The sequence below is a fragment of the Ferrovibrio sp. GW821-FHT12D07 genome (assembly GCF_058807275.1).
In genome coordinates, this window is the sequence record NZ_JBXAQN010000001.1 from 1,835,998 (window position 1) to 1,949,835 (window position 113,838).

General features: G+C 59.2%; 111 protein-coding genes and 1 tRNA gene (2 of these 112 cut by a window edge). 87 read left to right on the forward strand and 25 right to left on the reverse strand.

Annotation, left to right across the window (positions count from 1 at the left end; genetic code table 11):
• From AC1RRE_RS09080 to AC1RRE_RS09105, 6 genes are all read right to left on the reverse strand, one after another.
• Positions 1-1,694, reverse strand: partial view of a ParB/RepB/Spo0J family partition protein gene (locus tag AC1RRE_RS09080; RefSeq protein WP_492980803.1) — the 5' portion only. The gene continues 415 nt to the left of window position 1, outside the view; the window shows 1,694 of its 2,109 coding nt (coding positions 1-1,694); it begins with the start codon at positions 1,692-1,694; its stop codon lies off the left edge, out of view.
• A 40-nt stretch (positions 1,695-1,734) separates the two neighbouring features.
• Positions 1,735-2,148, reverse strand: a complete 414-nt coding sequence (locus AC1RRE_RS09085) for a hypothetical protein (RefSeq protein ID WP_492980804.1) — start codon at positions 2,146-2,148, stop codon at positions 1,735-1,737.
• Positions 2,145-2,399 (reverse strand): hypothetical protein, encoded by a 255-nt coding sequence (locus AC1RRE_RS09090; RefSeq protein ID WP_492980805.1) that lies wholly within the window; start codon positions 2,397-2,399, stop codon positions 2,145-2,147. The genes AC1RRE_RS09085 and AC1RRE_RS09090 overlap by 4 nt, the downstream gene beginning before the upstream one ends.
• The gene (locus AC1RRE_RS09095; RefSeq protein ID WP_492980806.1) at positions 2,396-2,806 is read right to left on the reverse strand and encodes a hypothetical protein; all 411 of its coding nucleotides are present in this window, start codon (positions 2,804-2,806) and stop codon (positions 2,396-2,398) included. Before AC1RRE_RS09095 ends, AC1RRE_RS09090 begins: the two co-directional genes overlap by 4 nt.
• Positions 2,803-3,129, reverse strand: a complete 327-nt coding sequence (locus AC1RRE_RS09100) for a hypothetical protein (RefSeq protein WP_492980807.1) — start codon at positions 3,127-3,129, stop codon at positions 2,803-2,805. The genes AC1RRE_RS09095 and AC1RRE_RS09100 overlap by 4 nt, the downstream gene beginning before the upstream one ends.
• 208 nt (positions 3,130-3,337) lie before the next feature.
• Positions 3,338-3,844: an invasion associated locus B family protein gene (locus AC1RRE_RS09105; RefSeq protein WP_492980808.1), complete on the reverse strand. Its 507-nt coding sequence runs from the start codon at positions 3,842-3,844 to the stop codon at positions 3,338-3,340.
• 197 nt (positions 3,845-4,041) lie between these two features.
• Between AC1RRE_RS09105 and AC1RRE_RS09110 the strand changes: the two genes are divergently transcribed.
• Together AC1RRE_RS09110 and AC1RRE_RS09115 are read left to right on the forward strand one after the other, a co-directional pair.
• Positions 4,042-4,755 carry a hypothetical protein gene (locus tag AC1RRE_RS09110; protein WP_492980809.1) on the forward strand — a complete coding sequence of 238 codons (714 nt, stop codon included), beginning with the start codon at positions 4,042-4,044 and terminating at the stop codon, positions 4,753-4,755.
• Complete coding sequence (locus tag AC1RRE_RS09115; RefSeq protein WP_492980810.1) at positions 4,752-5,552, forward strand: hypothetical protein; 801 nt, start codon at positions 4,752-4,754, stop codon at positions 5,550-5,552. Before AC1RRE_RS09110 ends, AC1RRE_RS09115 begins: the two co-directional genes overlap by 4 nt.
• Positions 5,553-5,734: 182 nt before the next feature.
• Here the strand turns inward: AC1RRE_RS09115 and AC1RRE_RS09120 are convergent, their stop codons facing one another.
• The gene (locus AC1RRE_RS09120) at positions 5,735-6,727 is read right to left on the reverse strand and encodes a hypothetical protein (RefSeq protein WP_492980811.1); all 993 of its coding nucleotides are present in this window, start codon (positions 6,725-6,727) and stop codon (positions 5,735-5,737) included.
• 155 nt (positions 6,728-6,882) lie between these two features.
• On the opposite strand from AC1RRE_RS09120, the gene AC1RRE_RS09125 reads away from it, so the two are divergent.
• The 44 genes from AC1RRE_RS09125 (at position 6,883) to AC1RRE_RS09340 (ending at position 42,926) form a co-directional block, all read left to right on the forward strand.
• A complete protein-coding gene (locus tag AC1RRE_RS09125) occupies positions 6,883-7,290 on the forward strand; it encodes a hypothetical protein (RefSeq protein WP_492980812.1) in 408 nt (135 codons plus the stop codon).
• Between the two features lie 190 nt (positions 7,291-7,480).
• On the forward strand, positions 7,481-7,816 hold the full coding sequence (locus AC1RRE_RS09130; RefSeq protein ID WP_492980813.1) for a hypothetical protein: 336 nt from the start codon (positions 7,481-7,483) through the stop codon (positions 7,814-7,816).
• Complete coding sequence (locus AC1RRE_RS09135; RefSeq protein ID WP_492980814.1) at positions 7,813-8,523, forward strand: hypothetical protein; 711 nt, start codon at positions 7,813-7,815, stop codon at positions 8,521-8,523. The genes AC1RRE_RS09130 and AC1RRE_RS09135 overlap by 4 nt, the downstream gene beginning before the upstream one ends.
• Positions 8,514-8,750, forward strand: a complete 237-nt coding sequence (locus AC1RRE_RS09140; RefSeq protein WP_492980815.1) for a hypothetical protein — start codon at positions 8,514-8,516, stop codon at positions 8,748-8,750. Before AC1RRE_RS09135 ends, AC1RRE_RS09140 begins: the two co-directional genes overlap by 10 nt.
• 66 nt (positions 8,751-8,816) lie before the next feature.
• Entirely contained in the window at positions 8,817-9,014 is a 198-nt protein-coding gene (locus tag AC1RRE_RS09145) for a hypothetical protein (RefSeq protein ID WP_492980816.1), read from the forward strand.
• A gap of 4 nt (positions 9,015-9,018) precedes the next feature.
• The gene (locus AC1RRE_RS09150; RefSeq protein ID WP_492980817.1) at positions 9,019-9,291 is read left to right on the forward strand and encodes a hypothetical protein; all 273 of its coding nucleotides are present in this window, start codon (positions 9,019-9,021) and stop codon (positions 9,289-9,291) included.
• The gene (locus AC1RRE_RS09155; protein ID WP_492980818.1) at positions 9,288-9,572 is read left to right on the forward strand and encodes a hypothetical protein; all 285 of its coding nucleotides are present in this window, start codon (positions 9,288-9,290) and stop codon (positions 9,570-9,572) included. The genes AC1RRE_RS09150 and AC1RRE_RS09155 overlap by 4 nt, the downstream gene beginning before the upstream one ends.
• Positions 9,573-9,581: 9 nt before the next feature.
• A complete protein-coding gene (locus AC1RRE_RS09160) occupies positions 9,582-10,925 on the forward strand; it encodes a DnaA N-terminal domain-containing protein (RefSeq protein ID WP_492980819.1) in 1,344 nt (447 codons plus the stop codon).
• Complete coding sequence (locus tag AC1RRE_RS09165; RefSeq protein WP_492980820.1) at positions 10,922-11,758, forward strand: hypothetical protein; 837 nt, start codon at positions 10,922-10,924, stop codon at positions 11,756-11,758. Before AC1RRE_RS09160 ends, AC1RRE_RS09165 begins: the two co-directional genes overlap by 4 nt.
• Before the next feature lie 368 nt (positions 11,759-12,126).
• Positions 12,127-12,816 carry a hypothetical protein gene (locus tag AC1RRE_RS09170; protein WP_492980821.1) on the forward strand — a complete coding sequence of 230 codons (690 nt, stop codon included), beginning with the start codon at positions 12,127-12,129 and terminating at the stop codon, positions 12,814-12,816.
• Positions 12,817-12,827: 11 nt separating this feature from the next.
• Positions 12,828-14,858, forward strand: coding sequence for a phage terminase large subunit family protein (locus tag AC1RRE_RS09175; RefSeq protein ID WP_492980822.1), 2,031 nt, complete (start codon positions 12,828-12,830; stop codon positions 14,856-14,858).
• A 13-nt stretch (positions 14,859-14,871) separates the two neighbouring features.
• On the forward strand, positions 14,872-15,087 hold the full coding sequence (locus AC1RRE_RS09180) for a phage head-tail joining protein (RefSeq protein ID WP_492980823.1): 216 nt from the start codon (positions 14,872-14,874) through the stop codon (positions 15,085-15,087).
• 1 nt (position 15,088) lies between these two features.
• Positions 15,089-16,666, forward strand: a complete 1,578-nt coding sequence (locus AC1RRE_RS09185) for a phage portal protein (RefSeq protein WP_492980824.1) — start codon at positions 15,089-15,091, stop codon at positions 16,664-16,666.
• Positions 16,666-17,559, forward strand: a complete 894-nt coding sequence (locus AC1RRE_RS09190) for a S49 family peptidase (protein ID WP_492980825.1) — start codon at positions 16,666-16,668, stop codon at positions 17,557-17,559. The genes AC1RRE_RS09185 and AC1RRE_RS09190 overlap by 1 nt, the downstream gene beginning before the upstream one ends.
• Before the next feature lie 83 nt (positions 17,560-17,642).
• The gene (locus tag AC1RRE_RS09195) at positions 17,643-18,152 is read left to right on the forward strand and encodes a hypothetical protein (RefSeq protein WP_492980826.1); all 510 of its coding nucleotides are present in this window, start codon (positions 17,643-17,645) and stop codon (positions 18,150-18,152) included.
• A gap of 62 nt (positions 18,153-18,214) precedes the next feature.
• Positions 18,215-18,889, forward strand: a complete 675-nt coding sequence (locus AC1RRE_RS09200) for a head decoration protein (RefSeq protein WP_492980827.1) — start codon at positions 18,215-18,217, stop codon at positions 18,887-18,889.
• Positions 18,890-19,001: 112 nt separating this feature from the next.
• Positions 19,002-20,012 (forward strand): major capsid protein, encoded by a 1,011-nt coding sequence (locus AC1RRE_RS09205; RefSeq protein WP_492980828.1) that lies wholly within the window; start codon positions 19,002-19,004, stop codon positions 20,010-20,012.
• 102 nt (positions 20,013-20,114) lie between these two features.
• The gene (locus tag AC1RRE_RS09210; RefSeq protein WP_492980829.1) at positions 20,115-20,462 is read left to right on the forward strand and encodes a head-tail joining protein; all 348 of its coding nucleotides are present in this window, start codon (positions 20,115-20,117) and stop codon (positions 20,460-20,462) included.
• A 5-nt stretch (positions 20,463-20,467) separates the two neighbouring features.
• Positions 20,468-21,205: a DUF6441 family protein gene (locus AC1RRE_RS09215; RefSeq protein ID WP_492980830.1), complete on the forward strand. Its 738-nt coding sequence runs from the start codon at positions 20,468-20,470 to the stop codon at positions 21,203-21,205.
• 9 nt (positions 21,206-21,214) lie between these two features.
• The gene (locus tag AC1RRE_RS09220) at positions 21,215-21,670 is read left to right on the forward strand and encodes a hypothetical protein (protein WP_492980831.1); all 456 of its coding nucleotides are present in this window, start codon (positions 21,215-21,217) and stop codon (positions 21,668-21,670) included.
• Between the two features lie 63 nt (positions 21,671-21,733).
• Positions 21,734-23,344, forward strand: a complete 1,611-nt coding sequence (locus tag AC1RRE_RS09225) for a phage tail tube protein (RefSeq protein ID WP_492980832.1) — start codon at positions 21,734-21,736, stop codon at positions 23,342-23,344.
• Positions 23,345-23,370: 26 nt separating this feature from the next.
• A complete protein-coding gene (locus AC1RRE_RS09230) occupies positions 23,371-23,883 on the forward strand; it encodes a hypothetical protein (RefSeq protein ID WP_492980833.1) in 513 nt (170 codons plus the stop codon).
• Positions 23,884-23,972: 89 nt separating this feature from the next.
• Positions 23,973-24,107 carry a hypothetical protein gene (locus tag AC1RRE_RS09235; protein ID WP_492980834.1) on the forward strand — a complete coding sequence of 45 codons (135 nt, stop codon included), beginning with the start codon at positions 23,973-23,975 and terminating at the stop codon, positions 24,105-24,107.
• A gap of 23 nt (positions 24,108-24,130) precedes the next feature.
• Entirely contained in the window at positions 24,131-26,626 is a 2,496-nt protein-coding gene (locus tag AC1RRE_RS09240) for a phage tail length tape measure family protein (RefSeq protein WP_492980835.1), read from the forward strand.
• 8 nt (positions 26,627-26,634) lie between these two features.
• The gene (locus AC1RRE_RS09245; RefSeq protein WP_492980836.1) at positions 26,635-26,982 is read left to right on the forward strand and encodes a phage tail protein; all 348 of its coding nucleotides are present in this window, start codon (positions 26,635-26,637) and stop codon (positions 26,980-26,982) included.
• 13 nt (positions 26,983-26,995) lie between these two features.
• The gene (locus AC1RRE_RS09250; protein ID WP_492980837.1) at positions 26,996-27,391 is read left to right on the forward strand and encodes a phage tail fiber protein; all 396 of its coding nucleotides are present in this window, start codon (positions 26,996-26,998) and stop codon (positions 27,389-27,391) included.
• Entirely contained in the window at positions 27,391-28,158 is a 768-nt protein-coding gene (locus AC1RRE_RS09255; RefSeq protein WP_492980838.1) for a phage minor tail protein L, read from the forward strand. Before AC1RRE_RS09250 ends, AC1RRE_RS09255 begins: the two co-directional genes overlap by 1 nt.
• A gap of 5 nt (positions 28,159-28,163) precedes the next feature.
• Positions 28,164-28,940: a C40 family peptidase gene (locus tag AC1RRE_RS09260; RefSeq protein WP_492980839.1), complete on the forward strand. Its 777-nt coding sequence runs from the start codon at positions 28,164-28,166 to the stop codon at positions 28,938-28,940.
• Between the two features lie 3 nt (positions 28,941-28,943).
• The gene (locus tag AC1RRE_RS09265) at positions 28,944-29,639 is read left to right on the forward strand and encodes a tail assembly protein (protein WP_492980840.1); all 696 of its coding nucleotides are present in this window, start codon (positions 28,944-28,946) and stop codon (positions 29,637-29,639) included.
• Entirely contained in the window at positions 29,636-32,926 is a 3,291-nt protein-coding gene (locus AC1RRE_RS09270; protein WP_492980841.1) for a TipJ family phage tail tip protein, read from the forward strand. The genes AC1RRE_RS09265 and AC1RRE_RS09270 overlap by 4 nt, the downstream gene beginning before the upstream one ends.
• 9 nt (positions 32,927-32,935) lie before the next feature.
• Positions 32,936-33,808 carry a hypothetical protein gene (locus tag AC1RRE_RS09275; RefSeq protein WP_492980842.1) on the forward strand — a complete coding sequence of 291 codons (873 nt, stop codon included), beginning with the start codon at positions 32,936-32,938 and terminating at the stop codon, positions 33,806-33,808.
• Between the two features lie 12 nt (positions 33,809-33,820).
• The gene (locus AC1RRE_RS09280; protein WP_492980843.1) at positions 33,821-34,528 is read left to right on the forward strand and encodes a hypothetical protein; all 708 of its coding nucleotides are present in this window, start codon (positions 33,821-33,823) and stop codon (positions 34,526-34,528) included.
• Between the two features lie 9 nt (positions 34,529-34,537).
• Positions 34,538-34,945, forward strand: coding sequence for a hypothetical protein (locus AC1RRE_RS09285; RefSeq protein WP_492980844.1), 408 nt, complete (start codon positions 34,538-34,540; stop codon positions 34,943-34,945).
• Positions 34,945-35,448: a hypothetical protein gene (locus AC1RRE_RS09290; RefSeq protein WP_492980845.1), complete on the forward strand. Its 504-nt coding sequence runs from the start codon at positions 34,945-34,947 to the stop codon at positions 35,446-35,448. The genes AC1RRE_RS09285 and AC1RRE_RS09290 overlap by 1 nt, the downstream gene beginning before the upstream one ends.
• A gap of 2 nt (positions 35,449-35,450) precedes the next feature.
• Positions 35,451-36,323 (forward strand): hypothetical protein, encoded by an 873-nt coding sequence (locus tag AC1RRE_RS09295; protein WP_492980846.1) that lies wholly within the window; start codon positions 35,451-35,453, stop codon positions 36,321-36,323.
• Positions 36,320-37,021 (forward strand): aspartyl/asparaginyl beta-hydroxylase domain-containing protein, encoded by a 702-nt coding sequence (locus AC1RRE_RS09300; protein WP_492980847.1) that lies wholly within the window; start codon positions 36,320-36,322, stop codon positions 37,019-37,021. Before AC1RRE_RS09295 ends, AC1RRE_RS09300 begins: the two co-directional genes overlap by 4 nt.
• Positions 37,018-37,752: a hypothetical protein gene (locus tag AC1RRE_RS09305; protein WP_492980848.1), complete on the forward strand. Its 735-nt coding sequence runs from the start codon at positions 37,018-37,020 to the stop codon at positions 37,750-37,752. Before AC1RRE_RS09300 ends, AC1RRE_RS09305 begins: the two co-directional genes overlap by 4 nt.
• A 41-nt stretch (positions 37,753-37,793) precedes the next feature.
• Positions 37,794-38,150, forward strand: a complete 357-nt coding sequence (locus AC1RRE_RS09310; protein ID WP_492980849.1) for a hypothetical protein — start codon at positions 37,794-37,796, stop codon at positions 38,148-38,150.
• A gap of 20 nt (positions 38,151-38,170) precedes the next feature.
• Positions 38,171-38,935, forward strand: coding sequence for a lysozyme (locus AC1RRE_RS09315; protein WP_492980850.1), 765 nt, complete (start codon positions 38,171-38,173; stop codon positions 38,933-38,935).
• Positions 38,932-39,432 (forward strand): hypothetical protein, encoded by a 501-nt coding sequence (locus AC1RRE_RS09320; protein WP_492980851.1) that lies wholly within the window; start codon positions 38,932-38,934, stop codon positions 39,430-39,432. Before AC1RRE_RS09315 ends, AC1RRE_RS09320 begins: the two co-directional genes overlap by 4 nt.
• A gap of 250 nt (positions 39,433-39,682) precedes the next feature.
• A complete protein-coding gene (locus AC1RRE_RS09325) occupies positions 39,683-40,072 on the forward strand; it encodes a hypothetical protein (RefSeq protein WP_492980852.1) in 390 nt (129 codons plus the stop codon).
• 183 nt (positions 40,073-40,255) lie between these two features.
• Positions 40,256-41,050 (forward strand): hypothetical protein, encoded by a 795-nt coding sequence (locus AC1RRE_RS09330; RefSeq protein WP_492980853.1) that lies wholly within the window; start codon positions 40,256-40,258, stop codon positions 41,048-41,050.
• A gap of 176 nt (positions 41,051-41,226) precedes the next feature.
• Complete coding sequence (locus AC1RRE_RS09335) at positions 41,227-41,637, forward strand: LexA family protein (RefSeq protein ID WP_492980854.1); 411 nt, start codon at positions 41,227-41,229, stop codon at positions 41,635-41,637.
• A gap of 2 nt (positions 41,638-41,639) precedes the next feature.
• The gene (locus AC1RRE_RS09340; protein ID WP_492981346.1) at positions 41,640-42,926 is read left to right on the forward strand and encodes a Y-family DNA polymerase; all 1,287 of its coding nucleotides are present in this window, start codon (positions 41,640-41,642) and stop codon (positions 42,924-42,926) included.
• A 21-nt stretch (positions 42,927-42,947) separates the two neighbouring features.
• Here AC1RRE_RS09340 and AC1RRE_RS09345 read toward each other — a convergent pair whose 3' ends face one another.
• Positions 42,948-43,223, reverse strand: a complete 276-nt coding sequence (locus AC1RRE_RS09345) for a hypothetical protein (RefSeq protein ID WP_492980855.1) — start codon at positions 43,221-43,223, stop codon at positions 42,948-42,950.
• Between the two features lie 12 nt (positions 43,224-43,235).
• Positions 43,236-43,577 (reverse strand): hypothetical protein, encoded by a 342-nt coding sequence (locus AC1RRE_RS09350; RefSeq protein ID WP_492980856.1) that lies wholly within the window; start codon positions 43,575-43,577, stop codon positions 43,236-43,238.
• 473 nt (positions 43,578-44,050) lie between these two features.
• Here AC1RRE_RS09350 and AC1RRE_RS09355 point away from each other — a divergent pair, with 473 nt between their 5' ends.
• Together AC1RRE_RS09355 and AC1RRE_RS09360 are read left to right on the forward strand one after the other, a co-directional pair.
• Positions 44,051-48,919, forward strand: a complete 4,869-nt coding sequence (locus AC1RRE_RS09355) for a beta strand repeat-containing protein (protein ID WP_492980857.1) — start codon at positions 44,051-44,053, stop codon at positions 48,917-48,919.
• An 86-nt stretch (positions 48,920-49,005) separates the two neighbouring features.
• The gene (locus AC1RRE_RS09360) at positions 49,006-49,749 is read left to right on the forward strand and encodes an aspartate/glutamate racemase family protein (RefSeq protein ID WP_492980858.1); all 744 of its coding nucleotides are present in this window, start codon (positions 49,006-49,008) and stop codon (positions 49,747-49,749) included.
• On the opposite strand, the gene AC1RRE_RS09365 is transcribed toward AC1RRE_RS09360, so the two are convergent.
• The gene (locus AC1RRE_RS09365) at positions 49,746-50,213 is read right to left on the reverse strand and encodes a DUF2147 domain-containing protein (RefSeq protein ID WP_492980859.1); all 468 of its coding nucleotides are present in this window, start codon (positions 50,211-50,213) and stop codon (positions 49,746-49,748) included. The two genes, AC1RRE_RS09360 and AC1RRE_RS09365, sit on opposite strands and share 4 nt — an antisense overlap.
• A 99-nt stretch (positions 50,214-50,312) precedes the next feature.
• Between AC1RRE_RS09365 and AC1RRE_RS09370 the strand changes: the two genes are divergently transcribed.
• The gene (locus AC1RRE_RS09370) at positions 50,313-51,407 is read left to right on the forward strand and encodes an FIST signal transduction protein (protein WP_492980860.1); all 1,095 of its coding nucleotides are present in this window, start codon (positions 50,313-50,315) and stop codon (positions 51,405-51,407) included.
• Here AC1RRE_RS09370 and AC1RRE_RS09375 read toward each other — a convergent pair.
• A complete protein-coding gene (locus AC1RRE_RS09375) occupies positions 51,404-52,456 on the reverse strand; it encodes an alcohol dehydrogenase (protein WP_492980861.1) in 1,053 nt (350 codons plus the stop codon). The genes AC1RRE_RS09370 and AC1RRE_RS09375 overlap by 4 nt on opposite strands.
• 91 nt (positions 52,457-52,547) lie before the next feature.
• Here AC1RRE_RS09375 and AC1RRE_RS09380 point away from each other — a divergent pair, with 91 nt between their 5' ends.
• Genes AC1RRE_RS09380 through AC1RRE_RS09390 form a run of 3 tightly spaced genes read left to right on the forward strand, consistent with a single transcriptional unit; the run spans position 52,548 to position 56,204 of the window.
• On the forward strand, positions 52,548-53,318 hold the full coding sequence (locus AC1RRE_RS09380) for an SDR family oxidoreductase (RefSeq protein WP_492980862.1): 771 nt from the start codon (positions 52,548-52,550) through the stop codon (positions 53,316-53,318).
• 9 nt (positions 53,319-53,327) lie between these two features.
• Positions 53,328-54,731, forward strand: a complete 1,404-nt coding sequence (locus AC1RRE_RS09385) for an amidase (RefSeq protein ID WP_492980863.1) — start codon at positions 53,328-53,330, stop codon at positions 54,729-54,731.
• Between the two features lie 12 nt (positions 54,732-54,743).
• On the forward strand, positions 54,744-56,204 hold the full coding sequence (locus AC1RRE_RS09390) for an NAD(P)H-hydrate dehydratase (RefSeq protein ID WP_492980864.1): 1,461 nt from the start codon (positions 54,744-54,746) through the stop codon (positions 56,202-56,204).
• Here the strand turns inward: AC1RRE_RS09390 and AC1RRE_RS09395 are convergent.
• A complete protein-coding gene (locus tag AC1RRE_RS09395) occupies positions 56,173-57,444 on the reverse strand; it encodes a SulP family inorganic anion transporter (RefSeq protein ID WP_492980865.1) in 1,272 nt (423 codons plus the stop codon). The two genes, AC1RRE_RS09390 and AC1RRE_RS09395, sit on opposite strands and share 32 nt — an antisense overlap.
• Positions 57,445-57,702: 258 nt before the next feature.
• Here AC1RRE_RS09395 and AC1RRE_RS09400 point away from each other — a divergent pair, with 258 nt between their 5' ends.
• From AC1RRE_RS09400 to tig, 7 genes are all read left to right on the forward strand, one after another.
• Positions 57,703-58,401 carry a glycosyltransferase family protein gene (locus tag AC1RRE_RS09400; RefSeq protein ID WP_492980866.1) on the forward strand — a complete coding sequence of 233 codons (699 nt, stop codon included), beginning with the start codon at positions 57,703-57,705 and terminating at the stop codon, positions 58,399-58,401.
• A gap of 122 nt (positions 58,402-58,523) precedes the next feature.
• Entirely contained in the window at positions 58,524-59,732 is a 1,209-nt protein-coding gene (locus AC1RRE_RS09405) for a calcium-binding protein (protein WP_492980867.1), read from the forward strand.
• Positions 59,733-59,941: 209 nt separating this feature from the next.
• The gene (locus tag AC1RRE_RS09410) at positions 59,942-61,282 is read left to right on the forward strand and encodes a calcium-binding protein (RefSeq protein ID WP_492980868.1); all 1,341 of its coding nucleotides are present in this window, start codon (positions 59,942-59,944) and stop codon (positions 61,280-61,282) included.
• A 199-nt stretch (positions 61,283-61,481) separates the two neighbouring features.
• Entirely contained in the window at positions 61,482-63,677 is a 2,196-nt protein-coding gene (locus AC1RRE_RS09415) for a calcium-binding protein (protein WP_492980869.1), read from the forward strand.
• Positions 63,678-63,866: 189 nt separating this feature from the next.
• The gene (locus AC1RRE_RS09420; protein ID WP_492980870.1) at positions 63,867-65,150 is read left to right on the forward strand and encodes a calcium-binding protein; all 1,284 of its coding nucleotides are present in this window, start codon (positions 63,867-63,869) and stop codon (positions 65,148-65,150) included.
• A gap of 179 nt (positions 65,151-65,329) precedes the next feature.
• Positions 65,330-65,414, forward strand: a tRNA-Leu gene (locus tag AC1RRE_RS09425).
• Positions 65,415-65,467: 53 nt separating this feature from the next.
• The gene (tig, locus tag AC1RRE_RS09430) at positions 65,468-66,790 is read left to right on the forward strand and encodes a trigger factor (RefSeq protein WP_492980871.1); all 1,323 of its coding nucleotides are present in this window, start codon (positions 65,468-65,470) and stop codon (positions 66,788-66,790) included.
• Between the two features lie 54 nt (positions 66,791-66,844).
• Here tig and AC1RRE_RS09435 read toward each other — a convergent pair whose 3' ends face one another.
• Entirely contained in the window at positions 66,845-67,402 is a 558-nt protein-coding gene (locus AC1RRE_RS09435; RefSeq protein WP_492980872.1) for a putative glycolipid-binding domain-containing protein, read from the reverse strand.
• Positions 67,403-67,567: 165 nt separating this feature from the next.
• Between AC1RRE_RS09435 and clpP the strand changes: the two genes are divergently transcribed.
• From clpP to AC1RRE_RS09470, 7 genes are all read left to right on the forward strand, one after another.
• The gene (gene clpP / locus AC1RRE_RS09440; RefSeq protein ID WP_492981347.1) at positions 67,568-68,188 is read left to right on the forward strand and encodes an ATP-dependent Clp endopeptidase proteolytic subunit ClpP; all 621 of its coding nucleotides are present in this window, start codon (positions 67,568-67,570) and stop codon (positions 68,186-68,188) included.
• A gap of 261 nt (positions 68,189-68,449) precedes the next feature.
• Entirely contained in the window at positions 68,450-69,712 is a 1,263-nt protein-coding gene (gene clpX / locus AC1RRE_RS09445) for an ATP-dependent Clp protease ATP-binding subunit ClpX (RefSeq protein WP_492980873.1), read from the forward strand.
• Positions 69,713-70,234: 522 nt separating this feature from the next.
• Positions 70,235-72,649 carry an endopeptidase La gene (gene lon / locus AC1RRE_RS09450; protein ID WP_492980874.1) on the forward strand — a complete coding sequence of 805 codons (2,415 nt, stop codon included), beginning with the start codon at positions 70,235-70,237 and terminating at the stop codon, positions 72,647-72,649.
• 28 nt (positions 72,650-72,677) lie between these two features.
• Positions 72,678-72,950 carry an HU family DNA-binding protein gene (locus AC1RRE_RS09455; protein WP_492980875.1) on the forward strand — a complete coding sequence of 91 codons (273 nt, stop codon included), beginning with the start codon at positions 72,678-72,680 and terminating at the stop codon, positions 72,948-72,950.
• Positions 72,951-73,083: 133 nt separating this feature from the next.
• Positions 73,084-74,706, forward strand: a complete 1,623-nt coding sequence (locus tag AC1RRE_RS09460) for an FAD-dependent oxidoreductase (RefSeq protein ID WP_492980876.1) — start codon at positions 73,084-73,086, stop codon at positions 74,704-74,706.
• Positions 74,707-74,715: 9 nt separating this feature from the next.
• Positions 74,716-74,910 (forward strand): DUF2783 domain-containing protein, encoded by a 195-nt coding sequence (locus AC1RRE_RS09465; RefSeq protein WP_492980877.1) that lies wholly within the window; start codon positions 74,716-74,718, stop codon positions 74,908-74,910.
• Between the two features lie 18 nt (positions 74,911-74,928).
• Positions 74,929-75,885 (forward strand): MBL fold metallo-hydrolase, encoded by a 957-nt coding sequence (locus AC1RRE_RS09470; RefSeq protein ID WP_492980878.1) that lies wholly within the window; start codon positions 74,929-74,931, stop codon positions 75,883-75,885.
• A 3-nt stretch (positions 75,886-75,888) separates the two neighbouring features.
• Here AC1RRE_RS09470 and AC1RRE_RS09475 read toward each other — a convergent pair whose 3' ends face one another.
• Positions 75,889-76,737, reverse strand: a complete 849-nt coding sequence (locus AC1RRE_RS09475) for an aldo/keto reductase (protein WP_492980879.1) — start codon at positions 76,735-76,737, stop codon at positions 75,889-75,891.
• Positions 76,738-76,809: 72 nt separating this feature from the next.
• On the reverse strand, positions 76,810-77,283 hold the full coding sequence (locus AC1RRE_RS09480; protein ID WP_492980880.1) for a nuclear transport factor 2 family protein: 474 nt from the start codon (positions 77,281-77,283) through the stop codon (positions 76,810-76,812).
• 208 nt (positions 77,284-77,491) lie between these two features.
• Here AC1RRE_RS09480 and AC1RRE_RS09485 point away from each other — a divergent pair, with 208 nt between their 5' ends.
• The 11 genes from AC1RRE_RS09485 to AC1RRE_RS09535 all read left to right on the forward strand — a co-directional run bounded on the left by AC1RRE_RS09485 (position 77,492) and on the right by AC1RRE_RS09535 (position 96,904).
• Positions 77,492-78,991: a pyridoxal-phosphate dependent enzyme gene (locus AC1RRE_RS09485; RefSeq protein ID WP_492980881.1), complete on the forward strand. Its 1,500-nt coding sequence runs from the start codon at positions 77,492-77,494 to the stop codon at positions 78,989-78,991.
• 260 nt (positions 78,992-79,251) lie between these two features.
• Positions 79,252-80,592, forward strand: coding sequence for a site-specific integrase (locus tag AC1RRE_RS09490; protein WP_492980882.1), 1,341 nt, complete (start codon positions 79,252-79,254; stop codon positions 80,590-80,592).
• A gap of 109 nt (positions 80,593-80,701) precedes the next feature.
• Positions 80,702-81,850 carry an acyltransferase family protein gene (locus tag AC1RRE_RS09495; protein WP_492980883.1) on the forward strand — a complete coding sequence of 383 codons (1,149 nt, stop codon included), beginning with the start codon at positions 80,702-80,704 and terminating at the stop codon, positions 81,848-81,850.
• A complete protein-coding gene (locus tag AC1RRE_RS09500) occupies positions 81,847-82,764 on the forward strand; it encodes a phytanoyl-CoA dioxygenase family protein (protein ID WP_492980884.1) in 918 nt (305 codons plus the stop codon). Before AC1RRE_RS09495 ends, AC1RRE_RS09500 begins: the two co-directional genes overlap by 4 nt.
• A gap of 114 nt (positions 82,765-82,878) precedes the next feature.
• Positions 82,879-83,967, forward strand: coding sequence for a GNAT family N-acetyltransferase (locus AC1RRE_RS09505; protein ID WP_492980885.1), 1,089 nt, complete (start codon positions 82,879-82,881; stop codon positions 83,965-83,967).
• A gap of 5 nt (positions 83,968-83,972) precedes the next feature.
• Positions 83,973-84,416 (forward strand): hypothetical protein, encoded by a 444-nt coding sequence (locus AC1RRE_RS09510; RefSeq protein ID WP_492980886.1) that lies wholly within the window; start codon positions 83,973-83,975, stop codon positions 84,414-84,416.
• Between the two features lie 17 nt (positions 84,417-84,433).
• Entirely contained in the window at positions 84,434-94,531 is a 10,098-nt protein-coding gene (locus tag AC1RRE_RS09515; protein WP_492980887.1) for an SPM autocatalytic domain-containing protein, read from the forward strand.
• 13 nt (positions 94,532-94,544) lie between these two features.
• The gene (locus tag AC1RRE_RS09520) at positions 94,545-95,381 is read left to right on the forward strand and encodes an acyl-CoA desaturase (RefSeq protein ID WP_492980888.1); all 837 of its coding nucleotides are present in this window, start codon (positions 94,545-94,547) and stop codon (positions 95,379-95,381) included.
• A gap of 15 nt (positions 95,382-95,396) precedes the next feature.
• Positions 95,397-95,549: a hypothetical protein gene (locus AC1RRE_RS09525; RefSeq protein WP_492980889.1), complete on the forward strand. Its 153-nt coding sequence runs from the start codon at positions 95,397-95,399 to the stop codon at positions 95,547-95,549.
• 223 nt (positions 95,550-95,772) lie between these two features.
• Positions 95,773-95,916 carry a tyrosine-type recombinase/integrase gene (locus AC1RRE_RS09530; protein WP_492981348.1) on the forward strand — a complete coding sequence of 48 codons (144 nt, stop codon included), beginning with the start codon at positions 95,773-95,775 and terminating at the stop codon, positions 95,914-95,916.
• Between the two features lie 595 nt (positions 95,917-96,511).
• Positions 96,512-96,904: a hypothetical protein gene (locus AC1RRE_RS09535; RefSeq protein WP_492980891.1), complete on the forward strand. Its 393-nt coding sequence runs from the start codon at positions 96,512-96,514 to the stop codon at positions 96,902-96,904.
• An 85-nt stretch (positions 96,905-96,989) separates the two neighbouring features.
• Here AC1RRE_RS09535 and AC1RRE_RS09540 read toward each other — a convergent pair whose 3' ends face one another.
• The 3 genes from AC1RRE_RS09540 to AC1RRE_RS09550 all read right to left on the reverse strand — a co-directional run bounded on the left by AC1RRE_RS09540 (position 96,990) and on the right by AC1RRE_RS09550 (position 99,120).
• A complete protein-coding gene (locus AC1RRE_RS09540; protein ID WP_492980892.1) occupies positions 96,990-97,469 on the reverse strand; it encodes a helix-turn-helix domain-containing protein in 480 nt (159 codons plus the stop codon).
• Between the two features lie 11 nt (positions 97,470-97,480).
• Positions 97,481-98,233, reverse strand: a complete 753-nt coding sequence (locus tag AC1RRE_RS09545) for a hypothetical protein (protein ID WP_492980893.1) — start codon at positions 98,231-98,233, stop codon at positions 97,481-97,483.
• Between the two features lie 71 nt (positions 98,234-98,304).
• Positions 98,305-99,120, reverse strand: coding sequence for a hypothetical protein (locus AC1RRE_RS09550; protein ID WP_492980894.1), 816 nt, complete (start codon positions 99,118-99,120; stop codon positions 98,305-98,307).
• Between the two features lie 302 nt (positions 99,121-99,422).
• On the opposite strand from AC1RRE_RS09550, the gene AC1RRE_RS09555 reads away from it, so the two are divergent.
• From AC1RRE_RS09555 to AC1RRE_RS09595, 9 genes are all read left to right on the forward strand, one after another.
• Positions 99,423-99,650, forward strand: a complete 228-nt coding sequence (locus tag AC1RRE_RS09555; RefSeq protein WP_492980895.1) for a hypothetical protein — start codon at positions 99,423-99,425, stop codon at positions 99,648-99,650.
• 324 nt (positions 99,651-99,974) lie between these two features.
• Positions 99,975-100,187 carry a hypothetical protein gene (locus AC1RRE_RS09560; protein WP_492980896.1) on the forward strand — a complete coding sequence of 71 codons (213 nt, stop codon included), beginning with the start codon at positions 99,975-99,977 and terminating at the stop codon, positions 100,185-100,187.
• Between the two features lie 200 nt (positions 100,188-100,387).
• On the forward strand, positions 100,388-101,176 hold the full coding sequence (locus AC1RRE_RS09565) for a pentapeptide repeat-containing protein (protein ID WP_492980897.1): 789 nt from the start codon (positions 100,388-100,390) through the stop codon (positions 101,174-101,176).
• An 11-nt stretch (positions 101,177-101,187) separates the two neighbouring features.
• Positions 101,188-102,312, forward strand: coding sequence for a hypothetical protein (locus tag AC1RRE_RS09570; protein WP_492980898.1), 1,125 nt, complete (start codon positions 101,188-101,190; stop codon positions 102,310-102,312).
• 250 nt (positions 102,313-102,562) lie between these two features.
• Positions 102,563-103,975, forward strand: coding sequence for a hypothetical protein (locus tag AC1RRE_RS09575; protein ID WP_492980899.1), 1,413 nt, complete (start codon positions 102,563-102,565; stop codon positions 103,973-103,975).
• Between the two features lie 7 nt (positions 103,976-103,982).
• Positions 103,983-104,789 carry a hypothetical protein gene (locus AC1RRE_RS09580; protein ID WP_492980900.1) on the forward strand — a complete coding sequence of 269 codons (807 nt, stop codon included), beginning with the start codon at positions 103,983-103,985 and terminating at the stop codon, positions 104,787-104,789.
• Positions 104,790-104,801: 12 nt separating this feature from the next.
• A complete protein-coding gene (locus AC1RRE_RS09585; protein ID WP_492980901.1) occupies positions 104,802-106,256 on the forward strand; it encodes a hypothetical protein in 1,455 nt (484 codons plus the stop codon).
• A 12-nt stretch (positions 106,257-106,268) separates the two neighbouring features.
• Entirely contained in the window at positions 106,269-107,375 is a 1,107-nt protein-coding gene (locus AC1RRE_RS09590) for a hypothetical protein (RefSeq protein ID WP_492980902.1), read from the forward strand.
• 149 nt (positions 107,376-107,524) lie between these two features.
• Entirely contained in the window at positions 107,525-109,291 is a 1,767-nt protein-coding gene (locus AC1RRE_RS09595; protein WP_492980903.1) for a hypothetical protein, read from the forward strand.
• Between the two features lie 673 nt (positions 109,292-109,964).
• Here AC1RRE_RS09595 and AC1RRE_RS09600 read toward each other — a convergent pair.
• The 7 genes from AC1RRE_RS09600 to AC1RRE_RS09630 are packed head-to-tail and all read right to left on the reverse strand — an operon-like array spanning position 109,965 to position 113,607.
• Positions 109,965-110,543, reverse strand: a complete 579-nt coding sequence (locus tag AC1RRE_RS09600) for a hypothetical protein (protein ID WP_492980904.1) — start codon at positions 110,541-110,543, stop codon at positions 109,965-109,967.
• Between the two features lie 10 nt (positions 110,544-110,553).
• A complete protein-coding gene (locus tag AC1RRE_RS09605; RefSeq protein WP_492980905.1) occupies positions 110,554-111,354 on the reverse strand; it encodes a DUF3800 domain-containing protein in 801 nt (266 codons plus the stop codon).
• A 13-nt stretch (positions 111,355-111,367) separates the two neighbouring features.
• The gene (locus AC1RRE_RS09610) at positions 111,368-112,045 is read right to left on the reverse strand and encodes a hypothetical protein (RefSeq protein ID WP_492980906.1); all 678 of its coding nucleotides are present in this window, start codon (positions 112,043-112,045) and stop codon (positions 111,368-111,370) included.
• A 6-nt stretch (positions 112,046-112,051) separates the two neighbouring features.
• The gene (locus tag AC1RRE_RS09615) at positions 112,052-112,489 is read right to left on the reverse strand and encodes a hypothetical protein (RefSeq protein WP_492980907.1); all 438 of its coding nucleotides are present in this window, start codon (positions 112,487-112,489) and stop codon (positions 112,052-112,054) included.
• A gap of 55 nt (positions 112,490-112,544) precedes the next feature.
• Positions 112,545-112,766 carry a hypothetical protein gene (locus AC1RRE_RS09620; protein ID WP_492980908.1) on the reverse strand — a complete coding sequence of 74 codons (222 nt, stop codon included), beginning with the start codon at positions 112,764-112,766 and terminating at the stop codon, positions 112,545-112,547.
• 9 nt (positions 112,767-112,775) lie between these two features.
• Positions 112,776-112,994, reverse strand: coding sequence for a YodC family protein (locus AC1RRE_RS09625; RefSeq protein ID WP_492980909.1), 219 nt, complete (start codon positions 112,992-112,994; stop codon positions 112,776-112,778).
• Positions 112,995-113,001: 7 nt separating this feature from the next.
• Complete coding sequence (locus AC1RRE_RS09630) at positions 113,002-113,607, reverse strand: recombinase family protein (protein ID WP_492980910.1); 606 nt, start codon at positions 113,605-113,607, stop codon at positions 113,002-113,004.
• A gap of 164 nt (positions 113,608-113,771) precedes the next feature.
• On the opposite strand from AC1RRE_RS09630, the gene AC1RRE_RS09635 reads away from it, so the two are divergent.
• Positions 113,772-113,838 carry the 5' portion of a hypothetical protein gene (locus AC1RRE_RS09635; protein ID WP_492980911.1) on the forward strand. Its footprint extends 521 nt past the window's final position, so 67 of the gene's 588 nt are visible here — the first part of the coding sequence; its start codon is at positions 113,772-113,774; the stop codon falls past the right edge of the window.

The window sequence follows — 113,838 nt, forward strand, 5'->3', positions numbered from 1 at the left end:
AGAAACTCGACTTCGCAGCCCGGCTGGACGCTGAGCTGATCGCTGTCGAGCAGGCGGCCGAAAATGGCAGGCTGCACGATTTCGCGGACCTTGGCGTCGAGGCGGAAATTCAGGTCCCGACCATGTTCCGGCCGCAGGCGAAGGGTCCGGCCCTGGGTGGCATCGAAGAAACCGTAGCAGGCTGTGGCCATGGCTAGCACGGCACCGTTCGGGAGCAGGTCGTTTGCGCATGCCAGTTGGAGGGCATCGGTACGTACCTGGGCGGCAGCCTCAAGGCTGTCCTGCAAGACGTCCATCATGGTCTTGCCGGTAGCCAGGGCATTGCCCCCGCATTCCGTGGGTGAGTCCTGACGAAGTGTCGGCTTCGGCTTGTTGCCGGGCTGATTGCCCAGGACCTGACTCACCGTGAGAGGCTTTGCCCAACCCGGCATCTCCTTGTAGGCCAGGGTCTCGTTGTCGATGGCGTAAAACACACCGGCTCGGGTCTTATCGTCACTCCGTTCATAGCCATGCATTTCCGGCTGGAAATGCCATTCCTGTTCGGTAACGAATTTCCAGCCCTGGCCTTTCGAGATGCCATCACCATCGAGTTCCTTCAGGCGCTTGCGGATCGCTACCTTTTGCAGGCTGCGGGCGAGCGGGCCATCGGCGAAATGCGTCTTGGTGCCGTCGTCCTCGGTCAGGTATTCGCCGGTATAGCTTTCCAGTTTGAACATGGCGCTGGTGATCGGCATGGCGCCGGAGCGCAGCAGCTCTCGCACTTCCATTTCACCGGATTCCAGCACGATGGCCTTGAGAACGGTGTCCTGCAGGGCTGCGGGTGCCCGGACCAGTTCTCGCGCGGCCGTCGCCGTCATCTCGCCACGCAGGAATTTCAGCTTGGCATTCTTGGAAAGCCGCTCGGCATACTGGATGCGGATCTGGACCCAGCGCATGGTCTTGCCAAAGGTGTCGGCAATTTCTGCGGTGGGCACGCCATCACGATCCCGCATCCGTTTGAAACCTTCGCCTTCCTCCAGCGGATGCATGCTGGCCCGTTCAAGGTTTTCGGCCATCTGCATGCGCAGGGCTGTCGCGGCGTCGACTTCCTTGACGATGGCGGGATATGCAGGCGCTTCGGCGGGCGTATGGCGGCTTTTGATGTTAATGCCGAGAGCCCGATGACGGCGTTCACCGAAGATGATGATGAACTTCCCTTTGCGCTTGGGATCGGGGCGCACAGTTGCAGGGGAGAGAATGCCGTCGACGCGCAGGCTGGCGGCTAGGCTTTCGAGGTCCTCCTTATCGAACTGCTTGCGGGGCTGATCCGGGTCGGGCGTCACCTGATCGTGGCGAAGCCAGTTGATACCGCCAGATGACCCGCCTGCCGTGGCCTGGGAGGAGCCGGCCGCTGCAAGACCGGGGGCTACGGCAGGCGGGATCTCGCCAAGCATCGCCGAACGGGCGGTGCCCATCACGGGTGCGAGCTTGCCGAGGATCTCGGGGGAAAAGTCGCGGCCGATCTGCTCGGCCGACAGGCCCATCTGTACGGTCTTCTCGCCGATGCCTGCGCGGCGGCACAGTTCGCGAACGCTGATTGAGGGATTGGCGGCTAACCAGTCCTGGGTGAATTTCTTGGACGGCGCGACCTTCGCTTCGGCTTTCTTCGTGGCCGGCTTGGCGCGGGTTTTCTTCTGGGCAGCGGCTTTCGACATGGCGATGGGGCGCTCCTTGACGGGCTCAGTGGTTGATCGGTTAGGGGCTTTTCGGAGGCTGTGGGGTGAGATCGTCAGTCACCCGCCAGTAAGGTGGTCTTGCACTGCCGGCATCACGTACAAGGGCCTGACGGCCGAATAGGCAGATCACTTCGACATGACCGATGTTGTCGGTTCCCAGAGCAGGTGCAGGTTCGCTCCAGATGAATTTCGCACCTAATGCCAAGGGCTGTGGATCCAGCAGGCTGGGGAAAAGCTCTGCCGTCAGGCGGTCGCGCTCCAGGCCCAGCAGTCGCCAGTTCTCAAGATCTGTGGCGACGCAGGTCTCAATCAGCTCAATGGGCGCTGGAGCCTCGCCATCGGCTATGCGTCCATAGGCGCGGGCAATGTCTTCGCCCATCGGCGAGGTGCCCATGCGATCAGTAGGGAAGGGAAGGATCTGGCCGCCGCTCATGGCTTCACCCATTTCGGCATGTCGAACTGGATGTCGGTCAGCTGATAGTCAGCGTCAGCGACGCAGGCTTGAGCGAGGGCCTCGCCGTATTCCACATCGGGTTCGTAGGGATTGCCCTCGGAGACGAAGCGCCGGGCGTTCAGCCGGTCGTGGAAGATGCTGAGCGAATAGCCCAGCTTGCACATCACCGGGATATACATCGGATCAGGCGCGGTGAATGTGGCCGCTTTGGGGTTGCGCTGGCGGTTCATGCAGCGATCTCCAAGCCTGCGAATGGGGGCATCGCGTCGGCCTCGACCAGATCAGCGAAGCGGATGGCTTCGGTGAGGGTCATGTTTCTGGAGCCGGCGAAGATCGGAGTGTTGGATTTGTCGTTCAGATGAACGCGCCAAGCCCATCGGTCTGCATGGTGGTAATCGGCACCCGAGGTAATCTCGATGGAGCGGCCGTCAGGAAGGTCCTTGCGCCAAGCGAAATACAGCTCGCTGTAGGGAACGGGATAGAAGTCGCCCTGAATCAAGACGCGCGCGATATCGAGACGGTCAATCGTGTGCGTCCAGTTCTTCCAGGTGGACTGGAAGTCGTATTCCGATGCATCGATAAACCGATGGGTGAGCGCATAGACGTCCAGCTTGGGCCAGAGACTTTGCTCAATCATGACTTCACCTCCTCAATGGCCGGGGTGCCGGCCATACGATCAAGTTCTGCAGCGAGGGCGGGGTTGTTCTGGCGAACGGCGTTCGCGGCTTCGATCAGCCTGGTGGGCAAAAGGTCGCTGTGGCTGAGGCTGGGTTCGGCCTCAGTGATTGTCTGGAAGGAGAGGGGAATGCCTTTGCGGTGGAGCCTTAGGCCTGACTGCACCAGCAGCTGAAGCTGGCGGCCCTTTACACGCTCGTAATACCGCAGCCGCTCCTGCAGATCGGGAGGGGTGCGCTGCGGTCCCGGCATGAATGGCCGGAATTGGCGTGTTGACTTCGACATGGCGACTCCAAGCCCTCTAATGGGGCGGTGTCGCGCATCATATGCATTGCATATGCATTGTCGAGATTAAAATGCACATGATCGGATAAAAATGCACATGCAATGCAAATGAGCTTATCGGGATATCGCATTTTCCATCAGGGTCGGCGAACGGCGTTCGCCAGCCTGGAGGGTCTTTAATGACCTATAAACCGATTATTTTTTTTGCTTATTTCTGGGATTTTCTGGCCGCGGTAGCCGCTTCGGTCAGGCCGGAAAGCCGCAGCCAGGTATCGGTCAGTCCGTTGAGCCTTATCTGCAGCGTCTCGCCGGCCCGCATGCGCTGCAGCAATTGTGACTTCTCTGCCAGATCCATGGTGCAGATGGATCCATTGCAACTTCCGTCCGGAAGGGTGATTGCGGGAGTCTTGTCGACGCGAAGTTCAAGACGATGGAGCCTCTGGCCGGTGGAGACAACCATTCGCCAATGGCCTCCGGACATGGGAAGCAGGGCAAGTGTACCGATCTCCATCTGGGTTTCGGTCGATTTCAACTTGGCCAAGGCGCCACATTGGATGGCATCTGTCATGCGGTCTTCATTGCAGGCCAATTTCCATTCGTCGAACTGCTGGTTGGCGTTGCGACTACTCGCGTATGCGCTGTGGCTTGGATGAAACAAACCTATGCATGAGGCTGTTGAAATCGCGGCTAGTAATTTCAGGCGTTTAAACATCATGTATCCGCACTTGGCGAACGCCGTTCGCATGCAACTTCGAGTCCATCTAGGACATATCATGGCCTTTGAGGCTTACTCGTGAAAGCGGAAATCCACAGGATAATTTCCGCCTATACAACTTGCGGATTGACTCGCTTCAGGAAATATGACGGAAATTTTCACGCAAAGGTGGAAATGCTCGACACGCGGAGAGGGACGTGGTGAACGTCGAAAAATACCTAGGCGAGAGTGCGGGCTTGCCCTCAGATGAACAGGCATTGAACGCCATCTTTGCGGAGCGTCTTGATGGTGCTTTGGCTAAACGTCTGGAGCAGATCACAAATCTGACGCCGGCCGTTCTGGCTACGCTGATTGATCGACATACCCAGACGCTCAAGGCCATGCGTAAGCAGGGTGTATTCAGTCTGGGTATCCTCGTCCGGATGGATGCCGAACTGGCGCGTGCGGGCGCGCCGGGTCTCTACAATGAGGTTGTGGGAGAGGTGGGACAGCCTAGGGGGCCCTGGCGGGCGGAACGGATGAGCCTCGACGGCATCACCGATAAGCTGCGGGGAAGGCTGCTCGCAGAGTACCGGGCCGGGTTTTCGCCCTTGGAGACAGCAGCTGGCCTCGGCTTGCTGAACGAGGCAACGATCCTGCAGAGAATCGACGGGGTCTTTTATTCAGTATTTGTTGGCCCTGCTCTGCCGGTGGACAAGAGCGTTGAGGGCAAGCCCATCACGGACCGCAAGGATCAACGGTATGCCGAGTTGATTGGCGTCCATCTTATTGAGGCTTTAGCGGGGCCTACTCTGTATGCCCTGGATGGGGGGCAGATCCATTACGAAAGAATGGCGCTGCCGGGTCGTGATGGTCTGGTCATAACGCTGCCGTTTAACAGGCAAGTGGCTCCGGGACTGAAGATCGCATGACTGCCATACATCACTGGATTGACCGGGCACCAGAAGTGAACCCGGCCGAGGCTCCAGCGCTTCTTGATAATCTTGAATTGCTCGTTGAGGGTCTGCAGGCAGATGGCTTTGAAGTGAAGGTCACCTGCGACCTCGACTGGATCTACGAAATCTTTTCCCGCTGGCGTGAAAAGGATGGCGAGACCCGACTGACTCGCAATGCTAATCCCAAATTCTGGCCGGAAGACAGCAGGCCGGACAGAACGATCGCTGTATTGCTTACGCGAGGTGGGAAGGTCGAAGGGACAGCTGTTCAGCGTTTGCACTGGCTGGACGGGACCTTGAAAGACGCGATGGAAAGCCGCCGCTTTTTCTACGGCGATTATGTTCATGAAGCGCCAAGAAACGAGTTCTGTAAAGTGGTGGCGCCGATGGCGGAAACCATCGCCGATGTCTCGCTCGTCTATTCCTGCGCGCTGCATGTCGAGCAGCCTCATGGGCAAGAGACGACATGGCGGTTGGCGCGCCTGGCGCATGGCTTGGCGCTGGCGCATTGGCGCTGGACATACTTGACGGCGCGTATCACGCCTCGTGTACACCGAGCTTTCCTGGAGAAAGCCTATGGTTTTGCTGGTGCCGAAAGAGGCGTGTGGATTGATGAGGGCGGTGGTCGTTTCGATCCAGGCCAATATCTCTTCGCAGTGCCGCGTCGGTATTTGCGCAGGATTACCGCGATGTCAGCCTATGGGGATGGGTCGAGATCGCTGGTAGAGACGCCGCCACTCTTCAGTGTGGCTGAGCGGTTTGGGGCCAATTGAGTTGGGAGACGGGCTGAATGTCGGGTGTGGATGGTCGTGGCCGCAAAATGCAGGTCAACCCTCGCGGCCAAAATCGAGGAGCTGGGGAGAACGTGGTTTCCCTACAACTCATCATGCTGCAGAAACTAGTTAAGCAAGTTGCTGAACGCCGCGTTGACGCATACTTGGATGGCGAGCGGCAGTCAGACCTGTCTGACCGCGCGTCTGGCGGGCTTTCCAGGCTTTACGGGCCGTTCGGTGGCGATTGATTGGCGCTGGGATTGAAGAACATGTTCGACGGTTTCGAGTACCAATCGAGTGCGCTCATGTTTGGACACTTTGACCCCGCGCTTTTCGAGCGTGGCGTCGACCGTGTGTTCGGCCATTTCCATTATCAAATCTTCGGAAGCCGCGGCGGATCCGGTGGCGGTCATCTGGTCAGGATGACGCAGCGATTCAATAAGCTGCGCTCGCGCATCCCCAGGCAAAACAGAGAAGAGTTGAAGTAGGGCCTGGACGTCTGCCGCATAGGGTGCGTTCGCAGGCAATATGAACACATGCCGGCCTTCGGCATCGACTTCCACAGTCAGGCGCACACCGGACTTGTCCCTAACTGAGCCGTATTTGGATGCACTCCACAGATCGAAAAGCGGCATGTGCGCGACTTCTGCGATCTTGGACAAAGTGCGCTTAGAAATTTCAAACTTCCATTCGGCCTGATTCATTGGCCGCGTCAGCGTAGTCGCTGTCACGCCGGCCTTTCGAGCCAGCCCAGTGTAATCGACCTTGAGCTTGCTGCAGGCTTCCTTGATATAGGCGCGCTGCTGATCCAGTAAGCGAGGCGGCATAGCCGTCTGATCCCCCGGTTCGGTTGTTTTCCTTGTCAAGATTGTCGGAGGTTGGGATGTGCATTGCACCCGCTCACTCTGCATTTGCATTTTCTGGTTAAAATGCATATGGTCCTGCACATGGACCCGAGCATCAACTGCACGGCTATCGAGGCCGAACTCAAGACAAAGGGCATCAGTGTCGCTGAGCTTTGCCGGCGTGCCGATATCCAGCAGACGACTTGGATACGCTTGAAAAACGGGGAAATCCTGCGTCCCCGGAAGCGTACACGCCAATCCGTGGCTCGCGCCTGTACCGACCTTGGGGTTTCCGCCGGTCCGGCCGTCGAATCGCAGGCTGCCCGTCATGGTGCTTTGGTTCCTCATGATGCAAATGGGGGGGCGTCGTGACCCGGAATCGTGATCGCATGACGCGGGCCGGTGGCACAAATGGAATGGTGGCCGCCAATTCCGCGCCCCGGTTCCGGCCTTACAAGCCTCGGGCGTATGGTACCCAGGAGGCCGTGGTCTCAGCTGCTTTCGATCAGCTAGGCATAGAACGGTCCAAGGCGGCGCTCCAGCTCGGCAAGACGGCCACCTATGAGCTGGCCGATCCCCAACGGCCCGATAAGCAGATCAGCATGGAGCAGGTGAGGGCGCTGTCGGCGGCCGGCGCCACGGCCTTTGCTGAGGATCTGGCGCATCTCAGCCATTGCCTGGTGCTGCCTCTGCCGCAGTCCGATGGCGACATTCCCGAGCTGACGGCGGATGCCGCCCGCGAGCATGTCGAGGCCGTCGCCTCCATCTTGACGTCGCTGCCGGAAGGTCTGTCCGGTCCCGAGGCTCGGCGTGCCCTGGAGGAAGTGGATCAGGCGCTGGCGCGCACGGCATCCCTGCGCGTGATGCTGATGCGTAAGGTCGAGGCGGCCTGATCATGGCGGTGGGGGGTATCGATATAAAACTTGAGGCTGACGTGCATGCGTTCGGCCTTGAAGCGTTTCTGACTGGTCTGGCCGCTGTGTTGTGTATTGCTCATGTTTCCGTCGAGCAGGACTTCAGAGTGGCTGAGCATACCCGCTGGTCAGATGATGGCGGGCGGCCTTACGAACCCGTGAGGCCGAGATGATGGAACTGGTCGAGACGCAACGCGGCAATGTCCGCATCCAGTGGTCTGGCAGTGTCTATGAGATGGGGCCGGTCGTTGCAGTCCAGAACGCCGACCGCCTCGCCGAGATGGCCTCTTTGCCCGGCAAGGGCTTGGTGACATGCAAGCTGGTGATGTTCGCCCGTTTCTCGGCACACCAGTACCGGATCGAGTGGCGCGGCAGCAAGGAAGAGGCCGATCTCTTCGCAGTCAAACTGCGCCTGGAGGCCGATACAGCAGCGCACCAGAAACAACAGCTTGAGGCGGCCAAGGCCGAGCAGGCGAAACTGCGTTCAGAGGCTAAGTTCCAATGAACCGCGCAGATGCCATTCCGGTTGAAACCAATGCGCCTGGCTATTTCATGGAGCAGCCCGAAAGGCTCGCTCCGAAGTCCATGCAGGCGAAATGGGCCGGGGATCCGGCCTCCGCTCTCGGCCGCTGCCTGACCTTGCTGCGACGTGGCAAGCCGCTCTCGATCCGCGATCTGCCGGACATGCTGTGGGGCGATGAACGGCCGGCGCATGCCGCCGAGCAGGTGCGGTCCTTCTTCCAGATGCTTCGCAAGCGCGGCTGGCCCGTGATGGTCGAGAAGGGCATCCATCCTAAGAACGCCAAGCGCGTGAACCCTCGCATCGGGATGGTCTGGCTGGATCTGCCGCAGCTTGAAGGCTATCCCGTGGGCATCACCGTGGCGGTCCTACTGCCGGGCCATTGCCTGCATGGTCAGCCCTGTTTCGTGACGGCGGAAGCGCGCCGGCTGAAATACCGGCCGGTAACCGGCGAACGCAAGGTCGGACAAAAGGGCGCTGCGCCTGTCCTAGACCTCGGCCTGACCGTTCCCGTGCGCGCCATCGACCGCAAGAAGAACCCCGGCTCGGTGTTTGCGCTATCGCCGCGCGAGCTGCGCGTCATACCAGCCGAGTGGCGGGACAGCGATCTGCTGGCCGCCGCGCAAGATGTTTCACGTGAAACACCTATGGACGATTTCGACGGCAACGAGGAGGCCGAGGCATGGTCGTGACAGCAACCCAGAACAGCGGCGCGGCAATGACTGCGGCCGCCATGAGCCAGGCTGAGCGTGGCCGGCTTCTGATCGAGCGCTATCCAGAGAAGGCCGCGATGCTGCTGGGTTCGATGATCGATAGCGTGGTGCTAGTCGATAGCGCGTCGCGGCGGGCAGCCAAGCAGGAGAATCTTCGGCAGGCGCGCCTGATCCGTCAGTGCATGCCGCATCTGACCTGCGTCTGATCGATGCCGAGCGGGATCAACCTGGGTCAACGTCGGCGCCGCGCTTCGGCCACCGCCGATAGCGGCATGCTGCTCGGCAGCACGTCCAAGAACCTGTGGCCGAATGGCCCGCGCGACCTCAAGTGTATGTGTTGTCCCATGGTCTTTGTCAGTTCTGGCAAGGACCATCGCCTTTGCAATTATTGCAGCCGCAAGGAAGAGGGGCTGGTGACGGGTGTCGCCGTCAGCACCACGGGCGGCGGCATACGGGTCAAACGGAGCTGACACGATGGGCTGGCCCAAGGGGAAGAAGAGGAGCGCGTCAACGCGCGCAAAGATGACGGCGGCGGCGCGGCAGCGTGCCGCCGATCCTCTTTATCGTCAGCAGCTCTCTGACGCCACCAAGGCGCTGTGGGCCGATCCAGGCTTCCGCGCGCGAGCCACCAAGGCACGCCACCCCCATCCAATCCCTCAGGATCTGCGCCGGCCGTATGCCAAGCTGCGCGCCATTCTCGGGCGTGATGCCGCCTTGGCCCATCTCGGCCTGAAGGTGGCGGCATGATCAGGGTTCGGGTCGAACTGGTTTCAGCGATCAATGGCTCCGTCACCGAACTGGCGCGGATGGAAATCTGCAATGACGGGCGCGGCACCGAGAGCCACGGCAATTACGACGGCCGGACATTGGTCGGCCGGGATTCCGCGTCGCTTGATCGGCGCCAGGTGAGCAAGACCTCTCGCATCGAGGGCTGGCCGCGTCACGATCTCCATATCTGGAACTTAGTCTGCCGCATGCTTCAGCGCATGGGGTATGTGCGGGGGCCGGTGGATCCTGTTGGTTTGTGAGGCTGTAGCTTGACCGAGTTCGATTGCATCAATCTGGCCTGGTACGATGGCCTCGATCATCGGGGGATCGGCGCGCTCGCGCTGCTTCTGGCGCATGCTGCCGATCCGCAATCCCCGTGGCGAGGCGGGCTTCCCGATGACGAGGCTATCCTCTGCGATGCTGCCGGCTTTGGCGTCCAGTTGCCTGCCTGGAGGCGTGTGAAGCCCTCCGTGATGGCCGGCTGGCGTCGGGTGCGACATTCCAGCGGTATGGTCATATGGGCGCATATCGGCCTTTGCCAGGCGCTCGGCGATCATAGCCGTGTCGATGCTGCTGCGGTGGCGCTTGCGCCAGCCGAAATGCCTGTGCTGTTGACCCCGAAGGATCGGCGCGCGGTGCGCGACATGGTCAAGAAGCGGCGCAAGCGGGCGCGCGACAAGGGCGAGGAGGGCTATCTCGATGCGGATGGCCGGTTCGTTCGCTTCGACGATCAGCCGTCCCCCCTCAAATCCCCCCAATTGTCCCCCTTCTTGGACGCGCCAGCGATGGAAAATGGCGGTTTTTCCGGCTCTCGCGTAGGCGCGCGCGAGGAGGCTGCCGTTTTGTCCCCCCCGGTCCCCTCGGCGTCCCCCCCAAGCGGCGCTCCGCCTCACGCGGGCGCGTGCGCAGTAGAAGATTCTCTACCATCTCACCAAGTGGAAACATCCTTATCCACCACCACCACCCGTGGGACTCACGCGGGCGCGAGTGACGCGCGCGAGGATGGACGGGCTGGTGAGGCGGATGGAAAGGCTGCTCGGCAGGGTGAGCATGCGCCATTGGCTGGTGCCGAGCTGGAAGCGGCCTGTGCCCGCGTCTACGAGTTCTGGCTTTCGGCTAGGCGAACGGCGTTCGCTGGAGCGGCTGAGCCGACCAAGGATCGCAGCGTGCAGCTCGGCATCATCGCCGACTGGTTCTCGGTCGGTGCGAGCGAAGCCACGCTGAAGCGGACCATCAAGCTGCAGATGCGGACATTGAAGTCGGCACCGAACACCATCTGGGTATTCCGGTTCTCGATGGGCGCTGCCATCACCGAGCAGCTGAGCCTGCCGCTGATGACCCAGCAGAATGGCGGTAGCCTGATGCTGCGGCCCAGCATGCAGGCCCATGCGCGGGCACTGCTGGAAGCGTTGCCGCATATCGCCACGCTGAATTCCTGGATCGGGCAACTGGAGCAGGCCGGCGTGGTTGAAGGCGTCACGGTGCTGAAGGCACCCAACAGTTTCGTGCGCGACTGGGTGCATCGTGAGTACCCGGCCGTACTGGATCACGTTTACGGAAAGAAGCGTTGGCGCATCGAGGCGATGGGCCACAAGGCGAGGGGGGCGGCATGAACGCGATTGCGCTGAGTTATGATCATAGGAAGCTGGTTGGTAAGCGGGTGTTGAGCATCCAGGCCCTGCTTGAATGGGCCATCCGTGATCAGAAGGCGGACATGTACGCACGCGGCAACACGGCGCTGTTCGAGATTGAATCGGCAGCGATGGGCCGGCCCTTCGAGCGCGTCAGTACCGATGGCTGTTACCGGACTGAGCAGTTCGGTTCGCTCGGCTGCTTTGTCGATACCTCGGCGCGGGTGACGCGGACCACGGGTGACGTGCACCCAGATGCCGAAGCCGTGTTCGATACCCTGACGGCCATGCCGGATGAAGAGGCTGTTGGCCTGGTGATCCGGTGCGCCAAGGCCGGGCAGCAGCCGGACTGGCGGCCGGATGCTCGGTATCGCTATGTGCCCGATCAGTGGCAGGCTGGCGCCGATGAGCCGGCCGGTGTGGTCGAGCGCTTCCGGTCATACGACGCGCTGACGCATCTGCGACCCAAGCAGGTGCAGCTGAAGCCGCATGAAGTGGTGGCCATCGATCAGGCCCGCCAGCAGAACCGTCGTGGTGATCCGTTGCTGTGCTGGGTTGACGTGGTGCGGGTGCGGCCTGTCGATCACCATGAAGCCGTGGTGATGGCGCGCCGGCAGTATCGGATGTGGGCTGAAACTCTGGATGCACTGGCAAAGACCATGCGTCGTCATGCTGCATGCATGACCCACCATGAGGTCAGCGAGGTAGTTCCCTCGTTCTCGCCCTGGCTTTGCGAGGAGCTGCTGTCGCGCGCGCTGCTGTCTCGACAGTATTCAGTGTCGGCGCGTCCCGTTGACACTGAGGGGTACCCTTGACATAGTTCCAACAGTTGATTCGTGCGCCCGCCGGGAAACCGAGCGGGCGCTTCTCATTTCCCGGCATACCTGAGAGGGCGGTCTGGTACAGCTCGCAAGGCTCCCAGCACCCGATGGGAACGGCAAGACCGTAGGCTCATAGAGCGCCGCCCTACACATCAGAATGCCGATGATCCGGACTTCAATCGTCCGTTAATGCCGGCATTCATGGACCTTAACGACCAATGATGAAGGTCCGTGAATGGGTCCTTCCCCAGAGTTTAAGGTATGCAGGCGGCAAGGGCGCGTGATCTTCCATGGGTTTAGGTGATTTGAGAGCCTAAACTTGAGCCTAAAGAACCTGTTTAGCGACTTGAGGCATGCGAGCGATGCAGACCTCCGAGCAGCCAGTTTCCAAGTCGCAGTTCGCCATGATGCGCAAGGTTTCGCCTGGCCGCATCTCGCAGTACATCGCTGCCGGCCAGATCCACGGCCCCGCCCTTGTCGGCGAGGGCCGCAAGGCGATGATCATTGCGAGCATCGCCAATGTGCAGCTGGGCGGCGCTCTCGATCCGGATCAGGTGATCGCTCAGGGCGGCCGGATGACCGCAAGCGCCGAACCGCCGTCGAGTGCAGCGTCACCAGCAACTGCAAGCCCGCAGCAGGATCTGCTGGCGCAAGTCTTGAACTCGGATCAGCGCCGCCTGGTCGCGGCGCGCGCCGACACGGCAGAAATGACGGCCGAGCAGAAACGCCGCGAGATGGCGGAGGAGCTGGGCAAGTACACAATCTCCGAGCAGGCCCAGCTTACCTTCCGTCGTCGGCTCGGCGCGTTCGTCTCTTCGGTCGATAACGGCATTCCAGACTGGGCAAAGGCGCTGTGCGAGCAGATCGGCTTCGCGGACGAGCGCCTGATGACGGTGGCGTTGAAAAGGGTATGGCGCGAGTGGCGCAAGGATCAGGCGGAGAAGGCGCGGAACGAAGCCCGCGACACTCCGGCGCTAGCGGCCGATCCTGAGCTTGAAGCGGCGGCAGACGATGCCGAGCCTCCTGTAGAGGAGACGCCACCAGAGACTTGAGAGGCGGCGACATGGGCGCGGTCCACGATCCGGCATTCCTGGCGAACCCGGAGCGGATCGCTCTGGACGTGATGGCCGATGTCCTGGAACCGCCGCCGCCTGTCGATCTGCTGGCCTGGGCTGAAAGCAACATCGAGTTCGGTTCTGAAAGCCCGTTTCCTGGCTTCTATGACCGGCGCAAGTTCCCGTTCTTCAATTACGTCCTTGAGGTCCTGGGGCCGGAGCATCCGGCGCGCGTGGTGTCGATGCGCAAGTCTGCGCAGGTTGGCGGCACCGTGCTGGCGCAGATTTTTCTAGGCGGCAGCCTTTCGCTCGATCCTGGGCCTTTCCTTTACGTTCACCCGTCCGAGGTCAACGCTCGCAGCTGGGTGCAGACCAAATGGCGGGCGATGATCCGCCAGACGCCAGCCCTGAACAGCCTCTTCCCCGACAACCCGTCTCGGGAAGGCGCGAATTCAACACTCTATCAGGAACGTATCGACGGTCAGGGCAGCATCACTGTTCGAGGTGCTAACTCGGCGGCCGGCCTATCTATGCTGTCGATGTCACGGCAGGTCCAGGACGATCTGTCGAAATGGGAGGTCAATACTGCAGGCGATCCCGAGAGCCAGGCGGACAGCCGCACAATGGCTTTTGCCTGGGGCAAGATTTTCAAGATCAGCACTCCGCTGATCGAAGACAGCTGCAAGATCAGTCGAAACTTTCAGCGCGGTACCCAGCACCACTATCACGTTCCTTGCCCACACTGTCGGGTCAAACAGCCGCTGGAATGGGAACATTTCGTTGTAGACGAAGAGGATCCTGCGGCATCGCATTTCAAGTGCCAATCCTGCGGTGAGGAGATCCGCGAGAAACATCGCGACTGGATGATCGATCCGGCGAATGGTGCCGAGTGGATCGCGCATAACCCGAGCGCCGCGCTTTACGGCAATTACAGTTTCCACATCTGGCTGGTTTATGCCCCGCAAGTGAGCTGGACCAGTCTTGCCCTGAAATTCCTCGAAGCTGTCGGCGATCCAGCCGCCGAACAGATTTTCTGGAACGACTGGCTTGGATTGCCGTATCGCGGCGCTGGTGCGCCCCCGGCCTGGGAGGAGATCCGCGACCGGGCAGAGGCTGTGGCGCAGCTGGTCAAGCATCGGCGCGGTGTCATTCCGGTTGGTGGCCTTATCTTCACTATCGGCGTTGACTGTCAGGGCGACCGCGTTGAATGGCATGCGATGGCCTGGGGTCGGGATCTCAGACGCTGGACGGTCGATTACGGTGTCATACAGGGGCATATCAGCGAGGCCGACACTCGGCGCGAGCTGGATGAACTCCTGAAGCGCACCTGGCCTGACAGCTTTGGTAAACGGCGACTTTCAGATCGGCTGGCCATCGACGGCAATCATTGGACCGATGACGTGGCCGACTGGGTGCGCCGGCATCCCGAAAGCAAGGTCATGATGGTACGCGGAGCCAACTCAGATGGCGCGCCCTTGCTGGCAAGAGTAAAGCGCGAACGCAAGAAGGACGGAACCCCGGCCAAGTACAGCCGCAGGTTCTTCAACGTCGGAACCAGCGCCATGAAAATGGCGCTGTATCAGTTCCTGACAGTCAAAGACCCGATGGCCCGTGGATACTTCGGTATTCCGGTTGGCATGGGCGACAACTACTTCGAGCAGCTCTGCAGCGAAAAACGTGTGCCGCGCAACAAGAAGAATGCATCGGCCGGATTCAAATGGGATGTCATCGAGGGGCGCCGCAACGAGGTTTTGGACACGGCGAACTACGCCGAAGCCGCAGCAATCCGTGTCGGGTTCCGTAGCAATTCGGATGAGACCTGGGATCGGCTTGAAGCCGAACTCGAAGTGCTGGCTCCCAATCAGCAGGGCGAGCTGGAAGATCTGTTTGACGCTCCTTCGTCCACGACGTCACCGGCTACGCCTTCGACTGGCCCCCCCGAGGGTGTGAGCTTTAATGCGTCTTCTGCCTCGGTTTCTTCTCCAAAGCCTACACGGCGAATAGCGAACGGCGTTCGCCCGACGCGGTTAAGAACCTGAACTGGAGGTCACGATGGCTTCACTTCCCGAGCTGCAAGCCCAACGCGACGCACTCATTAAGGCTATCGGCAACCCGAATCAGCGGGTACAGGCAGATGGCAAGTCTGTAGAAAAGCGGTCAATCGCAGACCTTCAAATCGCGCTCGCGACTATCGAGCAGCGGATCCTGAAGGTACAGGGCGCCCGTACCCGCCGAACAATCTTTGCAGTTCCCACGAAGGGCGTCTGACATGGGCATGTTCCGGAACATGGCTGTCAGCGCCTTGCGTAAGGCTGCGCAGTCTTTCTCTCAAGAACCCGCCTACGATGCGGCGGGACGGGGCCGGCGCAACATTGGCTGGTACCCGACGCATCAATCCGTGAACTCCATTCTGATGGGTTCTGCCGCCGACTTGCGTGCGAAGGCCAACGCAATGGCCCGGAACAACCCGTGGGTTGTGCAGGGGCTCAGCCGGTGGAAGGCGAATGCAGTCGGCACGGGTATCGTACCGATATCCAAACACCCTGATCCGAAGCGTCGCCAGATGCTGCGAGACGCATTCGAGCGATGGACCGACGAATCGGACGCCGATGGCTTGACAGACTTTTACGGTCAGCAGGCCATGGTGGCGGGTGAGGTTAAGCAAGCCGGGGAAGGCTTGGGCCGTTTCCGTGAGCGTTTCCCTTCAGATGGACTGAGTGTCCCGCTGCAGATCCAGCTGCTGTGCGCCGAGCATCTGCCGCAGGACCGAACCATGCGTCTTGCGAACGGCAACCTGATGAGAATGGGTATCGAGTTCACCCAGTTCGGGCGCCGTGCTGCGTACCATCTTTATCGTGAGCATCCGGGCGAGCTGTCGCTGCTTGGCAATAGTGCTGAGCTGGTTCGTGTTCCTGCCGAACAGATTCTGCACGTATTCACGCCTTTGCGGCCAGGCCAGATCCGGGGCATGTCCGATATAGCACCCGTGCTGCTGAGGTTGCGTGAATTCGACCAGTATGAAGATGGAGAACTCGGCCGCAAAAGCCGAGCGTCAAAGCATACAGGTTTTATCTATCAGGACGCTGCCGCTCTGGGTGCAGCAGCCGAAACATCGGAAGATGCCGCGTCCGCCATCGGCAAACTGCTGGGCACATCAGCCGATGGTACGGCCGATCTGGTGGAAGCCCAGACAGGTATGTTCACAGCTCTCAAGTTTGGTGAGAAGGTACAGTTTGCTGAAGCGCCTGGGATGGGGGAGGGCTACAGCGACTTTATGCGTTGGGTGCTTCGGGCTATCGCGGCAGGCCTTGGCATCACCTATGAGCAGCTGACTGGCGACCTGACTGGGGTCAATTATTCATCGATCAGAGCCGGCCTGCTTGAATTTCGCCGCGCCATGGAGCAGTGGCAGCACGCGGTTCTTGTGTTCCAGTTCTGTCGCCCAGTCTGGAACCGCTGGCTCGATGCGGCTGTGTTGAGCGGTGCGATCGATGTATCCCCGGCTGAATATCGGCAGAACCTGAATCTCTATCGCCTTGTAGAGTGGCGCCCTCAGGGTTGGAGCTGGGTCGATCCGGAAAAGGAAATCAAGGCCCTGGTCCTGGCTATCCGTGCTGGCCTTTTGACCCGCAGTCAGGCGGTAGCGGGCTTCGGATTTTCCGCTGAAGAAATCGACGAACAGATGGCGCGTGACAATGAGCGCGCCGATGGGCTTGACCTTTCGTATGTCAGCGACGGCCGTCGCCCGCTGGATGCTTACACGGCTGAGTATCTGACTTCTCCTTCGCCCAGCGATGACGAAGACGAGAATCCCGCCGAACCGCGTCGTGAACGGGGAGCTGCCTGATGCGCAAGCCAACGTCCAAGCAGTATCCGCATGTGGCCGGTCGCATTTTCAACCGGCCCTTGATGATCGATGAAGGCAAGCTGCGCACCATCATGCACGGTCTTGGCCCATCCTTGAACGCATTGCCGATGCCGATGGCGATGGACGATCATGATATGCCGCGTGGCGCCTATTTTCCGAATGTACCCGGCGCTCGAAAGGATCTTGATCGGTCTTATGCGGTAACCGAACGGGGCGTAGCGATCATACCAATCGATGGCACGCTTTGCCATGCTACGGCCACTGCATCACCGCCGAGCGGTCTGCGATCCTATGCGGACCTGCGCACCGAGGTTGACGAAGCACGGCGCGACAAGGGCATTCGCGCGGTCCTAGCGGTCTACAATACGCCCGGTGGCGAGGCGAGCGATTCAGCTTATGAGCTTGCTGGACTTATGCGCGAGTTGCGCGCTGAGAAGCCGCTCTGGTCTGTGGTGGATGAGATGGCCTGCAGCGCGGGCTATCTCCTATGCAGTCAGGGATCGCTGATTTTCACGCCTCCGGGAGCCTATCTTGGATCAATCGGCACTTACGCCATGGTTCTTGACCAGACCGAATATGACAAGAAGCTCGGGCTGCGTTGGACCTTCGTTCAGGCTGGGAAGCATAAGACTGACGGGAACCCCCATATCGGCGGCAGTGACCGCTTCATGGCGAAACTGATGGAAGATATCAGCGCCACCAACGAAGCCCTGCTGCATCAGGTTGGGCTTGGCCGTCCGCGCCTTGGTATCGAGGGTGCTCGCGCGACAGAGGCCGACTGGTATCGCGGAGATGAAGCAATCCAAAGAGGTCTTGCTGACGGCATCGGCAGCTTCACCACTGTGCTTGAGGCGCTGTCTAGCGCCATCTGATTTTTGACCTGGCGCCGCCGCCGCGGTGCGCCTTACAGGCTTTGACGCAACCGAGCTGCGGCGGCGGCACGAGGAGAACCACCATGACGCTTCCGACTACTACCCCCGTTGCTCCGCTTACTCCGGCCGCTGCTGCTGCCGCGCTTCAGGCCGGCCAGTCTGCCGTGCATATCGTTCCTGCCCAGACTGAGGCTCCGCAGCCCCAGGCCACCGTGCAGCCCGTTGTTTCCCCAGTCGCTCCGTCTCCCGCGCCTATCGCGGCAGCCCCGCTGCCTCAGCCTCTGGCTGCCGCTCCCGTTGCGCCTCAGGCCACTGCCACCGTGGTTGAACTCGGCGCCACCCGTGCCGATGGGGTCGCTTACGCCGCCGAAGTGGCGGAGCTGTGCAACCTTGCCGGTCAACCGCAGATGGCGGCCGACTTCATTGCCAAGCAGAGTTCGCTGGTCGATGTGCGCCGACAGCTCGTTGCCATCAAGGCGTCGGCGTCCGGAGGCTCGGAGATCCTGCCTGGCAATAGCGGTGGCGGCGCTCAGTCTGCGGTTCCTGCCTGGGCCGATGTTGTCAACAAGGTGAACAAGACCTTCAAGTCGTAATCGAGACCTGAGGCCTCGATACAACAGCCACCATTCTTTCATCCCTTCTCAAGGAGAAGATCATGACTACCTTTACCGAACAGCTCCCGAATGCGGGTGGCTATCTCATTGCCGAGGGCAACGGCGATATCAGCCGTGAAGCCATCGTGATCGCGTCCGGCCAGGGCAAACTCCGCCCCGGTCAGGCTCTGGGTAAGGTCTCCGAAGGTGCCAAGACTGCCGTCGGTGCGGCTGGCGTTCCTGCTCCGGCCGCTGCGACGATCACGGCATCTCCCACGGCTGCCATTACCACCAAACCCGGTGTGCATACCTTCCGCTGCATCGTCGGTGGTGCCGCGACGGCGTCCAAGTGGGACCATTCGGACCCTGATGGTGAGCATATCGGCGTCGCGACGGGCAACACGGCCTATGCCGGTGGGGGCCTGAGCGCGCTGACCATTACGGATGCCGGCACTGATCCCGTTGCCGGTGAGACCTTCACGGTCACCGTCTCTGAGGCTGTGCCCACCAATAAGTACGTCAAGTTCAACCAGGACGGCCAGAACGGCAGCGAGATCCTGGAGGGCATCCTCTATGACCATGTCGATGCCACTGACGCCGATGCCGATGCCGTCGCGCACACCCGTCTCTGCACCGTCAACAAGGCGGAGATCGTCTGGCCGGACGATATCGAAGAGGGTGAGATTGCGGCGGCCCTTTCCAAGGCTGCCGCTACCAAGTTCCTCGCCGCCCAGTAATCAAACGATCCGAGTAACCGAGTAGTCCGGGCCGCTTTATGCGGCCCGGTTCGATTCTGCCCCTGTCGATGACGCCAGGCGGCCTATCCCACAGCACAAGGAGACTGCAGCCATGGCATCCATGGATATTTTCAATGAGCGTCCTTTCTCCATGATGGAGCTGACGCTGGCGCTGGAGAATCTGGCTTATCGCCCGAGCCTTCTGCGTACCGGTAACCTGTTCACGCCGAAGCCGATGCGCACCAAGCAGGGCGCTGTCGAACTGCGTGACGGGCTTCTGACCCTGATCCCATTCTCGGAGGAGGGAGCGCCCGAAATGCAGGGCGAGGGCGATGAGCGCGAGCTGATCGACTTCCGCACCCGGCATTTCCGGAAGGGTGATGTCATTCATGCTTCTGAAGTGCGTGATATCCGGGCTTTCGGCAGCGAAAGCGAACTGGTTCAGGTGATGGAAGAAGTTGCCACTCGTGGTCAAAAGCTCCGCAACGAAGCCGAGCTGACCTTCGAGTTCCACATGCTGAATGCCATCCAGGGTCTGGTGAAAAACACCAACGGCAATCTCGTGTACAACTGGTACACGAAGTTCAATATCGCCGAGGAGGCCGAGATCGATTTCGATCTCGATAATGCTTCGCCGGTCAAAGGTGCCCTTCGCAAGAAGTGCACCAGTGTGGTCAACTCGATTGAGGACAGTCTTGCCGGTAATTTCCCCGGCGAGATCAACGTCTCGGCCATCTGCGGCGGTGCCTTCTGGGAAGATCTCACCAGCCACCCCGATGTGATTGAGGCTTACCTCCATGCGGCCAAGCTGGCCGAGCTGGCTGGTAAGGCTCCGAACTCGTTCTACTGGGGTGGCATCCAGTGGAAGCGGTATCGTGGTGGTAGCGGTGTCAGTCTGGCAACGGACAAGTGCCGTCTTTATCCGAGTGATCTGCCGGATCTGTTCCAGTTTGCGACTTCACCGGCCGCGACCTTCGATGCTCTGGGCCAGCCCGGCAAAGAAACCTACTACCGCATGATCCCGGATCGCGACCGGAATGCGTGGATGAAACTGGAGCTGGAATCCAACCCCATGTTCATCTGCGCCCGCCCGCATGCTCTCCGCAAGGGCCGCCGTACCTAAGCTCCTTAAGTCCATTGATGGGCGCCGGGTTTCCGGCGCCCATCTCTTTTCCTGCATGGCGAACGCCGTTCGCTTCCAGCCCTTTCTGTCAAGGAATCATCCATGCTTGATCCCTTTGCCGAGTTGGCTTCCGATATCCATTCTGAGCCGGGTTTCTCCGTGCCGGCGCTCTATCGCGTCCAGGGTGTGGGCGAGGGCGTGACGGTGACCATCCGGCGCTGCCGGCCCGATGCCAGCATCCTGTATCGCGGCCTCGATGTGGTGACGGCAACATCCGGCCTTTATGTGCGTTGTGCACAGGTGTCGTCTCTGAAGAAGGGCGACACCTTCGAGTTGCTCTCCGATACCGGCTTGCCGACCGGCAGCATCCTAGTGGTGGCTGACGAACCCCGCCGCGACAGCGACCATCTTGAATGGTTCTGCGGCACCGACGATGCCGAGGAGGTCTGATCGCCATGGCACGTCTTCAGGCTGCGATCCTTGGTAATCTCGATGCCATGATGCGTGAGGAGGTTAAGGCTGCCGAGCGTGCCTCATTCACCACCCTGCGCGACGGCGGCCAGGCGCTGGTCGGTGACATGCGCAGCCAGTGGCGGGCCACCGGATTTGCCAAGGGTCTGGAGAATTCCTGGCGTCTGAAGCTTTATCCCAACGGCCCCAGCCTGCGCGGTACGGCCTTTGTCTTCACCCGCGCGCCGACCATCATGCGCGGCCACAACGAGGGCAGCATGATCACCGCGCAGGACGGCGGTCGGTATCTCACCATCCCGACCGGCTACAATCACCGTCGCGGATTCCGTGGCATGCGCGACATGATCTTGTCGCCCGAGCAGATGGGCGGCATGAAGGGCTGGACCTTCGTCCGGCCCTTCAAGGGCGGCGCGGCGAAGGGTCTGCTGTGGTTCATCCGTGTCACCGAAGGCGCGGTGAAGCGCGCCAAGGATGGCCGGGTGATGCGTCAGGCCTATGCGGGCGGCATGAAGCTGCTCGGCAGTGGCCGGGTTCGACGCACCGAGAACATCCTTGGCGGCCTTACTGCAGAGGGCACGGGAGCCGCGCCCGAGGCCGCCGTGCCGATGTTCATCCTGATCCCTCAGGTGAAGCTGCGGAAGGTTCTCGACTTCATCGGCGCCGCGCGAAAGCGCCAGGCCGAACTGCCGCAGCGCCTGGCGAACAACTGGCGCAGCAAGTAGGGGCGGGCCATGGCTTCCAAGTTGGAACAGATTCTCGCGGCTTTGTTCGATGCGCTGCCGGTGCCGGCACAGGGCCGCAAGGAGCGGAACCCGACCGGTAAGGAGAGTCCTCCCAAGGGCGGACTGCTGGGCCTGTTCGACGGCAAGGGCGATATCCAGGAGACGCTGCTGGGCCTGTCGCAGCCGATCTACATCTTCGAGCATCTCGCGGATCTGGAGATCGCCATCAGCGCCAAGGACGAAGCCGACCGCCGCCTGATCGCCGATGGCATCTTGCAGCAGCTGGAAGCCACCTTCGCCACCATCCGTACCCTGGGTGGGCTTGCGGAGGATGTGCAGCTCCGTCCCGCCGAGCGCAGCGATGAAGTGCCTGTCGATGCCAAGACCGGAGCGCGTGGCACGCCGTTCCGCTTCGTCTCTGTTCCTATCCGCATCGAGTACACCACGCCCCACGCCACCGGCTGAGCCGGTACGCGCATTTTCTTTCACCCGCTTCATCCCGTCCAAACCCATCCGCAGGAGACACAGATGGTTCTCGCAACGCGCGCCAAAGGCTCTTTCGCCACAATGCATATGGCTTTCCAGGCCGCCGAGCTGGTCAAGCCGGCATCGGGCTGGTACGCCATCCCCTTCGCCGACTTCGATCATGGCGCCGAGCAGCCGCTGAATGACAGCGATCTGCTGGGCCTCGGCCGCGACGATACCGAACCGGATCAGGGTACCATCGATGTGTCGGGCCGCGCCGCGGTGCCTATCGATGTGCGGTATTCCGGCCTGTGGTTGAAGGGCGCATTGGGTGAGCCTGTTTCACGGCAGCTGCGCGCCAAGGGCAAGTATACCTTCTCGGGCCAGCCGGCAGCCCTCAGCACCCTGACGCTGAACGGTACGGTCTGGACCTTCGTGGCCGCCGATCCGACCGGCAATCAGGTCGTGATCGGTGCCAACCTTGCCGCCACCCTGACGGCGCTGGCGACCGCGCTGAATGCTTCGGTCGAGGCCAACACCGCCGAAGCCAGCTATGTCGCCACCGCGACCGAGTTGCTGGTGACCGCCAAGACCTGGGGCGGTGGCAATGACTTCACACTTGCTGCCGGCGCCGGCAGCAACGCCACGCGTTCGGGCGAGAGCCTGACTGGTGGTTGCTGGCAGCATCTGTTCTGGTCAGCCGGCCCGCGACAGCGCGGCAAGTTCACCTTCACGGATCAGCCCGCCAACAACAGCACGATCTCTATCGGTGGCACGGCCTGGACCTTCGTCACCGGTACGGCCGGCGTCAACCAGACCAAGATCGGCGCCAGCCTCGCGGCCACCCTGGCGGCCCTTGCCGAGGATCTGAATGCCTCGGCGGAGGCCATGATCGCCAAAGCCAGCTATGGCCATACCGGCACCGAACTGATCGTCCAGCTTGACGCCGCCGGACTGGCAGCGCCGCTGGCTCTGGCGGCGTCCAGCAGCCCCGACAGCGAAGCTACGCCCACGGCGATGACGCTGCCCTCCGGGCTGCCCATCTTCGCCACCCAGCAGGGGCATCCGGACGCGTCCGAGCCGAGCTTCTTCGTCACCCTGGACAACAAGGTCAACAGTCTGGACTTCCGCCAGCAGCGCGATGGTCTGACCCGCTTCGGCGTCCAGCTGATGGGGCGTGGCGAAGACGGCCCGTTTGCCGCCAGCCAGGTCGAGGGTGCGGTGACCGAGCTGGCGATCCGCCGCTTTTCGCAGGCCAATGGCGAGATCACCGATCAGACCGGTGAGGTGATCGCCGAGGTGACCGGCGCTCAGGTGACCTATTCCAACAATCTGGAAGTCATTCCCGCCATCCGGTCGGACGGCAAAAATGGCGGCTTGGATGAGGGCAAGTCGACCTGCGCGATTACGCTGGAGACCCGCTTTGCCACGCGCAGCAACTTCGAGGCGGCGAAGAACTTCACCTCCCTGTCGCCGCGCTTCGGCTACAAGATCAGCGATCACGAGTTGCTCTACTTCACGGCCCCGAACGTTAAGCTGCCGCTGCCACGCAAGCCGGTATCCGGTCCTGGCGGCATCCAGTGCAGCTTCGCCATGAAGGCTGCGAAGACGCTGACCCAGCCCATGCTGAAGGTCGAGCTGCGCAACGACGTGCCGGCCTACGTCGGCGCCTGATCCATCCCAACGAAAAGGCTTTACCCATGGCACTCCGTCTGAACCAACCCGTTGAACCGTTCTGGATCGACATCCGGGACGGTATCCGGTTTCACGTGAAACCCCTGACAGCCCTGCTTTCGTCCGTCGCCCGCGAAGAGGCTTACGAGGAGGCCGCGCGGATGGGTGAGGCCTATCGTGCCGCCAAGGAAGCCGGCGCGCTGAAGGATGACGCCATCGACATCGAGACCGGACCGGCGCGGGCTGCGCTTGGGCAGTATCTCTGGGCTAAGGTGCTTGCCCGCCACGCAGTGATCGGCTGGTCCGGCATCGTTGAAGACGACAATGTCACCCCGGCTCCGGTGACGCCGGCCAACCTCGAAGCCGTCATGAGCATCTATGAGATGCCGGCCGATTTTCTCCTCAAATACACGGCGGGCATGGTGAACCTGACCGCAGAAAAAAAAGGCTCCGGGGTCGCGCCAAATGGCACTGGAGCGCCGGCCCCGGATACTGCCGTGGGTGCCGAACAGCCTGTGCCGAGTGTCCCTACGACGTAAACCGGCCGCGCACCGAAGAGGGGCTAGCGGCCTGGCTGATCGCAGAATTCGATCTGGTCAGGCGTGACGACAAGGGCAAGCCATTCGCCGTGGATCTGGCGCAGGCCATGCCGCTCCTCTGCGGACTGATGCCGGCCCATACGGCGCAAGAGCTGATCAAGGCGATCAGCACGGGTATCGCCGAGGCTTATCTAGAAACACCGGACGATTCTGACGGCTTCTAACTCCATGAAAGACGAGGTGGCCCATGGCTGATGAAAAGCAGCTTTCCATCCGTCTGACCCTTGTCGACGGGGGCAAGGTCAAGGCCGATCTGATCGGCCTTGGCGCTGAGGGCAAGGCGGCGCTTGATAAACTGGCATCTGCGGGTGGGCCTGCATCCAGTGGCCTGCAGGTGCTTTCTGCTGCGGCAAAGGATGTCGGCGGGGAAGTCGCAGCGTTCGCCGGGCGCATTCCGGTGCTGGGATCTGCGCTATCTTCGCTCGGCGCTATCGGAACGGGCGTGGCCGCCACGGCAGTTGCGGTCGGCCTTGCAATCGCAACAGGAACGAAAGCTGCGGCTGAAGAGGAGCTTCGGCTGAAGCGCCTTGAAGCAGCTCTTAACGCCACCGGTCGCCAGGCGGGCGTCACTGGTGGCGAGATTGCCACGTTTGCCCAGCAGCTATCTGAGCAGACGCGAGCAAGCAAGGAAGAAATCCTTGATGCAGCTCAGGCTCTGACGTTGTTTGGCGGCGTGGGTCGCCAGAACTTTGAGCTGCTGCTCCGCACTGCGCAGGATCTGACTGCAGCTGGCTTCGGTAATCTTCGCAGCAACGCCGAGGCCCTGGGTAAGTTTTTCCAAAATCCGGTTGAAGGTGCAACCGCGCTTAATCGAGCGCTGGGGTTTCTAACGCCTGAGTTGAAGCGCACGATTGAGGAGCTGGATCGCAGCGGCCAGAAAGCAAAGGCAGCTGAGGCTGGACTAGACGCTGTGCGGCGGCGGGTTGGTGGTGCCGGTGCAAGTGAAAACGATACGGCAATCGGGGCCACTAAGCAGCTTGCTCAGGAGTGGGGCAACCTTCTTCAAAAGTTTGAGCAGACAACGGCTTACCGGGGGGTAGTCGACTGGCTGGTCACCGGTCTGCAATCAGCGTCCCAGACTGTCAGCGATACGACAATGCCGACGTTGCAACAGCAGCTTGAAGCTGCCGAAGCGCGCGTCAGGACTTTGCAGCAGCGGGTCGATAATCGCCAGCAGCAGGGGATGCGGGCTGGATTTGACAGCGGCGAGCTTGAACGTGCTAAAGCGACTTTGGATTTGCTGCGCCAGCAAAGTCTTTTGGACAGTGAAATGCGCCGGCGGTCAGGTCAGGCCGGTGCCAATGATTCAGCGGCTGGTGATCGTAACCGGATGCTGGGGCAAGCCGGAGAACTAGGTAAGTCTCTTGACCCGATTGCCGAAAAAACCCGGCAACTGACACAGCAGCAGAACCTGTTGCGGACAGCGATAAAGGAGAGCGGCGATCCAACCGGCGAGTACGCGGCTGCGCTGTCTCGGGTAAATTTCCAGCTTTCAGCACTGGAAGATCCGGTCAATAAGCAGCTTCGTCTCATGAAGGAGGAGACGGCTGCGCTTCAGCTCTCAGGCGCCGAACGCGCCCGCCTGGAGGGATTGCAGCGCGCCGAGCAGGCGGCCCGAGAGCGTGGCCTGCCGCTGACGGCCAAGGAAGCGACGGCAGCGCAGGATCTGGCTGAGCAGAAATACCGTGAGGGCAAGGCGCGGGACTATGCCAAGCAGGCCACCGAAGCCGCAGCGCAGGCGGCGCAGAAGGAAGAGGAACAGCGGCGACAGGCTCTGGAACGTGGGCAGAAGATCATCGAGGGTCACGCTGCCATAGGCGAGGCCTATAAGCGCGAGGTCAAGGATAACGAATTCCTGATCGCGGGCCTGCAGCAGAGCAACACCGAGTATGAAAAGCGCAAGGCCCTTTTGGAGATCCTGGCGAAGTACCGTGCCAACGGCACGCCGCTGACTTCACCCGAGGAGATCGAGGCTGCCCAGAAGCAGGCGGAGGTTCTGGGCAAGCAGCGTGAGATCATTGACGATCTCGCGGACAAGTATCGCGATCAGAAGGCTGCTGCACGCGACGCTGCCAGTGCCATTGGCACTGCCTTCGAGGATGCGACTATTCAGGGCAAAGGCGCGCGGGCTGCTGCGCAGGGCCTGTTGGAAGATCTTCAGCGCATTGCGCTGCGCCTGGCTGTCACCAAGCCGCTTGAGAACTTTGCCACCAAGGCGATGGATGGCTTCAACTTCGGCGGCATTTTCAACTGGCTTGGAGGGCTGTTCCATGAGGGGGGCGTCGTCGGCCAGGGCGGGCAGACCCGCGCGGTCGATCCGTCCTGGTACCGCATGGCGCCGCGTTACCACAGCGGCAAACGGCCGGACATGCCCTATCTCCGTGCCGGCGAAGTGCCGGCCGTCCTGAAGGATGACGAAGAGGTCCTGACGGCCAGCGATCCACGCCATGTCTTTAATCTTCGTCGCGCCGCTAATACCGCAGCAGCGCAGCAGTCGGGCGGTGGCGGCAACACCATCAACATCACAACGAATATTTCGGTGTCGGCACCGGCTGGTTCAAACCTGTCGCGGCCGGATGATCAGAAGAAGCTGGGTGCCGAGCTGGGCCGGCAGGTTAATGACCAGATCCTGCAGGTCATCACCGAGCAGAAGCGCCCCGGTGGAATATTGAGCAGTTCATAGGAGGGGTAATGGCTTTCGATATCTTCGATCCTCCGATACCGCCCAGTTCGCCGCTTCCGCGTCCAGTCGCGGTTCGTCTGCTGGAGAATGACTTCGGCGACGGCTTCAAGCAGATCGCGCCTGATGGATTGAACAGCTTGTCGCGCACCTGCCAGCCGAATTGGCCGCGTTTGAAGCGGCCTGTTGCGGATGCCATAGAGGCATTTTTCAGTGCGCATCTCGGCGTGCCCTTCCGATGGATGATGCCAGGTGAGGTCACGTATTCCCAGTGGCGCTGCAAGACCTGGAACCCCACCGAACTCGGTAATGATCGCGTCAGCCTGACGGCCAATTTTGAACAGGATTTCAGCCTGTAGTTTTGGAGCATCCATGAGCGCGGCGTCGACCTATCTGGAGAATGGAATTCTCGACCAGATCCTGCGGGGCGAAGCCCTGCCGATTTCCACCACGGTCTATGCGGCCCTGCATCGAGACGATCCGACCGACGACGGCCTGCCGGCGACCGAAGTTGGTGGCGGCGGGTATACGCGGGTGCCGGTCAACGCTGGTTTTTCGGCAGCGGTAGCCGGTATTTCCCTGAATACGGTATCCATCGATTTCCCGGAGGCGACGGAGGACTGGGGTACGGTCAAGTATGTGGCGCTCTGGGATGCTGCCGAAGACGGCAACATGCTGGTGGCAGGTCCACTTGGCACCTATCGCACCATTGCGGGTGGCACCGTCTGCCGCTTCGAGGCCGGCAGTATTGAAATCCGGGTGCGGTGATGGCGGTCGTTCTACTGGATGCCCATCTTGAAATCCGCATCTCGGCCGAGGTCGACTTCCGGCAGTCCCCCAAGATAGCCGAGCATGTGCAGGGGCCGGCGCTCGATCCGATTGTGGAGCTTTACGAGATCGACCTGACCATCGTGGGCGAGGGCATTCTGCGTTACTGCGCCTCGGCCTTTATCGACAACCTTGTTCATTTCGGCGGCGAGGCCTACAGCCCGACCGAGGTCAAGGCGGAAGGCTTCCAGTGGAGCGGGCAGGGCACCTTGCCGACGCCGCGCGTGCGCATCGGCAATATCGGCGCGCAGTTGACCGACCTGTCCGAGCAGCATGACGATCTGATCGGTTGCAAGATCACCCGCACCCGCACGCATCTGCGGTTTCTCGACGGCCAGCCGGAAGCCGACGAAACCGCGCATTATCCCAAGGATGTGTTCTTCATCGAGCGTCTGACGGCATCTAACAAGTTCTATGTGGAGTGGGAGCTGTCGGCCGCGATGGACCAGCAGGGCCGACTGCTGCCGGCGCGCCAGATGGTGCGTGATCTTTGCGACTTCCGGTACCGCGTGTTTCGCGACGGTGCTTATGACTACACCAAGGCGACCTGTCCCTATGCTGGCGGCAGCGCCTTCGACGTGGATGGCGATCCCACGACGGCGCCGCATGATGTCTGCGGCAAGACCTTCCGGGATTGCACGATCCGCTTTGCACCGGACCCGCTGCCATTCCGGGGCTTTCCGCTTATGGCCAAGACGAGGGGGTGACCGGCATGCTTGATCGCGATGTCGTCGGTGCCATCCAGGCGCATGCCATTGAGGAATACCCCAGTGAAAGCTGCGGGCTGGTGATCCTCGGGGATAATGGCAAGCAGGTCTATCTGCCCTGCCGCAACGTGAAAGCCAACCCTGAGCAGGAATTCGAGATCGCGGCCGAACACTGGCTGAAGCACGAGGGCCGGATTGTCGCGGTGATGCACAGCCATCCGCATCGCCCGCGTGCCACGCCGCCTGCACCCGCTCAGGACTGGCCGTCGACGGCCGACATGGTGGGGCAGCTCAGCAGCGCGTTGACCTGGGGCATCGTGGTCACCGATGGCGAGCATTGCACCGAGCCTTTCCTGTGGGGCGATGCCTTGCCGATCTTGCCGGTCGAAGGTCGCGCGTTCCGCCATGGCGTTCAGGACTGCTACTCGCTGATCCGGGATGCCTTCCGGCTCGGCAAGGCGAAGATGGCTGCGCAGGGTTTCGGCTGCTGGCCGCATGAGCAGCAGATCCTGCTGCCTGAATTCGCGCGCGGCGGCGAGTGGTGGCGGGAGGGCAAGAACCTCTACGCCGATCACTTTGAAGAGGCGGGCTTCGAGCGGGTTTCCGTGCCGCAGCCCGGCGATGTCTTCCTGCTGCAGGTGCGCAGCGATGTGCCGAATCATGGCGGCCTGGTGATGGATCGCGGCCTTGTGCTGCATCACCTGCAATATCGGCTGTCGCGCAAGGAACCGCTGGGAAGCTGGGGCCGCATGGTCACGCACTGGCTTCGGTATCGGGGGTAACGCATGCGCGAGATCCATCTGCATGGCTCCCTGGGTGAATTCGGGGGGCCGTATCGCATTGACGTGGCGTCGCCGGCCGAGGCCATCCGCGCGCTCTGCTACCAGATCCCTGGCATGAAGAATGCCTTAAGCCGTGGCGCGTGGCAGATCCTGCGCGGTGACCCTAAGACCGGCCTCAGCTTCGATGCAACTTCGCTGAACTTCCGGCTGGGTCAGGAGCGCCAGCTGCATATCGTGCCGGTGATCGGCGGCGCGGGGCGAGGCGGCATCGGCAAGATCATCATGGGGGCGGTCCTGATCGCGGCTGTCTTCCTGACGGCCGGCGCGGCTTCGCCGGCTGCGGCGACCCTTGCGGCCGGTGAGGCGGCGGCGACGGCCGGTACGGGCGTGGCGGCGGCGTCTGGGCTTGGTGCGACGGCCTTCACGGCTTTTGGAGCCACGGTCACCTTCGGCAACATCGCCATGCTGGGCGTCAGCATGGTCCTGACTGGAGCCTCCAGCCTGCTGTCCAAGGCACCGAGCATGGACGGCGGCTATGGCGGCCTGGAACCGGCCGACCAGCGCGCCAGCTTCCTTCTGAATAACGGCGTGGTGAACATGTCGGAAGAGGGCCATCCGGTACCAGTCGGCTTCGGCATGGTCCTGGTTGGCTCTGTGGTCGGCTCTGGTGGCGTCGAAGCCGAGGAGCTGCCGGCATGAGCCGCCAGTCCATGATTGCCCTGGGTGGCGCTGGCGGCGGCGGCGGCAAGGGCGGTGGCGGTGGTCAGCAGCGCGTGGCGCAGGAAGCGCCGAACACGCTGCGGTCCAAGTCCATCGCGCGCCTGGTTGATGTGGTCTGCGAAGGCGAGATTGTCGGTCCTGTTCACCCGGAAACGGGCGAGCCACTGCCGCCTGCCGAATACGGTAAGGCCATCTACTTCGATGACACTGTCCTGCAGAACCCGGATGGCTCGTTCAATTTCGAGGGCGTGGTAGCGGATTTCCGCTCGGGCCTCCCGGATCAGCCCTTCATGCCGGGGTTCCGCCAGAGCCAGTCCGAGCAGTCGGCCGGCAATGTCGAGATCAAGTTCGGCTTCCCGGTGACCCGTACCATCACGGATACCAATCTCGACGCCATTGTCATCAAGATCCGCGTTCCCGCCCTGGTGTCGCAGAACACGAGCAACGGCGACCTGAATGGCAGCTCAGTGGCGATCCGCATCGAGCGCAAGGCGGCCGGTGGCGGCTTCGAGATCGTGCGGGATGATACCATCTCGGGGAAGAACACCGCGCCCTATGAGCGGCCATATCGCGTCGATCTGACTGGCACCGGGCCGTGGGATATCCGGGTCTCGCGCCTGACCGAGGATTCAGCCAGTTCGTCGCTGCAGAACAAGACCTTCTGGTCCAGCTATACCGAGGTCATCGATCACCGGATGATCTACCCGGACACGGCCTATATGGGCCTGGCCGTCGACGCGGAGAAATTCGGGGCCAGCATCCCGACGCGCGGCTACCTGATGAAATTGATGAAGGGCAAGGTGCCCTCTAATCGGGATCCCGTCGCGCGGCAATATACCGGCTTCTGGGACGGCACCTTCCAGGTGGTCTGGCACAACAACCCGGCCTGGGTTTTCTACGAGCTGGTGACGAACGATCGCTGGGGACTGGGCGAGTTCGTCGGTGACAGCGAAGCCGACAAGTTCGCGCTCTATGAGATCGGCCGCTACTGCGATGAACTGGTGTCGGATGGCAAGGGCGGCACCGAGCCGCGCTATACCTTCAACGGCATTATCAGCTCGCAGGCCGAGGCCTTCCGCGTGGTGTCGACCATCGCCTCGGTATTCCGCGGTATGGTCTACTGGTCATCCTATGGCGTCACCGCTGTGCAGGATGCGCCCTCGACGCCGACCAAGCTGGTCACGCAGGCCAATGTCATCGGCGGCCTGTTCACCTATCAGGGCACGGCGCTCAAGACCCGCTATACGGTCGTTCATGTCAGCTTCAACGATCCTGACGATCATTACCGTTCCGCCATCGAGGTCGTGCAAGACGATGACGCGATCCGCCGCTATGGCCGGCGCGTGTCGCCTCCGGTGGTCGCGCCCTGGTGTACCAGCCGTGGCCAAGCGAACCGCATGGGCCGCGCCATCATCGACACGAACCTCAATGAGACGCGGACTGTCGCCTATCGGGCGGGCTTCGATCATGCCGAGGTGCGGCCGGGCAACATCATTGCCGTTGCGGATCCGTCGCGGGCGAAGAAGCGCCTTGGCGGCCGCACCAAGGACGCGACCACCACCAGCCTGACGCTGGATGCCCCGGTTCGCATTCAGGCGGGCGTCGATTACGTCCTGATGATGACGCTGCCCGATGGGCGCATCGAGGAGCGTGAGCTGACCAATGCGGCGGGCGAGGATGTTGCCGTTCTCACCTGGACCAATCCGCTGCCGCTGGTGCCGCTGAAATTCTCGGTCTGGATCCTGGCTGGCGACATCAAGCCGATGCTGTTCCGGGTGCTGGCGAATATCGAGCATGAGAAGCATGTCTTCGAGATCACGGCGCTGCAGCACAGCCCCGGCAAGTATGACCGGATCGAGAAAGGTATGCGCCTGGCGGCGCCCGTCCCGAATACCCTGCCATCCGGGCGTATTCTGCCGCCGACCAACCTGACCTTCAGTGAATACACCTATCGGGCGGGTGGCGTGCCGCGCAGCGCACTCACCATCTCGGTGCAGGCCTCGCCGGATCCACGCGCGCGGTTCTACGAGTTCGAGGTCCAGCGGCCGAGCAGTCCGCAATATACCGGCGTCGGCACATCCAGCGGCCTTTCTGTTGTTGTCGAGGATACCGAGATCGGCCTGTGGTCGATGCGCGTCCGCGCCCTGGATGCCAATGGCCGGCCTTCCGTGTGGTTGGAACGAACCGGCGTCGACCTGCGGGCCTTGCTGCAGCCGACCGAGGATCCGACCGGGGCGCGGATCTCCGTGCTGGGGTCGATTGCGCTGTTCACGGTCAACCCGATCCTGGCGGCCAACTTCTCGTTCTTCCGGGTCAAATACACGCCCGATGTCGTGAACCCGAAATGGAACAGCGCCGTGGTGCTGATCGATCAGGTCTTCGCGAACAGCTTCCAGGTGCCGGCCATCGGCGGCAGCTATCTGATCAAGGCCGTGAATGGGGCCGGAATCGAATGCGCCAATGCCGCCGTAGTGATTTCCACCGTCTCAGGGGTAGAGGGCTTTAACGCCGTTGAGATGATCGAGGGGCCGCCCGATTGGCCCGGAAGCCATGACGGCACAATGGTGGCGGATGGCGAGCTTAGGCTCTCCGGCGTCGGGACCATCGGCGACTGGCCGAGCTTCGGCGGGATCGTGGCATGGGGTATCGGAGCGAACGGCGTTCGCCCCGAGGGCGTCTTCGAGTTTGACGAAGTTGTCGAGCTGGATGGCCTTTACACCAGTCGCCTGACGGCTGTGATCAAGGCGGCCGGCGTGAACTACGGCTGGAAGATCGGCATGTGGCCGACCTGGGGCGGGATCGAATCCTGGGGCGGCGCCGATCCTTCAACCTGGCATGCGCGGCTGCAGCTGGCGAAGACCGCAGATCTGGAGGGGCCGGATCGGGTCTGGGGGCCGTGGCAGGACTTCGTTGTCGGCGACCAGACAGCGCGAGCCTTCAAGTTCCGGATGCTGCTGTACAGCAGCGATCCGCAGGTATCGCCATCGGTGATCGAGCTGCAGGTCAAGATCGATATGCCTGACCGTCTGGTCGAGGATTTCGATATCGCTTGTCCGGAAGCAGGCATCCGCATCGATTACGTGCCGCCCTTCCGTCGCCAACCGTCCCTGACCTTCGGGCATCAGGATATGCAGGAAGGCGACCGTTACATCCTTTCCGACGTGAGCCGCACGGGGTTCCACATCCGCTACACGCATGGCGGCGCGCCAGTCGCGCGCAGCTTCGACTACCACGCCAAAAGTTACGGTTACGACTACTCCAACTAGGGATGATCCATGTCGCAGGCAACTCTACTTCTTGAGAACAGCACCAACGGGCCGGATGGCGTGGCCATGTTCCAGGCCTGGCGTGATGCGCTGCACAGCGGCCATCGTGGCGGCACGCGGCCGGCTTACATCGCGGCCGGTGGAATGTGGGTCAAGGAGGTCAGCGGCACCCTCTGGGAAGTGTACTTGGCTGGCGATGATGCCGATGGTGTGCATGACGCCTTGCTGGCGACGTTCAACCCAACCACGGGCGCGATCTCCTTCACCGATGGCACGGCGGCGGCGATCCTGACCAAGCTGCTGACGGTCGACGGCCCTGGCAGCAACCTCGATGCCGACAAGCTGGATGGCATGCAGGGCGCGGCTTTCGTGCAGGTGGGCGAATTCCATCTGCCGGTTCCGGCTGGATCGCTGATCCCTGCGGCGACCAATGGCGCGGCGCCGACGCCGGTTGAGACGACAACCAACAAGAACAACTACTCCTATTTGTCATTCCCGGATGGGTCCACGACATACGCGCATTTCGATTTGCCGATCATGAAGTCCTGGAACCCGACTGCGCCCATTGGCGTCGAGTTCTGGTTTAACAGCGCGGCGACTGGCGCCGTGCGCTGGGCGGCCGAGGCCGTATCCATCGGCAGCGGTGATAACCCGGATGCTGCCTATGGAACGCAAGTTGCGGTTGATGCCGCCTTCGGCACGGCCAATCGCCTTGTGCGGTCCAGCCGCATCGACATCACGCCGGCCGGCGCGGGCGTGAGCGAGCTGATCCAGATCCGCTTCGCCCGCCTGGGCGGTCATGCAAACGACACCAATACCGGCGCGGCGCTTCTCAAGGCAGTTCGTCTCACCCTGGGTACTGCTGCACCGAACGACGCTTAAGGGGAGGCGGCCATGCTCATCGCGGCCTCGGCGGGCATCATATGCCCGCGTCGTAGTGTTGTCTTAAATCTCACGATCAGCAGCAACCTCGATAACTTCCACTGGTATAACGCGCTGATCGCTGCGGGTTGGAACGGCGTCACGCCGGTAGAATCCTTTGTCAACGTCACCGGCACGGCACTGATCGGGTCCACGTCCACCAGTCTCTACGCCTTCCGCACTGGCTCAGGTTTTCCTTTAGGCAGCAAGCTGAAGCTGAAGACGGCATCCGGCGTAAAGATCATGGGGCGTGGCGGTGCCTCGGGTGGTGCGCTTGGCGGGCCGGCCCTTCTGGCGGAGGCGAGTTTTGACTTCGAGAACCTCGGCACTGTCGCTGGTGCCGGTAACGGCGGTGCCAATGGCAGCAATGCTTCCGGTGGCCACATGCAGTACAGCCCGAAGGACGGCTGCGGCATCATTTCAGGAACCGTCTGTACTGCATTCGGTGGCGCGGGCGGTACAGGTGCGGGTTCACAGAACGGTGGGACGCCAACGTCCGGCGCAGGCGGATCGAGTTGTGGCAGCAACAACGGCCCGCCTGAAAACCCCAGTCAGTGCGTTGGTGTCGCAACAGGCAGCACCGGTCTGTCCGGACGTGCCCTCGGCGATGCCGCTGCCATCGTCGGAAATTCCTTCATCAACTACTTGGCAACGGGAACGCGCATCGGCGCGATCACATAAGGAGACACCATGTCCGATCTTTTCAAGATCATCGGGGAGGCGACCGGCAAGCAGTCTGCGGTCGGCGACGACGGCCAGCGCTGGGATGGATTGCTGGTCCGGTTCTGGCTGGACGGCATGCCCGAGATATGCACCGAGCCGGTTTTCGTTCGCGTGTTTTCGGCTGATCCCGAACATGTCGAGCTTCGGATCAAGGCCGAGGCGGCGCGCTATGAGCAGGACTTCGCCATCCGGCGTGAAGCGATCCTGGCTACGCCGCTCGATACCGAGCTGGATGCCTTCATCGGCATGACTGTCGAGAAAGCGGATTGCTGCGCCGATTGCGTGCGGCGGCAATACGGCATGCTGCCGCCGCTGCCTCCGGGTGAGCAGCATGGTGAGGGCGCGCCCGAGGAAACCCAGGGGGAGGACGCCTGATGCTGGACCGCAAGATCAGCGCCCTCAGCCCGGTCGGCATGGTGCTGTATGACTTCACCCTGTCGAAGGGGGAGTTCCAGGCCGTCACCTTCGATCATGACACGCCTCGCATCGCCGTGCGGGGCCTGTCGGTCTACCTGGAGGGCCATTTCGTCGTCTACAACGCGTCCGGGCGGGTGATCTCGGTTCGCAACGTCGGCGATGTCAGCTCGGAACAGTTCGATGTTCCAGCCGGCCTGTATCGTATCACAGCCGAGGAAGAGGGCAGCAAATACGTCTGCGTCTATCCTGCGGCCGGCAAGGAGCCGTGCCAGCATTCCGTGGTGCGCTGCGCCGCTGGCGAAACCTTCATCGTCCCGCAGGGCAAGCTGTATCTGCACCTGGCCGGCCAGGTGCAGATCGCCGGCAAGGACCGGCCGCTCAAATCCTATGTCAACGCCGTCTCCGACGATCTGCTGGCCGATGTGTCAGCGGATGCGCTCGGCCTGTTGCTGTGGAGGTAATCATGATCAGCACCAAGTTCAAATCGCACCACACCGGCCTTGCTCAGGGCCTGTCCTTTCTCTTCATGGTCTATGCGCTGGTCATCCTGAATGGCGGCAGCCCCTGGATGTGGCTGTGGTTCACGCCCTGGGTCATCTGCCATTTCATCGGCACGGGCACCGGCAGCATCGGGTCGCACAAGCTGTTCTCTCATCTGAACTGGTCGCCGTCCGATAAGGTGGCGAAGGTGCTGGCCTACATCACCTGTCTGCTGAATATCGGCTCGCCGGCCGGGTGGAAGGGCGGGCATAGCGAGCATCACACCCATGCCGATACGCCGCTCGATCCTCATAACGCTGGCAGCATCCTGGGGCTGCTCCTAGGCCGGTATGTCATCCATGCCAGCTATGACAAGGCCAGCATGGAAGAGATCCTCGAAGCCTTCCCGTGGATGGGCCGCCTGCACCGGCTGGGCTGGCGCGTATCGCTGTCCTATGCCGCAGGGCTGCTGGCGGTCGACGGGTTGGCGGCGACCTTCGGGCTTCAGACCTACTTCTTCGTCTTCTGCTACAGCGCGCCGCTGTTCACGGCCCTGCAGGCTGGCGCAATTCATAACGTGCTGTCCCACCAGTTCGGCAAGGGCGCGCGTGATATGCCGGAGATGTTCGACTATCCGCCGATCTTCGCGCTGGCGGTGATCGTGGTCGCCGTCTGGACCGGCGATGTGGTCTGGCTGAACGGCTTGGTGCTGTTCCTGCTGTTCTGGCAGCCCACCGAGTGGCCGCATGGTTCGCACCACGAAAGCCCCGGTGAGCCGAATATGGCGTACAAGTATCGCTGGCGGCCAGACATGGGTTATCAGGTCATGAAGCTCCTGGACCCGAAGCTGTCATGAGCGGGCTTCTTGAGCAGCTGGTCGGCCAGCCCCACCTGAAACTGGCTGACCAGTTCGATCCGGCGCCGTTTGTCGAGGAACTGGCCGAGGTCGATGACTTCATCTCGTTCCAGCTCCGCATGGTCCCCGAGAGCGAACGGAACGTCTATGACGGCATCTGGATGGGCCGCGCGCTGCTGAACTTCACGGGCGACAGCCGGGAAGGGATGCACACCCATACGCCTGAGGAAAGCCAGGAACTGGCAAAGATCGGCCTTCGTCCGACCGAACTGGCGGCGCGCATGCCCAAGCTGATGGAGGCGATCCATTCCATCGGGCCACACAGCCATATCGTGCGGTTGATGCGCGTGACGGCCGGCAAGGACATGCGCTGGCACCAGCATATCGAGACCTACAAGCAGCCGCAGTCTCTGATGACCGCGCATCTTCCGATCCTGATGCCGGCTGACTTCCGGTTCCGGGTGGTGCATGAGCGGTATTACGACAAGGCCGCGCGGACGGTGGATGAAAGCAAGGTGATCGATGCCTGGTATGCGCCGGGCAGCGTGCACGTCTTTAATTCCTTCCATCCCCATCAGGTGGTCAATCCGTCTGATCAGCCGCGTGTCTCGGTGATGATGTTCCTGCCGCTGCAGGAGCGGATCTTCTACAAGAAGATCAAGCGGGCATCCGACGCCTATCAGGGGCCGCTGCTGTGAACGACGCCCTGGAGGCGGTGATCGACATTCCCCATTTGCCGCTCGGGCCGGTGGGTGACCTGCAGGTCATGCTGGGTGAGCTGGCGCAGGTTGGCGAGTGGATCACTCGGAAGACCAATGCCCCGGATGCCGCCACCCGCGACATGTATGACGGCATATGGGAAGGCCGCAGCATCTTCAGCTATACCCACGACAGCCGCGAGGGCGTGGGCAACTTCACCAAGCAGCAGCGCCTGGCGCTGCCGGGCCGGCCGCGCGTCACGGATCTTGGCGAGACGATGCCCGAGATTGTCGGAGCCATCCGCCACTTGGGCGGCGGTCGCCTGCCTGCGCGCATTATGCGCATCCGGCCTGGTGGTTCACTGCCGTGGCATAACCATACGGATCTGGTCAATCCGCAGCCCATCGACACGCTGACCCTGCATCTGCCGCTGATCATGCCGGCTGGCTTCCGTTTCCGCGTCGTGCATGCCGATTACCTGAGCGATCGGCTGAACGTCCACGGCAACATCATCGGCGGCCGGGTGACTGACGAGAGCAAGGTTTTCAACGCGCGGTACGAGCCCGGCTGCGCCTATGTCTTCAACCACCACCACCAGCACACGGTCGAGAACCCGAGCAACGAGGACCGCGTGTCTCTCATGATCGATGTATCCCTCCGCACGCCACGGGTCTACGAGCTGGTCTCGAAGGCGATAGCCCAGTATCGCGGCCCACTGATCAGCCAATAGTCGGCGGTCATCGTCTTTTTCATTTCAACCGGGGGGGTGCCATGATCGAGAAGATCGGTGGTTGGTGGAGCGCGGCCGAAACCAAGGTCGCATTGCTGTTCGCGTCGATTGCGCTCGGCCGCATGCTGTATGTCCTCGATCAGGTCAACCAGGGCAAGCGTCGCATCGAGCTGCGGCTGTTCGTCTATGAGAGCATGATGGTGGTGGCGGTTTACGTGCTGACCATCGGCCTGCGGTCCGGCCTGCTGCATTTCAACATCAAGATCGATGAAGACTTGACGCTCTGCCTGGGCCTGATCCTCGGCTGGCTTGGGCTCAAGGGGCTTCAGTATTGGATCGGCCGCGTCGTGCTGCGGCGCGATCTGGCCGAAGCCGCGAAAACCATCACGAAATCCTGACATCGAGAAAGGGGAAGGGTATGCGCACCAATGCAGGCGGCCTCGCCATTATCCATGAAACCGAACAGGGTCCGGGCGGCGGGCCGGCGCTGGTTGCCTATCGTTGCCCGGCTGGCAAATGGACCATCGGCTGGGGCGATACTGGCCCGGACGTGGTACAGGGCATGCGCATCTCGCACAAGCAGGCGGATGAGCGGCTTGACCGGCGCCTGCGCAAGTTCGAGGCGGCGGTAGAGCGTGTCTGCGTTCTGCCGCCGACCGAGAACGAGTTCAGCGCCATGGTGTCGCTGGCCTACAACATCGGCGCCGGCGCGTTCGGCCGGAGCAGCGTGCTGAAATTCCATAATCAGGGTGAAAGCGCCAAGGCGGCCGAGAGCTTCATGATGTGGAACAAGGCAACCGGCGATGACGGCGTCAAGCGTGAGCTTAAGGGGCTGACGCGCCGCCGCAGCCAAGAGAGTGCGCTGTATCTCACGCCGACGTCGCAGCAGCAGTCAGCCGATCCGCAGCGCACACGGGCGTCTGACGTCGAGGCGAGCCCGGCTGGTCCGTCGTCGTCCTCGGCCGTGGACAAGGCCCTGGCTATCGGCGGTGGTGTCGCGGCGGCCGCGACCGCCAGCAGCCAGGTGATCGCGCAAGCCGAGCCGGTCTGGTCGGGTCTGCAGAAGGCGGCGGGACCCATGACGCCCCATGTGCTGCTGGCGTTGATCGGTCTGATCGCCATCGGTGCCATCTGCGCCACTGTCATGATGGTGCTCAAGGCGCGCCGGCAGGCCGCGTCATGATCCCGCTTCCGGCGCTGGGTCTTCGCGGCTGGATTATCATCGGACTGCTTATCGCCCTGGCTGGCGCGTCAGGGATTGCGGCCTGGAAGGACCGGCAGAACGGCCGTCTCCACGAGGAGATCGGCGAGCAGGCTGAGACGATCCGGGGCAAGGATAAGGAAATCAGCGGCCTCAATGCCCAGCTGCTGGATGAACGGGGCGAGCGGCTCCAGGACCGCGCCTATGCGGCCCTGAACGCCGCCAACTACCGTAAGGCCATCACCCAAGCCGGTGTGCTGCAGCAGCAGCTCGACACCCTGAAAGGACAGATCCGTGCGAAACCCATCTCACCGGCTGTGGAGGCCGCTTGTCCTGATGCTCTCGACGGCTTCAATGCTCTGCTTGACGGCGTGCGCGACGTCATCGAGCGGGCCGGCGCCCGTCCTGAAAGCCCTGGACCGGATCGAGCTGGAGCCGATCCCGCTCTGCGACAAGCCGGCATTGCCGCCACGCGGTGAAGGCTGGAACTCGCTGGATGCGGTGCGCCTCGCCTTTGTCGACATCGTCGGCTGGGGTGCATGTAGCGCCGACCGGCAAGCCATTATGAATGAAGGCCTGGAGGCTCGGCGCCAGGCCCGCACGGACGCATCGCGATGAAACGGATCGAGCCCCTGTCAGCAGCTAAGAAGCGTGAAATCTGGAAGGCCCCGGAAAGTAATGCAGGGCTCGGCTGGACAACTGGATCGGGGGCTGTTTTCGGCGAGGGCGATGGCTCGAGATATTTTTACGAGTCTGACGAACCGCTGGCGGTCGATGACTATCTGGCCGGTGGCCGCCGTCGCCGACGCTAGTCCCGATTTTTCCCTCGACCGCGACAAGGGACAACGGCTGGCGCGGCGGCCACTGCTGAAAGGTAAGACTATGCATGATGCTAAGGGCCGTCCGCTTAAGGTGGGCGATACTGTACTGATTCCGGTGAAAATCACCCATCTTTCACCGATGGAAGATTACTGCAATGTCAGCGCTGAAAGCGTTTTCGGCCGTCGGCCGGACGGCGCCAAGGAAAACTTCGGTGCGATCAACACGGCCGTGATGCTGCGTGCGGAAGACGGTGACGAAAACGATCTGGGGCACGACGCCCTGCATCCGGCGTCGTAACCGCATTTCTGAATCCTCCCACCAGGGGGTGGGCTGGCCGCCGGCCGAGTAGGCGGCATCTTGCTGAAGCCTCGGCTTCGGCATGGCGAGACGGACAACTTGACCCCGCTCTGTCGGCCTCGGCCGGCAGGGCGGGGCTTTTTTGCGTTTATGGGGTATGGTGTGGCGGATTAGGAGGCTTCGATGGGTCAGGGCGAAAATACTGCAGAGATCTGCATGGGGTGGTGGGCCTGTCTGGATGTCGAAATCCAGGCGGCGCTGATTGGCGCGGCGGTCACTGCGGCCATCGGCATCATCGGCTTCTGCATGATCGTCTGGCAAATCCGCGAGCAAGCCAGAAAGACAATCAAGTCTGATGTCTACAAGGCTATAGTCACCGCAAGTGTCCCGGCCTTTGAGGCGTACTCAGCGTTGTCTAACTATGTCTCGCGTATCGAATGGGATCTGGCCCTGCATCGACGGATGCTCGCCGACAAACTCCCGTGGAATCCTACTGAAACCCGCATCGATCCTCTAATGGAGAAGCGGGCGGCGTTCACGGCGAAAGTCATCGATTTGATGGGCGTACTTGAGCGATGGCAGATCATAGAACCCAAGACTGATATGTTTCGCCTTGGGTTGCATGATGGGCTTCAAGAGCTGACCCATTATTGGGACCCTTACTTTGACCTTGTGATCAGGATGCTGCCGCGCGGCGATGGTAAGGGCTGGCTTCTTCCACCCGAGAAGCTCCACACGGATTTTAACGGCCGCAGCAGCAAGCTCTCGATGCAACTGGCAGCCTTTGCCGGCATCCTTATGGATATCGACAACGAGATGCAGACGCTATTGCTCGGTGACTTGTTCGGGAATGAAGCGAAGCGGCGCGAACCGCCTATTGCTGACGTTCTGGTACTGCGGCTGGATCGCTACAAAGATGTCATGGCAACGCTCAAGGCCCGAGAGGCAGAGCGGCAACGCCGGACCAAGCCCCTATAGCGAACGGCGTTCGCCCGCGTATGTGCCGATGGCAAGCGTCATCGCTCCACGCAAAAGCCTTAATGGCTTGATGGAAAAGGAAAAATAATCGGTTTTGTCACAGGCAGCCGGACGAATAGGGCTTGCCGTGTTCCGGTCGCGTTCCCTATGTATGGCCGAAACCAGGGTGACGTCAAATGATTCCGGCCAGCTGCAGCTCCCTCTCCTTATCTTCCTATGCCCGCATCCCTGCCGGCTTCCCGTCGCCGGCCGCCGATCATGAGGAGGAGCGCCTGGATCTGGCGACCCTGCTGGTGCGGCATCCGGCCGCCACCTTCGCCATGCGGGTTTCGGGAGATTCGATGCGCGGATTTCGCATCCATGACGGCGACGTGGTGCTGGTCGACCGCAGCATCAAGCCGGTGGACGGCAAGATCGTCGCCGCCAGCGTCGACGGCGAGATCACGCTCAAGCGGTTTCGCCGGCGCGGCATGCGCGTTTGGCTGGAGGCGGGCAATCCGGCTTATCCCGATATCGAGATCAGCGAGGATGCCGAGCTGGTGGTGTTTGGTGTCGTCACGTCCGCCACCTCACTGTTCGGGTGGTGAGCATGTTCGCGCTGGTCGACGGCAACAACTTCTATGTCAGTTGCGAGCGGGTCTTCGCGCCGCAGTACGAAGGCCGGCCGGTGGTGGTGCTGAGCAACAACGATGGCTGCTTCGTCTCGCGTTCGGCCGAGGCCAAGGCGCTCGGCATTCCGATGGGCGCGCCGCTGTTCGAGTGGAAGGATCTGATTGCGCGTGAGCGGGTCAAGGTCTTCAGCAGCAACTATCGGCTCTATGCGGATATGTCGGCGCGCGTTGTCGACGTGCTGGCGCAGTTCGCGCCGCTTGAAGTCTATTCTATTGATGAATCCTTTCTGGATCTGGACGCCGCGGATCCTGGTGATCGCATCCAGTTGGGCCATGAGATGCGCCGCCGCGTGCGGCGCTGGACCGGCATTCCTACCTGCGTCGGCATTGGCCCGACGAAGACGCTCGCCAAGCTTGCCAACCACGCGGCGAAGAAGCGGCTGGAATGTGCAGGCGTTTGCGATCTCTCCGACCGATCGCTCCGCCGTCATGTGATGGCTGGCATCGAGGTTGGCGAGGCCTGGGGCATCGGCCGGCGCTCGGCCGCTAAGCTGCAGGCCATTGGCGTGACGACGGTGGCGCAGCTTGCCGCCCTCGATCCACGCCAGGCGCGCGCGCTGCTGACGGTGACGGGCGAGCGCATCGTCCAGGAGCTGAACGGCCGTCAGTGCCTTCAGATCGAGGAGGTTGCGCCAGCGCGCCAGGCTACGGCTGTCACCCGCAGCTTCTCTGAGCCGGTGACGGAGCTGGAGCCGCTCTGCCAGGCGGTGGCGTCCTTCGCGGCGCGCGCGGCCGAGAAGCTGCGCGATCATGGGCAAGAGGCCGGCGTGCTGCAGGTCTTCTTCCACTCCAGCCCGTTTCGGGCGCGGGAAGGCAAGGAACCCTGGATCTCGCGCAGCGCCTCTCACAGCTTCGCCCAGCCAACCAGCGACACCCTGCAGATGGTCTCGGCCGCCGTGAGCCTGGTGCGCCGGCTGTATCGGCCAGGCTACCGCCTGAGCAAGGCTGGCGTGATGGCGCTGGATCTCGCGCCGGCCGGCGCGGGCATGCGGGATCTGTTCGAGCATGCCCAGGGATCTCGGCGGGCCGAATTGATGGCTGCCCTTGATGCGATCAACGGGCGGCATGGGCGCGGTGCCATCCGGCCTGCGGCGGCCGGCGTGCCTCGGCCGGGTGCGAACGGCGTTCGCTGGCAGATGCGGCAGCAGCAGCTGTCGCCGTCCTACACCACGCGGCTGTCGGATATTGTCACCGCGAAAGCGTGAGCTTGGTGGCCGTCAGCGCAGTCAAGAAGTTTTATCTCGATGGCCGTAGGGCAACTGTGGGCCGAGGACGAACCGAAACTCAAGACCGCCAGTAAACCCTGCTTCTAGTTGAGGCAAGATAGCAGTCCATTTATACAGAAAGCCTTCCTCATCTTCGTGCTCAAGGGTGAGGGTCTGATTTAGAACCTCACCAAAAGCAATATCTGAGGCGTTAATATAGACGACGCCCTCTTTGCGTTTATCCTTGCGCCATTCTTCGTCGCTAGTTGCTAAGCGGTAAAATACGTTCTTGCTCATGCAACTACTCCCTCACGTAGACAGTAGAGACGGATCGCACGGGCAGAGCGGGGCATCGCCGCCAAGCAGCTTGGCCTTGCCGTCGCATTGAAGATCGAAAGCCATATCGTAGGCCGGATTCATGAAGCACATATCGCTCATATAGATGGCGATGGGGTGCTTGCCGGCCTTGAGCGCGTCTTCGAGCTGCTTCTCATCCTCAAGGTAAACAATCTCTCGGCCGTCAGTTGTGCGCCATCGATCCCCGCAAGGCTGTGTCGTCCATTTGTAGCCCCGTTCGGCGTCCAGGCGCGCCATGCCAAGGGAGCTGGAGATCAGGAAGAGGGCTGGGCAGGGTTGGGGGGCGTCAATCATAAAAAATCCTCTGAGGTTGACCTTTAACTCTCAAGCGAAAGGGCGGCAAGAAGCTTAGGTTGTGACCCCTCTTGCGGTTTTGCAAATCGGCGAAAACCCATGGTGTTTCTATGGGCATCGGCGTAGGGGAAATTGCAAAACCTCTTTGAAATATTTCAGCTATCACACAGTTGTGGCTCTGGGGGTCGCGGGTTCAAGTCCCGTTCCTCGCCCCATAGAATTCGATGGCCGGTCAATAGCTTAGCTGTTGGCCGGCCGTTTTCGTTTCAGGGGCCGGCTATTCGTCCTCGCATCCCTGCCGTCTGCTTCCGGTGGCATTGCGAGTCTCCGGTGCGGTGGCAGAAATATGTGTGGCAGGTGTCAATACCCTCTATGCGCTATGAAGGTTATGTGAACTCGCCCATCGCGATTGACGGCACCCTCAAGGTTGTGGAAGCGTGACTACAGCTTTAACCGACTGAGGGAATCCGGCCATGTCCGTGATCACTGGCGATGCCACCGACAACATCCTGACCGGCACCATCGACGCGGACCAGATTTCCGGCCTCGACGGCAACGATACGATCACCGGCGATGGCGGCGACGATCTGCTGGATGGCGGCGCAGGCGCTGATGTCCTGGATGGCGGTGCCGACAGCGACACGGTCACCTATGCCGGCTCGGCGGCCGGAGTCACGGTCAATCTTGCGACCGGCGCGGGCAGCGGCGGCGATGCCGCGGGTGATACCTATACCGACGTCGAGAATGTGATCGGCTCAGGCTTCGGCGATACCATCACCGGCAGCACGGCCTCGAATGCTACACTGGATGGCGGCAATGGCAACGACACCATCGTTGTGAATGGCGCCAATACCACGGTGATCGGCGGGGCAGGCACCGATACTGTCTCCTACGCTCTGGCGGCCGCTGGCGTGACGGTCAATCTCACTGCCGGCACTGGCGGCAATGGCGATACCTACAGCAGCATCGAAAGCGTCATTGGCTCGGACTTCGCCGACACCATCACCGGCGGTGCGGCCGCTGGCGGCACGCTGGATGGCGGCCAGGGCAACGACACCATCATCATGGGCAGTGGCGCCAATACCGCCGTGGTCGGCGGTGCCGGCACCGATACCGTGTCTTATGTCAATGCGGGCGTCGGCGTGACGGTGGATCTCGCCACTGGTAGTGGCAGCAATGGCGCGACCTTCAACGGCGTTGAAAGCGTCATCGGTTCCGCTTTCAACGACACCATTACCGGGAGTGCGACAGCCGGCGGCACGCTGGATGCAGGCGGTGGCAACGACACCATCCGCATCAACGCGGCCAATACGGCGGTGATCGGTGGGCTAGGTGCGGATACGGCAGTATTTATGCAGGATACAGCGAACACCACGCTCAGCTACAGTGCCGGCGTCATCACGGTGACGAATACCGTTACCGGCCAGAGCAGTACCCTGATAGGCGTGGAGGCGATCCAGTTCAATGACATGACGATCGATGTGTCGACCTATACTGGCGGCAACATCGCTCCGGTGGCAGCCGATGAGGAGGATGTCTCTACGGTCCCCAGTGGCGGGTCGCGCATCATCTCTGCGGCCAGCCTGCTAGCCAACGATGTCGATTTCGAAGGCGATACGCTGTCGATCGCGGCGGTCGGCAATGCTCAGAACGGCACCGTCAGCATCAATGGCGATGGCGACATCGTCTTCACGGCCAATGCGGGCTATAGCGGCCCGGCCGTGTTCGACTACACAGTCTCCGACGGCAATGGCGGCACCACCACGGCGACCGCTGGGCTCACTGTCTTCGGCGTCAACACGGAATACCGCGTCAACGCCACGACAGTGGGTGAGCAGGACCATCCCCGCACCGTCTTCATGAATGACGGCGGTTACGTGATTGTCTGGGATTCTCCCGATGGCGGCGGGCGCGGCATCTATGGCCAGCGCTATAACACGGCCGGCCAGGCTGTCGGCGGCGAGTTCCAGGTCGCCAACGGCGCTGCTGATCAGGCGATGCCGGATGTTATCGCGACGGCCGATGGCGGCTATACAGTTGTCTGGGGTGCCGACAGCGGCACCGGCATGGTGATCATGAGCCGGCATTACGATGCCAATGGCGTCGCTGCCGGTCCGGCCACGACGGTGAGTCAGACGAATGGCCATGCTTTCGATCAGGGCTTCCATTTCAGCGCTTCGGGGTCGTTGCCCGATGGCGGCTATATCATTACCTGGCCGGGTCCGGCCGGTGTGATCGCCCGTCGGTTCGACGCCAATGGCGCGGCTATCGGCAACGAGTTCGTGGTCTCTTCCGACACCAGCAGCACCATGGCCGAGGTCACGGGCCTGGCCAATGGCGGCTTCGCCGTCGTCTGGTTGGATTACGGCACCGACGGCGACCAATACGGCATCTCGATGCGGGCCTACAATGCCGATGGCACGCCAGCCAGTGGCCCGATCCGCGTCAATAGCGATCCCTCAGGCTGGCAGGTCTTCCCTGCCATCACGGCGCTGAATGACGGTAACTTCATGGTCGTCTGGGAGCAGCGCGGCTCCGGCGTCTTCGGTCAGATTTTCTCGCCGACCGGTGTCGAAGTCTCTGACGAATTCGTCATCAACCAGCATTCCGCGACTTATACCACCAACCCGACCATCACGACCCTGCCGAACGGCTTCCTGCTGGCGACCTGGGAGGTGACACCAGGTTCCTTCACTCATGACTTGTATGGCCGCTACCTGAATGCCGATGGTACGCCCGCCTCGGAGCAGTTCCTGATCAACAGCACTACGGGTGGTGCCCAGTGGAGCGCCGATGTCGCAGCTGACGAGGAGGGGCGCATCGTCGTGACCTGGTCGGGCAATGGCCCGGGCGACAATGCCGGCATTCATGGCAAGAACCTGTTCTTTACCCCGGCCCAGGGCGGTACGGGCACGGCTGGCAATGACATTATCTACGGTACGCCCAGCGCCGAAGTGATTGATGGCCTCGGCGGCAACGACACCATCTACGCCAACGGCGGCAACGACACTGTCAACGGCGGCGATGGCAACGACACCATCAGCGGTGGCGCCGGCAACGACATCATTAATGGTGGCGATGGTACTGACACGATCAATGCTGGCAGTGATGACGATACCGTCAACGGTGGCCTAGGTAATGACACAATTAATGGAGAGGCCGGAAACGACACGGTGATCGGCAGCGCCGGTTTCGACGTGATGAACGGTGGCAGCGGCACGGATATCCTGGATTATAGCAGCTTTACGCCGCCAGGTCCGTACAACGCCATCATGTTCGCGGCGCATACTAACGAGCTGTATTTCTACAACTCGAACACGCTGCATGTCTGGGCGCTGAGCAGCCAGTTTCAGAATTTCGAGCATTTCATTGCCGGCACGGGCAATGACTGGATGTACGGCCGGACCACTGGCGACATCTTCGAGGGTGGCGCGGGTGCCGATATCTTCGACGGTAACGGCGGCAACGACACGTTGAGCTACGCGCATTCTTTGGCTGGCGTGAACGTGAATCTCGCCACCGGTGCGGCATCGGGCGGCGATGCACAGGGCGACAAGTTCCTGGGTACTTATATCGAGCCGACGCAGGGCAGCCTCTACACGGCAGAAGGGGCATCCAATCTCTGGGGCTCGGCGCAAGCCGATACGCTAACCGGCAACAGTGGCGCCAACCTGCTGCGCGGCAATGCCGGCAATGACACCCTGCGCGGCGATGGCGGCAACGACACGTTAGAAGGTGGCGATGACACCGATACGGCCGTCTATGCGCTGACCATCAATAGCTATACCATCACCTATAACGCGGGCGTAATCACGGTGGCGGCGAATTCCGGCAGCGACGGTACCGATACGTTGACCGGTGTCGAATTCCTGGTCTTCAACGGTGTCTCCTACGACTTTACCGGCTGGACCGGTGGCGACCTTCCGCTTCCCGTCGGTACGATTGCGGGCACGGCTGGTGCCGATACGGTCAATGGCACCTCGGGCGACGACGTGATCAACGCTCAGGATGGCAACGATACCGTCAATGCCGGTGGCGGTAATGACTTGATCACTGGTGGCGCTGGTGACGACACCATTAATGGCGGTGGGGGGAATGACACCGCCACTTACGGGCTGACCTTCGGCAATTACGCCCTTGCCTACAGCAATGGCGTGGTGACGGTTACCGCCAACAGCGGCACCGATGGAATCGATACCCTGACCGGCGTCGAATACCTGCAGTTCGCTGATCAGCTGATTGCCGTCAACAACGGCAACTTCGCAGTGGTCATTAATGGCGATGCCGGCAACAACACGCTCGCCGGCACTTCGGGCAACGATATCATCAATGGCGGGCTTGGCAACGACACCATCAATGCTGGCACCGGCAACGATACGGTGATCGTTACGGCTGGCAATGACATCACCAATGGTGGCGATGGCTTCGACATGTTGGATTACACGAGCTTTACCCCGTCTGGCCCATACAACGCCGTCTTCTTCGCGGCCCATACCAATGAGATTTACTACTACAATTCCAGTGCGCTGCATGTCTGGACGCTGGGTGCCAGCTTCCAAAACTTCGAGCATATCATTGCCGGTTCCGGTAATGACTGGATCTACGGTCGCGCCGGCGCGGATGTCTTCGAGGGCGGTGCGGGTGCCGATATCTTCGATGGCAATGGCGGCAATGACACGTTGAGCTATGAGCATTCCTCGGCTGGCGTGAACGTCAACTTGGCGACCGGCGCGGCCAGCGGCGGCGATGCTCAGGGCGATATCTTCCTGGGGAGTTACAGTGAGCCGACGCAAGGCAGTATCTACACGGCGGAAGGTGCGTCCAATCTCTGGGGTTCGGCGCATGCCGATACGCTGACCGGCGATAGCGGTGCCAACATCCTCAAGGGCAACGCCGGCGCCGATGCGCTGACCGGTGCGACCGGCAACGACACGCTGGAAGGCGGTCTGGGCAGCGACACCTATCTGGTCGGTCGCGGCGATGGCGTCGACGACATCGTCCAGGCCGGCATCAGCGATGCCGCCGGCACCACCGACACGCTGCGCTTCGCCAGCGGCGTTGCCCACAACCAGCTGTGGTTCCGCCATGTCGGCAACGACCTGCGGATCGACGTGATCGGCGAGACGGCAAGCAGCGTGCTGCTGAAGAACTGGTACACCGATGCCAGCCGCCGGGTCGACAGCATCGAAACTGTGGATGGCAGCCGTGCTCTGTCGGCCGCCAATGTGCAGGCTCTGGTTGATGCCATGGCGTCTTACAGCCCGCCGGGGGCGGGGCAGTTCACGCTCGATACCCCCACGGCCAACGACCTGGCACCGGTGTTCGCCACGACCTGGGCGTAACGCATAAATATTGAGCAGGCCCGGCCGTCCTTTACCGGACGACCGGGCCTGATTTCATTCTGGCGCGCCTGTATACTTGGGCCGCCATGAAGCTGCTGCTGATCAATCCCAATACCAATGCCGCCATGACCGAACAGGTCCTGGATGTGGCCCGCAAGGCGGTCGTGCCGGATGTCGAACTCGTGGGCATCACCGCCCGTCTTGGCGTTGCTGCCATTCACAGCCGCAGCGCCTATGCCATTGCCGCCCATGCCGCACTCGATGCCTGGGCCCAGGCAACGGAACAACAGGGGGACGACGGCCGCTTCGATGCGGTGGTGCTGGCCTGCTTCGGCGACCCGGGGCTGGATGGCCTGCGCGAACTCTGCCCGGTGCCGGTGGTCGGCATGGCCGATGCCGCGATCGACCTGGCGGCGGGGCTGGGCCGGCGCTTCGGCATCGTCACCGGCGGCGAGCGCTGGAAATCGATGCTGGAAGTCTTCGTTGCCAGTCGCGGCATGAGCGGGCGTCTCGCCTCGATCCAGACCGTCGCGCCAACTGGCGCCGATATCGCACGCGATCCGGAAGGGGCAATGGCGCTGCTGGCCAAAGCCTGCATGGCAGCCGCCGATGCCGGCGCTGATCATGTCATCCTTGGCGGTGCGGGACTGGCCGGTCTTGCCGTGCAGCTGCAGATTCATGTGCCGGTGCCGCTGATCGACGGCACGGTGGCAGCGGTGCGTGCAGCCGTACGGCTGGCCGGAACGAAGGCCGACAGCTTCAGTCCACCGCCGGCCGTGGCCAGCACCGGACTGTCGCCGGCGCTGACGAAGAAACTGTCCGGTCTTTAATCCGCCTCGCGCAGCCAGACCTGCGTGCGACCCAGCAGCGGCGTGCCGATATAGCCGCGCATCCGCAATTTGGCGCCGCCATCGGTGAGACTGAGCTTGGCGTTGTAGATCTTGCCGCTTTTCGGATCGACCACGCCGCCGCCGGCCCATTCGCTGCCGTCACGCTTGAGGCCCCAGAGGAAGGTCATGCCAATCACTGGCTTGTCTTTCAGCTCGCCTTCGCATCGCTCGCAGGTGGGATCGATCTTGTCGCCCGGTTCGTAGAAGATTTTCAGGATACGGCCCTGCAGCTCCGTACCGGTATCGGTGATCTCGACGATGCTGCGTTCCTTACCGCTCTCGTCATCGATGGTTTTCCATCGCCCCACGGGACTAGTCATATCGGCCGCACCTGCGAAAGCGGGGGCCAGAAGTGTGACAGCCAGACCAGTAACGCGCAGGGTGAGACGAAGGCTGTGAATCATGACAGTTACTCCATCGGAACAATTGCATATCCGGCGGTTTGACCCATTCCGGTCCCCCGCAGACTACTATACTCTGGCCATCATGACAGGAGGCTGGGCATGAGCGAACAGACCACGGGCTCGCGATTCCGTCTGGGCATCGGCGCAGCCGAGGACTGGCGTATGGCTGTCGATGGCTGCCTGCTGCAGCTCATGCCGCTCAATGAATCAGCCAATGTCGGCTTCGTCTATGTCAGTGACCGCATGGCCGACCGCCTGCCGCAAATCCTGAAGCGCCTCTCTGAAGCGACCGGCATTCCGGCGATGATCGCCGCGGCTGGCTACAGCATCGCCGCCGGCGATACCGAATATTGTGACGAGCCTGTCGTCGCCTGCCTGATCGGTGCGGTGCCCGAAGGCAGCGCCACGCTGTTCAAGCGCCCGACCGAACGGCCGCAGGGCTGGCTCGGTATCGTGCATGCCGATCCGCAGGTGCCGGCGCTGCCTGAACTGATCGAGGATTTCGCCGAAGCCTGTGGCGCCTACCTGATCGGCGGGCTGATCGCGGCGCGCGGTCCGCGCCCGCAATGGGCTGGCGGCTCCATCGAAGGCGGCATGTCGGGCATGGTCTTCTCCGATGCGCAGCCGGTGCTCACCGGGCTCACACAGGGCTGCACCCAGGTGGGCGAGGTGCATCAGATCACCGCCGCCGACGGCAATGTGATTCTCGAACTCGATTCCAAGCCGGCCTATGACGTGCTGCGCGACAGCTTCGCGGTGCAGTCGCTGACGGACCTGCGCAAACTGAGCAGCGGCCTGATGGTCGGCCTGCCGATCAGCGGCGCTGACCGCCCGGACTATCTGGTGCGCAATATCATCGGCATCGATCCGCAGGCTGGTGGCCTTGCCATCGGCGCGATGGTGGAAGAGGGCGACCAGATTTTCTTCTGCCGTCGCGATATCGACAGCGCCGGCCGTGACATGGACCGCATGCTCACCGATCTCAAGCGCCGCTGCGGCGACCGCGTGCCGCGCGGCGCATTGTGGTATTCCTGCATGGCGCGCTGCCAGGACCAGTTCGTGCAGAATCCGAGCGAGCTGGCGCGCATCCGCACCGTCTTCCCCGATCTGCCGCTGGTCGGCATGTATTGCGGCGGCGAAATCGCCCAGGCGCGGCTCTACGGCTATACCGGCGTGCTCGCACTCTTCCTTTAAGGCTGCAAGACAATCCGGCCGATCACCTGGCCGGCTTTCAGTTTTTCCAGCGAGGCGGTGGCGTCGCTCAGCGGGGCCGTGACGATCGGCAGCGCCGGCAGCGTGGTGGCCTGCGCCAGCGCCAGCAGCTCGCGCATCTCCTGCAGGCTGCCGACATAACTGCCGCTCACGCGCAGGCCCTTCATCACATGGATGCCGATCGACAGCGTGGCCGCGCCGCCCAGCAGGCCGACGGTGACCAGATGGCCGCCCTTGCGCAGCGCACCATAGGCAAACTCGAAGCTCGGCCCGGAGCCGGCGAAATCAATCGCGCCCATCACGCCGCCAGTGGCCTTCAGCAGGGTCTTCAGCGCGCCATCGGCGCGCGGGTCGATGGCTTCCTTTGCACCCAGCTTCAGCGCGGCCTCGCGTTTGGCGGGATCGAGATCGGCCACCACCGGTGCCTGTCCGGTCACGGCTTTCGCCATCGCCACGGCATTGAGCCCGACGCCGCCGGCGCCGACGATCAGCAGCGTGTGACCATCCGACAAAGGCCCGATCTTTTTCAGTGCCGAGTAAGCCGTGAGGCCGGAGCAGGCATAGGTCGCGGCCAGGCCGGCATCGAGACTGCCGATATCCAGCAGGTATTGCGCGTCCGGCACCAGCACATGGCTGGCATAGCCGCCATCGATGAAGATGCCGATGGCCTTGGCCACACCGGCACAGATATGTTCGTTGCCATCCTGGCAGGGCGGGCAGGTGCCGCAGCCGATCCAGGGGAATACCAGCTTGCGGTCACCGGCTTTCAGCCCGGCCTCGGGTCCGGCCGCCACCACGGTGCCCACGATCTCATGGCCCAGCGTCATCGGCAGGGCCGTGCCATTGGCGGCGGCGACCACGCGCTTGCCGTTGCCCAGATCGAAATAGCCGTCCCAGATATGCAGGTCGCTGTGGCAGACGCCGCAGCGTTCAACCTTGACCAGAACCTCCTTGCCCTTCGGTTCGGGCAGCGGCTTCTCGGCCATGGCGAGGGGTTTGCCGAACTCGGCCACCTGGTAGCAGCGCAGCATGGGCGTCCTCCTTGTTGCATCAATGGTAGGAAGCCCGGCAGGCTGGTGTCCAGCGTCCAAACCGGTAAACTTGATGTGGAAGGAGACAGCTATGGCCATGCTGCAACGTCTGTTCGATCTCACCGGTCAGGTCGCCCTGATCACCGGCGCGTCACGAGGCTTCGGCCTGGAATTCGCCAAGCTGTTTGCCGAAGCCGGCGCGATGGTGATCCTGAACGGCCGCCATCCGGAAACCCTTCAGGCCGCTGCGGAATCCGTGCGTCCCCATGGCCTGGTCGATATCGCCGCCTTCGACGTGGCCGATATCCCGGCCGGCATCGCCGCCATCGAGGCCATCACGAAGACGCATGGCAAGCTCGACATCCTGGTCAACAATGCCGGCATCAACATCCGCAAGCCGCTGGGTGACTTCACGCTGGATGACTGGCGGCAGGTGCTGGAGGTCGACCTGACGGCGGCCTTTGCGCTGTCGCGCACCGCCGGCCTCGCCATGGCCAAGCGCGGCTATGGCCGCATCATCAATATCGGTTCGGTGCTCTCCATCAAGGGCCGCGCCAGCATCCCCGCCTACAGCGCGGCCAAGCACGGTATCCTCGGCCTGACCAAATCCTTCGCCGCTGAACTCGGGCCTTCGGGCGTCACCTGCAACGCCATCGCGCCGGGCTATTTCGAGACCGAGCTGAACCTGGAGCTGATGAAGAACACCGAGTTCGTGAAGTTCGTCAACGACCGCACGCCGCTGCGGCGCTGGGGCAAGCCCGAGGAACTGGCCGGCGCGGCGTTGTTCCTGGCCTCGCCGGCGGCATCCTATGTCAACGGCCATCTGCTCGCCGTCGATGGCGGCATGACCACCACGATCTGAGGTTCTTTGATGAGCGCCGATCTCTGCTATCTCCCGGCCAGCGACCTGGTGGATGCCTATCGCGACAACCGGTTGTCGCCGGTGGAAGCGACGCAGGCGCTGCTGATGCGGGCCGCCGCCATCAACCCGAAGATCAACGCCTATAACCTGATCGACCCCGATGTCGCGCTCCGCGACGCCAAGGCATCGGAAGCGCGCTGGCGCGCGGGCACGCCGCTCAGTCCCATCGACGGAGTGCCGGCTTCGATCAAGGACATCATCCTCACCAGGGGCTGGCCAACCCTGCGCGGCTCAAAGACCGTGGATGAAAAGCAGGACTGGAATGAAGATGCACCGGTGACGGCGCGCCTGCGCGAGGCCGGTTGCGTGATCATCGGCAAGACCACCACGCCGGAATTCGGCTGGAAGGGCGTGACGGATTCGCCGCGCACCGGCATCACGCGCAATCCCTGGAACACCGATACGACGCCGGGCGGCTCGTCGGGTGGCGCATCGGCGCAGGTGGCGGCGGGCCTTGGACAGCTTGCGGTCGGCACCGATGGCGGCGGCTCGATCCGCATCCCGGCAGGCTTCGCCGGCATCGTCGGGCTGAAGCCCAGCTTCGGCCGTGTGCCGGCCGCGCCGCTCAGTCCCTTTGGTACCGTGGCGCATCTTGGTCCGATGACAAAGACCGTGCGCGATGCGGCGCTGATGCTGCGCGAGATGGCGCGGCCTGATGCGCGCGACTGGTTCTCGCTGCCCTGGCATGACGTGGATTACACCGCCAATCTCGGCATGGGACTCAGGGGCCTGAAGATCGCCTACAGCCCGGCGCTTGGTTTTGCGAAAGTCGACCCCGAAATCGCCGCGGCGGTGGAGACGGCGGCAAATCTGTTTGAAGACCTGGGTGCGATCGTCGAGGAGACCGATCCGGGCTTTGACGATCCGGTCGATATTTTCCACGCACACTGGTTCGCCGGCGCCTTCAACGCGCTCTCGGCCCTGCCGAAGGAGAAACTCGCGCTGCTCGATCCTGGTCTGCTCAAGACCTACGAGCGCGGTGCTGCCATCACCATGCCGCAGTATCTCGCCGCCATGAATGCGCGCGGCAAGCTGGGCGTGCAGATGAAGCAGTTCCACGAGGAATACGACCTGCTGCTGACGCCCAGCCTGGCCGTGCTGCCCTTCACGGCGGGTCGGCTCGCACCTGAAAGCATGGACGATGCCTACTGGACGGCCTGGACACCGTTCACCTATCCCTTCAACCTGACGCAGCAGCCGGCAATCTCGATCCCCTGCGGTTTCTCGAAATCCGGTCTGCCCATCGGGTTGCAGCTTGTCGGCCCGATGCATCGCGACGATCTGGTGCTGCGCGGCGCGGCCGCCTATGAAGCCGCCACCGACTGGCACAAGAAACGTCCGCCCATTGCCTGAGGTGATGGCTGCATGAGCGACAGCGCTGTCCTTCTGTCCGTCAGGCAGATGGGGAAGTCCGACCGGCTGGCCGTCGCTGGCGGTATCTCCAGTCTCGATCTGATGGAAGCAGCGGGCGCTGCTGTTGCCCGGGTGGTGCAACGGCAGTATCCCGCCGGTCGCGTGCTGGTGCTCTGCGGTCCCGGCAACAATGGCGGCGACGGCTTCGTCGCGGCGCGGTTGCTGCAGGATGCGGGGCGCGAGGTCACGCTTGGCCTGCTGGGTGAGCGCGCCGACCTGAAGGGTGACGCCGCCACGATGGCGGAGCGCTGGAGCGGTCCGGTGCTGCAGGCCGTTCCCGGCCTGGCAACCCATGCCGGGGTGATTGTCGATGCGCTGTTCGGCGCGGGCTTGAATCGCGATCTCGACGGCGCGGTAAAAGCGCTGATCGAAGGCGTCAATGTTGCCGGCAAGCCGGCGGTCGCGGTCGATCTGCCCAGCGGCCTGCATGGCGATGACGGGCAGGTGCGCGGCATCGCCATCCGTGCGGCGCATACGGTCACCTTCTTCCGGATGAAGCCCGGCCATCTGCTGCTGCCTGGCCGTATGCTCTGCGGTGATGTGCATGTTGCCGATATCGGCATTCCCGCTGCGGTGCTGGATGAAATTGGACCGCAGCAATGGCTGAACGATCCGGCGCTGTGGCGCGCCGCTCTGCTGGTGCCGCGCATTGACGGCCATAAATTCGCACGCGGCCATGTGCTGCTCCGTGGCGGCCGGCTGGCTGGCGCGGCGCGTCTGGCCGGTCATGGGGCGCTGCGCATCGGCGCGGGACTGGTGACTCTGGCGCAGCCCGAAGAAGCCTTGATGCAGGGTGGTGGACCCGACGCTTTGATGCGGTTGGCCTGCGAAGGTGTCCCCGACTGGCGTGCCGCTTTGCAGGATGCGCGCCGCAATGCGTTGTTGCTTGGTCCGGGCAATGGCATCTCGGATGCGACGCGCCGCGCCGTGCTGGATGCGCTGGCAACGAAACGCAGCACCGTGCTGGATGCCGATGCACTCAGCGCCTTTGCCGATGATCCGAAGGCATTATTCGGAGCGGTCAAAGGCGCGGTAATTCTGACGCCGCATGACGGCGAGTTCGCGCGCCTGTTCCCCGATCTGACGCAGCAGCTCAAGCTGCAACGTGCACGTGCCGCGGCGGAACGCAGCAAGGCGGTGGTCGTGCTGAAGGGCGCGGATACCGTAATCGCATCGCCAGACGGCCGCGCGGCGATCAATGCCAATGCGCCGGCGGATCTCGCCACGGCCGGTGCCGGTGATGTTCTGGCCGGATTCTGTGTCGGGCTTCTCGCGCAGGGCATGCCGGCCTTCGAGGCTGCCTGTGCCGCGGTCTGGCTGCATGGTGCGGCGGCCACAGAAGCCGGCGCGGGGCTGATCGCCGACGATCTGCCGCTGGCGGTCAGGAAACCTTTGGCGGCTCTGCGCGCATAGCCCGGATTTTCGTCAGGCCCTTCAGCGCGACCGCCAGCGCCACGCCGGCCAGCAGCGCCACGGTGATGTCGACCAGCACCGTCAGGATGAACGTGACAGCCAGCACCAGCTGGTCGGCGCGCGGCATCTGGAAAAAATGCCGCAGCTTCTCATGCTCGCTCATGTTCCAGGCGACGATCACCAGCACGCCGGCCAGCGCCGCCAGCGGCACCATGCCGGCGAGAGATGCCAGCAGCCACATGAACAGCAGCAGGAACAGGGCATGCAGCATCCCTGAGACCGGTGTCACTGCGCCGGCCCGGATGTTGGTCGCCGTGCGTGCCAGCGCGCCGGTCGCCGGCAGGCCGCCGAACAGCGCCGAGGCGACATTGGCCACGCCCTGGCCGATCAGTTCGATATTCGAGCGATGTCGCGTGCCGGTGAGGGTGTCGGCGATCACGCAGGAGAGCAGACTTTCGATGCCAGCCAGCAGCGCGATGGTGATCGCGCTGGGCAGCAGCTTGACCAGACGTTCAACGGTGATGCCATCTGGCAGCGATGGCATGGGCAGATGGTTGGGCAGTGCGCCGAAGCGGCCGGCAATGGTCTCGACCGGCAGCGGCACGATCTGCGCCAGCAGCGTGGCGATGACGATGCCGATCAGCAGGCCGGGCCAGACGGGTTTCCACTGGCGCAGCACGATGATGATTCCCAGCGTCAGCATCGCGATGCCGGTGCTGGGACCGTGGATGCTGGACGCGGCCTGCGCGTAGTCGGCCCATTTGTCGAGGAAGGCGGCCGGCAGCCTGGCCATTTCCAACCCGAAGAAATCCTTGATCTGGGTCGACAGGATGGTGAAGGCGATGCCGGCGGTGAAGCCGGTGATCACGGGATGGGGGATGAAGCGGATCAGCGTGCCGAGCCGCAGCGCGCCCAGCAGCACCAGCATCGCGCCGGCCATCAGTGTCGCGATCAGCAGGCCGTCATAGCCATGGGTCTCGATCACGCCATAGACCACGATGATGAAGGCGGCCGTGGGTCCGCCGATCTGGTGACGGCTGCCGCCTAAAGCTGAGATCAGGAAGCCGGCGATGACGGCGGTGAACAGCCCCTTGTCGGGCGTGATGCCCGAGGCAATGGCGATCGCCATCGCCAGCGGCAACGCGACGATGGCCACCGTCAGGCCGCTGAGTGCGTCCTTGCGGAGCGTGGCGAAGCCGTAGCCCTCGCGCAGGCAGGTGATCAGTTTCGGTACGAACATGCTTTGCACGGCCTGCCAAGGCGTGCCCCCGCTGAACGTTACGGTATCATAATACCGTCTTGGGGCATTAGGAAAGCTGGGATTTTGTACGAATTACGGGTTATTTTTATATTGTAAACAACTTTAACAAGAAACGAAGCAAAACGAAGGTCTGCGAAGGGCCCCGGCCGGGGAGTTTACGGATCGTTGGGATGTCGGCCGGTAGGGTCCGCTATAGTTGAGGCGCGGTGTCAGAAGGCCCGCGCGGTTGGAGAAATCATGTCGATGATCCGCGTTTTTATCGGGTACAGCAGGGCCGCTCCGGTGGCATCCAGCGTGGCCGCCCACAGCATCATTCGCCACAGCTCGCAGCCGGTGGCGATCACCCATCTGGCGCTGAACCAGTTGCAGGGCATCTACAAGCGCCCGCATGATGCGATCCAGTCGACCGATTTCTCCTTCTCCCGTTTCCTGACGCCCTACCTCGCCGGTTTCGAGGGCTGGGCGATCTTCATGGATGACGACATGGCTGTCGTCGACGATATCGCCAAGCTGTGGGACCTGCGCGACGAGCGCTATGCTGTGCAGGTGGTCAAGCACAACCACGTGCCGACCGAGGACCTGAAGTTCCTCGACAAGGTGCAGACCAAATACGAGAAGAAGAACTGGTCTAGCGTCATGCTGTTCAACTGCGCCAAATGCACGGCGCTGACCCCTGATTTCGTCGACACGGCGACCGGCCTGCAGTTGCACCAGTTCAAGTGGCTGGAGAACGACGACCAGATCGGCGACCTGCCGCATCGCTGGAACCACCTAGTCGATTACGATCCGCCGGCCAAGGATCCCGCGATCCTGCATTACACGATCGGCGGGCCGTTCTATGACGATTTCAAGAATTGCGGCTACAGCGAGCAGTGGTTCGCCGAGCGCGAAGCGGCGCTGCGCTGCGACCAACGTACCGTGAAGAAACCGGCGTAAGGTTCAGGCATACACGCGGCATAATCTTCACGCCTACGCTAATCCCGCTGGATAATTTCGCGGTTTCTGTCGACCGGTTAGCGTCGCCCTCGGTGCAAGAGAAACTTGCCTAGAGGGAAATCATGAAAACCAGGAACAACACCAAGACCCGGCATGAGCTGGGTGACAGCGTATTCGGCTGGATGGATCAGGACGGCGATATCTCGCCTTACCGGACATTCGTGGGGGCGGCGCCCGCCCAGCGCTTCGTCGGCAGCTTTGACGAGTACGATACCGTCAACTACCAGAACTCCACGGCCGGCGTGACTGTGAACCTCAATACCGGCATCGGCTCCGGCGGCCATGCCCAAGGCGACAGTTATATTGGCATCGACAATATCCAGGGCAGCCATTTCGATGACGTGCTGACCGGCGATGGTCTGGACAATGCCATCTACGGCATGGGCGGCAACGACCTGATCCAGGGTCTGCAGGCCGCGGATTATCTGGATGGCGGCACCGGTGTCGATACGGTGAGCTATGCTGCCTCCAATGAGCGGGTCGTCATCAATCTGGATGGGGCAAACCAGATTGGCGGCCATGCGCAGGGCGATGTTCTTGTGAATTTCGAGAATGTCACCGGCAGCAGCTTCAGTGATATCCTGACCGGCAACAGCGGCGCCAATGTCCTTAATGGCGGCAGCGGTGACGATAAGCTGAACGGCGGCGCCGGTAATGATCACATCGATGGTGGCAGCGGTATCGACACGATCGATTATTTCGACGCGACGGATGCTCTCTATGTCGATCTTGGCGGGGGCTTTGGCTTCAACATCCAAGGCCATGACACCCTCGTCAATATCGAGAATGTCCGCGGATCATATCGAGGCGATACGATATATGGCAGCACAGGTGACAACGACATCCAGGGCATGGATGGCGATGATGTCATCTATGGAGAAGGCGGTCACGACACGCTGCATGGCGGCGCTGGCAATGATATCTATCACTTCCGCCGTGGCCCAAGCAGTGCCGTTGTCCACGAGACGGGTAGCGATACCAATGACAATCTGCATTTCAGGGACATGTCGATCAATGATCTGATCCAGAGCCGCTCTGGTAACGATCTCTGGATCACGAATGGCAGCAGCGGTCTGGTCGTGATCGTGGTTGGCCAGTTTGCTGCCGGCAGCGGCAAGATCGAGTGGATTCACACCAATGAAGGTTACTCGGCACCAATCTCGGGGCTGGTTGATGCTATGGCTGGTTACGCCCCGGCCTCGATGGGTGAGGGCAGTGGCTCCTTCCTCGATCCGGAAACCCAGTCGCCGATGCTCGCGGCTGCGGTTTAAGGTCTCAGAAATTGAACCTGAAAGCCCGGCCGCAAGGCCGGGCTTTTTCCATGAATGACGTCGAAGACTCTGAACTTTCTACACATATTATTATCGTAAGTGGGGCTGGCGGTTAGGTCCAAAAGGCTAACTCTGTCGAGTCAGTGCCGGGTATGGATGTGCTTGCTAGCGTTTCAGGTGGTGCAAGAAAATCCATCAAGGACAGACCCATGAAAACCAAGGGCAACGACAAGATCCTGAATACGCCAGCCGGAGATGCAGCGGAATGGCAGGGATCGCTTGAGAATTACTATGAACCATTTCCCGGCTTCTTCGTGGCTGAAGCCTTTGCCGAATCCTTCGTCGGCAGCGAATTCAGCTATGAAACCGTCTCCTATCAGGAATCCACCGCAGGTGTGACCGTGAACCTGGCCACGGGCGTCGGCTCTGGCGGCTATGCGGATGGCGACACGTATGTCGCAATCGACAGCGTCTACGGCAGCAGCTTCGACGATGTACTGATCGGCAACGATCTGGACAATGCGATCCATGGTCGCGGCGGCGACGACATGCTGTATGGCGGTGGCGGCAACGACACGCTGTTCGGCGGCACTGGCGCCGACTACATGAACGGTGGCGATGGCGAAGATACCGCCGATTATTCGAATAACGCCGGTCCAGTCTACATCAATCTGGCCGGTCTGGGTTTCGGCAGCGATCCCTTCGATCTCTCCCTCGCGGATACCTACTTCAGTGTGGAAAACCTGCGCGGGTCTAGCATGGGAGATACTCTTGAGGGCACCATTGGCAACAATGTCATCCGGGGCGAAGGCGGCGCCGATATCATTGAAGGCAAAGCCGGCAACGATACCTTGTATGGCGGCGATGGTGACGACACCCTGCGCGGCGGTGCCGACAATGACACGTTGATCGGCGGCCAGGGCACCGATTATATGGATGGCGGTACTGGCAACGACGCCGTGGATTACTCAGGCAATCTGGGTCCTGTGTATGTCGATCTGGGCGCCGGCTTCGGATTTGGCGACGACTTCGACGCGTCCATCATCGACACCTATGCCAATATCGAAAACATCCGCGGATCGAATATGGGGGATACGCTGCGTGGCAGCGGTGTAGCCAACATCATTCGGGGTGAAGGTGGGGCCGACGCCATCTATGGCGGTGGCGGTAATGATACCCTGCATGGGGGTACTGGCAACGATGTCTATTATTTCCAGAGCGGTGCCGCCCAGGTGACGGTCTTCGAAACCGGCAATGACCTGAACGATGTGATGAATTTCCGGGAAATCTCCATCAATGACCTGACGCAGTCCCGGGTTGGCAACGATCTGCTGATCACGCATACGAGCGGCCTGTCCGTGCGCGTGGTGGATCAGTTCACCGCCGGCGCAGGACATATCGAGAGAATCCAGACCAACGAAGGCAGTTCGGCCCCGATCTCCAGCCTGATCGGCATGATGGCCAGCTTTGCTCCAGTCTTCATGGGTGGAGGCAGCAGCCTGTTCAGCGATACGGAGGTCTCTTCGCCGCTTCTTGCGGCTCCGGTCTGACATCATTCGGTGTTGCCTCCTGAAAGCCCGGCCGAAAGGCCGGGCTTTTTTAATGCGATACCAAGGAGGATGGGCATCGCTTGCCGGATTTTCGGACGAGAAATCCGGATTTTAGGTAAGCACTTTGAAGTCGCCAGCATGGACGGGCTTGTTAACATCGTAGGCACGGTGCAAGCCCATCTGTCAGAAGGACCGATCCATGAAGAAGAACAGCAACACCAAGAACTGGAGCCTGTCGGCCGAGCTTGAACTGGATTTGCAGGACCAGGCGCAGAATTTCTCCCAGCCTTTTCCTGGCTATTATGTGGCGGAAGCCTTCGCCGAGAATTTCGTCGGCGATTTTTATGACTATCAATCCGTCGACTATAAGAATTCCACGGCCGGCGTGAATGTGAATCTGACGACCGGTGTTGGTTCCGGCGGTTATGCCCAGGGCGATACCTATTACGAAATCGAACACATTTACGGCAGCAACTACGACGACGTGCTGACCGGCAATGCCTACGACAATGTAATCTACGGGAAGGGCGGTAACGACCTGATCCAGGGCATGACCACGGGTGATTACCTGGATGGCGGCACCGGCTTCGACACCGCGAGCTACGCTGCTTCCAACGCGGGCGTTGTTGTCAACCTGGCGAACTCTGGGGGGCAGTACGGCGGGCACGCCCAGGGAGACATTCTTGTTAGTATCGAGGGCCTGACCGGCAGCGCCTTCAGCGACAGTCTCACCGGTAATAGCGGATTCAATGTTCTTGACGGCGGCAATGGCCGTGACTTCCTCAACGGCGGGGCCGGCGATGACGTGCTGTTCGGCGGTGCGGGTGATGATGAGCTGACTGGAGGTGCTGGCGAAGACTATCTCGATGGAGGCAGTGGCATCGATCTCGTGAATTATTCGTCCAACACGACCGGCGTATCGGTCTACCTGGGTAATGGTTTTGGCTATGACGGGAGTAGTTACGACTCCTATGACAGCATTGAGAATGTCCGCGGCACCAATTTCGGCGATACGCTGTATGGCAGCAGTGGCAACAACTCGATCTGGGGTGAAGGCGGCAACGATACCATCTACGGGAATGGTGGGCGCGATGCACTATATGCTGGAGCTGGCTATGACAGGATTCTTGGCGGCGATGGCGTAGAGTATATGGATGGTGGCGCCGATGCCGACATAGTGGACTACTCGCTGGCGACAATGGGCGTGACGATCGATATCGGGACTGGGACGGGGTTGGCGGGTGCCGCTGCCGGTGACGTGTTCGTCAACATTGAGATATTCCAAGGCACCAATTTTGCCGACAATTTCTATGGCAGCTCCGGCAATGATGACATTCGTGCCGGCGATGGCGACGATCTGATCATCGGTCGGGATGGACATGACTGGCTATACGGCGGTGCCGGAAATGACTTTTTCGTTGCTGGCCTGGGAAGCGATTTCCACAGCGGCGACGCAGGATCGGACACGATCGACTATTCTGCCGCCACAGAAGGTTTTTATTATCTTGATTTGAATGTGATCGATGTTCCGCAGGAGGACATTGCCAGCGGTTCAAGCTTCTCCGGCATCGGTGGTGGTGGGGCCATTGCAGAGGGCGATTTCCTATCCGGTATTGAGAATGTCATCGCGACCGCCTACGACGACAGCATATATGGAAATGCCGAGGCCAATACTTTCATTGGAGGCGATGGGCAGGATTTTCTGTGGGGCCGAGAAGGTGATGATATCTTGGATGGCGGTCAGGGCAATGATCTGCTGGCTGGCGGCACAGGCCGCGATCGTCTGGATGGCGGAGATGGTATAGATACCGTGGCATATTTCGAGGCCACTGGTGGGGTGTCGATCGACCTGATCACGGGTCTTGGCCAAGGAGACGAGGCCGAGGGCGATATCCTGACAGGGATCGAGAATGTGATCGGGTCGGCATACGACGATCTCATCATGGGCAACGCGGGTGGAAATTCAATCCAAGGCGGGGCTGGCTCCGACCATATCCATGGGCTGGGAGGGAACGATTATCTCGCCGGAGGTATTGGCGACGACTCGTATTACTTCAGCGACTCTCTCGTGACGAACGCCACGGTTGAAGACAGTTATGGAAACGATGCCGTCCACTTCCGCGGCATATCCATTGCAGACCTGAATCAGGCCCGGGTCGGCGATGATCTGCATATTACTCATGCTTCCGGGGTGAACGTGGTCGTTGTTGGTCAGTTCGCTGGCGATGGACGCGGTATCGAGACGATCTACACGATGGAGGGCGCTTCGGCACCCATCTCCGGCCTGATCGGCGCCATGGCATGCTTTGCCCCGGCGTCGATGGGTGAGGGCGGCCTCCCGCTGTCCTTCTTGCATCCGGAGATGCACTCCCCGATCCTCGCGGCCGCTGTTTAGGCGGTTTGCACGGGAGTTCGGGAAGCCCGGCCGAAAGGCCGGGCTTTTCTTTTTTGACTGCTCACAAAGGCGGTGTTTCAGGCAAGAAATCCGGATTTCCAGCATGCATTTTGTAGGTCTCCGGCATGAGCGGGCTTGTTAGCGTCATCAGGTGGTGCAAGGACAACCGATCAGAAGGACTGGAATGGAATGACCACCAAGAAAAAGAATGCGACCGGCCATGAGATTGAAATGACGGACTCCGGGCGGGATGCGGCCGCAGCGGCTCCCGGCTTCTGGGTCGATCTCGGGTATTACATCGGCGAGGCATCCGCCGAACAAATCGTTGGCATGGCAGACGTCTCCGACACGGTGGATTACGAATCCTCGACTGCCGGCGTGAATGTGAACCTGACGACGAATGTCGGTTCGGGCGGTTATGCCCAGGGCGACACCTATGTCAGCTTCGAGAATGTTTATGGCAGCAGCTATGGCGACGTACTGACCGGCAATGCCGGATTCAACTGGCTTGTTGGCAGAAACGGCAACGATGTGCTCGAAGGCCTTGGCGGTGCGGACCGTCTGGACGGTGGGACCGGCATCGATACGGTCAGCTATGCCGGTTCCGATGCCCGTGTGGTTGTCAGTCTGCAGAATTCGGGTGCACAAAGCGGCGGGCATGCCCAGGGCGACGTTCTGATTTCAATTGAGAACGTTACCGGCAGTGTTTTTGGTGACACTATTATTGGCAATGTCGGGGCCAATGTCCTCGATGGTGGTGATGGCGACGATCGGCTGTTTGGTGACCGTGGTGACGATACACTGCTCGGTGGTGCCGGCAGCGATACTCTGACCGGCGGCGTCGGAAGTGATTATATCGATGGCGGAGCGGGCACTGACACGGTCAGTTGCAGTGCATCTGCCGGTCCTGTCATTGTCGATCTCAATGCCGCCTTCACGTATAGCGCGGACCTCGGCTATGACACCGTACTTAATGTCGAGAATGTCGTCGGCTCCGACTACGGAGACATTATTTATGGTACCAGCGGCGTCAATGTCATCTCTTCCCTGGGCGGCAATGACGTCATTCATGGAATGGGCGGTAGCGGCGACACCCTCATGGGCGGCTTGGGGAATGACGACTATCGCTTTGCCGCCGGCAGCAGCCATTACAACATCATCGAAGAGGGGAATGACACGAACGACACCCTCAACTTCGGCAATCTGTCGATCAACGACCTGACCCAGACCCGGGTCGGCAACAGCCTGATGATCACGCATACCAGCGGGCTGTCGGTTGTCGTCCACGATCAGTTCCTCGCCGGTGCCGGCCGTGTCGAAAGGATCAGCACCGTTGAAGGATATTCCGCACCCATCTCCGGCCTGATCGGCGCCATGGCAAGCTTTGCCCCGGAGCCGATGGGCGAGGGCGGCCTCCCGCTGTCCTCCTTGCATCCGGAGATGCACTCCCCGATCCTCGCGGCGGCCGTCTAACCGCTTCGCGTGGCATTCGGGAAGCCCGGCCGAAAGGCCGGGCTTTTCTTTTTGGAAATAGCTGAATTTTCTGGGTTTTTTGATTTGCCGGGCGGGGTGCGGAAAACCGCCCAAAAGCCTCGCGCCGTCGTTTTGACCGTGCTATAGACTGCGCCTTCGCGCCGGCCCCGGTGCGGGGCGCGGGCGTGGTGGAACTGGTAGACACGCAGGATTTAGGTTCCTGTGCCGCAAGGCGTGTGGGTTCAAGTCCCTCCGCCCGCACCAGCTCCCCGCCGCTGGCACACGATATTCTTAAGATAGAGACAGGTAATTCGGTCATGCAGATCACGGAAATCAGCGCCTCCGGCCTGAAGCGCGAATACAAGGTGGTTATCAACGCCGCCGCGCTGGAAAGCACCGTCAACCAGAAGCTGGAAACCATTCGCGGCCAGGTGAACATGCCGGGCTTCCGCCCGGGCAAGGCGCCCGCCGCACTGGTGAAGAAGCAGTATGGCCGCGCCCTGCTGGGCGAGGCGATGGAAGAGTCGGTGAACAACGCACTGCAGAAGACGCTGGAAGAGAAGAACCTGCGTCCGGCGCTGCAGCCCAAGGTCGACATCCAGTCCTTCGAAGAGGGCAAGGATTTCGAATGCACCATCGCCATCGAAGTGCTGCCGGAAATCCCGGCGGGCGACTACAAGAGCATCAAGCTCGAGCGTCTGGTCGTTGAACCGGCCGAGACCGAAGTCGACGAATTCCTGAAGCGCCTGTCCGAGCAGCAGAAGACCTATGAAAAGGTCGAGCGCGCCTCGGCTGACGGTGACCAGGTCGTGATCGATTTCTCGGGCAGCGTCGGCGGCGTGAAGTTCGATGGCGGCACCGCCACCGATTATCCGCTGGTGCTGGGCTCGAAGACCTTCATCCCGGGCTTTGAAGAGCAGCTCATCGGCCTGAAGGCCGGCGATGCCAAGACCGTCACCGTCACCTTCCCGGACAATTACGGCAATGCCGAGCTGTCGGGCAAGCCGGCGGAATTCGCCTGCACCATGAAGGAAGTCCGCGGCGGCCAGGCGGTCGTGCTGGATGACGAAATGGCCAAGCGTTTCGGCCTGCAGTCGCTGCAGGAGCTGAAGGACAACGTGAAGCGCGACCTGGGCCAGGAATACAAGAGCCTGTCGCGCATGAAGCTGAAGCGCGGCCTGCTGGATCAGCTGGCCGAGCAGAACAGCTTCGATGTGCCGGATGGCATGGTCGACATGGAGTTCCAGCAGATCTGGGGCGAGATCAGTGCCGACAAGGCTCGTCTCGAAGCCGAGCTGGCCGAAGAGAAGAAGACCGAAGACGAGCTGAAGACCGAGTATCGCAAGATCGCCGAGCGCCGCATCCGTCTCGGCCTGCTGCTGTCGGAAGTCGGCCGCGCCAACAACATCGAAGTGAAGCCGGAAGAAGTCACCCGCGCCATGATCGAGCAGGCCCGCCGTTTCCCGGGCCAGGAGCGTCAGGTGATGGAATACTTCCAGAAGAACCCGGAAGCCGCCAACAGCCTGCGTGCCCCGATCTTCGAGGACAAGGTGGTCGACTTCATTCTCGAGATGGCCACCGTGACCGACAAGCCGGTCACCAAGGAAGAACTGCAGAAGGAGGTCGAGGCGGTCGCCTGATCCGTCCGATCTTTTCGCAAGAGCTTGAAACGCCGGGGCATGCCCCGGCGTTTTTCATTTTGGGCCTTCCACCATCCGCCACAGATCGGGATAGGTCTTGGTGAAGCCGTTCGACGCCAGTTCGAGGACGGCTTCGTAGGGACCGGACGGCGAGACATACTTGTAGCGCGTCGCCTCCAGGCATTCGTAATGCTGGGGCAGGGCGGTCAGGGCGGTCTCGCCCAGGTCGAACCAGGCGACCGTCATGTCGGTGGCCTGACCCGGCTGGAGGGCGGCGCGGCGCAGCTGCTGCAGGTTGGTCGCCGGGGTGAAGCCGAAATCCAGATCGACCAGATGGCCCAGGCCGACCGGACGGCCGTCGAGGCGCCAGCCCTCCGCTGCGCGTTCGATCAGATGATCGAACGGCCGGTCACCCAGGTATCCCTGCACGATCCCGCGCCGCGATTCCCATGCCGCGTCAATCTCGACGGCGTAATTGACGCAGGCGGGCCCGGCATCATGGCGGAATACGGCAGTACCGCGAAGCAGCCAGCCTTCCGCGCCGTGGCGGGTCAGGCAGGCGGCATCATGGCCCGGCGTGTACAGACACTCCCAGAATGCGGAATCGGCCATCGCAGCCTCCCAAAGCCTCGGAATGGGCTAACAGGGTGCCGGCGGGGCGAGTTCCCGGGCCCAGGTTGCAGACCAAGTTACTGGCCCCCAGCCATTGAAGGACGGGGAGGTCTGCGCCACATTAAGGGAACAGATTTCTCCGTTGCAGGGCGCGTCATGGAAAAGATGGTCGATACGTACATGAACATGCTGGTTCCGATGGTGGTCGAGCAGACCAACCGGGGCGAGCGGTCCTACGACATCTATTCCAGACTGCTGAAAGAGCGCATCATCTTCATGGTCGGCCCGGTGAATGACGCCGTGGCTTCGCTGGTGACTGCCCAGCTGCTGTTCCTGGAAGCCGAGAATCCGAACAAGGAAATCTCGCTCTATATCAACAGCCCCGGCGGTCTGGTGACGGCTGGCATGGCGATCTACGACACCATGCAGTATATCCGCCCGAAGATTTCGACCCTGTGCATCGGCCAGGCCGCCTCGATGGGCTCGCTGCTGCTGGCGGCGGGCGAAAAGGGCATGCGCTTCTGCCTGCCGAACGCGCGGGTGATGATCCACCAGCCGTCCGGCGGCTTCCAGGGCCAGGCTTCGGACATCGAAATCCATGCCCAGGAAATCCTCAACCTGCGCAATCGCCTGAACGCCATCTACGCCAAGCATACCGGCCAGGATGTGGACAAGATTGAAAACGCCATGGAGCGCGACCGCTTCATGACCCCCACCGAGGCGAAGACCTTCGGCCTGGTGGATGAAGTGGTGGACCGCCGCGCTGAGCCCACGACCAAGAAGTAACCCGCGGGTTCTATGGGGAGCGGCGGCTTCCGGTGCCGGGCGGCACCGGTTTTTGCCGTTATCTCAAATGCTTGGCCGGCAGACCCGCCTGTCGCCGCGGCAGCGGACGTTAAATCATCGTAACGTGACCCTTTTCCGGGGTTTCTGTGGAGCCAAACCGGCCCTATCTCCGTTGTGTGACGGGCGGTCGTTCCTTATGATGTTGATTCGATGGAATAGGGGCCTGCGTCGCCCGACGCCGGCCCGCTCAGTGGAGCAGGTATGACTAAATTGAGCGGCGGTGACTCCAAGAATACGTTGTACTGCTCGTTCTGCGGCAAGAGCCAGCACGAGGTGCGCAAGCTCATCGCCGGTCCGACGGTGTTCATCTGCGACGAGTGCGTCGAGCTCTGCATGGATATCATCCGTGAAGAGCACAAATCTGCCCTGGTGAAGACCCGGGACGGCGTGCCCACCCCCCAGGAAATCTGCCGCGTGCTGGACGATTACGTGATCGGCCAGAACCACGCCAAGAAGGTTCTCTCGGTCGCGGTCCACAACCACTACAAGCGCATCGGCCACGGCGGCAAGAACAACGACGTCGAGCTGGCCAAGTCGAACATCCTGCTGGTCGGCCCCACGGGCTGCGGCAAGACGCTGCTGGCCCAGACGCTGGCCCGCATCCTGGAAGTGCCCTTCACCATGGCCGATGCCACCACGCTGACCGAAGCCGGTTACGTGGGCGAGGACGTGGAAAACATCATCCTGAAGCTGCTGCAGTCGGCCGACTACAATGTCGAGCGCGCACAGCGCGGCATCGTTTATATCGACGAAGTCGACAAGATCAGCCGCAAGTCCGACAACCCGTCGATCACCCGCGACGTGTCGGGTGAAGGCGTGCAGCAGGCCCTGCTGAAGATCATGGAAGGCACGGTTGCCTCCGTGCCGCCGCAGGGCGGCCGCAAGCACCCGCAGCAGGAATTCCTGCAGGTCGACACCACCAACATCCTGTTCATCTGCGGCGGCGCCTTCGCCGGCCTGGAAAAGATCATCGCCGGTCGCGGCAAGGGCACGTCCATCGGCTTCGGTGCCGAAGTGCGCGGTCCCGACGAGCGTCGCTCCGGTGAAATCCTGGCCGAGGTCGAGCCTGACGATCTGCTCAAGTTCGGCCTGATCCCGGAATTCATCGGTCGTCTGCCGGTGATCGCCACCCTGAACGATCTGGACGAGCCGGCGCTGGTCGACATCCTGACCAAGCCGAAGAATGCCCTGATCAAGCAGTACCAGCGCCTGTTCGAGATGGAAGACGTCAAGCTGACCTTCTCCGAGGAGGCCGTCGGCGCGGTCGCCCGCAAGGCGATCGCCCGCAAGACTGGCGCCCGTGGCCTGCGCTCGATCCTGGAAGCCATCCTGCTCGATCCGATGTTCGATCTGCCGAACATGAACGGTGTCGAGGAAGTGGTGATTGCCCCCGACGTGGTCGAGGGCCGGGCCAAGCCGCTGCTGATCTACGCCGACCGCAAGCAGGAAGACGTCAGCGCCTAGGCGCTACACCAGATATGGACTGCCTCGGCATTAACCCTGTTGATAAGTTGCGGGCCGTGTTTACTCGCGTGGCGACCTGTCATGGTCCATGACAGGAAAAGGCTCGTAGAATCCGTGCAGTAGGGCGCGCCGACGCCGATCGTCCTGTGGCTTGCGGAAACCGTCTTCGTGGTCGGCCAACGTGTCCCCGGTCACAAGCCGCATGAATCGCTGAGAGTTTTCCCCACCGGACCTTATCTCAGCATGACGGCAGCCGGGCTGTTGGCCGGATCAGCGGCAAAGCCTCGCTGAATGCGGATTGCAAAGCCCGGTCCGGCTGGCTCGGACATTGCGCAATGCCAGCTCTACAATGCCTTTAGGTTGCGACTCGGGTTGTGTCATCGGTAAGCCTTTATGCCGTTTGTTGCAGGGACCGTGCCTTGACGGACCTTGCCGGAATTCCCATCTTAATTGCCATCAGGCGGCAAACCGGACGCCTTTTCCAGGCCTCCCCCACAGCCGTCCTTCAGGATGAAGCCACGCATGTTTACATCGCCCCGCGCCCAAGTTTTCCCTGTCCTGCCGCTGCGGGACATCGTCGTGTTCCCGCACATGATCGTGCCGCTCTTTGTCGGTCGCGAGAAGTCTGTGCGGGCCCTCGAGGATGTCATGAAGGACGACAAGCAGATTCTGCTCGTCGCCCAGAAGAACGCCGGTCAGGACAACCCCAGCGCTGAAGACATTCACAGCGTCGGCACCATCGCCTCGGTGCTGCAGCTGCTGCGCCTGCCCGATGGCACCGTGAAGGTGCTGGTCGAGGGCAGCCAGCGCGCCAAGATCACCAAGTTCAACGAGAACCCCGACTTCTTCCAGGTCCAGGCCGAGGTCGTGAGCGATGACACCGGTGAAGGCCGCGAGATCGAAGCGCTGTCGCGTTCGGTGATCAACCAGTTCGAACAGTATGTGAAACTGAACCGCAAGATTCCGCCCGAGGTTCTGGTTTCGCTGAACCAGATCGACGATGCATCCAAGCTGGCCGATACGGTCGCCTCGCATCTGACCATCAAGATCAGCGACAAGCAGGAACTGCTGGAAATCTCCAACGTGGTGGAACGCCTCGAGCGCGTCTACGCCATGATGGAGGGCGAGATCGGCGTGCTGCAGGTCGAAAAGAAGATCCGCTCGCGCGTGAAGCGCCAGATGGAGAAGACCCAGCGCGAGTATTATCTGAACGAACAGCTCAAAGCGATCCAGAAGGAGCTGGGCGAGGGCGAGGACGGCCGCGATGAGGTGGCCGAGATCGAGCTGCGCATCAAGAAGACCCGCCTCAGCAAGGAAGCCCGTGAAAAGGCCGTTGCCGAGGTGAAGAAGCTGCGCTCGATGAGCCCGATGTCGGCCGAAGCGACCGTCATCCGCAATTACCTCGACTGGCTGCTGTCGATCCCGTGGGGCAAGCGTAGCAAGGTCAAGAAAGACATCAAGAACGCCGAAAAGGTGTTGAACGACGACCATTACGGCCTGGAGAAGGTCAAGGAGCGTATCCTTGAGTATCTCGCCGTGCAGCAGCGCTCGGGCAAGCTGAAGGGCCCGATCCTCTGCCTCGTCGGTCCGCCGGGCGTTGGCAAGACCTCGCTGGGCAAGTCGATCGCCAAGTCGACCGGCCGCAACTTCGTGCGCGTGTCGCTCGGCGGCGTGCGCGACGAAGCCGAAATCCGCGGTCACCGCCGCACCTACATCGGTTCGATGCCTGGCAAGGTCGTGCAGTCGATGAAGAAGGCGAAGGCCAACAACCCGCTCTTCCTGCTCGATGAGATCGACAAGATGGGCCAGGACTTCCGCGGCGATCCGTCCTCGGCGCTGCTGGAAGTGCTCGACCCCGAGCAGAACAGCACCTTCAGCGATCACTATCTTGAGGTCGACTACGATCTCTCCGACGTGATGTTCATCTGCACGGCCAACAGCCTGCGTATGCCGCAGCCGCTGCTTGATCGCATGGAGATCATCCGCATCCCCGGCTACACCGAGGATGAGAAGATCGAGATCGCAAAGCGTCACCTGATCGACAAGCAGATCGAAGCTGCTGGCCTGAAGAAGGGCGAGTGGTCGATCGCCGACGAGGCGCTGCGCGACCTGGTCCGCTATTACACCCGCGAGGCCGGCGTGCGTTCGCTGGAGCGCGAACTGGCTAACCTGGCCCGCAAGGCGGTCAAGGAAATCCTGTCCAAGGGTGTGAAGTCGGTAAAGGTCACCTCGAAGAACCTCGACAAGTATGCCGGCGTGCGTCGCCATCGCTACGGCGAGGCGGAGCTGGAGGATCTGGTCGGTACGGTTACCGGCCTGGCCTGGACTGAAGTGGGCGGCGAGCTGCTGTCGATCGAGTCCGTCATGCTGCCCGGCAAGGGCCGCATGACCATCACCGGCAAGCTCGGCGAAGTGATGCAGGAATCCGTGCAGGCGGCCCGGTCCTATGTCCGGTCCCGCGCGGTGTCCTTCGGCATCAAGCCGCCGATCTTCGACAAGCGCGATATCCACGTCCACGTGCCGGAGGGTGCGACCCCCAAGGACGGCCCCTCGGCGGGCGTGGGCATGGTCACCTCGATCGTCTCGGTACTGACGGGTATTCCGGTCCGCAAGGACGTCGCCATGACCGGCGAAGTCACCCTGCGCGGCCGCGTTCTCCCCATCGGCGGCCTCAAGGAGAAGCTCCTGGCGGCCCATCGGGGCGGGATCAAGAAGGTTTTGATCCCCAAGGAGAACGAAAAGGACCTGGTCGAGATACCCGACAACGTCAAAAAAGGCCTCGAGATCGTCCCGGTGGCGACCTGCGAGGAGGTTCTCAAGCACGCTTTAGTGGCGGAATTGAAACCAATTGAGTGGAACGACGTTGACGATCTGAACAAACCTGCGGTCGTCGAGCCGGAAGCGGAAGGCGATCGTGAGGGCATGGTCAAACATTGACCGTCAGAGCGGTTCGGAGGACGCCAGCGTGAACAAACAGGACCTGATGGCCCAGGTGCGGGATAGTGCCGGCCTCAGCAAGGAACAGGCCGAACGGGCCGTGGAATCGGTCTTCGAGCTCATCACCGAAGCGCTCCGCCGGGGCGACGAGGTGAGGATCGTGGGCTTTGGCAGCTTCTTCGTGGGCACCCGGGCTGCCAGCCCGGGCCGCAACCCCAGGACGGGCGAGCGGATCGATCTGCCCCCGACCAAGCAGCCCAAGTTCCGGGCCGGCAAGACCCTGAAGGAAGCCGTCGGCTAAAGCCCGGCGGGTTCTTTCTGCCCCCATCCATCAGGGCCGCGTCTCCTCCGGGAGGCGCGGCCCTTTGCTGTTCGGCCCCTTTGCTTTCCGGGCCTGCCCCCGGCACTATCCTCAGATACCGGAGCAAATCCGGATGGGATGGAAACGCTGGCCCCAGGGCAAACCGATGGGCGTGGATTATCAGAACCTGATTCTGGATTACCGGCGCTCGCCCGATCAGGACGCGGCAGCGCCCGTGACGCATCCCGTCGTCGTTGTCGGTGCGGGGCCAGTGGGCCTGACGTTTGCCATCGACCTTGCCCAGCGCGGCGTGCCGGTCGTGCTGCTGGACGACAGCAACAGGCTCTCCACCGGCTCGCGTGCCATCTGCTTCGCCAAGCGCTCGCTGGAAATTTTTGATCGGCTCGGCTGCGGCCAGCGGCTGGTCGACAAGGGCGTGTCGTGGAATCTGGGTAAGGTCTATTTCCGCGATGACCTGGCCTACAGTTTCAACCTGCTGCCCGAAAGCGGGCACCGGCGCCCGGCCTTCATCAATCTCCAGCAGTATTACGTCGAAGGCTATCTGACCGATCACGCAGCCGCGCTGCCCGGCCTGGACATCCGCTGGCTCAACAAGGCGGTTGGCGTGAGGCCCGCGGGCGATCACACCGAACTCGAGATTGATACGCCGGAGGGGCGTTATTGCCTGCGGGCACAGTATGTCGTCGCCTGTGATGGCGCGCGCAGTGCCGTGCGCAGCCTGATGGGACTGGAAAGCAGGGGACGCGTCTTTAGTGACCGCTTCCTGATTGCCGATGTGAAGATGACGGCGGCCTTTCCGACCGAACGCTGGTTCTGGTTCGACCCGCCATTTCATCGCCAGCAGTCCGTGCTGCTGCATCGGCAACCTGATGATGTCTGGCGCATCGATTTCCAGCTGGGCCGCGATGCCGATCCGGAGGCCGAGAAGACCCCTGAGCGCGTCATCCCGCGCATCAAGGCGCTGCTGGGAGAGGGCGTGGATTTCACCCTGGAATGGGTCAGCGTCTATACCTTCGCCTGTTCGCGCATGGAGCGTTTCCGTCATGGCGGCGTGCTGTTCGCTGGCGACAGCGCCCATGGTGTTTCGCCCTTTGGTGCGCGCGGGGCCAACGGCGGCATCCAGGATGCCGACAATCTGGCCTGGAAACTGGCAATGGTTCTGGCCGGTGATGCACCGGATGCTCTGCTTGATTCTTATGCGATTGAGCGTGAATACGCCGCGGATGAAAACATCCTGAATTCAACCCGGGCCACTGACTTCATTTCCCCGACCAGCAGGGTCAGTCGCGTCTTCCGTGATGCCACGCTGCACCTTGCGAAGGATCATGCCTTTGCGCGTCGGCTGGTAAACAGCGGCCGGCTGTCGGTACCGGCCATGCTGAAGACCTCGCCGCTTAATACTCCCGATGTCGATGCCTTCGCAGGCCCGATGATTCCGGGCGCACCGTCTGCCGATGCGCCTTTGCGCGTCGATGGCCGCGATACATGGCTCCTCGCGCAGCTTGGTCACGGTTTCATGCTTTTGCAGTTCGGCGGCGATGTGATCGCCGATGCGCCGGTGCCCGTCTTGCACGTCACGCCGGAGATGGATGCCGAGGGCCTGCTGTGGCAGCGCTTCGATGCGCGCGCGGGCACGGTTTACCTGCTGCGGCCCGACCAGCATGTCTGCGCCCGCTGGCGCCGTTACGATGCATCCTCCGTGCGCGCCGCTTTGCAGCGCGCCACCGGATACTGAGAGGCTATCATGCCATTGAACACTGATTCCGCCATAGCCGAGCCCGATGAGTTCTATGCGGCCCTGATCGACATGCATCGTGGCCTGACGCCGGAGCAGAGTGAGATGGCCAATGCGCGGCTGATTCTGCTGCTGGCCAACCACATCGGCGATCTGGATGTGCTGAAAGAGGCGCTGGGCCAGGCCCGCGCCGGTACCGTCTGAAGAAACAGGAGTTGCTCCATGTCTACCAAACCAGCCTTTGCCTCCACCGCCGATACCGAAGAGAAGGTCGTCTCCTTCACGCAGTTGGGCGAGGGGCTCTATGCCTTCACTGCCCAGGGTGATCCCAATACCGGGGTGATCATCGGCGATGACGGTGTGATGGTGATCGACACCCAGGCAACGCCGAAGATGGCGGGACAGGTGATCGACTACATCCGCAAGGTGACCGACAAGCCGATCAAGTATGTGCTGCTGACGCACTATCATGCCGTGCGCGTGCTGGGTGCTTCCGCCTACAAGCCCGAACAGGTGCTGGCCTCGGAGGCCACGCACAGCCTGATCGTCGAGCGTGGCAAGGAAGACTGGGATTCGGAATACGGCCGCTTCCCGCGCCTGTTCCAGGCTGCCGAAAGCATTCCCGGCCTGACCTGGCCGACCATGACCTTCCCGCAGAAATTCACCCTCTACATGGGCAAGCGCCGCGTCGAGATCATGCATCTGGGCCGTGGCCATACCGCCGGCGACACGGTGGCCTGGGTACCCGATGCCGGCGTGCTGTTCTCGGGCGACCTGGTCGAATACCACTCGGCCTGCTATTGCGGCGATGCGCATTTCAAGGACTGGCCGCGCACGCTCGACAAGATCACCGACTTCAATGCCAAGGCGCTGGTGCCCGGCCGCGGCGATGCGCTGGTCAATCCCAAGGAAGTGGGCGACGGCCTGCAGCTCACTCGCGACTTCCTGACGACGCTCTACGGCTCGGTCTCGGAATCAGCCGCGAAGGGCTTGGCCCTGAAGGAGGCGTTTGATCGCTGCAACGACGCCATGCGGCCGCGCTTTGGCAACTTCGCCATTTTCGAGCATTGCCAGCCCTTCAATGTGGCGCGCGCCTATGACGAGGCCCTGGGGCTGGATCACCCGCGCATCTGGACGGCCGAGCGCGACATCCAGATGTGGGCCAGCCTCAATCAGTAACGCCTAAAGCATTTCCAGGGGCTGGGCCTTGCCCGGCGGCGGAAAGGCCTTGTCCAGCGCGGCCAGGTCTTTGGCCGTCAGCGTCACATCCAGCGATGCACGGTTGTCGCGCACATGCTGCTCGGCGGTGGCCTTCGGGATGGCGATTACGCCTTTCTGCCGCAGCAGCCAAGCCAACGCCACCTGCGCCGGTGTGGCCTTGTGGCGGGCGGCGATCTCCACCAGCGTCTTGTCCTTCAGAATCCGGCCCTGCTCAATGGGTGAATAGGCCATGACCGGCATGCCCTGCTTCTGGCTGGCCGGCAACAGGTCGTATTCGATGCCGCGCCGGGTGAGGTTGTAGAGTACCTGATTGGTGGTGCAGCTCTTGCCCTGCGGCAGTTTGTGCAGCGCCTGCATGTCACGCATGTCGAGATTGCTGACGCCCCAGTGGCGAATCTTGCCGGCGGCTTTCAGGTCATCGAAGGCAGCGACCGTGTCGGCCAGTGGATGCGAGCCGCGCCAGTGCAGCAGATACAGGTCGATGCGGTCGGTGCTCAGCCGCTTCAGGCTGCGCTCGCAGGCCTGCACGGTACCGCGCCGGCTGGCGTTACCGGGCAGCACCTTGCTGACCAGGAAGATCTCGTCGCGCCGGCCCTTGATTGCCTCGCCGGTCAGGCTCTCGGCCGCGCCGTCGGCATACATCTCGGCGGTGTCGATCAGCGTCATGCCGAGATCGATGCCGAGTTTCAGCGCGTTGATTTCGGCGCTGCGCAGCTTCGGCTGCTCGGCCATGTTCCAGGTGCCCTGGCCAAGCGCCGGGATGCGCTCGCCCGAGGGCAGGGTAACGGTGGGAATAGCAGATGCCTTCATGACGTGCTCCAGGGAAAGAGGCGCGTATGAAGGCAGGCTATCGGCCAATCTCCCTAAAAGGAAGGGGCAGCCCTAAAGGGCAGAGTCGCGCTTGTCGATATGGTTGGGCACCATCTTGCCGCGGATGTATTTCTTCACGATCGTATCATCGGCCGGATAGTTCTGGGGCTGCATGGTGGTCATATGCGCCAGGACACATTTCCATGCGCCATTCTCCAGAAGATAGGTGTCGACATAATAACTCATGCCGGTCACTTCGGCACCGTCGCGGATGCGGATCGACTTGTTGACGGAATAAACGAAGGCGACATTGCCGAAGATCGAAATCTTCTCGTTGCGATAATCCCAGTAGATGATGACATCGGGATCAAAGCCGGTCGCCCAGGATTTGAGATAATCCTTGCGGTTCATGCGCAGACCGCTCTGGGTCAGGCATTCGAAGCGCTCATGGATGATCGCATCATGCGATGGGACATCGTTGGTGACGAAGTTGTGAATGAATCTCGCATTCAGGGTCTGCAGGGCAGACAGGGCGTCGTTGCTCATGTGGCTTTCCCGGGGATGAAGGATCCCGGGTATCGCAGGCAACGGTGGTGACGACAATTACATTGCAGGTAAGCGTTCCGGTGCGGAGCGGATAAATTGGTACAGTTTATGAACCAGACAGTGGTTCCCACGGTGGCTACAACGATCCCTTCCATAATGATGCTCCACATAGGCGCAGCATCCACACCGTCAGGGCGGCCGAAACATCATGTCTGTGAAGTATTCCAACATTACCGAAACCATCGGCCGTACGCCGATTGTGCGGATATCCAAGCTTGCCCCGGCGCATGTCAACCTCTACGTGAAACTGGAAGCCTTCAACCCGATGGGGTCGGTGAAGGATCGCCTCGCCCTTGGCGTGATCGAAGAGGCGGAGCGGACCGGCAAGCTGGTGCCGGGCCAGACGGTGATCGAGGCGACCAGCGGCAATACCGGCATCGGGCTGGCCATGGTCTGCGCCCAGCGCGGCTATCCGCTGGTGATCGTGATGGCCGAGAATTTCAGCGTGGAGCGGCGCAAGCTGATGCGCTTTCTCGGCGCCAAGGTGGTGCTGACGCCGGCATCCGAACGCGGCAGCGGCATGCTGGCCAAAGCCCGGGAGCTGGCGGATGCGCATGGCTGGTTCATGCCGCGGCAGTTCGAGACCGAAGTGAACGCCGATACCCATTCGCGCACCACGGCCATCGAGATCATCGATGCCTTCCGTTCTGAGCGGCTGGATTACTGGGTCACCGGCGTCGGCACCGGCGGTACGCTGAAGGGCGTGGCCCGCGTGCTATGGCAGGAGCGGCCCGATACGAAGGTGATCGTCTGCGAACCGGATAATTCACCGATGCTGGGCAGCGGCGTGGCGCAGCCATGGACAGCAGATGGTCTGCCTGCCGGTGCGCATCCGGCCTTCCGGCCGCATCTGATGCAGGGCTGGAGCCCGGATTTCATCCCGAAGCTGGCGGAAGACGTGATGGCCGCCAAGCTGATCAGCCAGATCATCCCGATCAATGGCGGGCAGGCCCTGCGTATGGCGCAGGCGCTGGCCACGCAGGAGGGAATATTCACGGGCATCAGTGGTGGCGCCACGCTGGTCGGCGCGCTGGAGGTTTGCCAGCAGGCAGCACCCGGCAGCACCATCCTGTGCATGCTGCCTGACACGGGGGAACGCTACCTCAGCACGCCGCTGTTTGCCGATGTGCCGGCCGACATGACGGAGGAAGAAACGCGGATCGCGAAGTCGACGCCGAATTTCCGTTTCGATGTCCCACCCGCGCCGCCGCCGGCTGCAACGGCAACGGCAGAGCCGCCGCCGGTCCGTCGTGAGGCTGCCGATTTCGTGGTGCAGACCGTCGGCAATGCGGCCGAGCCGGTGGTGATGTTCGCCCTCGAATGGTGCGAGTTCTGCTGGTCGGCGCGGAAGATGTTCTCCCACCTCGGTATTCCCTACCGTTCGGTCGATATCGATTCGGTCGCCTACCAGAAAGATAACTGGGGCGGCGACGTGCGGGTGGCGCTCAATGCGAAAACCGGGTTCAAGACGATCCCGCAGATCTTCGTCGGTGGGGAATTCATTGGCGGCAGCACCGATCTTTTCGATGCCTACAAGGCAGGAAAGCTGCAGGCATGCCTGCGTCGGGCCAATGTGGCGTTCGAGGAATTGCCGGGCCTGGACCCGTATTCCTTCCTGCCCTCATGGCTGCAGACGCGCTCGCGCTGAAGAAGGGCGCGCTGAAGAAGGGCACGCTGAAGAAGGGCACGCCGGGGAAGGGAAATGGTGGGCGGTGACGGGATCGAACCGCCGGCCACCTCGGTGTAAAATTACCCAGTAAATTCATGTGGTTTCCGTAAGCTTCCCGCAATTCCAGAAAAATTATTTGTTTCAATAGTTTATAGAATAGAGGGAAAATACGAGAAGTTTCGGGAAATAGGATTCTCGCCGGTTTTGTCGCCAAATTGTCGCCAAATCCGGAGCCTGCCATGTCTAAGAATCGTAGCTTTTCAACCGAAGCTGATCTCGTCCGCCTTAAAGCCGAGAACGGCAAAGACACCCTTTATTCCGACGCTCGTACACCTGGATTGCGGGTCAGAGTCGCGGCCAGGACGGGGCGCAAAACGTTTGTTTATGAATATCGCCCTGCGGGAGCCGTAAGCCCCACGAAGCGTGTACTGAAAGATGTGCAATCGCTGAAGGACGCGCGGGCGCGGGTCATCGAAATTAAAGCCGAGCATCAAAAAGGTGCTGATCCGCTCTCGCCACCACCTGCCAAAATCACTGTCCGATTCATTGCCGAACAGTATCGCGCCATTAGGAAGCCGCGTGATTACGACCTCTGGGTCATCGATAATCGTATTTTGCCCCATTTCGGTGACCGGGATGCGATGAGCATCAAGACATTTGAGGTCAGCAAATGGCATGCCGGCGTTACCAAAAAGGTTCGCATAAAAGACGAGGCGGGAAAGATTGTCGGCACCCAGCAAGTTCTCGCGCCTCAGACGGCTGACCGTAGCCTCGACACCTTCAAAGCCATGATGAATTGGGCCGAGCGGCAAGAGTTCAAGCCTCGCCATACTAATCCTTGCGAGTTTGTAAAGCGTAACTACACGCAGCTTGATACTGAGCGAGAGTACGAATGGGAAGACGACGAGCTGGCACGTTTAGCAGGCGTGTTAAATTCCTACGAGAAGGCAGCGCTTGAGGCCCATAGCATGGGACATTACGTGGTTTCTGTCCGTAAGAAAGACGGAACTGTGGCTGAGCATTTGCCAGGTGCGTGGTCAATCCTCGCAATCTGGTTCTTGGTCACAACGGGCGTACGTAAAAACGAAGCGTTGAAACTTCGGTGGGATCAAATCAAAGAAGAACATGGGGTGATAGAATGGGCGCGTAATAGCCGGCGTCGTGAGACCAAAGTTATTGGTGGCGGCGAGCGGGTGATGTTGCGGGCAATCACTGCGCCACTTGCTAATATTATACAGAAGCTCAAATCAATTCGCGTCGTTGGCAATCCATATGTCTTTGTGGGCGACAATCGGTGCGATCACCTTAAGGCGATAAACAGGGTTTGGGATCGGATTCGTGACGAAGCTGGATTAAAAAAGAACAATGGAAATAAGCCGCGACTTCACGATCTCCGCCACTGCTATGGCCAACTAGCGGCTGAAGCAGGGTTGCATGAAAAGCAAATCATGGCTCTGATGGGGCATTCAACGACCCGTATGAGCGCACGTTACTCGAAGTATGGTCGTAAGGCGCGTGCAGCTCTAGCAGAGTCGGTTGCAAGCCATATTACTGGTAAAATGCTCGGTGAGAAAGGTTAGAGCTAGTGAGGGGCGCGGGGTATGGTGCTACTCAGTAGAGAAGTTGATATTTACTCATCATCTTGAGCCTATAATTGGGCTGAATTATCCGTTCTGCGGATATAACATCATGGCTGTATATCGTTCACTGCAATGGGTGTTGGGACCTAGAGCTATTGATCGACTATTCAGCGTCTCGGGAAAAAAATGGATTTATAGAAACGTGAAAATTTTTTGGTCTGTTCAGGTACTACGTGGTCTTGCAGCCCTTGGCGTTCTTTTTTTTCATAGCCTGTCTGCCCTCCATGACAATGCCGGTTATCCGGAACTCGTGCATGGCAATACCGGAGCTGCTGGCGTTGATCTGTTCTTTGTGATCAGCGGATTCATCATCATGCACGTGCATTATGACTGGTTCGGGTCGGCCGCACTGGCGCGTGAATTCCTGATCCGCCGCATCATCCGTATTGTTCCGCTTTACTGGATCGGGACTCTAATTTTTGCGGCCTTGCTTTTATTCTTTCCGGCGCTTTTCAAGGTCAGCGTCTTTGATCTTGAGCGGACTTTTCGGTCACTGGTTTTCATACCGTCTAGCGCGCTTGGTGGTGTGAATGTGCTGCTGGTCGTCGGGTGGACGCTGTGTCTGGAAATGATGTTCTATCTCCTGTTCTTTGTGACGATGCCATTCGGTCGTCACCTCATGCTGACGCTTGTGCCCATTATTCTGGTGGGGCTGGTGATTGCCGGATCAGCCTTCCGCGTGACGAATACAATCTGGGAAATCTATACGGATCCGATCATCTTGGAGTTTCTGGCCGGTGTTGCGGTGGCCATTGCTTATCGTCGGGGTGTCGTGCTCCCCCGAATGCTAGCCTGGCTTCTATTGATCGGCGCTGCCCTTATCCTGTTCGGATACGACTCTGCGTCTTATGAGGATCGTCTCTGGGCCTGGGGTCTTCCGGCCACCGTCATTGTCTGGAGTGCGATTTCCCTGGAAGATTCGGCGCCGGTCACATTGCCGCACTGGATGATGAGGCTCGGCGATATCTCATACAGCCTTTACATTTTCCACATCCTGCTGCTGCCAGCGATTGCCAAGCTGTGGCGGGTTGCTGGCCTGTCGGCGGTCCTGCCGCCTTGGTCCTTCATGATGGTCGCCATTCCCGCGGTGCTGGCTTTTTCGTATTTCGCATATGTTTTTCTTGAACGACCAATTACAAAGGGATTGCGCCGCCGCTGGTCGACAGCACGAACTGGCGCGGTGGATGCGCAGGTATGAATGATCGCGTGATGACAGACTTGCAATTGCCCTGGGTCGAAAGCCCTTTCTACGAAAGTCTGGTACAGCAGAAGGATCTGAACCCACATCAGCGCGATATTGCCGACCGTTATCGCCGCGACGGATTTGTGGTTATTGATCTCTACAACGCCGAGGATCCTATTCTCGATCAGACGGTGGAGGCTACGGGGCCGTTCTATGGCTCCGAGCCGCGCATCCAGGATGCCTGGCGGCGGCTGGCTTCGGTACGCGATATCGCCTGTCACCCTAAAGTCATCGAAACGCTGACATTGTTATATGAGCGCAAGCCGTTTCCATTCCAGACCCTGAATTTCAGGGTTGGCTCCCAGCAGATGACGCATGCCGATACCATGCATTTCAGCAGCATACCCGAACGCTTCATGTGTGGCGTATGGGTGGCGCTTGAAGACATCACGCCTGACAATGGCCCGCTGCATTACTATCCGGGCTCTCACGCGCTGCCCATCTATTCACCGGCCATGCTCGGCTTCAGTGGCCGAGACGCTGCGAAGACCGAGGCCTATCGCAAGCAGTACGAGCCTTTCGTGCAGGCCCTGGTTCAGGCGCATGGTTTCCAGAAGCATGTTGCGACGCTGCGACGCGGACAGGCCCTGATCTGGGCCGCCAATCTTTTGCATGGCGGTGAACCCATCGGCCGGGCTGGCTCGACCCGGCATACCCAAGTCACGCACTATTACTTCGAGGACTGCCTGTGGTTCACCCCATTGCAGTCGGACGTTGAGTTGGGGCGGCTGCTATACCGATTGCCTGCGGATGTCCGGACGGGGCATCTGGTTGAGCCAAGATTTCTGGGGCGGCCGGTTCGAGTGCCACTGATGCGGCGGATCCGGGCCGTACTGCGTGAAAGATTGCGATTTGTAAAAGCCCAGTAGTTACACTCGCCCTAGTTATCCACAGGCCTTACTCTTCTGGGGGTATGCATCTCTCATGGAAAGCCACCCGCTTTCCGGGTAACCTTGTATTGGGCAAGGGGGATGTTGGGGACAATGTCGGGCAATAAAGCACAGCCGGCGGTGCAGAAACCTGCATCCGCTGTTTCCGTATCTGTATCCACGTCGACCCAGGGCGCGACGGCCACCGCACAAAAGGTGCCACGGACATCAGGTACCACAGAACCTGTTTCTGATCCGCAGGCGATTCAGCCAACAGCAGCAGTGCAGCCCGGCAATCCGATGGAAGTGCTCGGCGCAGCAATCTGGCTGCTCTCGCAGACACCACAATTCCGTAACCTGCCGATCAGCGCCATCGAAGCGCTGATCGGTGTCCCTTATAGCTTGGGCCAGTTACGGCTTTATCGTCAGAAGGGCCGCCCGTTCGCCGTGGCTGCCTGGGCCTATGTGAGCGAAGAGGTGGAGAGGCGAATTCAGAGCGGCGGCGAAGGACTTAAGCCGGAAGAATGGAAGTGTGGCGACAGGCCTTGGTTGATGCTGTTGGCAGCGCCCCATGGTGGTGCAGAGAATATAAGAGATGATTTGCAGGGGGGGGTATTCGCCGGCGGTGAAATAAAAACACTTGCTAGCCATAAGATATCGGAGGTTGGAGCTGCTTCAGTCGGCTTACTCCTTCTTGAGAGAAAACTTATCGGGGGCGAAACCCTAAAAATTATCCAAGGGAGACCCGCCTTTTTAGATTCTTACGGCAAGCAGACCGTCGGGCTTTGTCGTCTACTGCTCACGGGGCCTAATTATCGAGACTTCCCGGTCGATGATGATCGCATACTTGCTACGGCGAGTCGGATTTTGAATTGGTCTGATGGGGTTTTGATTGCGGCATTGGTAGGTGAGCATTTAGCTGGCGGAATTATTGGAGGGTTGGAGCCTCTGCCATTCAGCAATGAAAAAATGGCGATTGAATATTTTTTTGGAATCAACCCAAAGTATCGCAACAAAAATATAGACAGGGATTTGCTCCTGGCTTTTGAAAAATGGGCACAGTCCGGCGGTGCGCTGTTTGTCCAGTTAGGACACAGCGCGGGAATTAATGTAAGTGCGGCAGAGAAATTATACGAAAGCGTAGGCGCCGTTCGGTCTGGTGCCATTTATCGCAAGCGTCTCGTAGCAACGCAGTTGGATTAATTATTATGTTCGATATTCAGAAATACATATTGCCGATGTTTATGCGCAATTTTGGTATTCCAATTGTTGTGATCTGCGTGATGCAGTCCTTACCTCTTCTTGCTCTTCCTCTTGTTTTTTTTATCGGCCTATTCGATCCGACATTTGGCTCTAATGGAGCGGGTGGCGCGTATTACTCCAACCATTTGATCCGATATGCCTGCATAATTCTCGGCATTACCGGTTTGCCTTTCTTGCTCAGGTTCTTCGTGCTCGGTCAACAAGCATCAAGAAGCGGCATTCTCGCCTGCGGCTTGGCATTAGTGATTCTCTTCCCATTCATTATATCTCGCCCCTTTGATTTCGTGCATGTGACTTATCCCGCTTGCTTTGTATGGGCCTGCTATATCTGGCTGAAAAGAAATAACGATAACGGCCTCGGATATAACAGCGATCTGCGAACCTACTAATCAGGGCTGAAACAATCATGAGCATTAAAGCTGAAATTCTTGCGGGTCTTTCTTACTTGTACCCTTCTGCTTCGGACCTGGTTTTTGCATTCGAAGCCAAAAGATCAAAGATTTGCTATTCTACTGGTGGCGGACCTTCTCCAGGAGGGATAAATACGCCAAATCCGCTGCCGACATTCATTCAAAATCCAGACGGTTCTATTGGTTTGCCGCCGATCACGATTATTGGTGGTGATGGCCTTGATCTAGGCGCAATAGCGTCATCGGCCGTGCCCAGGTCCAACGATTGGGTCGGGGCGACTCAACTATTCAATCAATCACTGCAGAATGCGTATTTGGTCGGTGAGAAGTCCTTAGAGGTGCTGAATCATAAATACCCTACGGCAGTACCTGTCGGGCTGACGGGATTAAAATCTACGACCAGGTTTCTGGGCCCCACAGGATCAATTCTCCAGGGCTTTGGCGACACGATGATCGGTATTGGATCTGATGGCGCTGCAGGAACGACTTGGCAGCAAGGCATTCTTGGTGCGGTTATCGGCGGTACTATGGGGTTAGGGGCGGGAGCTTTCGGCGTTGCCGTTGGCACACTCGGTGCTTTTGCCTTTGGCGCTCCACCGATGGCGCCAATCGCTGGCCCTATCATGGGGATGTTATGGGGACACGCTGGTGCCGATGCAGGATACAAATTGGGCGTGGGAATAGCGAAGCACTTCGGTTATCCCGTTGTCCTAGATTTGGATGGTGATGGGATTGAGCTTGTCGCTATGCCCAATTCGAATGCCTTTTTCGACATTCTTGGCGACGGGTATAAATATCGTATGGGTTGGGTAAAGCCCGACGATGGGCAGTTGGTTTACGATAAGAATGGAGATGGGGAGATTGTTGATTACGACGAGCTGAGCTTCGTCGGATATCTGGAAGGTGCGGAGACCGATCTGGAAGGATTGGTGGCATTTGATACCAATCATGACGGCGTTCTGAATGCTGCTGATCAGGATTTTCTAAAATTTAGTGTGTGGCGTGATCTTGATCAGGACGGTGTCGCTGATGCAGGTGAGGTCACTGCTCTCGGGCAGGCGGGAATTGCCTCGCTGGGATTGACAACTGATGAAGACGTTCATTTTTCTGAGGGCAATAAGATTTTTGGCCTGGGGAGTTACCAGCTCTCCAATGGTATGTCTCGGACGCTTGCAGATGTTGGGTTTGCAATTAATACAGCTGGCATAAAATCAAATGGCGATGGAACTTACGATATACGGTTCCTTGATGGTCGCATTGCCCGTAAAACGGACACGACAGAAAGTGTGACCATTAATCTTTCGGAGCATGCATATTCCGCTTTCATATCGGGAGCGGGAAACGATTACCTCGTCGGGGGTAATGGCCTTGAACAGGTTATGATCGATGGTCAGGCCGGGGATGACTCTATCTTCGGTACACATGGTGACGATTGGCTGTCGGGCGGAGCGGGATCGGACATTATCTCTGCCGGTTCGGGAAATGATGAAATCATTATCGATCAAGACGATTTAATTCAAAATATTGATGGCGGTGAAGGATTGGATCGCCTCACCATTTTGGGATCGAAAAATTTCACAATTGATATGAACGCCATCAACGTCGAGATTGTCGGCAATGGCGGTGGTGACGACCACATTTATACGTCGGGCACAAAGAGCGTCATTATTTATGGTGGCGCTGGAAATGATACTATTTCTGGATCGTCGGCGGATGATCTTCTGTCAGGCGAGGATGGCAATGACGTTATTGTTGGCGGAGATGGCGTTGATCTTCTATCTGGTGGCGCGGGCAATGACCTCCTGCAGGGTGGAAAGCTCGACGATAAATATAGTTTTGGGCGTGGTGATGGTGCCGATATAATTCTGGATATCGCAGCCGATCCTGGTCAGGCCGAATATGTTACGTATGTAGTCCCTACAGCTGTAGGGATGGGGCTCCTGTATAACGTTCAATATGATGGTCCTTGGGGTCCCACGGCGCGAGTTGAGACGGATATCATCTTTGGACGACAGTGGGATGAAGATGCCTATGTGGCGGCCCACCCCGGTGTTGTCGATGGTCCAGAGGCATACTCGTCGTCAGGATTGATGCACTGGCTCGAAGAAGGTGCTGCGCTGGGATATGCGCCGACTTGGCGTAGTCAGATAGAAACTCGGGCGTTTGACGAAGAGGCTTATCTAGCCGCGAATCCTGATGTTGCCGATACGGCCAACTGGATCAATTCCGGCTTCGGTCCGCGCGGTTATTCTCATTACATGTATTACGGCCGTTTTGAAGGCCGAGAGCCTTTCTGGAAGGCGCCTGGAACGGCAGTCGGCTTTGGCCCGTATTTGACTGACGGTGAATTGAATATTTTACTGGCTGGTTGGACGCAATATGGCCCAGGGGAGTCCTTCCCGTATGACCGAGCGACGATGGACACGCTCTTGGCCAAGATATATGGCGGAGCTGACAATATACCCGATGAATTTGGTCAACGTGGAGATGCCGTATTTTTTGGTGATGGCATCACCGCTGGAGACCTAGCTTTTGCCACGGTTGGCAATGATTTAGTGATCGGCATCCGTAACACCGAGAGCGCCGATACCTCGGCCACCACGATGGCTGATCGTATTACGATCAAGGACTGGGTGACAGATACTACGCGACGGATCGAGAAGATCACATTCGCTGATGGGCAATCCTTCTGGATCAATGATCGCAATTTTATCAACGGCTCTGCGAATACCGAAACATTCAGCGGAACGGCTAATAATGACTGGATTGTCGCTGGCTCTGGCGATGATGTGGTCGATGCGGGCAGTCTGCATGATCTTGTCGTGGGCGGCGCTGGCAATGATACGCTATCAGGAGGAACGGGCAGTGACACGCTGTATGGTGATGCAGGAAGCGATACGCTGAATGGCGGCGCAGATAGTGACCGCCTGGAAGGTGGTGCGGGCAATGATGCACTGAATGGTGATAACGGAGATGACGTACTTCTCGCTGGCGATGGTGCGGATACCCTACGCGGCGGTGCGGGTATTGATGAGTTGTCTGGCGGCCAAGGCAATGACCTTTATGAAGGTGGCGCAGGTAACGACACTTATATTGTGAATCGTGATGAGGGCCTGGATGAGATCCGCGACAGTGGGGGCGATAAAGATGTACTAAGGTTCGGCCCCGATATCGCACCGAAGGATTTGATCTTCGAGGTCAGTGGCAATGATCTGGTTATCGGCATCCTTGATCTCGCCAATCGTACAGCGCCGATGTCCGCGCTTATCAACAAGATTGTCATTAAGGATTGGCTGGCCAGCGACAAGCGTATTGAAACCATGGTTTTCAATGATGGTAGCCAGATTCCATTGGCTGCCTTGTTGTTCCAGATGGGCGGCTTACCTACAGATATTCTTACAGGTGATGCCAATGCGAATTGGCAGATGGGGTGGGCTTCTGACGATGCCCTTTATGGCTTGGGGGGGGACGATGTCTTGGTCGGCGAAGCCGGCAATGACCATCTTGAAGGCGGCGATGGTTCTGACCACCTCTATGGTGGTGAGGGCGTTGATGTCATGCTGGGAGGCGCAGGAAATGACATAGCCAGTGGTGATGCAGGCGCCGATTCCTTCGCTGGTGGCGATGGCGACGACAGTTTTACTGGTGGTAAAGGAGATGATATTGCCAGTGGTGATGCCGGTGAGGATCGCCTGACTGGTGGTCAGGATGACGATCAGCTTCACGGCGGTGATTCCAGGGATATCCTGTTTGGCGATGCAGGTGCCGATCAGCTTTGGGGCGACGCCGGGAATGACATTCTGTTTGGCGGCGAAGGCGTCGACTGGCTGGATGGCGGCGGTGGTGATGACGCGATGGCCGGTGGTTTGGGTGCCGACACGCTGATCGGCGGTGCCGGCAACGACGGCCTGTATTATCTGCTCTCGACATCTGGTGTTTATGTGGATTTGGCCCATAACGTCGTTGCTGGCGGTGAGGCCGAAGGTGATACTATTTCCGGCTTCGAGCAGGTGTACGGCAGCAGCTATGGCGATGTGCTACTCGGGGATTCAGGCGATAACTTTATAAATGGCCTGCAGGGGGATGACTGGATTGAAGGCGGCGCGGGCGCCGACCAGCTACATGGTGATGGTGGTCAGCATGATGTGGTGAGCTATCGTGGTTCTGATGCTGCGATCCAAGTCAATCTGACGGCGAAGACCTTCGTGGGCGGTCATGCCGCAGGCGATTATCTGACCGGTATTGAGGATATCGTCGGCTCTGTTTTCAACGATACGATAACAGGCGATGGTGCAGCGAATACCATTGAAGGTGGAGCTGGCGCCGACATTCTCTCCGGTGGTGCTGGCAACGACATCCTGATCGGTGATGGTGGGATGAATCTGCTGTGTCACAGCGGTGACGCGGCTCAGGCGATCTGGACGGTATCGGGTGGTTCCATCGCCAATGATACGATCGCGTCTCCCATGGTTGGCCAGAAGATGGACAAGCTGGTCGCCGATACCAGCAATGGGACGCATAGCCTTCAGCAGGTATTGGGAGCAACAGTCGCTGCGGGCAGTTACACGACATTCAGCTTTTACGCCAAAGCGGCCGGCTCCAGCACCATCGAAGCCCAGATTGCGGACAGTCAGGGCAATAAAGGCTACCGCGCACTCTTCAACCTACAGACCGGCACGGTCAGTCATGCGGGTGAGGCCTATGGCGGAGCCAGCGGTGTTGCCAGTGGTATGGAGCTGATCGGCGAGGGCGTATACCGCGTCTGGATATCGGGCAAGCTGAGCGACAGCGCGGCTCTTGCTGCTGTGGCATCTGTTTTCCTATTCAATGCTGCTGGCGGCAGTACCGATATGACGACCGGTACGTCATTCGCGGGCGATGGCCAATCGGGTGTGAATCTGTGGGGTTTCCAGGCGGAGACCGGAACGGCGCCAGGTAGCTATGTCGCAACCACAGTGGACCCGGTTGCCCCTTCAGGCAACGACACGCTCTCTGGCGATGCTGGTAATGATACGCTGGTTGGCGGCGGCGGCATTGATCAGTTGTCGGGTGGCGATGGAGATGATGTCCTGGTCGGCGGTCTTGGTGCCGACGTCTTGAGCGGCGGCGCCGGCAGCGATACAGCCTCATACGCAGGGTCGGCATCTCGTGTTGCCATCGATCTCATCTATGGTGCTGGTAACGCTGGCGCTGCTGGCCAAGTCTACGGCAACGGCGATCAAATGGGCGATACCCTTTCCGGGATCGAGAATCTCACTGGATCTGCTTACGACGACAGTCTGACCGGTAACGACAACGCCAACATTCTGACGGGCGGCGACGGCAACGATTGGCTGAACGGACGGGCCGGTAACGACACGTTGAAAGGTGGGTCTGGAAACGATCACCTCATCGGTGGCGACGGTGATGACATTCTGATGGGCGGCGCTGGAGCCGACACCATAGATGGTGGCGCTGGCAATGACAGCGTGAGCTTCGCTGATTCATCGGCGGCGGTCACAGTAGATATGAATGCGTTGACAACGATTGGTAGTGATGGTGCAGGCGATGTAATCACCAATATTGAAGGTGTTATCGGCAGCGTCTTCAACGATACGTTGACCGGATCGTCGGGGGCGAACCGCCTAGATGGCGGTGACGGTAATGACATCCTGAACGGCGCCGCTGGCACGGATACATTAATCGGTGGTTCTGGCAACGACACGCTCAATGGCGGTGCAGATAACGACACGCTGACCGGCGATGCCGGGAATGACAGCCTGGACGGCGGTGCCGGCGCGGATATCATGGCCGGCGGCGCCGGTAATGATACCTATTATATGGAAGTGGGCGACACCGTCACGGAAACGGCCGGCAACGGAAACGATACGGTCGTCATCGCTAACAGCTATACGCTGGGCGCGAATTTTGAGAATCTGACATTAACCGGCTCTGCCGCAATCAACGGTACTGGCAATGAACTTGCGAATGCGCTGACCGGCAATGCGGGCGCTAATACACTAGATGGCGGCGCCGGCAACGATACACTGACAGGTGGATCCGGCAACGATACTCTGAAGGGTGGCGTCGGCAATGATACTTACCGGTTTAATCGTGGCGATAATGTCGAGACGGTTACTGACGAGTACTTTTTCCAGCAATTCTATACATACGATGTATGGGAGTTTGTGAGTGGTAATGCCGATAAGTGGAGCAATGGTTGGCAGTGGGTCACCCATTCTGGCTACCAGACTGTCAGGGGCGATGCGGGGGCAGACGCAATTGAATTTGGTGCCGGTATTCTGACATCTGACCTGTTATTCGAGGCGGCCGGCAACGATCTGATCGTCGGGCTACAGAACGTTACCGGAAGCCTGACAGCAGCTAGTCAATCGTCTGACCGGATGGTGCTGAAGGACTGGTTCGATACTCTTAGTAGTGTTGAGACATTCCGCTTCGCTGACGGCAGTGAAATCGTGGTGCGCGCCGGCGGGAGTGGCAACGACATCCTGTATGGAGCGTCCGGCAATGACCAGCTTTGGGGCATGGTTGGGAATGATACACTCAATGGTGGTGACGGCAACGACACTCTGACGGGGGGGGCTGGTGCGGATAATTTGAGTGGTGGTGCCGGTATCGATACCGCTAGCTATATCGGTTCTACTGCCGGTGTGACGGTGAACTTGACCACTGGTGTTCATAGCGGTAGTGACGCGCAAGGTGACACGTTGACTGGAATCGAAAATCTTATCGGTTCTAGTTTCGCCGACACGTTGACCGGTGATGCCGGGGCAAATGCCTTGCAAGGTGGTAATGGCGACGACACGCTAAACGGCGGTGATGGCAATGATATCCTCGTCGGTGGGGATGGTAATGATACGCTGAGGGGAGGGGGCGGCAATGATGTCTTGCAGGATGGCAATGGCAACAATCTCCTGGAAGGCGGAGCCGGTGCGGACACACTGATTGGTGCGGTAGGCACGGCAGGCAATACTGCTGCCTATAGTAATTCCTCTGCTGGTGTGAATATCGATCTTACACTGAACACAGCCTCTGGCGGTGATGCCGAGGGTGATATTCTGATTAACATTAATGGTGCCTTCGGTTCTTCCTATGCGGATACCCTAACCGGCAATGCGATCAACAATTATCTAAATGGCCTTGCTGGCAACGATACCCTTCGAGGGCTCGCTGGCAGTGATATTCTTGAGGGGGGTGCCGGCAACGATGTGCTGGAGGGCGGTGCCGACAATGACACGCTGAATGGTGGTGATGACGCCGATACATTGAGTGGTGATTCCGGCAACGATACGCTCAATGGCGATGCTGGCGATGACTTGCTTGATGGTGGCTTGGGTGCTGATACGCTGAATGGCGGTGCGGGCACGGATATCGCCTCCTACACGTCCTCTACGGCAGCGGTGACCGTTAATCTCGGAAGCAATACCGGGACGGGAGGCTCGGCGCAGGGGGACACCTTCAATAGCATCGAAGGGGTTGTTGGCAGTACTTATGCCGATACTCTGACCGGTGGCAGCGTTGGCGATATCCTGGCTGGAGGCCTTGGCAACGACAGCCTGGGTGGTGGCGCAGGCAATGACACCTACCGCTTCAATCGCGGCGATGGTGTGGACCAGATCTATGACGACTACCGTTATCAGCAGGCGTACAGCTACGATGCATGGGAGATCATCAGTGTAGATCCGAAAGGCGGCGCCAGTTACGGCTGGGTCACGCATACGGGTTACAATACGGTGCAAGGCGACGCCGGCTCGGATTTCCTCGAATTCGGCAATGGCATTTCACTGGCTGACCTGCTCTTCCAACAAACGGGCAATGACTTAATTGTCGGCATTCAGGGGCTCGGTACCGGCTATCAATCTGTCGCGGAATCTAGTGATCGCATCACAATCAAGGACTGGTTCACGTCGAACAATCGGGTTGAGACTTTCCGCTTAGGCGACGGTACGCAGATCAATGTCTCTGCATACACATTCATCAATGCAGCGGCCGGCTCCACAGCGCAGGCTCTCAATGGTGGCGCAGGCAACGACTGGATGTTTGGCCATGCCGGCAATGACACACTTAATGGCAATGCCGGAAACGACATTCTCAATGGCGGTGACGGTGACGATACGGCCAACGGTGGCGCAGGCAGCGATACCCTGCTTGGTGGTATTGGTGTTGATTCATTATTCGGTGGTGACGATAACGACACTATCAGGGGCGGTGACGGCAACGATGCCTTCCTGATCGGTGATGCCGGAAATGACACGATTTACGGCGACGCCGGCAACGATGTGATTTTCGGCGGTCTCTACCTATATGGCGATACCGGCACCGGAAACGATGCGTTGTATGGTGGCGACGGCAACGATCAGGTCTACGGCGGTGGCGGTGAAGATACACTGGATGGGGGCACCGGTGATGACACACTGGCCGGTGAAAATGGCAATGACAGCCTACAGGGCGGCACTGGAGATGATCGCCTGCTGGGCGGCCTTGGTGCCGATATCGCTAATGGCGGTAATGGTGCGGATGAACTGTTCGGTGGCGACTATAATTACGCCGACAACGTTGATACTGGCGTGGACACCCTGAATGGTGGCGATGGCGATGACAGAATCTTTGCCGGCGGTGGTAATGATGTCGCTCATGGTGATGCAGATAACGACACCGTAGTCGGCAATGATGGCGATGACGTACTGTATGGTGATACCGGGAATGACAGTTTGTTCGGTGGAGGCTGGAGCTCAAGCGATACAGCCTCGCTGGGCGACGACCAGCTTTATGGCGGTGACGGTAATGATCAACTTTATGGTGCTGGCGGCAATGACTATCTTGACGGCGGCACGGGCAATGATGGCGTGCGGGGCGGTGACGGCAACGACACGTTGATCGGCGGTGCCGGTGCAGATGCGCTGGATGGCGGCGCTGGCGTAGATACAGTGAGCTATGCCAATTCAGCTTCTGGTGTAACGGTCAATCTGGCAACCGGAATCGGCAATGGTAGTGAAGCGGCCGGCGATACGCTGACCGGAATCGAAAACCTCATCGGGTCGTATCATATCGATACTCTGACTGGAGATGCCGGTGTCAATGTCATCGATGGCGGAGAGAATAACGATATCCTGACTGGCGGTGGTGGTGCTGATACCCTGATCGGTGGCGGAGGTTGGGATACGGCAAGTTACGCCGGCTCGGGTGCCGGTGTGACGGTCAGCCTGACAACGGGCACCGGCAGTGGTGGGGACGCCCAGGGCGATACGCTGAGCAATATCGAGTATCTGCAGGGGTCGGCCTTTACCGATACGTTGACCGGCAATGGAGGTGACAACCGTTTGGTTGGCAACGATGGTGATGACGTGTTGAGCGGCATGGCCGGCGTGGATGTCTTGGTTGGTGGCGCTGGCAATGACACATTGTTGGGTGGCGATGATACCGATGTTCTGAATGGTGGGCTTGGTAACAACATCCTGAATGGCGGTGCAGGCTCGGACCAGGCGTCCTATGCGGATGCTGCTTCAGGGATCACGATAAACCTTGCGACCGGCACTGCCGGTGGCGCGGCGGCGGGTGATACACTGATTTCAATCGAGCAGGTCAACGCGACGGCTTTCGCTGATACCCTAATTGGCGACGGCAATGACAACTCGCTATTTGGCAACGATGGTGACGATGCTATCACGGGCGGGGCCGGCAATGACTGGCTGGTCGGTGGAAAGGGCAATGATGTATTCACAGTCGGCCGCGCCTCCGGCATCGATACGATCATTCAGGTGACCGCCGCAGATGCTGCAACGACCCAGGATGCGCTGCAGTATAATGCCGGCGTGAACTTCGATCAGCTCTGGTTCCGGCAGTCGGGCGACGACCTGTGGATCGACGTCATCGGAGAGTCTTCCAGCAGGGTCATCCTCGACGACTGGTATCTCAATGCAAGCCAGCGGGTCGATGTCATCACGGCTGGCGATGGCAAGAGTCTGGTGGCGAACGATGTGGCGAACCTGGTCTCCGCCATGGCAAGCTACGCGCCGCCATCGGCGGGTCAGACGACCTTGCCGGCAGCCTATCAGGAGCAGCTGGCCTCTGTGCTAGCCGCCAACTGGCATTAACGGGGAGTTGGATATGAGTGCTTTGCAAATCGCGCAGCGCAGGATCGAGCGCTCGCCCCTGGTGCGCCCAACGGTGCAGTTCGTCGGCAGCATCCAGATCGTGACGGGCCTGCTGACCGTTTACGCCCTTTTCTCCGGAGCGGAATGGTACTGGTGGGCGCTCGCGCTGTTCGGGTACTTCGTCTACGGCTGCATCGGGCTTTCGGTTGGTTTCCATCGCTATTATGTGCATCGCAGCTTCAAGGCTCCGCGCTGGGCCGAGATTCTGTTCACCCTGTCCGGCGCTCTGGGCTGCTCCGGCTCGCCGGCCAGCTGGGCGGTGATGCATCGCCAGCATCATCAATATGCCGACCGCGAAGGTGCCCCCCATTCGCCGCATCTGCGTGGCTTGGGTGTGATGTTTATCCATAACTATGCCCCGAAGAACCGGAAGTGGCAGATGCGCCGCGAATTCAAGCGCGACCGCTTCCAGCTCTGGGTGCACAAGAACTATGTGGCGCTGGTACTTGGTTTCGCCACGCTGCTGCTGCTGGCCGACTGGCAGGTTTTCCTGTTCGGCTGGGCTGTGCCGGTGGCAATCAAGCTGTGGATCAGCGGTCTCACCATCTACATCACCCACAAATACGGCTACCAGAATACCGATACCAAGGACGACAGCCGGAATGTGTGGTGGCTTGGCATCCTCGCCTGGGGCGAAGGCTGGCATAACAACCACCATGCCCATCCCGGCCGCTGGAGTTTTGGCTTCATGCGCTGGTGGGAGCTTGACATCGGAGCAGTGGTGATTGCATTGATCAGGCTCTGCGACAAGCGCAACCGCATGAGCGCCGTTCCGGCCAAGGCGAGTTGATCCGGAGGGGTGACGATGAATGGTGCGGGAAAAGGGCTCGGCAGCAGCCTGCCGGGTAATGCCGAGAGCGGCGGCAGCCGCACGAATTCCTCCGTTCTTGGCGACATCGTATTCCTGCTGCTGCATTCGAAGATGCACCGGATGTGGCCGCTTTATGGAGACTACTAGACTCACGGCCGGTGACTTTAACAAGAAGGCCGGCACCATTCATTTTGCGCCTGGAAAACTTGCGTGGTCGGCATGTATTCTTGAACGACGAAGGAAAGACATTCTTCGTCGAGCGGGCGAAGAACTTGATGCCGGGTGACTTACTGTTTCGCCGCAATGATGGCGAGCACTGGGCGCCACAGATGCATCGCACCGCCTGAAATAGCCTCTTAAATCAGCCGGACTGGCTCACATGACGTTTCATGCCTTTCGGCATACGTATGCTGCCATGCTCGTGATGGCCGGTGCGTCCATTCCAGCCATTGCCAAGAATCTCGGCCATAAGAGAACAGAAATTTGCGAGCGCTATTACGCGCATCTCAGTTAATCCTTTGTAGCTGATGAAATTCGAGGCCATATGCCGGCGCTGGATCTGGAAGAGTAACTGCCTCTACGGATGGCGATCAGCTAAGGCAGTGCCTGGATTCAGCACGACGAAGTGTGCGGTGAAAATAAAACCATTCATCTCGAATACTAACGTATGCGAGATGCCAGCCTTATCAACACCTGAAAACTAAGCGACATGGTATTGTGCCGCCGGGTCGGTCAGCCCGGTGAGAGCCAGTTGCGTGCTAAGCATGCCGCTCACCGGATAACGAGGTAGGGGGGAGCCATGGCGCGCGTGAGCGTCACACTGGCCGTTGGCTTGCTTATTGCGATTTTGCCTGGCCTAAGCCATGCGCGGTCGAGCCTGACCGATGATCAAGTGCGTGAGCGCATGATTACGGAGTCGCTTGGCAGTTACTCTGGGCCTTGCCCATGTCCATACAACACGGTGCGCAACGGTGCGAGCTGCGGCAAACGTAGCGCCTATTCAAAACCGGGTGGGGCAGCGCCGCTTTGCTACAAGACTGACGTCAATGACGAGATGGTGCGGGCATGGCGCCGGCGGAATGGTCAATAGTACGAGATAGCTCGTTGGCATGAAACGGCAGAGCTTCTGCTTTAATATTTTGAGGGGAAAGATGAAAAGGCTGATCGCTCTAACACTTATTCTGATCTTGGCGGGCTGCGCACAGAAATGGGAAAAGCCAGGCGGCACTGATGTCGAGTTTCAGTCAACCTTGGCGAACTGCAGAGGGCGCGCCTTCTCAATGTTCCCGCCAAACAATTATACGATTCAGACGTCAGCCGGCTACACGACCCCGGCTTATACAAGCTGCAGTGGCTACGGCTATTCAGCCAACTGCATTACGACAGGTGGGCAGTACAATCCGCCCACCTACATGACACTCGATCGCAATGAGAATGCGCGAGATCAAGCAGTAGAGGCTTGCTTGATGAGTGACGGTTGGCGCAAAGCCGAGCGGCGTTAAGGCGCGAGAGTATGAATCAAGTATTTTCTACTCAGACGTTTTGTACTGAGTGAGGCACGCATTTCGCGTGAGTAGCGAAGTGGCTTTATCTGTTGTGGGTGCCTTTTGTATCGACTTCAACCTTCTCAAGGTCGTCGATGGTCATATACCCTTGAGCGATGGCTTTGACGAGTTGTGAGATGCCATTGCGCAATTTTCTATTCTCAATCGAATAGAAATATCGGATCAGTTCAAGAGACTGACGATGAGATACGTTGTCGTCAGGCGGAAGATCCCAAGGCGGCGCATCGGCCCCCTTTGGTGGCGCATGAACATCGTCATCGAGTGGCATGTCCTCGAAGAAATACGATGGTGGGACGTTCAATAGTTTCGCGAATTCTTGCAGGCGAGACGCGCCGATGCGGTTTTCCCCTTTTTCATATTTTTGAATTTGCTGAAAGCTCAGCCCGACTGATGTACCGAGGCGCTCTTGAGTGAATCCAGATAAAGTTCGGCATGCCCGAAGTCTTGCGCCAACATGAACATCGTACGCGCTAGTTTTACGCGAAGAACCGACAGCGGGCATAAAGTATCCAGTCAGTGCAATTCGACAGGGTGTTCGAGTTTGATTTTGTTGGGGAAGGCAACAATCGTGTTGTCACCTATCGGCACAGTCACGCGGCGATAGGTGACAGCGCCATGTGCAGAAATCGAGTAAGTATTAATGCGATCTGCTTGCAAGGTTTCAGACATCTGCTCATGAAGCATGAGGCCGAAAGCCGGCTCGCCATGCATGGCGCGAACATCGCGAAACATAATCGAAGCGGCAAAACCGATCGGGATATTTGATCCGAGATGGACTGGCCGAAACGCGGTGCCGTCAGTCATCAAAATATGTGCCTGCTCGAGTAGGCTATGGCGTTTTAGAGCATCGCGGATAGGTTCAGATGTTGTCCGCAGATATTGGCCAAACGAGATGAGCCGAGCCTCATTGGCATTTTTGCGCATGTCTGGCTCGGTGAGGCTGCCAACCCATGCCATTCCAGACGGCGGGATGGCGAGATGGTCAGAAATCTCCCCGATCAGGCCAGGAAGATTGTGGGGCGGCGCTGCAAACCAAGCATCAATGGCGCGCACCAAGCGAAAGCTGAAGTCGCTTTCGCCTCGAAACCATCGGCGTAAGCCATCTTCCCCAATATGGTGCCCTTGAGCCGCCAGGCCGTTTACGAGTTTGGTGAGGCTTTTGCCATGGCCCAGAATCGTGCAGCGCCAGCGAATGGCCTCCTCTAGCCTTACAGCGAGTTCACGTTTACCGGAGGCCGGGCGTTCAGAAGGCGACTGAGAGCTCAAGAATCACAACCCTTTAGGTGTTGTGGCGAGGAAATATCCTCGCCACAATATATATATGGTTGTGTCTTAGATCAACTAGCCTTTCTTAATGCGAGCAAATTTGGTGCACCTGGTATCTTCTCGATGTCTTCATGACGGAATACAGGGCGCTGATTCCCGCTTAAGTGTTCAACAGCATCCTCTCGCGTCGAATAGACGAACCAGAGCGGCTCGGCGAAGCCAGTGCCGGTGTAATAGGGCGCGATCATCTCGGCCTCACGGCGGAAGTTGTAGCCGGTATCCGACAAGGCTAGGGGCCGATGATGGGGGCGCACGAAACCGATCAAGTTGTCGGCCTGAAAATGCTCTAGCAAATGCAGATGGACGAGTTGTACGCAAAAGCCGATGAGGCCGCGATCGCGCCAACCTGGATGGCCCGCATCATTCGGACCGAGCGTACCGGGCTTGCGTGCTGGCATGACCCAGCCGCCGCCTACATAGCCAAGGCGGCCGTGCAGATTGGTAGCAGGTCCAATGATTTTGATTTCTGGAGCCCACAGATGTGCGGCGCGATCACCGAAAATCTTCTGATCGCGTAAAAGTCCAGATAAACCGCCTGTTTCAAGCGGTGCATCAATGATGCGGCCTGCGCAAATGGCAATCGTATTGCGGCGCACGTCGAGCACTTGAACCCAGAAGAAATTGTGGCAATCGAGCGTGCAGAATGCGGGATCGAGTGGTGAGGCCGGGTCACATCCTTCAACCTGCCGATAGAAATCGGCGAATGCGGCAGGATCGGAATGAAGTTTCACGCCGAAGCCAGTGTCGAGCAAATCAGTCATCAACGTACGAATACGTCGCCTGAGAATCTGGTTGGTGGGTTTTGGAGTAAATGTGGTGAGAGTCATGACGATGTCCCTTCTGTTGAGAACCCGAAATGGGGGTGCTCAGCTGACAGCACCGGCATAAGGATTCGATGAATGACTGTTTGATCAACAGCAGTGTCGTTGGTTGGTCGCGCCGATCAGTGAAAACTAAAGCGGTGAGCTGTAGGGGCGTTGGCGACCACGGATGGTGGATCGATAGGGCTTTGTAATACAATAGTATGCATTTATCGCTCAATCGGCATCTCACTCGCAGGAAAATAAAGGTGTGTTAGCATCGATGCTGGGGCGGAAAATCCTGGGGAAATAAAATGCGGCACTTAGCAATGCTGTTTGCCATTATCGGCAGTCTCGTGCTTCCAGTTGAAGCTTTCGCCAAAAGTGGTGGGAGTGGTGGCGGCAGTCATTCTGTGCACGGCTATACCAAGAAAGACGGCACCTACGTGGCGCCACATAAGCAGACCAATCCAAACAACACCAAGAACGACAATTGGTCGACCAGGGGTAATGCCAACCCCTATACTGGCAAGCCCGGTACGAAGAACCCAGACTGATTACTTAAGCTCATCCCATGGCCAGATATACTTTAGGGCTCAATATAGCCCTGTTGGCAGCATTACTTCTGTGCGCGCCATCTATTGTTTACGCCAAATCGAACTTGAGCGATGCGCAGGTCAAAGAGCGCATGATCGAAGGCTCGATACGCTCGTATCGTGGCAACTGCCCATGCCCATACAACACCGCCAGTAATGGATCACTCTGCGGCAGGCGCAGTGCCTATTCACGGCCAAGTGGGGCAGCGCCGATCTGTTATCCAGACGACATCAATGATGCGCAGGTACGCGACTGGCGTCGGCGTAACAATGAGTAGGGTCGTCATGACGCCTGAAGAATTAATCGTCGTTGAGCGCGACGCGTGGGAGAGTGCAGCTATCATGATTGAGCGCCATGGCGAGATGGCAGCCATAGAGGCAGCTAAGTTAGCAGATCTCTATCTTGCGACTGGCGATCTCGATATGCAGCGTGCCTGGATGCGCGTCTTAAAGGCGATTGAGAAGTGGCAAGATACGACGCGGCAGTTCGTCAACTGAGCAGCGAGCGGCTTGCGAAGAGGAATCGGCGGATATCTACTGACCAGGATCAAAGACGTGGAATCTACTGGTGCAGAGAAAATCTAGGGGAATTTACTAGAAGAGTGCAAATAATGAACAGAATTACGAAGCTCTCAGAAGAGATACTGCAATGTGCGCGGCATCCATCCATTAAGATAATTTTTTCTATTGGGTCCGCAGTGACCATCGCTTTCCCGCTTTGGCAGTATTGGCTGGAGTCGGACGATCGGTTGGCGGATAAGCACAATCGTGCTTGGCAAATTATTGCGGCAGCAAGTGCCGGCAGTATGATTAGTAAAATTGGGAATGTGGGCGCGGCATCTGCGCTTGAGACTCTGTCAAAAGACAGAATCTCTTTAGCTGGAATTCGTCTTCACGGCGCTTGGTTACGCGGGATCACATTGCAGGGTGTCGATTTGCGTGGAGTAAATTTCTCCACAACTGATCTGAGTGGTGCGTCTCTAAAGAATAGTTCGATCGATGGCGCTAGCTTCACTGGCGCATTAATACGAGGAGCTAACTTCTCTAATGTTGTGGGAACCAGAGTAAGATTTAAGCAGACGAAGATTTTGGATACTGCAAGTCTTGAGCACCTTAAAGAAGAGGCACGGCAGATCAGTGAAGGGGGGAATTACGATCTGGGAACTGTAAATTTCCAAAGCGCAGCACTATCCTATTCTGAATTTGATGAAGCAGATTTACGCGGTGCTGATTTTAGAGATGTGCGTATTGTCGGGTCTTCTTTTTTAAAAGCAGATTTGTCCGGTGCAAATTTCTCTGGTGCGACTCTGACTGTGGTTGATTTTAGTGGGACAAGGCTTGCTGGTGCCAAGATAACGCCAAAGGCGGCTGAAGTTCTTTTGTTTGAAGGAGCTTGTGGGGACTCTGCGACTGTCTTGCCTGCGGGCATGGCGGCATTGCCTGAATGTCCCCCAGTAAATTCAGGGAAAATCCATTCGAAAAAGTGACGGAAAACCGCATGTCTGAAATGTATGAATCCCTTGGATTAACGCTTGAAGAAGTGATCAGTCTATCCGACGTCTCGCATGCAGTTCTATTTGATGAAATAGCCGTTCAACAACGCAAGAATCTTTGCTCGCGACTCGATGATCATGGGCTTCAAATAACAGAAAGCCTTTATAGGCTTCACAATACATACTCGGCAGTTTCCATGGTGCAGACGATATCAATGGTAAAGTCGGCAATGGAGAGCGAGAAAAGGTTGTTCGATACTATTTTTTGGGACGATTTATTACTTAGAATATTAATACACCCGTTTGCGATGCGTGATCGTGCAGTATGGGCTCTTTGCATGGCTGTTATGGAAGCTCAACATGATTTTACGCATGTTCTGTGCCCGGCCCCTATGAGAGAAGATGGTCTAACGGGTGGATTCAGAGGGGTGTTGTCTGCAACTGCAAGGAAATGGAGTCAGTTAACACAAGAGTCATTAAAGAGAGTCGGCGCATGTTTGGAAATGGACGCAGTTGATTTGTCGATTCTTGGGGGTGAGCAAGAAAATGGTGGAGACTTCGCTCTTATTATTGATATCAATCAGCATAATCTCTGCAGCGTCGATGCAGAGTCAGATCTACTGAAGAAGGGTTTGCTCACCCGATCTAAATTTATTCTTCCATTGATATTCCAAGCCAAGAGATATGTTGGAACTCATGCGGCAGTGAATCATAAAAATATAAAAAGAGGGTATCAATATGATGCCCTTCGGAACACAAGATGTGCCTCAGCTTATATTTTCTATAATAACGGAAATGAAAGATTGAACGATCCGTCTTTGCCACTTGTGAAGCGAGTGGTAGACGTGGCCCACCCAACCCTACAAGGGTCGACGAAGGTCACGGAGGATTCCGTGGACTTTGCCACATATCTTATGCGGGCAATTGATAGTGAAACAGGATATCCGGCGGCTTCTGATCCAGAAGAGGCTTTCAATATGATTCTTGCGAATGCCGATAAAGGGCGCCTGTCTAAGGTAGTTGTCTTTGCTGATCGCCCAGGTGTTGCGCCGGCGTATAGTTTTCACCTTGAGAACCTCATGCGTGATATTGCCAAGATGAAACCGTCGAGCGACGGACCGAAGTTCTAGATTCTATGACCTCTTGCAGTTCGGGCAGCCATTGAGCTGAATCTCTATTTCCGCCCGTACCAAGCTGCCGCGCTGCATTGGGCGGCTAAGCGGACGCATCCCCCTCATTTGCATACCATTGCATGTCACCCCTTGGAGATGTAGGCAAAAATGCCTGTACCGCCTGGTAGTGTTTGCGCCCCGCCGAGCAGTGGTGACACATTGTGTCTGGTGAGGCGGCAGACGCCGTTGGTCGTCATAGGGGTATGGCGTGCTTAAGAAAGTTATGGAGAGTGTGCTCGGGGACCCGAACACGACACAGCATGGTTATGTCGTAGACGGAGTAAGTAACTTCCTGGAGCTGGATGAACCCCAGATCCGGAAGGAACTGGGGGTGGATTCGACGGCAGTACTGCGAGGGAAGCAGAACCTTCCCAAGCCGGACGAGGAAACCCTGGATGACACGCAGCAGGCGGTCATTAGCAGGATGGAGTCTTACCGAAAGGCCGCAGGAAATGACTACGACGGCAACATGGCAGCTTACGGCCTACGTATCGCCGCCCTGAGCTTTTTGTCCGACTCCACGACCATTCTCAATTCAGGCATAAAGGCTGTTGGCGACTTCCAGGCGCTCGCCCACAATGCACTGATGCAAATCAAGCATCTAAAGGAGGCACGTAACGAGGCTGCGTTCAATCTGATCGAATTTCGTGATCGGAATCGGCTAACTCGCGGCGTCGACCTGCCAAAATGGCCTGGGTTTCTTTCTTTGGCGTTGATCTTCTTCGTCCTCGCGGTCGAAACAGCGTTCAACGGATTGTTTTTTGCCGAACGTGTTTTCGGCGGCCTAGTCCAGGGCTTCACCGAGGCACTGGTTTTCGCCCTCATCAATGTCGGTTTTGGCTATATGTCCGGCCGTCTTGCGACGAACCTCATTCATATAAGCGTCGTTCCCAGGGTACTCGGCGGAATTGCCTTAGGCTTCACCGTCATCGTGCTGCTCGCGAACAACCTTCTGGCGGCTCACTACCGGTCGGTGCTGACTGGGGACATCGAGATTATGGATGCTGCCACCTTGGCCATGCAGAGCCTCCTCAAAGCGCCATTTGGTATCCTGGATGGTAAGAGCTGGCAGTTAATGGGGATTGGCCTGACAGCGGCGTTCGTGACCGCTTGGAAGGCTTGGAACATGGACGACCCGTATCCAGGGTACGGGAAGCTGGCGCGGGCCGCTGAGGATCAGAAGCTGGAATTCATCAATAACAAGTCTGGACATATCGAGGACGTCACCGCATCACACGAGCGGACCTGCAACGAGATTGATGCTTCCATGAAGCGCCTTAATCACGGCCTGGCAGAGTATCAGACGGTGCTCGCCAATCGCGGCCGTTTCCACGACACCTATATGGCGCATTTGAACCAGATCGAGCGAGTTGGCAATAATCTGTTAGGTGTTTATCGGAAAAAGAACCGGGAGACACGCACGGACGATGCCACTCCGACATGCCTAAACCACAAGTACGAGATTTCGCGCGTCAACATTGCCAAGCCGACGACTGACCCAGACGAGATCACGAAGATTTCGGACATCGTTAAGACCGTCACCGCACAGCTTCAGGAACAGCTCAAGGTCGTTCACGAGGCTCGGGTCAGCACGATGGCTGATCTGGCCGCTGTGGAGTAAGGCGGCAATGGCAACAAAATTCGGTAAGAAGAGCTCTTCGAATGTTCGCCACATTGCCATTGCCAGTACGACGATTTTGGCAGGCATCGCTATCTTTGGGTTCTTTATTTACCAGAACTTAAATAAGGGCCCGGTCATCAGCAAGGTGACGTTCTGCCCGGATAAGGTGGATAGCGTTACCGCTGTCCTTATCGACGCGACTGACGAGATTTCTGCGGTCCAGAAGGTGGATATTGGCAACCGACTAGATGCCATCAAAGAGCGGTTACCAAAATACGGTCGGATTGACCTCTATGCTCTGGGTGACGAGAAGAATGGCCTTATCCGTCAGATATTCTCGATGTGTAACCCTGGCACTGGAGAGAAGGCAGACGCACTGAATGAGACGGCGAAGCTGGTCCAGCGGCGTTGGGAAAAGGAATTCAACGCCAAACTGGATAGCGAACTCAAGCAGGTCATGAATGTCAAAAACCAACCGCAGTCGCCAATCATGGAGGCGATCAAGGCTGTGGCGGTTCAGTCGTTTGGGGTCGCTGCAACGGCAGGAGCCGGGGAGAAGGTTTTGGTCCTCGCCTCCGACATGATTCACTACACAGCGCCATACAATCAATACAAGGGCGTCGGGGACTTCGAGCAGTTCACGAATAGCGCCTACTATCAGCAGGTTCGCACGGAGCTGCCGCAGGTGAATGTAGAGCTGGTCTACATCCGGCGGCAGACCCAACGGAATGTCCAGAATCCAGAGCATGTACGTTGGTGGGAACGCTTTTTCCGGGCATCCGGCGGAAAAGTCGTCCACGTAGCCATAATCTGATAGGGGGTATGGATGAAAAGCGCCCTTCGGAGCAAGTTCAATGACCGGGAAGACGTCTACCTCTTCATAGCGCTGCTGCTATTGGGGTTCGTCGCCATTTTGGCGCTCAAGTACGTAGCCAAGGCTGACCAGATTGTTGTTACCATTGTGCCGTGCTTACTGCTGGTCGTTTATATCGGGTATGTCTGGTTCACCAAGCGGTATCAGCTGAACGGTGATCGCGCTGGTGACTCTGTCTATTATCTGGGCTTCCTATACACGCTTTTGAGTCTCGGTCTTTCGCTCGCCCAGTTCGTTTGGGCCGGTATGAGCGCCCGCGATATTGTGGGCAACTTGGGTATTGCCCTCTTCACGACCATTGTTGGGCTGGCGGGCCGGGTCATTCTCACCCAGCTTCGCGTCGACCCGGTTGCAACCGAACAGCATGCGCGTTTGGCGCTGGCTCAAGCTACCACGGAAGTTCGGACCGAACTGGCCCAGATGGTAGAGGATGTCAACATCTTCCGCCGGGTTACGGTCCAGGTGATTTCCGAAGGTTCGCAGGAAGTCGCCAAGGAAACCCAGAAGGCGCTCCAGGAGAATGTTGCGGCTTTCACGTCGAGTGCCAAGGCCGTTATTGAGCGCATTGAAGAGGTGTTTGCCGATTTCGGTGACAATGCGAAGAAGTTAAACCAAGCTTCCAGCGGGACAATCCGTGCCTTGGAGAAGCTCATTGAGCGTGTTGAAGCTATTGACGCTCCTCAAAACCTGATTTCGGCCAAGTTCGATCCACTGGCAGAACGCATTGGTGAGGTGTTCACCAACTTTAACACCCAAGCCGAGGCGCAGCGCGGTGCCGTGGACAGACTCCGGCAGGCATTCGAGACCTCGACCGAGCGGGTCAGTGGCTCGATGGAGAAGATTGGCACCATCTCCACCTCGGTTCAGGGTTTGGTTGATAGTATCGATGCCCAGGCCAAGACGATGGCTTCCAATGCGGATGCCGTCTGCGGCCTAGCCGAACAGGTGAAGATCACCCTAACCGAGGCAGCCAATCACCAGAGTGCTGCCACAGGGAAGCTAGTATCCGGCTTCGAGGAAAGTCTGAAGCGGGTTACCGGAACCACCGGGCAAACCCTGGAGGAGCTGACCTCCGCCCAGCGCAAGGCCGCCGAGACCATGGCGGGTTCGCTGAAGCTGGCCGTCGAGGGTGTCGAAGGCGCCTTAAAGGCGTTGCAGGACCATTCAGCCACTCTGTCGGACCAAGCGCGCCAGCAGGCTGAAACGGCTGTTCGCCAGCTCCAAGAGCGCCTGGAGGGGATTGGTAAGGACGCCCAGCAGGCAATCGATGTTCAGACAGGCAAGATTGAGGAAATCGCTAAGACGCTTACGGACGCGGCCACCAAGGTCGAGACGGCCTCTGCGGCTGCTGTGGCGGCCAGCCAATCGGGCGGTGATGACCTGAAGCGGGGGCCGGCGATCGTCTAGTCAGGGGTGGCAATGGAGCTCGAAAGCAGAGTTGATGCCTCGAATGCTGCCAACCGGCGGGGGCTTCTGCTTGGCCTAACGCTGTCCGAAATCATGATGATCATCCTATTCGCACTGCTCCTCCTGTTCGGGGCAGTATTCGCGGAGCAGGAACAGGATAGGAAGCGGCTGGCTGAGCTGGAGCCGATGGTGCGAGACGGCCAGACTGCTTTGGCCGCCGTCAACCCGATGCGGGATATCCTTGCGACCTTGGGTGTGACCCCGAATCAGGTTGACGAAATCCTCCGTGAACTCCGGCGAGTTCAGGATCTCCGTCAGGATATTGCTGACCTGGATGCTACCGCGCTGACGTCTGCGAATGACGAGCAGAGCAAAAAGCAGCGAGACGACGCGCGCCGTGAGCTTCAGAAGAAGAAAGCCGAGCTGGCCCAAGCGGAAAAGAAGATTGACCAGCTTCAGAAGGAGCTGGAGGCCATGGGTAGGAAGCAGCGCCAGGCTGCACAGCTCGCTAGTGCGATGGCAGAGGCAGGCATTACGCCAGAGCAGGTCAGGGAAGCCGAAAAGGCTTTTGCCTCCATCAAGCAGGTGACGGAAGACCTAAGGCAGAGGATGGCCAAGGCTGGGGCTGACCCGAAGGCGATAGATGCAGCCCTGGAAAAGGCCTCCAAGGATTGGGCCAACACTGCGATGGACAACAAAACGCTCGCTGAGGGGCGCAATTACTGGAAGACAAAATACGAGACCGATTTCGGCAACGGAAAGAAGTATGCCTCTCCATGCTGGGCAACCAATGGAGCAGTAGATCCGATTTACGACGTCGCCCTGACCGATGACGGCATGCAGATGCGGCGCTTTCATGTGCCGCAGTGGGCCGAGGACTATGATCGTCTGCCGACGTCCAGCATCAAGCTCCAGAAAGGCATGTCCCAGCAGGAGTTTGTGGTCTCTACCCGTCCATTGTTCGACTACAGCAATAAGAAGGACTGCCGGTTCTTCGTGCGCCTGTATGACGACACAAGCGTGAGTGCCAAGCTGACTTATCAGAATCGGCGCCGGGCCGTAGAGGGCCATTTCTACATCATTGATATGAAGAATGCGAAATATGGCGATGGGAATTAGCCGTGAGGTGATGACCCATTGGCGATACCGGCTTTGGCAGCGTTGAATTTTCTGGTCTGCAGGACCGTTGCGCGCGCGTTAGTATGAATCATCAGAAATCTACTGAGCTCCCAGGCTGTGTGAAATGTTTACATCGTAGGGCGAGATCGATGAACAATACGGATGATGATCTCCTCACTATTCCCGACAATATTGGTGAAACGATAGTGAGGGTCGGCTCTCTGGTCGCGTGCCCGCTATTACGAACAGATGATTTTGCAAAATATTGTACAGAAAGGGGAGTGTCGGTCACTCGTGAGCGGCTTATCCGTTTAGAGAAGATGCGGCTGTTTGCACCAGTATTTCGTGTTGAGACGCCACGCGATGGTGTAGATCACTTCAGAATTCCCATCGACAGCGAGAACGACTGGTTCAAAAAAGGCTGGGCAATCGACACAACATCAATCGGTAAGAATTACATTACACCAGAGGCGACCAGTAGGAAGTACGAAGGCTATTATTCAGTTTTTCAAATTGATCACCTGGATTGCGTTTTATCTGGGTTAACTCTCACTGTGAATCTCGATGGATTTATATATCCGTCTGAAAAAAAGATTGAATGGAATGATATAGGTGCTCAATGGCAAAATCATGCCGAGCATATATCTGAATCTTTACGCAATAGTGAGTACAGGAGAGCTAAGGCAATTTTGTGCCAGTACATATCAAATCGTTATTACCCGAAAACACAAAGCGACCAAAGAATGATAATGGTTCCGCAAGGCTACACGGCTTCTGATTCTTGGCTATCTGTTTTGTTTTATAAATGGAATTGGGATGAGGAAGTTAGGAAATGGAATCCAAAAGAAGTTGAAAATATATTTCAACTTACACCTAAGAAACTGAAGCATGCATTTGAAGGCCTATCGATTTCTCAATCTCATATAGACCCAATAGAGCGCTGGTATCAGCTGACGCAATTTATATCACTTAATGAAAGAAAACGCCTTAAAGGGGACGCGTTGCGCGCCGAGACCCTTCGGGCAGGCGCCTTTATGCTGCGTGACCTTTACAAAGATTTGTATGGTGAAGAGTTATCGCATCCTAATGAAGTGAGTGTACAAATCATAACGCCTTTCCCGGAATTGGATGTACGTTCGGATGTAAGGCGGTATTTGGAATTTGTTTCAAATAAATACGGAGTCAATCCTCAACCTAAGCTCACATTAATTGTTGAAGGTGAAACAGAAGAAGCTGCAGTCGAGTATATTTTTGACCAGTATTTTGGGATACATCCTGGTTTGCTCGGCATAGAGATACTGGTTCTGGGTGGAGTTGATGCTGCGACAGGTGAGAAAGAGGATCGATTCAGAGCTATAATCCGCCTTATAGATTATTTGCACCATCACCAAACGTTGACTTACCTGTTATTAGATAACGAACGCTATGCCAGAAAACTAAAAGCAGAAGCTAAGAAGGCAGCTTCAATTCATCGAAGTAGAAAATATGCTACGAGATCAGAGTATGTGAAAGTTTGGGGCACTTCGTACGAGTTCGATAATTTTTCGCCAACGGAGTTGGCTCAAGCTCTAAACATGCTTTCCGGTCTGCCGAAAGCCTTCACTGCAAGCATAGTCAGTGAATACAAAAATGCAGCGAACCCGGGAGCAGAATTAAAGAAAGGTTTCCAGCAGAAGGCAGGTAAACGCCTAAGGAAGCTAGATCTAAATAAAATACTATTGGAAATAATGTTTTCTCCATCGGCGCGGCGGCCATTGAAGAGTCGGCCGATTATTAAAGTCCTTCAAAATGTACGTAAGCTCGCAGTTCTAAATCCTTTCCCAACTCTTTTTGAGAGTTGGAAGAAAAACCAGGAATCTGGCTACTTGGGAAAAAGTGAGCACGTGAAACGCCGTGCAACGCGGATAAGTCGATAAGGTTCACATATTATGAGGGGCGCACCAGTTAGGCCTTCATAGAGTCTGGTGGAAATTACTCTGATGAGGCTGTTTCACCTCCCTCGCGTCAGTAGAAGACAAATCTACTGAGTGTTCCTCACTTAGACACTAGCATGGCATTAGCCGCGGATGTGTCCAGGCTTAGCAAATGCCAGGCATCTCGATACTCATTGAGCCAGCCCAATGGATATGGGTTTTTTCCCGCGGGAAACTTTGTCTCGTAGTCTGGCAAGAATCGCCGCATATCCGTCTGCTTGTGTGGCTTCCCGTTCCTGCCAGGCATTGCTAACCACGACACATGGCTCTCTCGGAGAGCTGCAGCAACAATTGCACTTGGCACAACCCAGATCGCCGGTCGGTCCAATGGGCTCTTTCCAAAGTCAACAAAGCAGTAAAACAGCCTGTCCTGTACGGCCTGCTCATGCTTCTCGCCCATATGCCAGCCGCCATCGGAGCCCTTCTCCTGGCGGGTCTTGACCTGGAGTGAACACAACTCGCCGCCAGTTCGCTCCGTCACGAGGATATCGACCGTGGGCACACCTTCGGGCGCAAGGGCAGCTATATAGCCCCGGCGGAGAAGCTCCCCCATGACGATGTGCTGTCCAGCAGCGCCCGTGATCGTTGATTGGGAAGACATTCGTCAGTTCCTCACTTAGACAGGCCGTGTCACGTATCCGATAAGCGTGCTCAGTGCCAAGCAAAGGTAGGTAATTATATTCAGCGTCAGGCGGTATCTCTGGTTCTCTTCAATACGACGCTCATCAGCTGCTTGCGTAACGAAGAAGAGGCCAGCCGCAAATGCTGTATAGATAAAGAAACGCAAGGGAGTCTCGTGCATGAAGATCGAAAGCGCGGGGAGCATAAATAAAGCAGGAGAGAAAGGGCTATTGCGCGGGCCCCCGGTAACCAACATCAAAAGTCCGGCACCAGCAATATCGAGAATAAATACGGCAAGGAATGCAGAGGATTGATCATTACTCGGTATTGGAATGCCCCCAAAGCTCGCCTTCGCCGATCCCACCACTTCGTCGGTGAATATCAGCAGCAGCATTGTCACTAATGCAAACAGCGCATAGTACTTCCACAGCCCGGTAATCGGTGCGCGATCTGGTCGCATAACGCTTGGGCGATCCTCAGCAGAACTCAGTAACCACAAACCAATCGCGACAATTACCAAAATCGAAGACTGCATTATCAAAAATGTATTCGTAAGTTTTACATCCCCCGTCATTGTATTTTCCTCACTTGGACAAGGCTACCTTCCGGACTAAATCGGAAGTTCCCGGCTCGCTAACAAGGTCTGTCAGTACCACCGAATCTATTGCCATAAATGATGGAGGGATCGGGCTGTGCCAGAACAACTGCTTGAAATCCTCTTTCCGGCCGACGCCAACGTTGACTTCATGCCTCCGCTGTCGGCCCGCCGTATGAGCAACCAAATCTGCAATCTCTAGGCCAGCTTCCATACTGGACTTCGGCATGAAATAACCGTCAACACTAACCGGCCGGCCGTGGATATTCTGGCATATCATCGCGGCCAAGTCGAAATCCCGTTTGACTAAATCGCGGCCGCGGTCCGAATCCTCAAAGACTAGCGCAACCGCGTCAATGTCCTCACCGGCCGCGAGGTGCGCGAGATAGCGGGCGAGAACGACAGATACCGCTTTATGAGCGTCAATGCCTGGCGGGAGCTGCGTGCGAACGTCGCTCATAACTGCGAAGCGCCAGAAAGGCCGGCGAAGAAAGCCGTTAATAGCATGAATCTTTGGTAACGACGGTCGCGACTGCTCAAACCCCACAGCATGAAAAGGCCGTAATGCGCCTCCAAGTTTTTCGCGCTTCAGCCTCCGCCACGGCTTGGCAAGGCCAGTCCGATAGTTCGGCGCGAGAATACCGCAACCGCCGAAGCCAAAAGTCGGATTTTTGGGGTCGCTGAAATCCTCATTGCCGGTCTCATCGACAAAGACCAGAAACGTTCTAGCCGTCCATTGCAACTCGGGCCCTACCATTCGCGCCGGCGTCGAGTGCGTGGTTTGGCTCATCGGCAACGGTTCCTCACTTGGACGAGGCTGGTGGGATGGCGTCACCCAGCATCTGTAGCACCGTATCTGCCTCCCAAAAGACAGCTTCCGGCTCCAACTTGTCAGGGAGTGCATCTGGATAACTAATGTCGATTATGAACATTTCATCGACTTTCTTCGGGAAGGCGGCATGCGCATCCGCATCTGGAAGGCTGAGAGTCATCGATAGTTGTCCTCTAGCACCTAGAGCCGGCCCGACAAGTGTTCCCATATTGGCCAAACACAGTCGCCTCGCAACGTCTTTCAGGTATGCGCGTGTCTCGGTCCAATACGGATCACTCGGCCTTTTCCACGATATGGCGTGAGTATAGTTACCCAATCTGCCTGCATCCTGTCTTAGTACCGACGTAACCGGTGTATAATAGTGAATTGTTATGGGCACCTTGCTCTTCGGATGAAGAAGCCCAAAGCGCATATACTTTTCTCCGATACCGAACGCGCGCTCCAAGTTCTTGTGGAGCTTATGTGCAGCCCATTCACGCCGTTGCAACTCTGGAATCTTGTTCCAGGCTTCAGCATACTGCTGCAAGCGTGATTCTATTCCACAGCGCAATTCAAAGGCAGCATAGAATAGGCTTTCCACATCCCCTCTATTCAAGAGCTGGGCCGCGCGGACCAGGTAATCACGCGAGGTCACACCATAGTCGACCATTGTTCCTCACTTGGACGACAAGCGGTTGGCTGTAACAAACATGGCGATGTCCAACACAAAGGTCTCACGCATACCATCAGCAGTAACAGACGTGTTGAGCGCCCCCCTTTGAATAAGGGACTCTATCGCCGTGTGTGAAAGCGACAAGGAGTTGGCTTCTGACCACAGAAGGACAGACCCACCTGCTCGGACAAATGCGGCTACAACGTCGCGCTCTTCAACACAAAGCTCATCGTATACATTTTTTGCCGCTTCGAGCTGCATCTTTCTTGAAGCTGTGCGATGAGCTTTTTCATATAGCCAAGTGGAAACCAGCCGAACAATCGGAAAAACGATCACTCCAATTAAAACTGCGACGACCGCATCATCCAAAGAAAGATAAGAAATTAAGGCGGCGATCCCCGCAAAGCATCGCAACGCTACGGCCGAAATCCGTCTCTCCATAAATTTTATCAATGAGCTTGTCGAAAGTATTCTCAAGAATCACGGCCGTCATTCCTCACTTGGACAGAAAGAAACTAATGACATCTGCAACGCCGGACACAACTGCACCCATTGCTGTTGCAATGCCGAGTACGGCTTGCCAGAATGATAGCCGCAATCTCGATTCCGTTTTTACTGGCTCACCATTGATATAAAGCCTAGCGTCATCGCCAACCTGCACCTCAATCTTCTTGCCGTTGTCGAATTCATCACTGAAGAGGGTCGCAAGTTTAACCATTCTCATTCCTCACTCGGACGATTCAGTGCCGCGCTGAGATTGCAGCACCAGCTCTTCCAAAGACGAGGCCGCCTTGGACGCCTTCAGCGCGGCTTTAGGGAAACGTTTATGCCGCAGTTTCCCCGACTCCCACCAATGGCACTCGACGTCGTCACCAGAAACGACGGTAACTGTCATCGGCCCGCTACCGGATTTCAACTCCACAACATCGCCAACAGCAAAGATCAAGCGGCCCTCACGTCGATTTTGGCTTGCCTGTCTTGTTAAATGACGAGAGAGGCCCGCCCGGCAGGTAATTGTAGACCGATGCACGGGAAATGCCGAGTTCCTTTCCGATCTTGCCTGGGCTGGTGCCCGCGGTGTGCATATGCTTGATTTGCCGCTCCATCTTCGCCGTCACTTTGCGCTCAGCCCCGAGTTTCTGCCCGCGCTTCTGGGCAGCCTTCAGACCCTCTCTAGTGCGCTCCATGATCAAGGACCGCTCGAACTCGGCCACGATCATCAGGACGCCATAGAGCAGACGGCCGACAGCTGTTTTTGTGTCGATCGGCTGAGTAAGGCAGCGCAGGGTGGCGCCCTGTTCCTCGATCTGCTTGAGCAGTGCAATAGCCTCGGATACCGACCGGGCTAGGCGATCCAGCTTCCAGACGATCAGCTCGTCCCCCTGGCCGACTAGGCCAAGCACCGCCGATAGGCCTTTGCGTTTGGAGACGGAAGCTGCCGAGCCTTTGTCGATGAACAGCCGTGCATCTGACACTCCGGCCTCTCGGAGTGCATGCACCTGTAAATCGAGCGTCTGGTCGGCCGTCGAAACTCTTGCATATCCGAATTTGCGTCCCATGTCCGCCTGTCCCGAAAGACGTCCCGCGGTATCAACGGCGCGAATCTTCGGCAATGACCTATTAGACAGTTTCTTGACACTTTTCCGACGCATCGCCATTATCCAGAGTATTGGTCAATGGCGTATAGCACGCTGGTGCTAGGATTCGAAATCGGCTCCGATGAATGACTGATCAAAAAAGAGAAATGGCGGAAGCACTGTTTTCGCTGGAGCGCCGGTATGGCATCCACG

What these genes read in the sequence shown, in the direction of transcription:
- AC1RRE_RS09085 (WP_492980804.1), bottom strand. Translation starts at nt 2,148, where the DNA reads ATGAGCGGCGGCCAGATCCTTCCCTTCCCTACTGATCGCATGGGCACC.
- AC1RRE_RS09090 (WP_492980805.1), bottom strand. Translation starts at nt 2,399, where the DNA reads ATGAACCGCCAGCGCAACCCCAAAGCGGCCACATTCACCGCGCCTGAT.
- AC1RRE_RS09095 (WP_492980806.1), bottom strand. Translation starts at nt 2,806, where the DNA reads ATGATTGAGCAAAGTCTCTGGCCCAAGCTGGACGTCTATGCGCTCACC.
- AC1RRE_RS09100 (WP_492980807.1), bottom strand. Translation starts at nt 3,129, where the DNA reads ATGTCGAAGTCAACACGCCAATTCCGGCCATTCATGCCGGGACCGCAG.
- AC1RRE_RS09105 (WP_492980808.1), bottom strand. Translation starts at nt 3,844, where the DNA reads ATGATGTTTAAACGCCTGAAATTACTAGCCGCGATTTCAACAGCCTCA.
- AC1RRE_RS09115 (WP_492980810.1), top strand. Translation starts at nt 4,752, where the DNA reads ATGACTGCCATACATCACTGGATTGACCGGGCACCAGAAGTGAACCCG.
- AC1RRE_RS09120 (WP_492980811.1), bottom strand. Translation starts at nt 6,727, where the DNA reads ATGACGGGCAGCCTGCGATTCGACGGCCGGACCGGCGGAAACCCCAAG.
- AC1RRE_RS09130 (WP_492980813.1), top strand. Translation starts at nt 7,481, where the DNA reads ATGATGGAACTGGTCGAGACGCAACGCGGCAATGTCCGCATCCAGTGG.
- AC1RRE_RS09135 (WP_492980814.1), top strand. Translation starts at nt 7,813, where the DNA reads ATGAACCGCGCAGATGCCATTCCGGTTGAAACCAATGCGCCTGGCTAT.
- AC1RRE_RS09140 (WP_492980815.1), top strand. Translation starts at nt 8,514, where the DNA reads ATGGTCGTGACAGCAACCCAGAACAGCGGCGCGGCAATGACTGCGGCC.
- AC1RRE_RS09145 (WP_492980816.1), top strand. Translation starts at nt 8,817, where the DNA reads ATGCTGCTCGGCAGCACGTCCAAGAACCTGTGGCCGAATGGCCCGCGC.
- AC1RRE_RS09150 (WP_492980817.1), top strand. Translation starts at nt 9,019, where the DNA reads ATGGGCTGGCCCAAGGGGAAGAAGAGGAGCGCGTCAACGCGCGCAAAG.
- AC1RRE_RS09155 (WP_492980818.1), top strand. Translation starts at nt 9,288, where the DNA reads ATGATCAGGGTTCGGGTCGAACTGGTTTCAGCGATCAATGGCTCCGTC.
- AC1RRE_RS09165 (WP_492980820.1), top strand. Translation starts at nt 10,922, where the DNA reads ATGAACGCGATTGCGCTGAGTTATGATCATAGGAAGCTGGTTGGTAAG.
- AC1RRE_RS09170 (WP_492980821.1), top strand. Translation starts at nt 12,127, where the DNA reads ATGCAGACCTCCGAGCAGCCAGTTTCCAAGTCGCAGTTCGCCATGATG.
- AC1RRE_RS09175 (WP_492980822.1), top strand. Translation starts at nt 12,828, where the DNA reads ATGGGCGCGGTCCACGATCCGGCATTCCTGGCGAACCCGGAGCGGATC.
- AC1RRE_RS09180 (WP_492980823.1), top strand. Translation starts at nt 14,872, where the DNA reads ATGGCTTCACTTCCCGAGCTGCAAGCCCAACGCGACGCACTCATTAAG.
- AC1RRE_RS09185 (WP_492980824.1), top strand. Translation starts at nt 15,089, where the DNA reads ATGGGCATGTTCCGGAACATGGCTGTCAGCGCCTTGCGTAAGGCTGCG.
- AC1RRE_RS09190 (WP_492980825.1), top strand. Translation starts at nt 16,666, where the DNA reads ATGCGCAAGCCAACGTCCAAGCAGTATCCGCATGTGGCCGGTCGCATT.
- AC1RRE_RS09195 (WP_492980826.1), top strand. Translation starts at nt 17,643, where the DNA reads ATGACGCTTCCGACTACTACCCCCGTTGCTCCGCTTACTCCGGCCGCT.
- AC1RRE_RS09200 (WP_492980827.1), top strand. Translation starts at nt 18,215, where the DNA reads ATGACTACCTTTACCGAACAGCTCCCGAATGCGGGTGGCTATCTCATT.
- AC1RRE_RS09205 (WP_492980828.1), top strand. Translation starts at nt 19,002, where the DNA reads ATGGCATCCATGGATATTTTCAATGAGCGTCCTTTCTCCATGATGGAG.
- AC1RRE_RS09210 (WP_492980829.1), top strand. Translation starts at nt 20,115, where the DNA reads ATGCTTGATCCCTTTGCCGAGTTGGCTTCCGATATCCATTCTGAGCCG.
- AC1RRE_RS09215 (WP_492980830.1), top strand. Translation starts at nt 20,468, where the DNA reads ATGGCACGTCTTCAGGCTGCGATCCTTGGTAATCTCGATGCCATGATG.
- AC1RRE_RS09220 (WP_492980831.1), top strand. Translation starts at nt 21,215, where the DNA reads ATGGCTTCCAAGTTGGAACAGATTCTCGCGGCTTTGTTCGATGCGCTG.
- AC1RRE_RS09225 (WP_492980832.1), top strand. Translation starts at nt 21,734, where the DNA reads ATGGTTCTCGCAACGCGCGCCAAAGGCTCTTTCGCCACAATGCATATG.
- AC1RRE_RS09230 (WP_492980833.1), top strand. Translation starts at nt 23,371, where the DNA reads ATGGCACTCCGTCTGAACCAACCCGTTGAACCGTTCTGGATCGACATC.
- AC1RRE_RS09240 (WP_492980835.1), top strand. Translation starts at nt 24,131, where the DNA reads ATGGCTGATGAAAAGCAGCTTTCCATCCGTCTGACCCTTGTCGACGGG.
- AC1RRE_RS09245 (WP_492980836.1), top strand. Translation starts at nt 26,635, where the DNA reads ATGGCTTTCGATATCTTCGATCCTCCGATACCGCCCAGTTCGCCGCTT.
- AC1RRE_RS09250 (WP_492980837.1), top strand. Translation starts at nt 26,996, where the DNA reads ATGAGCGCGGCGTCGACCTATCTGGAGAATGGAATTCTCGACCAGATC.
- AC1RRE_RS09255 (WP_492980838.1), top strand. Translation starts at nt 27,391, where the DNA reads ATGGCGGTCGTTCTACTGGATGCCCATCTTGAAATCCGCATCTCGGCC.
- AC1RRE_RS09260 (WP_492980839.1), top strand. Translation starts at nt 28,164, where the DNA reads ATGCTTGATCGCGATGTCGTCGGTGCCATCCAGGCGCATGCCATTGAG.
- AC1RRE_RS09265 (WP_492980840.1), top strand. Translation starts at nt 28,944, where the DNA reads ATGCGCGAGATCCATCTGCATGGCTCCCTGGGTGAATTCGGGGGGCCG.
- AC1RRE_RS09270 (WP_492980841.1), top strand. Translation starts at nt 29,636, where the DNA reads ATGAGCCGCCAGTCCATGATTGCCCTGGGTGGCGCTGGCGGCGGCGGC.
- AC1RRE_RS09275 (WP_492980842.1), top strand. Translation starts at nt 32,936, where the DNA reads ATGTCGCAGGCAACTCTACTTCTTGAGAACAGCACCAACGGGCCGGAT.
- AC1RRE_RS09280 (WP_492980843.1), top strand. Translation starts at nt 33,821, where the DNA reads ATGCTCATCGCGGCCTCGGCGGGCATCATATGCCCGCGTCGTAGTGTT.
- AC1RRE_RS09285 (WP_492980844.1), top strand. Translation starts at nt 34,538, where the DNA reads ATGTCCGATCTTTTCAAGATCATCGGGGAGGCGACCGGCAAGCAGTCT.
- AC1RRE_RS09290 (WP_492980845.1), top strand. Translation starts at nt 34,945, where the DNA reads ATGCTGGACCGCAAGATCAGCGCCCTCAGCCCGGTCGGCATGGTGCTG.
- AC1RRE_RS09295 (WP_492980846.1), top strand. Translation starts at nt 35,451, where the DNA reads ATGATCAGCACCAAGTTCAAATCGCACCACACCGGCCTTGCTCAGGGC.
- AC1RRE_RS09300 (WP_492980847.1), top strand. Translation starts at nt 36,320, where the DNA reads ATGAGCGGGCTTCTTGAGCAGCTGGTCGGCCAGCCCCACCTGAAACTG.
- AC1RRE_RS09310 (WP_492980849.1), top strand. Translation starts at nt 37,794, where the DNA reads ATGATCGAGAAGATCGGTGGTTGGTGGAGCGCGGCCGAAACCAAGGTC.
- AC1RRE_RS09315 (WP_492980850.1), top strand. Translation starts at nt 38,171, where the DNA reads ATGCGCACCAATGCAGGCGGCCTCGCCATTATCCATGAAACCGAACAG.
- AC1RRE_RS09320 (WP_492980851.1), top strand. Translation starts at nt 38,932, where the DNA reads ATGATCCCGCTTCCGGCGCTGGGTCTTCGCGGCTGGATTATCATCGGA.
- AC1RRE_RS09325 (WP_492980852.1), top strand. Translation starts at nt 39,683, where the DNA reads ATGGCTCGAGATATTTTTACGAGTCTGACGAACCGCTGGCGGTCGATG.
- AC1RRE_RS09330 (WP_492980853.1), top strand. Translation starts at nt 40,256, where the DNA reads ATGGGTCAGGGCGAAAATACTGCAGAGATCTGCATGGGGTGGTGGGCC.
- AC1RRE_RS09335 (WP_492980854.1), top strand. Translation starts at nt 41,227, where the DNA reads ATGATTCCGGCCAGCTGCAGCTCCCTCTCCTTATCTTCCTATGCCCGC.
- AC1RRE_RS09340 (WP_492981346.1), top strand. Translation starts at nt 41,640, where the DNA reads ATGTTCGCGCTGGTCGACGGCAACAACTTCTATGTCAGTTGCGAGCGG.
- AC1RRE_RS09345 (WP_492980855.1), bottom strand. Translation starts at nt 43,223, where the DNA reads ATGAGCAAGAACGTATTTTACCGCTTAGCAACTAGCGACGAAGAATGG.
- AC1RRE_RS09350 (WP_492980856.1), bottom strand. Translation starts at nt 43,577, where the DNA reads ATGATTGACGCCCCCCAACCCTGCCCAGCCCTCTTCCTGATCTCCAGC.
- AC1RRE_RS09355 (WP_492980857.1), top strand. Translation starts at nt 44,051, where the DNA reads ATGTCCGTGATCACTGGCGATGCCACCGACAACATCCTGACCGGCACC.
- AC1RRE_RS09360 (WP_492980858.1), top strand. Translation starts at nt 49,006, where the DNA reads ATGAAGCTGCTGCTGATCAATCCCAATACCAATGCCGCCATGACCGAA.
- AC1RRE_RS09365 (WP_492980859.1), bottom strand. Translation starts at nt 50,213, where the DNA reads ATGATTCACAGCCTTCGTCTCACCCTGCGCGTTACTGGTCTGGCTGTC.
- AC1RRE_RS09370 (WP_492980860.1), top strand. Translation starts at nt 50,313, where the DNA reads ATGAGCGAACAGACCACGGGCTCGCGATTCCGTCTGGGCATCGGCGCA.
- AC1RRE_RS09375 (WP_492980861.1), bottom strand. Translation starts at nt 52,456, where the DNA reads ATGCTGCGCTGCTACCAGGTGGCCGAGTTCGGCAAACCCCTCGCCATG.
- AC1RRE_RS09380 (WP_492980862.1), top strand. Translation starts at nt 52,548, where the DNA reads ATGGCCATGCTGCAACGTCTGTTCGATCTCACCGGTCAGGTCGCCCTG.
- AC1RRE_RS09385 (WP_492980863.1), top strand. Translation starts at nt 53,328, where the DNA reads ATGAGCGCCGATCTCTGCTATCTCCCGGCCAGCGACCTGGTGGATGCC.
- AC1RRE_RS09390 (WP_492980864.1), top strand. Translation starts at nt 54,744, where the DNA reads ATGAGCGACAGCGCTGTCCTTCTGTCCGTCAGGCAGATGGGGAAGTCC.
- AC1RRE_RS09395 (WP_492980865.1), bottom strand. Translation starts at nt 57,444, where the DNA reads ATGTTCGTACCGAAACTGATCACCTGCCTGCGCGAGGGCTACGGCTTC.
- AC1RRE_RS09400 (WP_492980866.1), top strand. Translation starts at nt 57,703, where the DNA reads ATGTCGATGATCCGCGTTTTTATCGGGTACAGCAGGGCCGCTCCGGTG.
- AC1RRE_RS09405 (WP_492980867.1), top strand. Translation starts at nt 58,524, where the DNA reads ATGAAAACCAGGAACAACACCAAGACCCGGCATGAGCTGGGTGACAGC.
- AC1RRE_RS09410 (WP_492980868.1), top strand. Translation starts at nt 59,942, where the DNA reads ATGAAAACCAAGGGCAACGACAAGATCCTGAATACGCCAGCCGGAGAT.
- AC1RRE_RS09415 (WP_492980869.1), top strand. Translation starts at nt 61,482, where the DNA reads ATGAAGAAGAACAGCAACACCAAGAACTGGAGCCTGTCGGCCGAGCTT.
- AC1RRE_RS09420 (WP_492980870.1), top strand. Translation starts at nt 63,867, where the DNA reads ATGACCACCAAGAAAAAGAATGCGACCGGCCATGAGATTGAAATGACG.
- tig (WP_492980871.1), top strand. Translation starts at nt 65,468, where the DNA reads ATGCAGATCACGGAAATCAGCGCCTCCGGCCTGAAGCGCGAATACAAG.
- AC1RRE_RS09435 (WP_492980872.1), bottom strand. Translation starts at nt 67,402, where the DNA reads ATGGCCGATTCCGCATTCTGGGAGTGTCTGTACACGCCGGGCCATGAT.
- clpP (WP_492981347.1), top strand. Translation starts at nt 67,568, where the DNA reads ATGGTCGATACGTACATGAACATGCTGGTTCCGATGGTGGTCGAGCAG.
- clpX (WP_492980873.1), top strand. Translation starts at nt 68,450, where the DNA reads ATGACTAAATTGAGCGGCGGTGACTCCAAGAATACGTTGTACTGCTCG.
- lon (WP_492980874.1), top strand. Translation starts at nt 70,235, where the DNA reads ATGTTTACATCGCCCCGCGCCCAAGTTTTCCCTGTCCTGCCGCTGCGG.
- AC1RRE_RS09460 (WP_492980876.1), top strand. Translation starts at nt 73,084, where the DNA reads ATGGGATGGAAACGCTGGCCCCAGGGCAAACCGATGGGCGTGGATTAT.
- AC1RRE_RS09465 (WP_492980877.1), top strand. Translation starts at nt 74,716, where the DNA reads ATGCCATTGAACACTGATTCCGCCATAGCCGAGCCCGATGAGTTCTAT.
- AC1RRE_RS09470 (WP_492980878.1), top strand. Translation starts at nt 74,929, where the DNA reads ATGTCTACCAAACCAGCCTTTGCCTCCACCGCCGATACCGAAGAGAAG.
- AC1RRE_RS09475 (WP_492980879.1), bottom strand. Translation starts at nt 76,737, where the DNA reads ATGAAGGCATCTGCTATTCCCACCGTTACCCTGCCCTCGGGCGAGCGC.
- AC1RRE_RS09480 (WP_492980880.1), bottom strand. Translation starts at nt 77,283, where the DNA reads ATGAGCAACGACGCCCTGTCTGCCCTGCAGACCCTGAATGCGAGATTC.
- AC1RRE_RS09485 (WP_492980881.1), top strand. Translation starts at nt 77,492, where the DNA reads ATGTCTGTGAAGTATTCCAACATTACCGAAACCATCGGCCGTACGCCG.
- AC1RRE_RS09490 (WP_492980882.1), top strand. Translation starts at nt 79,252, where the DNA reads ATGTCTAAGAATCGTAGCTTTTCAACCGAAGCTGATCTCGTCCGCCTT.
- AC1RRE_RS09495 (WP_492980883.1), top strand. Translation starts at nt 80,702, where the DNA reads ATGGCTGTATATCGTTCACTGCAATGGGTGTTGGGACCTAGAGCTATT.
- AC1RRE_RS09500 (WP_492980884.1), top strand. Translation starts at nt 81,847, where the DNA reads ATGAATGATCGCGTGATGACAGACTTGCAATTGCCCTGGGTCGAAAGC.
- AC1RRE_RS09505 (WP_492980885.1), top strand. Translation starts at nt 82,879, where the DNA reads ATGTCGGGCAATAAAGCACAGCCGGCGGTGCAGAAACCTGCATCCGCT.
- AC1RRE_RS09510 (WP_492980886.1), top strand. Translation starts at nt 83,973, where the DNA reads ATGTTCGATATTCAGAAATACATATTGCCGATGTTTATGCGCAATTTT.
- AC1RRE_RS09515 (WP_492980887.1), top strand. Translation starts at nt 84,434, where the DNA reads ATGAGCATTAAAGCTGAAATTCTTGCGGGTCTTTCTTACTTGTACCCT.
- AC1RRE_RS09520 (WP_492980888.1), top strand. Translation starts at nt 94,545, where the DNA reads ATGAGTGCTTTGCAAATCGCGCAGCGCAGGATCGAGCGCTCGCCCCTG.
- AC1RRE_RS09525 (WP_492980889.1), top strand. Translation starts at nt 95,397, where the DNA reads ATGAATGGTGCGGGAAAAGGGCTCGGCAGCAGCCTGCCGGGTAATGCC.
- AC1RRE_RS09535 (WP_492980891.1), top strand. Translation starts at nt 96,512, where the DNA reads ATGAAACGGCAGAGCTTCTGCTTTAATATTTTGAGGGGAAAGATGAAA.
- AC1RRE_RS09540 (WP_492980892.1), bottom strand. Translation starts at nt 97,469, where the DNA reads ATGCCCGCTGTCGGTTCTTCGCGTAAAACTAGCGCGTACGATGTTCAT.
- AC1RRE_RS09550 (WP_492980894.1), bottom strand. Translation starts at nt 99,120, where the DNA reads ATGACTCTCACCACATTTACTCCAAAACCCACCAACCAGATTCTCAGG.
- AC1RRE_RS09555 (WP_492980895.1), top strand. Translation starts at nt 99,423, where the DNA reads ATGCTGTTTGCCATTATCGGCAGTCTCGTGCTTCCAGTTGAAGCTTTC.
- AC1RRE_RS09560 (WP_492980896.1), top strand. Translation starts at nt 99,975, where the DNA reads ATGACGCCTGAAGAATTAATCGTCGTTGAGCGCGACGCGTGGGAGAGT.
- AC1RRE_RS09570 (WP_492980898.1), top strand. Translation starts at nt 101,188, where the DNA reads ATGTCTGAAATGTATGAATCCCTTGGATTAACGCTTGAAGAAGTGATC.
- AC1RRE_RS09580 (WP_492980900.1), top strand. Translation starts at nt 103,983, where the DNA reads ATGGCAACAAAATTCGGTAAGAAGAGCTCTTCGAATGTTCGCCACATT.
- AC1RRE_RS09585 (WP_492980901.1), top strand. Translation starts at nt 104,802, where the DNA reads ATGAAAAGCGCCCTTCGGAGCAAGTTCAATGACCGGGAAGACGTCTAC.
- AC1RRE_RS09590 (WP_492980902.1), top strand. Translation starts at nt 106,269, where the DNA reads ATGGAGCTCGAAAGCAGAGTTGATGCCTCGAATGCTGCCAACCGGCGG.
- AC1RRE_RS09595 (WP_492980903.1), top strand. Translation starts at nt 107,525, where the DNA reads ATGAACAATACGGATGATGATCTCCTCACTATTCCCGACAATATTGGT.
- AC1RRE_RS09600 (WP_492980904.1), bottom strand. Translation starts at nt 110,543, where the DNA reads ATGACGGGGGATGTAAAACTTACGAATACATTTTTGATAATGCAGTCT.
- AC1RRE_RS09605 (WP_492980905.1), bottom strand. Translation starts at nt 111,354, where the DNA reads ATGAGCCAAACCACGCACTCGACGCCGGCGCGAATGGTAGGGCCCGAG.
- AC1RRE_RS09610 (WP_492980906.1), bottom strand. Translation starts at nt 112,045, where the DNA reads ATGGTCGACTATGGTGTGACCTCGCGTGATTACCTGGTCCGCGCGGCC.
- AC1RRE_RS09615 (WP_492980907.1), bottom strand. Translation starts at nt 112,489, where the DNA reads ATGGAGAGACGGATTTCGGCCGTAGCGTTGCGATGCTTTGCGGGGATC.
- AC1RRE_RS09620 (WP_492980908.1), bottom strand. Translation starts at nt 112,766, where the DNA reads ATGGTTAAACTTGCGACCCTCTTCAGTGATGAATTCGACAACGGCAAG.
- AC1RRE_RS09630 (WP_492980910.1), bottom strand. Translation starts at nt 113,607, where the DNA reads ATGGGACGCAAATTCGGATATGCAAGAGTTTCGACGGCCGACCAGACG.